Annotated in this window: 108 protein-coding genes, 1 tRNA gene and 1 riboswitch (2 of these 110 cut by a window edge); of the genes, 33 read left to right on the plus strand and 76 right to left on the minus strand. The window is 47.4% G+C overall.

Annotated features, from left to right (window positions below):
* The 3 genes from LQ567_RS08630 to LQ567_RS08640 form a co-directional block, all read right to left on the minus strand.
* Nucleotides 1–274, minus strand: partial view of a SusC/RagA family TonB-linked outer membrane protein gene (locus LQ567_RS08630; RefSeq protein ID WP_231004100.1) — the 5' portion only. 2,831 nt of this gene lie to the left of the window's left edge; 274 of the gene's 3,105 nt are visible here — the first part of the coding sequence; the start codon lies at nt 272–274; its stop codon lies off the left edge, out of view.
* Between the two features lie 144 nt (nt 275–418).
* The gene (locus tag LQ567_RS08635) at nt 419–1,483 is read right to left on the minus strand and encodes a FecR family protein (protein ID WP_231004101.1); all 1,065 of its coding nucleotides are present in this window, start codon (nt 1,481–1,483) and stop codon (nt 419–421) included.
* A 53-nt stretch (nt 1,484–1,536) separates the two neighbouring features.
* Nucleotides 1,537–2,055: an RNA polymerase sigma factor gene (locus LQ567_RS08640; protein ID WP_231004102.1), complete on the minus strand. Its 519-nt coding sequence runs from the start codon at nt 2,053–2,055 to the stop codon at nt 1,537–1,539.
* A 411-nt stretch (nt 2,056–2,466) separates the two neighbouring features.
* On the opposite strand from LQ567_RS08640, the gene LQ567_RS08645 reads away from it, so the two are divergent.
* Complete coding sequence (locus tag LQ567_RS08645; protein WP_231004103.1) at nt 2,467–3,963, plus strand: arylsulfatase; 1,497 nt, start codon at nt 2,467–2,469, stop codon at nt 3,961–3,963.
* 545 nt (nt 3,964–4,508) lie between these two features.
* Here LQ567_RS08645 and pckA read toward each other — a convergent pair.
* On the minus strand, nt 4,509–6,113 hold the full coding sequence (gene pckA, locus LQ567_RS08650; RefSeq protein WP_231004104.1) for a phosphoenolpyruvate carboxykinase (ATP): 1,605 nt from the start codon (nt 6,111–6,113) through the stop codon (nt 4,509–4,511).
* Between the two features lie 290 nt (nt 6,114–6,403).
* A riboswitch (SAM riboswitch) is annotated at nt 6,404–6,510 on the plus strand.
* 306 nt (nt 6,511–6,816) lie between these two features.
* Here pckA and LQ567_RS08655 point away from each other — a divergent pair.
* The 3 genes from LQ567_RS08655 to LQ567_RS08665 all read left to right on the plus strand — a co-directional run bounded on the left by LQ567_RS08655 (nt 6,817) and on the right by LQ567_RS08665 (nt 10,499).
* Complete coding sequence (locus LQ567_RS08655; RefSeq protein WP_231004105.1) at nt 6,817–8,130, plus strand: O-acetylhomoserine aminocarboxypropyltransferase/cysteine synthase family protein; 1,314 nt, start codon at nt 6,817–6,819, stop codon at nt 8,128–8,130.
* Between the two features lie 66 nt (nt 8,131–8,196).
* On the plus strand, nt 8,197–9,237 hold the full coding sequence (locus LQ567_RS08660; protein ID WP_231004106.1) for a homoserine O-acetyltransferase family protein: 1,041 nt from the start codon (nt 8,197–8,199) through the stop codon (nt 9,235–9,237).
* Nucleotides 9,238–9,242: 5 nt separating this feature from the next.
* On the plus strand, nt 9,243–10,499 hold the full coding sequence (locus LQ567_RS08665) for a homoserine dehydrogenase (RefSeq protein ID WP_231004107.1): 1,257 nt from the start codon (nt 9,243–9,245) through the stop codon (nt 10,497–10,499).
* 67 nt (nt 10,500–10,566) lie between these two features.
* On the opposite strand, the gene tsaD is transcribed toward LQ567_RS08665, so the two are convergent.
* A complete protein-coding gene (gene tsaD, locus LQ567_RS08670) occupies nt 10,567–11,610 on the minus strand; it encodes a tRNA (adenosine(37)-N6)-threonylcarbamoyltransferase complex transferase subunit TsaD (protein WP_231004108.1) in 1,044 nt (347 codons plus the stop codon).
* Between the two features lie 61 nt (nt 11,611–11,671).
* Nucleotides 11,672–12,919 carry an ABC transporter permease gene (locus LQ567_RS08675; protein ID WP_231004109.1) on the minus strand — a complete coding sequence of 416 codons (1,248 nt, stop codon included), beginning with the start codon at nt 12,917–12,919 and terminating at the stop codon, nt 11,672–11,674.
* A gap of 198 nt (nt 12,920–13,117) precedes the next feature.
* Here LQ567_RS08675 and LQ567_RS08680 point away from each other — a divergent pair, with 198 nt between their 5' ends.
* Complete coding sequence (locus LQ567_RS08680; protein WP_231004110.1) at nt 13,118–13,609, plus strand: GNAT family N-acetyltransferase; 492 nt, start codon at nt 13,118–13,120, stop codon at nt 13,607–13,609.
* Between the two features lie 4 nt (nt 13,610–13,613).
* Nucleotides 13,614–14,102, plus strand: coding sequence for a MarR family winged helix-turn-helix transcriptional regulator (locus LQ567_RS08685; RefSeq protein ID WP_231004111.1), 489 nt, complete (start codon nt 13,614–13,616; stop codon nt 14,100–14,102).
* A 121-nt stretch (nt 14,103–14,223) separates the two neighbouring features.
* Here LQ567_RS08685 and LQ567_RS08690 read toward each other — a convergent pair whose 3' ends face one another.
* Nucleotides 14,224–14,874 carry a TetR/AcrR family transcriptional regulator gene (locus LQ567_RS08690; protein WP_231004112.1) on the minus strand — a complete coding sequence of 217 codons (651 nt, stop codon included), beginning with the start codon at nt 14,872–14,874 and terminating at the stop codon, nt 14,224–14,226.
* A gap of 656 nt (nt 14,875–15,530) precedes the next feature.
* Nucleotides 15,531–15,618: transfer RNA gene (locus tag LQ567_RS08695), tRNA-Ser, on the minus strand.
* A gap of 508 nt (nt 15,619–16,126) precedes the next feature.
* Here LQ567_RS08695 and LQ567_RS08700 point away from each other — a divergent pair.
* Nucleotides 16,127–19,180: a ligand-binding sensor domain-containing protein gene (locus LQ567_RS08700; RefSeq protein ID WP_231004113.1), complete on the plus strand. Its 3,054-nt coding sequence runs from the start codon at nt 16,127–16,129 to the stop codon at nt 19,178–19,180.
* A gap of 161 nt (nt 19,181–19,341) precedes the next feature.
* On the opposite strand, the gene LQ567_RS08705 is transcribed toward LQ567_RS08700, so the two are convergent.
* The 9 genes from LQ567_RS08705 to LQ567_RS08745 all read right to left on the minus strand — a co-directional run bounded on the left by LQ567_RS08705 (nt 19,342) and on the right by LQ567_RS08745 (nt 32,608).
* Nucleotides 19,342–21,075, minus strand: coding sequence for an alpha-L-rhamnosidase-related protein (locus tag LQ567_RS08705; RefSeq protein WP_231004114.1), 1,734 nt, complete (start codon nt 21,073–21,075; stop codon nt 19,342–19,344).
* A gap of 51 nt (nt 21,076–21,126) precedes the next feature.
* Entirely contained in the window at nt 21,127–24,357 is a 3,231-nt protein-coding gene (locus tag LQ567_RS08710) for a glycosyl hydrolase (RefSeq protein ID WP_231004115.1), read from the minus strand.
* A 115-nt stretch (nt 24,358–24,472) separates the two neighbouring features.
* Nucleotides 24,473–26,215, minus strand: coding sequence for a hypothetical protein (locus LQ567_RS08715; protein WP_231004116.1), 1,743 nt, complete (start codon nt 26,213–26,215; stop codon nt 24,473–24,475).
* Nucleotides 26,216–26,525: 310 nt separating this feature from the next.
* Nucleotides 26,526–27,719: a hypothetical protein gene (locus LQ567_RS08720; RefSeq protein ID WP_231004117.1), complete on the minus strand. Its 1,194-nt coding sequence runs from the start codon at nt 27,717–27,719 to the stop codon at nt 26,526–26,528.
* A 327-nt stretch (nt 27,720–28,046) separates the two neighbouring features.
* A complete protein-coding gene (locus tag LQ567_RS08725) occupies nt 28,047–28,958 on the minus strand; it encodes a molybdate ABC transporter substrate-binding protein (RefSeq protein ID WP_231004118.1) in 912 nt (303 codons plus the stop codon).
* A gap of 124 nt (nt 28,959–29,082) precedes the next feature.
* On the minus strand, nt 29,083–29,547 hold the full coding sequence (locus LQ567_RS08730) for a DsrE family protein (RefSeq protein WP_231004119.1): 465 nt from the start codon (nt 29,545–29,547) through the stop codon (nt 29,083–29,085).
* Nucleotides 29,548–29,570: 23 nt separating this feature from the next.
* Nucleotides 29,571–30,581, minus strand: coding sequence for a c-type cytochrome (locus LQ567_RS08735; RefSeq protein ID WP_231004120.1), 1,011 nt, complete (start codon nt 30,579–30,581; stop codon nt 29,571–29,573).
* A 128-nt stretch (nt 30,582–30,709) separates the two neighbouring features.
* Nucleotides 30,710–31,603, minus strand: coding sequence for a PPK2 family polyphosphate kinase (locus LQ567_RS08740; RefSeq protein ID WP_231004121.1), 894 nt, complete (start codon nt 31,601–31,603; stop codon nt 30,710–30,712).
* 114 nt (nt 31,604–31,717) lie between these two features.
* Complete coding sequence (locus LQ567_RS08745; RefSeq protein ID WP_231004122.1) at nt 31,718–32,608, minus strand: DMT family transporter; 891 nt, start codon at nt 32,606–32,608, stop codon at nt 31,718–31,720.
* Nucleotides 32,609–32,704: 96 nt separating this feature from the next.
* Here LQ567_RS08745 and LQ567_RS08750 point away from each other — a divergent pair, with 96 nt between their 5' ends.
* The 3 genes from LQ567_RS08750 to LQ567_RS08760 all read left to right on the plus strand — a co-directional run bounded on the left by LQ567_RS08750 (nt 32,705) and on the right by LQ567_RS08760 (nt 35,788).
* Nucleotides 32,705–34,135, plus strand: a complete 1,431-nt coding sequence (locus LQ567_RS08750) for an arginine deiminase family protein (RefSeq protein ID WP_231004123.1) — start codon at nt 32,705–32,707, stop codon at nt 34,133–34,135.
* A gap of 119 nt (nt 34,136–34,254) precedes the next feature.
* Nucleotides 34,255–35,184, plus strand: a complete 930-nt coding sequence (ctlX, locus tag LQ567_RS08755) for a citrulline utilization hydrolase CtlX (RefSeq protein ID WP_231004124.1) — start codon at nt 34,255–34,257, stop codon at nt 35,182–35,184.
* 10 nt (nt 35,185–35,194) lie between these two features.
* On the plus strand, nt 35,195–35,788 hold the full coding sequence (locus LQ567_RS08760; RefSeq protein ID WP_231004125.1) for a DUF1684 domain-containing protein: 594 nt from the start codon (nt 35,195–35,197) through the stop codon (nt 35,786–35,788).
* On the opposite strand, the gene LQ567_RS08765 is transcribed toward LQ567_RS08760, so the two are convergent.
* From LQ567_RS08765 to LQ567_RS08780, 4 genes are all read right to left on the minus strand, one after another.
* Nucleotides 35,785–36,687, minus strand: coding sequence for an SDR family oxidoreductase (locus tag LQ567_RS08765; RefSeq protein WP_231004126.1), 903 nt, complete (start codon nt 36,685–36,687; stop codon nt 35,785–35,787). The two genes, LQ567_RS08760 and LQ567_RS08765, sit on opposite strands and share 4 nt — an antisense overlap.
* A gap of 460 nt (nt 36,688–37,147) precedes the next feature.
* Nucleotides 37,148–38,005: a sigma-70 family RNA polymerase sigma factor gene (locus LQ567_RS08770; RefSeq protein WP_008585204.1), complete on the minus strand. Its 858-nt coding sequence runs from the start codon at nt 38,003–38,005 to the stop codon at nt 37,148–37,150.
* Nucleotides 38,006–38,179: 174 nt separating this feature from the next.
* Nucleotides 38,180–39,466 carry a prolipoprotein diacylglyceryl transferase gene (locus tag LQ567_RS08775; protein ID WP_231004127.1) on the minus strand — a complete coding sequence of 429 codons (1,287 nt, stop codon included), beginning with the start codon at nt 39,464–39,466 and terminating at the stop codon, nt 38,180–38,182.
* Nucleotides 39,467–39,624: 158 nt separating this feature from the next.
* Nucleotides 39,625–40,041 carry a BrxA/BrxB family bacilliredoxin gene (locus LQ567_RS08780; RefSeq protein ID WP_231004128.1) on the minus strand — a complete coding sequence of 139 codons (417 nt, stop codon included), beginning with the start codon at nt 40,039–40,041 and terminating at the stop codon, nt 39,625–39,627.
* A 309-nt stretch (nt 40,042–40,350) separates the two neighbouring features.
* Between LQ567_RS08780 and LQ567_RS08785 the strand changes: the two genes are divergently transcribed.
* The 3 genes from LQ567_RS08785 to LQ567_RS08795 all read left to right on the plus strand — a co-directional run bounded on the left by LQ567_RS08785 (nt 40,351) and on the right by LQ567_RS08795 (nt 42,807).
* Nucleotides 40,351–40,797: an Hsp20/alpha crystallin family protein gene (locus LQ567_RS08785; protein ID WP_231004129.1), complete on the plus strand. Its 447-nt coding sequence runs from the start codon at nt 40,351–40,353 to the stop codon at nt 40,795–40,797.
* A 167-nt stretch (nt 40,798–40,964) separates the two neighbouring features.
* Entirely contained in the window at nt 40,965–42,254 is a 1,290-nt protein-coding gene (locus LQ567_RS08790; protein ID WP_231004130.1) for a hypothetical protein, read from the plus strand.
* A 205-nt stretch (nt 42,255–42,459) separates the two neighbouring features.
* A complete protein-coding gene (locus LQ567_RS08795; protein WP_231004131.1) occupies nt 42,460–42,807 on the plus strand; it encodes a hypothetical protein in 348 nt (115 codons plus the stop codon).
* Between the two features lie 425 nt (nt 42,808–43,232).
* On the opposite strand, the gene LQ567_RS08800 is transcribed toward LQ567_RS08795, so the two are convergent.
* From LQ567_RS08800 to LQ567_RS08810, 3 genes are read right to left on the minus strand one after another with little or no spacing between them, the layout of a single operon-like run.
* A complete protein-coding gene (locus LQ567_RS08800) occupies nt 43,233–43,403 on the minus strand; it encodes a hypothetical protein (RefSeq protein WP_231004132.1) in 171 nt (56 codons plus the stop codon).
* A 54-nt stretch (nt 43,404–43,457) separates the two neighbouring features.
* Entirely contained in the window at nt 43,458–44,117 is a 660-nt protein-coding gene (gene pdeM / locus LQ567_RS08805) for a ligase-associated DNA damage response endonuclease PdeM (RefSeq protein ID WP_231004133.1), read from the minus strand.
* On the minus strand, nt 44,083–46,575 hold the full coding sequence (locus LQ567_RS08810; RefSeq protein ID WP_231004134.1) for a ligase-associated DNA damage response DEXH box helicase: 2,493 nt from the start codon (nt 46,573–46,575) through the stop codon (nt 44,083–44,085). Before LQ567_RS08810 ends, pdeM begins: the two co-directional genes overlap by 35 nt.
* An 81-nt stretch (nt 46,576–46,656) precedes the next feature.
* Between LQ567_RS08810 and LQ567_RS08815 the strand changes: the two genes are divergently transcribed.
* Entirely contained in the window at nt 46,657–47,862 is a 1,206-nt protein-coding gene (locus LQ567_RS08815; RefSeq protein ID WP_231004135.1) for an NAD(P)/FAD-dependent oxidoreductase, read from the plus strand.
* A 351-nt stretch (nt 47,863–48,213) separates the two neighbouring features.
* Here the strand turns inward: LQ567_RS08815 and LQ567_RS08820 are convergent, their stop codons facing one another.
* The 30 genes from LQ567_RS08820 to LQ567_RS08965 all read right to left on the minus strand — a co-directional run bounded on the left by LQ567_RS08820 (nt 48,214) and on the right by LQ567_RS08965 (nt 67,493).
* Complete coding sequence (locus tag LQ567_RS08820) at nt 48,214–49,527, minus strand: UDP-glucose dehydrogenase family protein (RefSeq protein ID WP_231004136.1); 1,314 nt, start codon at nt 49,525–49,527, stop codon at nt 48,214–48,216.
* Between the two features lie 55 nt (nt 49,528–49,582).
* On the minus strand, nt 49,583–50,392 hold the full coding sequence (gene map, locus LQ567_RS08825; protein WP_231004137.1) for a type I methionyl aminopeptidase: 810 nt from the start codon (nt 50,390–50,392) through the stop codon (nt 49,583–49,585).
* Between the two features lie 69 nt (nt 50,393–50,461).
* Nucleotides 50,462–51,802, minus strand: a complete 1,341-nt coding sequence (gene secY, locus LQ567_RS08830) for a preprotein translocase subunit SecY (protein WP_231004138.1) — start codon at nt 51,800–51,802, stop codon at nt 50,462–50,464.
* A gap of 75 nt (nt 51,803–51,877) precedes the next feature.
* Nucleotides 51,878–52,327, minus strand: coding sequence for a 50S ribosomal protein L15 (gene rplO / locus LQ567_RS08835; RefSeq protein WP_231004139.1), 450 nt, complete (start codon nt 52,325–52,327; stop codon nt 51,878–51,880).
* 118 nt (nt 52,328–52,445) lie between these two features.
* On the minus strand, nt 52,446–52,625 hold the full coding sequence (gene rpmD / locus LQ567_RS08840) for a 50S ribosomal protein L30 (RefSeq protein ID WP_067752876.1): 180 nt from the start codon (nt 52,623–52,625) through the stop codon (nt 52,446–52,448).
* A gap of 83 nt (nt 52,626–52,708) precedes the next feature.
* Nucleotides 52,709–53,227 carry a 30S ribosomal protein S5 gene (gene rpsE, locus LQ567_RS08845; RefSeq protein WP_018630064.1) on the minus strand — a complete coding sequence of 173 codons (519 nt, stop codon included), beginning with the start codon at nt 53,225–53,227 and terminating at the stop codon, nt 52,709–52,711.
* Between the two features lie 26 nt (nt 53,228–53,253).
* Nucleotides 53,254–53,610 carry a 50S ribosomal protein L18 gene (rplR, locus tag LQ567_RS08850; RefSeq protein ID WP_231004140.1) on the minus strand — a complete coding sequence of 119 codons (357 nt, stop codon included), beginning with the start codon at nt 53,608–53,610 and terminating at the stop codon, nt 53,254–53,256.
* A gap of 121 nt (nt 53,611–53,731) precedes the next feature.
* A complete protein-coding gene (gene rplF, locus LQ567_RS08855) occupies nt 53,732–54,286 on the minus strand; it encodes a 50S ribosomal protein L6 (protein ID WP_231004141.1) in 555 nt (184 codons plus the stop codon).
* A gap of 100 nt (nt 54,287–54,386) precedes the next feature.
* Entirely contained in the window at nt 54,387–54,785 is a 399-nt protein-coding gene (gene rpsH, locus LQ567_RS08860) for a 30S ribosomal protein S8 (protein WP_231004142.1), read from the minus strand.
* A gap of 88 nt (nt 54,786–54,873) precedes the next feature.
* Nucleotides 54,874–55,143: a 30S ribosomal protein S14 gene (gene rpsN / locus LQ567_RS08865; protein ID WP_090388156.1), complete on the minus strand. Its 270-nt coding sequence runs from the start codon at nt 55,141–55,143 to the stop codon at nt 54,874–54,876.
* An 88-nt stretch (nt 55,144–55,231) separates the two neighbouring features.
* Complete coding sequence (gene rplE, locus LQ567_RS08870; protein ID WP_231004143.1) at nt 55,232–55,798, minus strand: 50S ribosomal protein L5; 567 nt, start codon at nt 55,796–55,798, stop codon at nt 55,232–55,234.
* Nucleotides 55,799–55,830: 32 nt separating this feature from the next.
* Nucleotides 55,831–56,190 carry a 50S ribosomal protein L24 gene (gene rplX, locus LQ567_RS08875; protein WP_231004144.1) on the minus strand — a complete coding sequence of 120 codons (360 nt, stop codon included), beginning with the start codon at nt 56,188–56,190 and terminating at the stop codon, nt 55,831–55,833.
* Between the two features lie 100 nt (nt 56,191–56,290).
* A complete protein-coding gene (gene rplN / locus LQ567_RS08880; RefSeq protein ID WP_231004145.1) occupies nt 56,291–56,659 on the minus strand; it encodes a 50S ribosomal protein L14 in 369 nt (122 codons plus the stop codon).
* A gap of 132 nt (nt 56,660–56,791) precedes the next feature.
* Complete coding sequence (gene rpsQ, locus LQ567_RS08885; RefSeq protein WP_231004146.1) at nt 56,792–57,049, minus strand: 30S ribosomal protein S17; 258 nt, start codon at nt 57,047–57,049, stop codon at nt 56,792–56,794.
* 33 nt (nt 57,050–57,082) lie between these two features.
* Entirely contained in the window at nt 57,083–57,304 is a 222-nt protein-coding gene (gene rpmC, locus LQ567_RS08890; protein ID WP_231004147.1) for a 50S ribosomal protein L29, read from the minus strand.
* A gap of 14 nt (nt 57,305–57,318) precedes the next feature.
* A complete protein-coding gene (gene rplP, locus LQ567_RS08895; RefSeq protein ID WP_231004148.1) occupies nt 57,319–57,741 on the minus strand; it encodes a 50S ribosomal protein L16 in 423 nt (140 codons plus the stop codon).
* Between the two features lie 69 nt (nt 57,742–57,810).
* On the minus strand, nt 57,811–58,569 hold the full coding sequence (rpsC, locus tag LQ567_RS08900; RefSeq protein ID WP_231004149.1) for a 30S ribosomal protein S3: 759 nt from the start codon (nt 58,567–58,569) through the stop codon (nt 57,811–57,813).
* Nucleotides 58,570–58,578: 9 nt separating this feature from the next.
* Nucleotides 58,579–59,055 (minus strand): 50S ribosomal protein L22, encoded by a 477-nt coding sequence (rplV, locus tag LQ567_RS08905; protein WP_231004150.1) that lies wholly within the window; start codon nt 59,053–59,055, stop codon nt 58,579–58,581.
* Between the two features lie 36 nt (nt 59,056–59,091).
* Nucleotides 59,092–59,361: a 30S ribosomal protein S19 gene (rpsS, locus tag LQ567_RS08910; protein WP_008584596.1), complete on the minus strand. Its 270-nt coding sequence runs from the start codon at nt 59,359–59,361 to the stop codon at nt 59,092–59,094.
* A 42-nt stretch (nt 59,362–59,403) separates the two neighbouring features.
* Nucleotides 59,404–60,243, minus strand: a complete 840-nt coding sequence (rplB, locus tag LQ567_RS08915) for a 50S ribosomal protein L2 (protein ID WP_231004151.1) — start codon at nt 60,241–60,243, stop codon at nt 59,404–59,406.
* Between the two features lie 108 nt (nt 60,244–60,351).
* Nucleotides 60,352–60,651, minus strand: a complete 300-nt coding sequence (gene rplW, locus LQ567_RS08920) for a 50S ribosomal protein L23 (protein WP_231004152.1) — start codon at nt 60,649–60,651, stop codon at nt 60,352–60,354.
* A 29-nt stretch (nt 60,652–60,680) separates the two neighbouring features.
* Nucleotides 60,681–61,322 carry a 50S ribosomal protein L4 gene (gene rplD, locus LQ567_RS08925; protein WP_231004153.1) on the minus strand — a complete coding sequence of 214 codons (642 nt, stop codon included), beginning with the start codon at nt 61,320–61,322 and terminating at the stop codon, nt 60,681–60,683.
* 36 nt (nt 61,323–61,358) lie between these two features.
* Nucleotides 61,359–61,976: a 50S ribosomal protein L3 gene (gene rplC / locus LQ567_RS08930; RefSeq protein ID WP_231004154.1), complete on the minus strand. Its 618-nt coding sequence runs from the start codon at nt 61,974–61,976 to the stop codon at nt 61,359–61,361.
* Nucleotides 61,977–62,269: 293 nt separating this feature from the next.
* On the minus strand, nt 62,270–62,575 hold the full coding sequence (gene rpsJ, locus LQ567_RS08935) for a 30S ribosomal protein S10 (protein ID WP_008584585.1): 306 nt from the start codon (nt 62,573–62,575) through the stop codon (nt 62,270–62,272).
* A 232-nt stretch (nt 62,576–62,807) separates the two neighbouring features.
* The gene (locus tag LQ567_RS08940) at nt 62,808–63,569 is read right to left on the minus strand and encodes a phosphatidylinositol-specific phospholipase C/glycerophosphodiester phosphodiesterase family protein (protein WP_231004155.1); all 762 of its coding nucleotides are present in this window, start codon (nt 63,567–63,569) and stop codon (nt 62,808–62,810) included.
* A gap of 41 nt (nt 63,570–63,610) precedes the next feature.
* Nucleotides 63,611–64,186, minus strand: coding sequence for a peptide deformylase (gene def, locus LQ567_RS08945; protein ID WP_231004156.1), 576 nt, complete (start codon nt 64,184–64,186; stop codon nt 63,611–63,613).
* A 347-nt stretch (nt 64,187–64,533) separates the two neighbouring features.
* Entirely contained in the window at nt 64,534–64,947 is a 414-nt protein-coding gene (gene ruvX, locus LQ567_RS08950; protein WP_231004157.1) for a Holliday junction resolvase RuvX, read from the minus strand.
* A gap of 81 nt (nt 64,948–65,028) precedes the next feature.
* Nucleotides 65,029–65,955, minus strand: coding sequence for a UbiA-like polyprenyltransferase (locus LQ567_RS08955; protein WP_231004158.1), 927 nt, complete (start codon nt 65,953–65,955; stop codon nt 65,029–65,031).
* Nucleotides 65,956–66,228: 273 nt separating this feature from the next.
* Complete coding sequence (locus LQ567_RS08960) at nt 66,229–66,786, minus strand: RNA methyltransferase (protein ID WP_231004159.1); 558 nt, start codon at nt 66,784–66,786, stop codon at nt 66,229–66,231.
* Between the two features lie 137 nt (nt 66,787–66,923).
* A complete protein-coding gene (locus tag LQ567_RS08965; RefSeq protein ID WP_231004160.1) occupies nt 66,924–67,493 on the minus strand; it encodes a porin family protein in 570 nt (189 codons plus the stop codon).
* Between the two features lie 159 nt (nt 67,494–67,652).
* Between LQ567_RS08965 and mutS the strand changes: the two genes are divergently transcribed.
* The 5 genes from mutS (at nt 67,653) to LQ567_RS08990 (ending at nt 73,885) form a co-directional block, all read left to right on the plus strand.
* Entirely contained in the window at nt 67,653–70,277 is a 2,625-nt protein-coding gene (gene mutS, locus LQ567_RS08970; protein WP_231004161.1) for a DNA mismatch repair protein MutS, read from the plus strand.
* A gap of 116 nt (nt 70,278–70,393) precedes the next feature.
* Nucleotides 70,394–71,098 (plus strand): hypothetical protein, encoded by a 705-nt coding sequence (locus tag LQ567_RS08975; protein ID WP_231004162.1) that lies wholly within the window; start codon nt 70,394–70,396, stop codon nt 71,096–71,098.
* A gap of 193 nt (nt 71,099–71,291) precedes the next feature.
* Nucleotides 71,292–72,035 (plus strand): bacillithiol biosynthesis deacetylase BshB1, encoded by a 744-nt coding sequence (bshB1, locus tag LQ567_RS08980; protein WP_231004163.1) that lies wholly within the window; start codon nt 71,292–71,294, stop codon nt 72,033–72,035.
* 102 nt (nt 72,036–72,137) lie between these two features.
* Nucleotides 72,138–73,226: a fatty acid desaturase family protein gene (locus LQ567_RS08985; protein ID WP_231004164.1), complete on the plus strand. Its 1,089-nt coding sequence runs from the start codon at nt 72,138–72,140 to the stop codon at nt 73,224–73,226.
* Between the two features lie 188 nt (nt 73,227–73,414).
* A complete protein-coding gene (locus tag LQ567_RS08990) occupies nt 73,415–73,885 on the plus strand; it encodes a VOC family protein (RefSeq protein ID WP_231004165.1) in 471 nt (156 codons plus the stop codon).
* Between the two features lie 203 nt (nt 73,886–74,088).
* Here the strand turns inward: LQ567_RS08990 and ruvA are convergent, their stop codons facing one another.
* Nucleotides 74,089–74,676, minus strand: coding sequence for a Holliday junction branch migration protein RuvA (ruvA, locus tag LQ567_RS08995; RefSeq protein ID WP_231004166.1), 588 nt, complete (start codon nt 74,674–74,676; stop codon nt 74,089–74,091).
* Nucleotides 74,677–74,778: 102 nt separating this feature from the next.
* Here ruvA and LQ567_RS09000 point away from each other — a divergent pair, with 102 nt between their 5' ends.
* Nucleotides 74,779–75,786 carry a beta-ketoacyl-ACP synthase III gene (locus LQ567_RS09000; RefSeq protein WP_231004167.1) on the plus strand — a complete coding sequence of 336 codons (1,008 nt, stop codon included), beginning with the start codon at nt 74,779–74,781 and terminating at the stop codon, nt 75,784–75,786.
* A gap of 174 nt (nt 75,787–75,960) precedes the next feature.
* Here LQ567_RS09000 and LQ567_RS09005 read toward each other — a convergent pair whose 3' ends face one another.
* The 4 genes from LQ567_RS09005 to LQ567_RS09020 form a co-directional block, all read right to left on the minus strand.
* On the minus strand, nt 75,961–77,112 hold the full coding sequence (locus LQ567_RS09005) for a lipoprotein N-acyltransferase Lnb domain-containing protein (RefSeq protein WP_231004168.1): 1,152 nt from the start codon (nt 77,110–77,112) through the stop codon (nt 75,961–75,963).
* Between the two features lie 15 nt (nt 77,113–77,127).
* Nucleotides 77,128–77,667: a YceI family protein gene (locus LQ567_RS09010; protein ID WP_231004169.1), complete on the minus strand. Its 540-nt coding sequence runs from the start codon at nt 77,665–77,667 to the stop codon at nt 77,128–77,130.
* Nucleotides 77,668–77,684: 17 nt separating this feature from the next.
* The gene (locus tag LQ567_RS09015; protein ID WP_231004170.1) at nt 77,685–78,047 is read right to left on the minus strand and encodes a CoA-binding protein; all 363 of its coding nucleotides are present in this window, start codon (nt 78,045–78,047) and stop codon (nt 77,685–77,687) included.
* Nucleotides 78,048–78,128: 81 nt separating this feature from the next.
* Complete coding sequence (locus LQ567_RS09020; RefSeq protein WP_231004171.1) at nt 78,129–79,769, minus strand: pyruvate dehydrogenase complex dihydrolipoamide acetyltransferase; 1,641 nt, start codon at nt 79,767–79,769, stop codon at nt 78,129–78,131.
* A gap of 203 nt (nt 79,770–79,972) precedes the next feature.
* Between LQ567_RS09020 and LQ567_RS09025 the strand changes: the two genes are divergently transcribed.
* Nucleotides 79,973–80,623, plus strand: coding sequence for a hypothetical protein (locus LQ567_RS09025; RefSeq protein WP_231004172.1), 651 nt, complete (start codon nt 79,973–79,975; stop codon nt 80,621–80,623).
* 58 nt (nt 80,624–80,681) lie between these two features.
* On the opposite strand, the gene LQ567_RS09030 is transcribed toward LQ567_RS09025, so the two are convergent.
* From LQ567_RS09030 to LQ567_RS09045, 4 genes are all read right to left on the minus strand, one after another.
* On the minus strand, nt 80,682–80,990 hold the full coding sequence (locus LQ567_RS09030; RefSeq protein ID WP_231004173.1) for a rhodanese-like domain-containing protein: 309 nt from the start codon (nt 80,988–80,990) through the stop codon (nt 80,682–80,684).
* 29 nt (nt 80,991–81,019) lie between these two features.
* A complete protein-coding gene (locus LQ567_RS09035) occupies nt 81,020–81,859 on the minus strand; it encodes a PASTA domain-containing protein (protein ID WP_231004174.1) in 840 nt (279 codons plus the stop codon).
* Between the two features lie 137 nt (nt 81,860–81,996).
* Complete coding sequence (locus tag LQ567_RS09040; RefSeq protein WP_231004175.1) at nt 81,997–82,986, minus strand: D-alanine--D-alanine ligase; 990 nt, start codon at nt 82,984–82,986, stop codon at nt 81,997–81,999.
* A gap of 61 nt (nt 82,987–83,047) precedes the next feature.
* Complete coding sequence (locus tag LQ567_RS09045) at nt 83,048–83,395, minus strand: 4Fe-4S dicluster domain-containing protein (RefSeq protein WP_231004176.1); 348 nt, start codon at nt 83,393–83,395, stop codon at nt 83,048–83,050.
* A 71-nt stretch (nt 83,396–83,466) separates the two neighbouring features.
* Here LQ567_RS09045 and LQ567_RS09050 point away from each other — a divergent pair, with 71 nt between their 5' ends.
* From LQ567_RS09050 to LQ567_RS09060, 3 genes are all read left to right on the plus strand, one after another.
* Nucleotides 83,467–84,474 carry an acyl-CoA reductase gene (locus LQ567_RS09050; protein ID WP_231004177.1) on the plus strand — a complete coding sequence of 336 codons (1,008 nt, stop codon included), beginning with the start codon at nt 83,467–83,469 and terminating at the stop codon, nt 84,472–84,474.
* A gap of 187 nt (nt 84,475–84,661) precedes the next feature.
* On the plus strand, nt 84,662–86,224 hold the full coding sequence (locus LQ567_RS09055; RefSeq protein ID WP_231004178.1) for a trypsin-like peptidase domain-containing protein: 1,563 nt from the start codon (nt 84,662–84,664) through the stop codon (nt 86,222–86,224).
* Nucleotides 86,225–86,512: 288 nt separating this feature from the next.
* Entirely contained in the window at nt 86,513–87,379 is an 867-nt protein-coding gene (locus LQ567_RS09060; RefSeq protein WP_231004179.1) for a universal stress protein, read from the plus strand.
* Nucleotides 87,380–87,399: 20 nt separating this feature from the next.
* Here LQ567_RS09060 and LQ567_RS09065 read toward each other — a convergent pair whose 3' ends face one another.
* The 5 genes from LQ567_RS09065 to LQ567_RS09085 form a co-directional block, all read right to left on the minus strand.
* Complete coding sequence (locus tag LQ567_RS09065; protein ID WP_231004180.1) at nt 87,400–88,050, minus strand: alpha/beta hydrolase; 651 nt, start codon at nt 88,048–88,050, stop codon at nt 87,400–87,402.
* A gap of 177 nt (nt 88,051–88,227) precedes the next feature.
* Nucleotides 88,228–89,550 (minus strand): aspartate kinase, encoded by a 1,323-nt coding sequence (locus tag LQ567_RS09070; protein ID WP_231004181.1) that lies wholly within the window; start codon nt 89,548–89,550, stop codon nt 88,228–88,230.
* A gap of 200 nt (nt 89,551–89,750) precedes the next feature.
* Nucleotides 89,751–90,830: an Ldh family oxidoreductase gene (locus LQ567_RS09075; RefSeq protein ID WP_231004182.1), complete on the minus strand. Its 1,080-nt coding sequence runs from the start codon at nt 90,828–90,830 to the stop codon at nt 89,751–89,753.
* 303 nt (nt 90,831–91,133) lie between these two features.
* On the minus strand, nt 91,134–91,985 hold the full coding sequence (locus LQ567_RS09080) for a hypothetical protein (RefSeq protein WP_231004183.1): 852 nt from the start codon (nt 91,983–91,985) through the stop codon (nt 91,134–91,136).
* Between the two features lie 68 nt (nt 91,986–92,053).
* Nucleotides 92,054–92,476, minus strand: a complete 423-nt coding sequence (locus tag LQ567_RS09085; protein ID WP_231004184.1) for a single-stranded DNA-binding protein — start codon at nt 92,474–92,476, stop codon at nt 92,054–92,056.
* A 212-nt stretch (nt 92,477–92,688) separates the two neighbouring features.
* On the opposite strand from LQ567_RS09085, the gene mnmA reads away from it, so the two are divergent.
* The 7 genes from mnmA (at nt 92,689) to LQ567_RS09120 (ending at nt 100,122) form a co-directional block, all read left to right on the plus strand.
* Nucleotides 92,689–93,804 (plus strand): tRNA 2-thiouridine(34) synthase MnmA, encoded by a 1,116-nt coding sequence (mnmA, locus tag LQ567_RS09090; RefSeq protein WP_231004185.1) that lies wholly within the window; start codon nt 92,689–92,691, stop codon nt 93,802–93,804.
* Between the two features lie 22 nt (nt 93,805–93,826).
* Nucleotides 93,827–94,594, plus strand: a complete 768-nt coding sequence (locus tag LQ567_RS09095) for a hypothetical protein (RefSeq protein ID WP_231004186.1) — start codon at nt 93,827–93,829, stop codon at nt 94,592–94,594.
* A 109-nt stretch (nt 94,595–94,703) separates the two neighbouring features.
* A complete protein-coding gene (locus LQ567_RS09100) occupies nt 94,704–95,033 on the plus strand; it encodes a DMT family transporter (protein WP_231004187.1) in 330 nt (109 codons plus the stop codon).
* Between the two features lie 110 nt (nt 95,034–95,143).
* Nucleotides 95,144–96,241 (plus strand): MBL fold metallo-hydrolase, encoded by a 1,098-nt coding sequence (locus LQ567_RS09105; RefSeq protein WP_231004188.1) that lies wholly within the window; start codon nt 95,144–95,146, stop codon nt 96,239–96,241.
* A 105-nt stretch (nt 96,242–96,346) separates the two neighbouring features.
* Nucleotides 96,347–96,775 (plus strand): NUDIX hydrolase, encoded by a 429-nt coding sequence (locus tag LQ567_RS09110; protein WP_231004189.1) that lies wholly within the window; start codon nt 96,347–96,349, stop codon nt 96,773–96,775.
* Nucleotides 96,776–96,801: 26 nt separating this feature from the next.
* On the plus strand, nt 96,802–97,875 hold the full coding sequence (locus LQ567_RS09115) for a glycoside hydrolase family 18 protein (RefSeq protein WP_231004190.1): 1,074 nt from the start codon (nt 96,802–96,804) through the stop codon (nt 97,873–97,875).
* 252 nt (nt 97,876–98,127) lie between these two features.
* The gene (locus tag LQ567_RS09120; RefSeq protein ID WP_231004191.1) at nt 98,128–100,122 is read left to right on the plus strand and encodes a M43 family zinc metalloprotease; all 1,995 of its coding nucleotides are present in this window, start codon (nt 98,128–98,130) and stop codon (nt 100,120–100,122) included.
* 530 nt (nt 100,123–100,652) lie between these two features.
* On the opposite strand, the gene LQ567_RS09125 is transcribed toward LQ567_RS09120, so the two are convergent.
* The 7 genes from LQ567_RS09125 to odhB all read right to left on the minus strand — a co-directional run bounded on the left by LQ567_RS09125 (nt 100,653) and on the right by odhB (nt 110,571).
* The gene (locus LQ567_RS09125; protein ID WP_231004192.1) at nt 100,653–101,609 is read right to left on the minus strand and encodes a helix-turn-helix domain-containing protein; all 957 of its coding nucleotides are present in this window, start codon (nt 101,607–101,609) and stop codon (nt 100,653–100,655) included.
* A 92-nt stretch (nt 101,610–101,701) separates the two neighbouring features.
* Complete coding sequence (locus LQ567_RS09130; RefSeq protein ID WP_231004193.1) at nt 101,702–104,308, minus strand: choice-of-anchor Q domain-containing protein; 2,607 nt, start codon at nt 104,306–104,308, stop codon at nt 101,702–101,704.
* Nucleotides 104,309–104,886: 578 nt separating this feature from the next.
* Complete coding sequence (locus LQ567_RS09135; RefSeq protein ID WP_231004194.1) at nt 104,887–105,963, minus strand: Rpo12/RPC10 RNA polymerase subunit family protein; 1,077 nt, start codon at nt 105,961–105,963, stop codon at nt 104,887–104,889.
* Between the two features lie 12 nt (nt 105,964–105,975).
* Nucleotides 105,976–106,962, minus strand: coding sequence for an SPFH domain-containing protein (locus tag LQ567_RS09140; RefSeq protein ID WP_231004195.1), 987 nt, complete (start codon nt 106,960–106,962; stop codon nt 105,976–105,978).
* A 171-nt stretch (nt 106,963–107,133) separates the two neighbouring features.
* The gene (locus LQ567_RS09145) at nt 107,134–107,973 is read right to left on the minus strand and encodes a carboxylesterase family protein (protein ID WP_231004196.1); all 840 of its coding nucleotides are present in this window, start codon (nt 107,971–107,973) and stop codon (nt 107,134–107,136) included.
* A 30-nt stretch (nt 107,974–108,003) separates the two neighbouring features.
* Complete coding sequence (locus LQ567_RS09150; protein WP_231004197.1) at nt 108,004–109,254, minus strand: methyltransferase domain-containing protein; 1,251 nt, start codon at nt 109,252–109,254, stop codon at nt 108,004–108,006.
* A 69-nt stretch (nt 109,255–109,323) separates the two neighbouring features.
* Nucleotides 109,324–110,571: a 2-oxoglutarate dehydrogenase complex dihydrolipoyllysine-residue succinyltransferase gene (odhB, locus tag LQ567_RS09155; RefSeq protein ID WP_231004198.1), complete on the minus strand. Its 1,248-nt coding sequence runs from the start codon at nt 110,569–110,571 to the stop codon at nt 109,324–109,326.
* A gap of 819 nt (nt 110,572–111,390) precedes the next feature.
* Here odhB and LQ567_RS09160 point away from each other — a divergent pair.
* Nucleotides 111,391–112,038 (plus strand): response regulator, encoded by a 648-nt coding sequence (locus LQ567_RS09160; protein ID WP_231004199.1) that lies wholly within the window; start codon nt 111,391–111,393, stop codon nt 112,036–112,038.
* 66 nt (nt 112,039–112,104) lie between these two features.
* Here the strand turns inward: LQ567_RS09160 and LQ567_RS09165 are convergent, their stop codons facing one another.
* Entirely contained in the window at nt 112,105–114,852 is a 2,748-nt protein-coding gene (locus tag LQ567_RS09165; RefSeq protein WP_231004200.1) for a 2-oxoglutarate dehydrogenase E1 component, read from the minus strand.
* A 234-nt stretch (nt 114,853–115,086) separates the two neighbouring features.
* Between LQ567_RS09165 and rpsT the strand changes: the two genes are divergently transcribed.
* Nucleotides 115,087–115,343: the 5' portion of a 30S ribosomal protein S20 gene (gene rpsT / locus LQ567_RS09170; RefSeq protein ID WP_231004201.1), read on the plus strand. It continues 4 nt past the right edge of the window; the window shows 257 of its 261 coding nt (coding positions 1–257); it begins with the start codon at nt 115,087–115,089; the stop codon falls past the right edge of the window.

Here is a 115,343-nt window from a genome sequence, read left to right on the forward strand (position 1 = left end):
TTAATGAGTCGTCCCGGTATCCCACGTAAGAAAAGTAAAGATCATAGGAATGCCCATACACCATCCGGACGATAAACCCACCCTTCGCATCTGTAACCTGGTGAGCCACTGATGCGGGATTTTGCAGGTCCACGATCCTTACAGAAGCACCCGAAAGCGGCTCGCCTCCCTGGCTCAATACCAATCCCCGCACTTCAGCATTGCCTTGTGCCATGCCCTGCAGGGAGCAAAGGAACATCAGTGCGATTAAAACGAGATAAAATTTTGACTGCATAGTTACCTGTCTTTTATATTCAATAAAATAGTTGTTCAAAACGCATGCGCTTTTTGTTCGTCCCTGTTCAGCACAGCGACGCTGCCGGAAAATATAAACGGAATGCTCCTGTAAGGGGATGGCAGTTATCCGTATGACCCAGGGTCAATCGTTTTTCTCTATTGTAATTTGGTTTTCTTTTTGTTGATACCGCAATCCGTTCAACTGGCAAAGTTGTTCCAGTAAAACATCCAGCGAATCATTATACATAATCGTTCCTGTAAACAAGTAGTCTCCGATCTCTTTTGTTTTTAATACAATCGTTCTATGATACCGTTGTTCGATCCGGTCAAATACCCGGCGCAACGATTCCCGGTTAAACGAATATGCTGCATTTCCCCACACCACTGCTCCCTGGGCGTCTGTTAACTGCCTGCGGGCCGTTGGAGTTGTTTTATGAGCCATCATCCTGGCGGCATCGCTCCGGGCAGGCCGTATCACCTGTGCCACTCCGTTCCTGCGGTTTACCAGCACGCCTTCCCCCGGTATCAGGATCACGGGTTGCAGTATTGCGGAATGGTCCAGATCGCGCACGGCTATTTTTCCCTCTACCAGGTTCACCTGTATCGTTGCCTGTTGCCGGTTTTCCTGCACCCAAAACTCGGTACCCAGTGCCCGCACTCGTATGCCGTTTGCTTCTACAAGAAAGGGATGCAGGGAATCTTTTGCTACTTTAAAATAAGCGGTTCCCGTTAAGCACAATTGCCGCTGCTCCTTAAATGTACCCGCGTACTCCACCCGGCTGCCGGGTTGCAACCGCAGCACCGATCCATCGGGTAACCGCAGTTCCTTTTCCTTTCCGGAAGGATTTTCAATAACCGTAATTTCAAGTTCTGTGTAGCGGCTTCCCCGCTGGCCACCCAGAACATTCAACAACGCATATCCTGCCAAAACCAGTGCCAGTACGGCTGCTGCTGCCAGCACCCTTTGTAAATAGCGCGTTTTTTTCTCCCTGTTTATACCCTTTTGTACAGCCATCCACATTGCCGTCCTCCATCGTTCCTCCAGTTGCTGTGTTTCCGGCATATTCCTGAATGCGGCATCCGGAACATAGTGCTGTAATACTTCGGGATGCGCTTTAAGAAATGCCGTTACTTTTTCAGCCTCTGCCTCGTCCGATTGGTTTTCGAAGAACCGCTCCACCATCTCCTTTGTGACAGCATTATCCATTTTCATTTAGTATAACGTTTGTAAATAAAAAATCCCCTAGCGGTGCAAAAAAATTATAAAAAAAAGATTACGGTGGTCAGCATCCTGCGCAATTGCTTCAGTGCCTGCCGTACGTGGTTATCTACCGTTTTAACCGACAGGTTCATTAAAACAGCAATTTCTTTATAGGAATAGCCCTCCAGATGTTTTAAGCGGATCACTTTACGGCGCATAGCCGGCAATCGCTGGATAGCAAGGTGCAGGTTTTCATGATCCGGCAATACCGGCGGGGATTGTGTATAAAATGCTTCGGCTACGGCCTGGCGTTTCCGTTGCGTGGCTGCTTTACGCAACCAATCGATAAATACCAGCCGGGCGTTCTGAAACAGCATGGTTTCTAATGCGTGTGCATCAGAGAGTCCGGAACGGTACTGCCACATTTTAATAAATGTCTGTTGGGTAAGGTCTGCCGCGTCGGCCTCGTTTCCGTTTTTTTTTAGAAACAGAAAAAAAACACGCTCCGACCAAAGCTCATAGAACGCTTCGAACGCTTTTTGGTTCCCTTCCCTGATATCCTGTACCTGGTTCAACATATATAATTACAACAAACAAAAATCCCAGCTGCGAACGGGGCAGCCAATAGCCGCCTTCCTGTTTCCATTACGCCGTCCTCCATATAATAGCCATCACCCGCCCGGCATTCCCCGGTATTTGAAGGCATTCTTACGTACGGATCTTTTTAAACAAGTAGCGCTGGCAAACACTGGTACAAAGTAAATTTAAAATATTGAGAGTACCGAAGGCTGTACAAAAAAAACAGTACTGCTGCGCATTCGTTTGCACAAACGGCACTAACAACCATCTTGCTTTTTACAAATGCGTTACCTTCGCACCTGCTTGTTCCATTTTGTAAACAGCTGATCCCCGCGGGCTGATTCCAGGAGCGCGATATCAAATACAATTACAAAACCATCCTGGCAGCCGCCAGTAAAATACAGATCATTGTGAAAAAAATACTGCTCATTATTACCGGGCTCTTTATACACGTTGCCGCCATTATTGCCCAACAAAAACCCAATGTCATTTACATTTATGCCGATGATATGGGCTATGGCGAGTTGGGCTGCTACGGGCAACAAAAAATAAAAACGCCGCACCTGGATCAGCTGGCCGCCGAGGGCATGCGGTTTACCCAACACTACTCCGGTACGCCGGTATGCGCGCCAGCACGTTGTATGCTGATGACCGGGAAAAACGGCGGGCACTCCTATATAAGAGGCAACTATGAACTGGGAGGCTTCCCAGACAGTTTGGAAGGCGGTCAGATGCCGTTGCCCGAAGGCAGTTTTACCCTGGGGCATCTTTTTAAAAATGCCGGTTATGCAACGGCGGTCATCGGAAAATGGGGATTGGGATCGGGCAACACTACAGGGCATCCACTGTCACAGGGCTTTGATTATTTTTACGGATACCTCGATCAGAAACAGTCGCATAATTACTATCCCACCCATCTTTGGGAAAATCATTCCTGGGATACGCTGAATAACCCCAATATCTGGGTACACCGGCAACTCGACCCGCAAACTGCTACCGACAGCGATTTCGATTATTTCAAGGGCAATGTATACTCAATTGATAAAATGACGGAGAAGGCGCTGGCTTTTATCCGCACACACCGGCAACAACCTTTTTTCCTTTACCTGCCCTATACCATTCCGCATGTGTCGCTACAGGTACCGGAAAAATATATTAACATGTACAAGGGCCAGTTTGATGAAAAACCCTATTACGGACAAAATGGCTATGCCGCATCCAAATACCCGTTATCCACGTATGCCGGCATGATCACCTGCCTCGACGATCAGGTAGGTCTTATTATGAATGAGATCAAAAAGCTGGGACTGGATCAAAATACCATGATCCTGTTTTCGAGTGATAACGGAGCTACTTTTAACGGTGGGGTTGACGCTGCTTTCTTCAACAGTGTACAGGGATTACGCGGTCTGAAAATGGACATTTACGAGGGCGGCTTCAGGGAACCTTTTATCGCCCGCTGGCCAAAAAAAATTCCTGCAGGCAAAACCAGTTCCCTGCTTTCCGTACAATACGATATGATGCCCACTTTTGCAGCGCTTACCCAACAACGGCTGACACATCCCGTTGACGGCATCTCTCTTTTACCCGAGTTGTTGGGTAAGGGAACGCAGCAACCGCATCCGTATCTTTATTTTGAATATCCTGAAAAAGGAGGCCAGGTAGCCGTTCGCATCGGAAAATGGAAAGGTGTACGCACGGGTGTGCAGAAAGATAAAAAAGCACCCTGGCAACTTTACAACCTGGAAACGGATCTTCATGAAAGAGAAAATATCGCCGCTCAGCATCCCGGTATTGTTCAGCAAATGCAGGCCATTGCATTAAAGGAACACCAGCATCCGCATATAAAGGAATGGGAATTTATAGATCCCAAATTCGAGAAAGCTACAGAGGCACTGAAGCACTGAAGTTTTATATCCCTTGCAGTTTAGATTCTTTAACGCAACGTACGCGAAGTCTCCGCAATGGTCGCAATGAAAACAGGATACATTATCGTTATAAACCGCTTTGCGAACTTCGCGAAAATCGTGCGAGCCTGGCGGTTAAATTGCTATTGAAACGGTGAAGTTTTATCTCCCTGCGGTTTAGTTTTTTAACGCAAGGGACGCGAAGTATCCGCAATGGCGCAATGAAAACAGGATACATTATCGTTATAAACCGCTTTGCGAACTTCGCGAAAAACCTTGCGAGCCTGGCGGTTAAATTGCCATTGAAACGCTGAAGTTTTATATCCCCTGCGGTTTAGTTTTTTAACGCAAGGGACACAAAGTATCCGCAATGGCGCAATGAAAACAGGATACATTATCGTTATAAACCGCTTTGCGAACTTCGCGAAAAACCTTGCGAGCCTGGCGGTTAAATGTAGTTGTTCAGTGTTTCTGCGCTTCAGTGGCATCCATAAAAAAAGCCACCGTTACCGGCGGCCCTTCATAAAACAAACACAAAAGTCACCTTATAGTTTAGGTCCGGCGGCTGTTACTTCCGCAGCCACCACCGAAGCCATGTTTTCAAAGTTCCTGATAAACTGACTGGCCAGGTCCCTCGCCTGGGCATCATACACCTCCGGTTGCGCCCAGGTCTGGCGCGGGTTTAATATGTTTGAATCCACACCGGGGCAGGTACCCGGTATCATCAGTCCGAAAACGGGTTCCTTATGATAGATCACATTGTCCAGGCTCCCGTTCAAAGCCGCGCGTATCAAGGCCCGGGAATCGGCCAGTTTCATCCGGCTTCCGGTACCGTAGGCACCACCCGTCCAACCCGTATTCACCATCCAAACCTTTACCCCATGCTGCGCAATGCGGTCGCCCAGCATTGTTGCATAACGTGCCGGATGCAGCGGCAGGAAGGGCGCTCCAAAACAGGCGCTGAAAGTGGCCTTGGGCTCGGTAACACCGGCCTCCGTACCCGCCACCTTGGCCGTGTAACCACTGATAAAATAATACAAGGCTTGCTCGCGCGTGAGCCGGGAAATGGGAGGTAATATGCCATAGGCATCACAGGTTAAAAAGAAGATATTCCGGGGTGCGCCGCCGGTTTCTTCCGGCACACTGTTCTTTACAAAATCAATGGGATAGGCAACCCTGGTATTTTCGGTAACAGACGCATCATCAAAATTGATCTGGTCGGTTCCGGGAAAAAACGCAACGTTTTCAACAAGTGCCCCTTTTCTTACGGCGTGATAGATCTCCGGTTCCTTTTCGCCTGAAAGGCCGATACATTTTGCGTAGCAGCCGCCTTCAAAATTAAACACCCGGTTATCATCCCAGCCATGCTCATCATCACCAATCAGTTTCCGGTCAGGATCTGTACTCAGGGTGGTTTTTCCGGTACCACTCAGTCCAAAAAACAGGGCGGTATCCCCCTGTGCTCCCAGGTTGGCGGCGCAGTGCATGCTGAGTACATTGCGGGTCTGGGGTAACAGGTAATTCAGTATCGAAAAGATCCCTTTCTTGATCTCCCCGGTATAAGCGCTGCCGGCGATCAGGATCATTTTATGTTTAAAACTTACCACTGTGGCATTGCCCTGGCGGGTGCCGCAACGTACCGGGTCCAGCTCCAGTGAAGGTGCAGAAAGAATATGCCAGTCCGGTTCAAAATGTTCCAGTTCTTCTTCAGACGGACGTAAAAAAAGATTGTGCGCAAAAAGATTCATCCAGGGCAGCTCGTTTACCACCCGGATATTCAACCGGTATTCCGGTACTGCACAGGCATAGGCGTCTCTTACCCACAGCTCGTTCCGGCCATTCAAATAGTTGCGTACATCCTCCAGTATCCGGTCGAAATACCGCTCGTCAATCGGATTATTAAAGTTCCCCCAATCGATGGTTGTTGCGGTTACTTCATCTTTTACCACAAATTTGTCGCGGGGCGAGCGGCCGGTGAACTTGCCGGTGGAGATCACCAGGGCTCCTGTATCATTTAGCCGGCCCTGGTTGTTCATAAGCGTATCTTCTACCAACTCGTCGGCGGTCAGCTGGTAATGGATCTCGTTGTTCAGGTTCAGCCCCGCAGCCTTTAGCTGGTTAACGGGGATTTCGAATGGCTTTGTAAGCATATTGCGTTTAAACTTTGTTGAAACAGCAAAAATATAATTTGACAAAATCTAAAAAAAATATATTTTACCCATACATAATTAGAAATTATCAAACCATCAGTGAATACAAAAAGGATAATTTCCAACATTCAAGCACAAAGCTAACACATGTTTGCATTTTAGATTGAAACACAAATGCTTAGATGGTTGATTGGCCAGGGGCTTTTTTCTTTCCTTTTTGTTCCCTACCTTTGCGCCGGCCTGTTAAGGGTTATTTTTAGTTCTTTTTCAATTTCCTGCGGTATGCGGGAACCTTATCAAGAAAGGCAGAGGGTTTGGCCCAATGAAGCCTTGGCAACCTGTTATAAGCGTAACAAGGTGCCAATTCCAGCCGCGCTGATGCGTGGGAAGATAAGTCGGATAGTAGCATATTAACATTCTTAATAGAACAGCTCATCTGGTTTATCCGGATGGGCTTTTTTTATGCGCCGGCAATCCGCTGCCTGTAATTTTTTTGAATATGAAACAAAACTCTACTAAATTCGTAGTCTGCATGAAACAAAGCGCAACATATCCCATTTTAAACATTACGCCCGTAATGTGTTGCTGTATTTGTTGTATGCCTTAACAGGCATATACTTCTTCCATACCCCCAACAGGTGTTTTTTAACGACCTTTTCATAGTTCAACATCATTTTTCACTTCATTAAATTCATTATTTTTTATGAGTAACCAACTACATTTCGACACATTGCAGGTGCATGCCGGTCAGCAACCAGATCCTGCTACCGGAAGCCGTGCCGTGCCTATTTACCAGACTACTTCTTATGTTTTCAAAAATGCAGATCATGCGGCCAACCTTTTTGGTTTAAAAGAATTTGGCAATATCTATACACGGATCATGAATCCGACTACCGATGTATTTGAACAGCGCGTTGCCGCCCTGGAGGGAGGGGTTGCTGCACTGGCTACATCTTCCGGACAGGCGGCCCAGTTCCTGGCTATTACCAACCTGCTGCAGGCCGGTGAAAATTTTGTTACCTCTCCGTTCCTTTATGGCGGAACATTCAACCAGTTTAAAGTTTCTTTCAAACGGCTGGGCATTGATGTACGCTTTGCAGCCGATGATAATGTGGACAGTTTCCGCCCGCTTATCGATGATAAAACAAAAGCCATTTATATTGAAACGCTGGGCAACCCGCGGTTAAATGTTCCCGACTTTGAGAAGTTTGCGGCGCTGGCCAAGGAATACGATCTTCCATTGATCGTTGATAATACCTTTGGTGCCGGCGGTTACCTGTTTCAGCCCATTAAACATGGCGCCAACATTGTAGTAGAGGCTGCCACCAAGTGGATCGGCGGACATGGAAACAGCATTGGCGGTATCATTGTAGATGGAGGAAATTACAACTGGGGCAACGGAAAATTCCCGCAATTCTCCGAACCCTCAGAAGGATATCATGGCCTTAACTTCTGGCAGATATTTGGAGAAGGCAACCCGCTGGGACTGCCCAATATCGCTTTCGCCATCCGTGCCCGTGTAGAAGGCCTGCGCGATTTTGGTCCGGCACTGAGTCCCTTTAACTCCTTCCTGTTGCTGCAGGGCCTGGAAACGCTTTCACTGCGCGTACAACGCACGGTAGACAACGCGCTCGCGCTTGCACAATGGCTGGAGCAACACGACAAGATTGAGTTTGTATGGTACCCGGGGTTGGAAAGCAGCCCCTATCATACGCTGGCCAAAAAATACCTTACCAATGGCTTCGGCGGCGTGCTGCAATTTGGCATCAAAGGCGGACTCGAAAACGGCAGAGCGTTTATCAACAACCTGAAGCTCGTAAGTCACCTGGCAAATGTGGGCGATGCCAAAACCCTGGCCATCCACCCCGCTTCCACCACACACGAACAGCTCAGCGAAACCGAAAGAGCCAATGCTGGTGTATTGGACAACCTGATCCGCATCAGCCTGGGTATTGAGCATATCGAAGATATTAAAGCAGATTTCGAGCAGGCTTTTGCCGCTGTTTTTAACAAGTAAAAAACAAGGCCTGTAAGGTTTACCGTCGTTACAGATTGGTTAAGCCTTACAGGTCTTTCAAAAAGAATGCAACAAAACGTATTTACATATTCGGCACCCTTTGTATTGGAAAGCGGTGTTCTTTTTCAGAACCTGCGGCTGGCTTATACAACCTATGGCCGCATCAATGAAGATCAATCCAATGTGATATGGATTTTTCATGCACTTACAGCAAACAGCAATCCGCATGAATGGTGGCCCGAGATGCTTGGTGAAGGCAAAGCGTTTGATCCCGGCAAGGATTTTATCATTTGCGTAAACATGCCGGGCAGTTGCTACGGCAGCAGCAGCCCCCTGGATACAAACCCGGCAACCGGCGAACCGTATTACCATGATTTCCCATTCTTCACCATCCGCGATATGGCACGCGCGTACCAGTTACTGCAAAAAGAACTGGGCATTCAAAAAATAAAGATCGGTATCGGCGGCAGCACCGGCGGACAGCAGCTGCTCGAATGGGCGGTCCAGGATCCGGGGCTTTTTGAATACATCGTTCCGCTGGCTACCAACGCAGTGCACTCCCCGTGGGGAAAGGCCTTTAATGCCTCCCAGCGGTTTGCGATAGAAGCCGATCAAACCTGGCAAACAAAAAATCCGGAAGCCGGACGGAAAGGCATGGAGGTGGCGCGGGGCATTGCCCTGCTCTCGTATCGTAATGCCACGGCCTATAACAAAACACAATCCGAACACTCGGATGAACAACTGGAAGCATTCCGGAGCGAAAGTTATCAACGCTACCAGGGCACCAAGTTAGCAGCCCGCTTCAATGCCTTCAGCTATTATGCACTTAGCAAAAGCATGGACAGTCATAACCTCGGCCGCGGTCGCGGCGGGGTCATTAAAGCACTGGGAACCATTCAGGCCAAAACCCTGGCGCTGGCACTGGAGGGGGATCTGTTATTTCCGCCGGAAGAACAGGAATTTTTAGCAGAGCATATTCCCGGGGCCATCGAAAAAGAGATCCGCTCCGACTACGGGCACGATGGATTCCTGCTGGAATTTGACCAGATATCAGAAGCAATAAAAAAATTCACAACCCGTCATGCCGAGGGCGTGGCGATAAAATAAAAACAATGGGCGAACATAGAGAATTAGTGATCGGGCTATTTGGCTTTGGTGTGGTAGGAGAAGGTCTTTACAAAGTGTTGCAGCAAACACCTTCCTTAAAAGCAAGCATCAAAAAAGTCTGCATCAAACATCCGGGTAAAAAAAGAAATGCACCGGAAGACCTGTTTACAACAGACCGCGATGAGCTGTTAAACGACACTTCGATCAACCTGATCGTAGAGGTGATCGACGATGCTGTTGCCGGTTTTGAAATAGTAAGCACGGCATTAAAAAATGGCAAGGACGTAGTAAGCTCTTCCAAGAAAATGATCGCGGAAAACCTGCCTGCGTTGCTGGAACTGCAGCAAAAAACCGGCCGGTCCCTGCTATACGAATCTTCCGCCTGCGCCTCTATCCCCGTGATCCGGAACCTGGAAGAGTATTACGATAATGATCTTTTACACAGCATCCGTGCCATCGTAAACGGAAGCACCAACTTTATCCTCACCAAGATCTTTGAAGAGAACCTGACATTTAAAGATGCGTTGTTGCTGGCCCAGCAGCTGGGTTTTGCGGAAAGCGACCCAACGCTTGACGTGGAAGGATTTGATGCGCTGAACAAATGGACCATCCTGTTGCTCCATGCTTATGGTATTGTGGCACACCCGGATCATATCCTGTTTAACGGCATTCAGAATATTGCCAAATCAGATGCCCTGGTGGCCAAAGCCCGCGGGCAGCAGATCAAACTGGTAGCGCAGGCTAAAAAGCTGATCAATGGCGGTGTAGGGGCCTATGTGCTGCCTCAGTTTGTAAATACCGATAGTCCGTTGTCGTTTGTGAAGAATGAATACAACGGGGTGGTTATTGAAAGCGGATTTGCCGATCAGCAATTCTTTTATGGCAAGGGCGCGGGAAGCTTTCCTACAGCATCAGCGGTGCTGAGCGATATCTCCGCACTGCGGTATGAATACCGTTATGAGTATAAAAAATTATACCACCATAAACCGCATCAGCTCAATGATGCCATTTACCTGAAAGTATTTGTAAGCTTTACCGATCTGGCAAATATCCCGAAAGAGGATTTTGAATGGATTGAGGAGTGGCATGCCCAGGAAAGCCGCAAATACCTGTCTGGCGTAATCGCTTTACAAAAGCTAAAGCAAAACGCCTGGTGGAAAGAGAACGGCACTTCCCTGATTGTGGAAGCCGATGGCATTATCGAAGATATCGAAGAACGGAAGTTAAAGAAGAAAAGCCTGGAGTTGGCAGGCCTGTTATAGGTTTGAGGTACCATGTTTCAGGTTGCACGTTATGTGCTGAAACCTGAAACATGGTACTTTTAAACCATTAAAATCCCCTGGCCAAAGAGGGCACCGACAGGTCGGCAAAATCATTTTCAAGATATTTATAATAGCCGGTGATGGCGATCATACCGGCATTATCCGTACAGTACTGAAAATCCGGGATAAAGGTATTCCAGCCTTTCTGTTCTCCCATTTCCTTAAACGCCTTACGCAGTCCGCTATTGGCAGACACACCCCCTGCAATACAAAGATCTTTTATTTCCAGGTCTTTTGCTGCCTTGCTTAACTTATTCAATAAGATCGAAATGATCCGGCTTTGAATGGAGGCACAGATATCCTTCAGATTTTCATCAATAAAACGTTGCCGCTCCCCCTCTGTGGCCGCAAAGGCTTCTTTATACACCTGTGCGGTACCTGCATTTCTCAGGAAATAAAGAATGGCGGTTTTTAGTCCGCTGAAGCTGAAATTATACCCGGGTATTTTGGGTTCCGGAAATTGAAACCGGTCCGGGTTCCCCTCCTTTGCGTGTTTATCCACCAACGGTCCGCCCGGGTAGGGCAATCCCAGCATTTTTGCGGCCTTATCAAAGGCTTCTCCGGCAGCATCATCAATGGTTTCACCGATAATTTCCAGCTGGGTGGGTGACACACATTTTACGATCTGGGTATGCCCGCCACTCACCGTTAAACACAAAAAGGGAAACGAAGGTTTATCATCGGGTATTAGGTTTGCCAGTACATGCGCCTGCATGTGGTTGACTGCAATCAGGGGTTTATCCAATGCCAGCGACAGCGATTTTGCAAACTGCCCACCCACCAGTAAACTTCCGATAAGCCCCGGTGCCTGTGTAAAAGCAATCGCATCCATATCTTCCAGCAGCAGTCCGCTTTGCTTTAATGCCACATCCACCACGGGTACGATGTGTTGCATATGCGCCCGCGAGGCCAGCTCGGGAACCACGCCCCCATGTTCTGCATGGACCGCCTGCGTGGCAATCCGATTTGATAATATTTTTCCACCGCTGCAAACCGCTGCAGAGGTTTCATCACAACTCGATTCGATTGCCAGTATATTTATCTTGCTCATATTTTAATTGCTTCAGTCCTTATTCACTATTGCCCATTCACTATTGACAATTCACTATTCTCTAACTCCGGATCGCCACCACCGGGTTCATTTTCGCCGCCTGTACGGCCGGAACAATACCTGCAACCACTCCTACAACCACACAAATCAAAAAGGTCCACACCATATTTCCAATGGATATAAATACCGGAAAATCGAGCGCCTTACTCAGGATCTGTGCCAGCAGGTATACCAGGAATAAACCGATCAATCCGCCCAGCATGCAAAGAAAGGCCGATTCCAGCAGGAACTCCGTAAGAATGATCTGCCGCTTGGCCCCGAGGGCCTTCTTCAGTCCTATTTGCGAAGTACGTTCCTTTACGGTTACAAACATGATATTGGCCACGCCAAATAATCCAACGATCAAACTGATCCCCCCGATCACAGCGCCTCCGATATTTAAACCAGCAAATGCCTCTTCCACCTGGTCCCCGATATCGTTGATATCATTCAACGCAAAATTGTCCTCCTGCTTCGGACTAAGTTTGTGCAAACTCCGCATTGTTACCATCAGTTCATCTTTCAACCCCTTACTGGTGATCTGCTCCCGGCCCTGTACCATAATTACCGGATCTGTCTTTTCTTCATTGTAAATCGTTCGCCCGAACAGAAAAGGCAGGATCACGCTCTGATCAAACCCCCAGCCGCCGATCATCTGCTTGCCCTGTTTTTCAATTACGCCGGCCACCAGGATCTTCCGCCCCGCAATCGAAATCAATTTATTTACCGCCAGCTCCGGTTCATTAAATAACTTTTCAGCAATCTCATTACCGATCACGGCGACATTGGTACCATAGCTAAATTCAGCATCCGAAATAAACCGGCCAAATCCCATGGTCAGCGGCTGAATCTTGATGTATTCATCGCTCACACTATACACATTCACGCCGTTTAACAGGTAGCCTGAAAACTCCACGTTTCCTCTTCCCTGCAGCGCAAAGGCCACATACCGGGCATTGGGCGTTCGCTCTTTGATGGGCTTTACCTCATCGTAACGCGGAACCGGCCGGTTCACATATTTCCACCAGGGGTAATCCGGTCCGCCGCCATAATCCCATTTATCTACATAGATCGTATTGGAGCCCAGGGTCTTGATTTCATTCTGTATATTTTGCTGCAGGCTGTTCACGGTTGCCAACACGCCGATGATGCAGAAGATGCCGATGGTAATACCAAAAAGCGACAGGAAGGTGCGCAATTTATTTTTCCATAGCTCCTGCATGGCCATGCGAAAACTACTGCCTATAATTTCCAGTGATCGCCTTAACATAGGTACAAATATAACTAGGTTTTTATTGCTTTTTACAAAGGGGTATTCCGCCGGCCGGCGCCGGGGATGTTTGACGGTTAAAATTCCGCGCATTGCAATCGAAAACAGCCGCTTCCCGGCGGTCAAATAAAAAAATGGTGATTATGTAGTTATATACGTAGTTAACTACGTATATTTGTTATTCAAAAATATACAGCCATGTTTAGCATCCGCGAACTGAATCATACCCATAGCCCGCAGGTTATTGACCTGATCCTGCATATCCAGCAGGTGGAGTTTAATGTGCCGGTAACGCTGGAAAGCCAGCCGGACCTGCAACAGATTGAACGCTTTTATATAGAGCCCGGCGGAAATTTCTGGGGTGCTTTTTCAGGCGATATCCTGATCGGGACCATTGCCCTGATCCGCACCCCGGAACAAACCGGCGTGATCCGGAAAATGTTTGTAAAAAAGGAATACCGGGGTACGCAACCAGGAGTAGCCCAGGAGCTGCTGCAGACCCTTATCCGGTATTGCCGGCAACAAGGGATCGAAACCATTTACCTGGGTACGGTTGACCTGCTGAAAGCAGCCATGCGGTTTTATGAAAAGCATGGTTTTGCCGAAATCCCTGAAACAGCGCTTCCCTCCTTTTTCCCAAAAATGCCCGTTGATAACCGGTTCTATTCACTTTCACTTAAAAACCAATAATGTAATGGATATTATTGATGAAGCCGGCATACTGGCACTGGCCACCCGCTTACAGCGACTAAGTGAGCGCTTCCGCAAACAAGGGCATGAAGTATACCGGGCATACGGTATTGACTTTGATCCCAAATGGTTTCCTGTGATCTATGCATTGCATAAAAAAAACGTACTGGGCGTTATGGAGCTGGCCGCGGAAATCGGCTATACCCATCCTTCTACCATCAGCCTTTTAAAAGAATTGGAGAAAAAAAAACTGATCCGGTCAAAAAAACATCCTGCCGACGAGCGGAAACGCCAGCTCAGCCTTTCCTCCCAGGGACAGGCCCTGGTTACAGCCATGCAGCCGGTATGGGAATTACTGGCACAGGCCATTACGCAAATAACAGATACCCGGAACAACCTGTTTAAATCCATTACAGAAGTGGAACAACGTCTGGGACAAACAGCCCTCACGGATGCCGCATTACAGATGCAACAAAAAAGAACCGGGCAATAGGGCATTGGTATTCCATCGTTCTGCTTAGAGGTTTGGGTTCTTAGGTGGCTGATGCCCCCATCTGTAGCGCGCCTGTTTACACAGCGGCACGGTTTCCGGTATGCGTGCGTGTCTAATGCCGCTATTGATTCCGGGTTCGCTCCGCCTCCTGGTAGCACCAGTAAATGATCTGTTCGATCGATTTAAAAAGCTGTTCTCTTCCCTTTTTGCTGGTAGCATCAATGCCGCAGATCGTATTGGTATTATACCGGGAGTGCAGGATAATATAATAAATAGCTGATACCAGCAGCGCATTCACAGCCCGGAAGTTTACGGCGGAACCCCTGAAATATTTGTCCGACAATTTGAACAGTTGTTCACCAAAGCGCTCCCGCTCATCCAGGATCTCCTGCAACAGGGGATTCTTCTCGCTCAGCTCCCACAGGATGATATGCTGCATTTCCGGCGAATGTTCCAGGAACGTGAATTGTCCTTTTAAGATCTCCACCACCTTGTTTGCCGGCAGATCAGCAAGGGGCGCCTGCTCGGTCAGCAACTCGGTACGCTTCCAGAAATCATTTTTTTTGAGATAGGCGTCGATTAATCCTCCCAGGCTACCAAAATAGTTATAGATCAGTTTTTTGTCGAGTTTTGCATGGGCCGCGATATGTTGCGCTTTCAGTGCCTTGTAACCATCTTTTTGAAGAATTGCGCCTACGGAATGCAGCAGTTTTTCCATGGACTTTAGCTTATCCCGCTTCGGCACCCGTGTATTTCTTTGTTCCGTTTTCATAGTAAACAAACTTCAGAAGCTGTTTTTGTAGCGAAGCCTGGTTCAAAAATGCTTCTGTTAGATGTATTAGAAATATTTTCAAAAAAAGCTGAATATTTATGAAAAATCAACAAAAATCTTGCATATTACACACATTTTCAGTCAATAAGGTATATTTTTTCAATTATCCGGAATTGCTTAATCGTTACAAGTCACCGTCCGTTGACTTATAACGATTAAAGATATACCTTTGCTTCATTCAAAACTGCAGATCCTGTAAAAAAATTTATTTTACAGCACCTGTTTTTTTTGATTTATATCATGTGCCGTTGCTAGTTAAAACAGGCCATCTAAGTGCTTTTGAGGCGGATTGGTAGCTACAGGTTGATTATAATGGATATGCTCTTATGCTTAGTATGTCCATTTTTTTTTGCTCTCTTGTGAACCATCTTTTAGAAGCCGTCCTTCCCCATAAATTCCCCCGGGCGCAGCCAACCAAAATAAAAACAGGACGATATTGTTATTGGATTACAAAGCTTTCTTCAAAAGGTACAACAGGTTTATGGTTGATTTTCTTTCTGTTTCGACCGTAGGGATGCCCGGCGTCTGGCGTTAGGGATTATCAGAAAGCATGCTATCTAAAAAAGAAGAAGCGCTGAATCAGCGCTTCTTCTTTTTGGCGGAGAGAGAGGGATTCGAACCCCCGGACCTGTTACAGTCAACGGTTTTCAAGACCGCCGCATTCGACCACTCTGCCATCTCTCCGCGGCAAAAGTAAGGGTTGGCAATTTGATGACAAAAAAATGTTATTGATTTTTTTCGGCTTCAGAATGGTGCCGGCTGTATAGCCCGTCCTGACTGCGTTTTACGGAACAAATCCTTCGGAAGCAAAAGGAAATGAAAAAACACATCGATGGGCAACAGGACTGATTTTCCATAGCACGCCCTTCCGCCGGCAAAAACAAACATCAACCTGCCAAAATGCAGCAAGATTAGAAGATGCGTTTTTTCTTCGTGTCAAAACAGGAAGCAGTCGTGCTGGGTGAACTGCCTCAAAGTGATCAAACATGCCGGCTTCTCCTATGATGTCTGAAGAACAATTATGCGCCGTTATCTCAAACAGGGTTTTGGGATCAATTCCTCCACCTTGCTCCTTCCACCCTCCGCGCTGTCATGCCTCTTTACCATTCATATTCCCTGAACGCAACGGCGTTTTCGGCACATACCATTATCATAATAACTCTATATTTGTATCCGACTTTTACTGCATGTTATGCATACTGACTATTTCCGTTTTTACTCAAAAAGGCAGCTAAAATACGGGGTGTTGATTTGCTGCTTTCTTTTTTTTCAAAGCGTGGTATATCCGCAAACCGGCTATGTAATCAAACAATACAATTCGGAGAACGGCTTGCCTCAAAATAGCGTTAAAGCCATTAAGTTTGATAAGAGCGGGTTTTGCTGGCTGGCTACAGAAGCCGGCATTGTCCGGTTTGATAACAACAACTTCAAGCAATATGGAAGTGAGGTTATAAAGGGGCTTAAAAGCGAGCGAATCGTGGCGATGATGACCGATACGGCCGGGAATATACTTGCGCAGGGCCTCGACTTCCAAAATATCAAAATAGCCGGATCCACCTCCCTGTATGCGTATGTACCAGCTTTAACGGATACGAATAATCCTAGCTTCGTTACTACAGGATACATTACTCCAAACGCGGTATTGGATAGTCTGTGGCAAACGATCTATAATACGACAACGATTCCTCTTGTAAAAATGCCGGCAGGACTGAAAAACGGAGATATCTATCTTTTCCAGGGGGGTAACGCCTATTTTATCCAAAAAAACAGGGTTGTAAAATTGAAGCGCAATGAAACGGAGCCCATCGGCAGTTTAATTCTCAATGATCATTATTTTTTACAGGTATGGCCCGGCAACCGGATAAGATGCTGGGATAATGGAGTTGAACAAACAGGACATATCAACGGAGCAATTGCCGGCAATAATGATTTCCTTAGTGGCAATTTTAAGACACTATGGTGCGAACAGGGCGCCTTTATATACGCCGGGGGAAACCTTTACGAGCTTTTCTACCGGAACGGAGTAGTAAACAGCAAGTGTGTTCTGAGCAACTTAAACCTGGAAATGCCGCTTTGTATCGCCTACCGGCCGGATCTCCGAACTTATTTCATCGGAACCGGTACACAGGGTTTGTACGCTATAAAAGTGTCGGATTTTATCTATCCCGAAATACCCCAACAATCGGGCCCGGAAAACTATTATACCATCGCAAAGACCTCTAAAGATGATATCGCGGTAAACAACGCACTGGTGCACCGGGATAACACATCCTTGTATGTGCCGTTGTATAACAGCGACAGCAGGGCAACCTATACCGATAGTACAGACAGGATCTATTATGAAACGAGTTTCCTGTTATCCCGGTACAACTCCAGAACCGGGATTGTAGACAGAAACCTGCTTCAGCTTGATAACCGGTTGATGGCAATTGTACCGCTTAACGAAGACGGTACATTATTGTTATGCACCCATTCCACTTTATATAAAGTAACAAGAGATGGAAACGTTATTTACCAGAAAAAACTTCCTACCGACATAGCAGCAACAGCGCTGGTACCCCTAAAAAACGGAACATACCTGCTGGCTACTTCCGGAGGACTAAAATGGTACAATCTGAAAAATCATACGATCTCCCGTTCGATACTTGATTCCTTTTCTATACGGACCGTTTATGAGGATAAACAAAACAGGTTATGGATCGGTACCGACGGAAAAGGCAGCTTCTTATATACAAACAATCAATTGTATCCATTAGCCCCGGGTCCCAGAGGTGCGTTCAAATCCATCCATGCTTTTATAGAAGACAATCGCGGAAACTTCTGGCTGCCTACCAATAACGGGTTATACAAAGTGCCGGTTAATGCACTGGCCGATTTTGCAACCGGCAAAACAAGTTCGGTTTTCTGGTTTACGTTTAATAAAGGAAACGGATTAAGAACCAATGAATTTAACGGAGGTGCAAATCCTAATTTTCAATGGCTGCAGGACAGCGCATTGATATTGCCATCCATTGATGGGTTGGTAAAATTTTACCCAAACAAACTTGCAACGGATTTCCCCCGGGAAAAAATTTTTATAGATGAAATAAGCATCGACGGTCAGCCGGTAATTTCAGACAGCATCCATGGAACCATCCGGTTGAAACCAACCTTTCAGACCTTGCATATTAAAATTGCCTGCCCCTTCTTTGGTAATAAGGACGATCTGAAACTGGAATACAAAATTGGCACGGCTATGGGGCAATGGATCCCGGTTTCCTCCTCAGGAGTTATTTCCATAAATACATTGCCCGCCGGCGACTACACATTACAGTTCCGGAAGGCGGGCAGTGATCAGCGAACACCCGGTGGCGGCATTGCCATCAATGTGGTGGTTACACCCTTCTTCTACAAAACAGGCTGGTTCTTTGCAGGCATCGTATTGTGCATCGTTTTCCTTGGATATTTATTCGCCAGGAGGCGCCTGGTGCAACTGGAAAAAGAGAAATTAAAAATCGAAAAAATCGTCGATCTCAGAACCGAAAAGTTAAGTACGGCCATACAACAGCTGGAACATTCAGAAATTGCCTTAAAAAAGAGCAATGAAGTTAAAGAACAAATCATTTCAACGGTGTTACATGATATCCGGTCACCGTTGTTTTCAATGAGAGTTACAGGAAAAGCCCTGGTTAAAAACTGGAAGGACAGCAACCAGGAAAATTTAAATCAGGTGATGGGGTTGAACCAGCTAATTGGTGAGCTAAGCCGCTTCACCGACCAGTTTTTTTCCTGGGCGGTAAGTCAGCAGGAACATTTTAAGGTAAAAAAAACACAGTTCCCGCTGCAGCAGGTTTTCGGAGACATTGAGGCATTGTTCAGGGAAATCTTACAAACAAATAATAATAAATTCTCCATACAGGAAACCGCGGTTCAGTTATATACCGATAGAGATATATTGATATTGATTCTGCGGAACCTGGTAGATAATGCCAACAAGAATACGGAAAATGGAACCATCAGCATAAAGGCGGTACCGATACCCGAAGGTTTGCAAATACAGATATCCGATACGGGAAAGGGCCTGAATGCATTCCAGATTGAAAACTTCCTGAGCAGGGATAAGGCTGTAAAAAACGGCAGAATGGGAAGTGCCATTATCCTGGAAATGCTGGATAAGATCGACGGAGTATTGTTTGTTACCTCCGGGCAAGAAAAAGGCGCGGTTTTCACCATTGCTTTAAAACAGGATCCGATAAAGAAGGGATAGGTGTTATACGGATTGCCTTCATCCAACGAATGGATGGCATTCAAAACGATGCATACAGGCAGGCATCCGGCAATAAAATTTCTCCTGCATGAGGCAAAAGACTCCGCCTCCAACAAAGAGCGGATGTATTCCAGGGCTATGCGGAAGACGCTTGTTGGCTTTTATCTCAAAATACGGATCCCCTTTGGCGCCCGCACCGTAGTAATCACTTTGCCCGTTTTATCTTTCGTATGCTTTACCCATATTACTCCCGACGCCGTGGGAAAGGTCCCCTCGGCAAAAGAAAGATCGCCCAGGTGGGGTTGTAACCGGAACACTTTTCCTCCGGGTTCTATGGCTTTTAGTCCTAATACATGTTCAGACAGCCATACCGTAGGACCCGATGCCCATCCATGACAAAAACTGTGACGGTGGCCTACATAACAGTAATCGCCATAAGCTGCATGCACATCTACTTTTCCGGCCGGTACCAACGCATCTATACGGGCGGCATTCTTCAGCCAGCCGATATCAAAATCTTCCCAGAACGTAGTGGCCCCTAAATCCAGCATACCGCCCCAATACTCCGAAATAATATCCATCGCCTCCTTGTATTTTCCGGCACTGGCCATTGCCTCCAGCATATAATATCCATAGAATGTAGAAAAATTCTTTGCTCCGCCTACAGACAGTACTGTGGAATAGGCCTGGCCGGCGTCCATCATTCCTACCAGCGAAAGCAGGGCGGCAGCCTGTTTGCTATTATTATGCGGCGGAACTATTTTCCGCATTTCAGCTACGGTTTCCCGGCATCGTTTCGCGGTTTCCACATCTCCCAGGATGGCACATAACGCGCCTCCCCGTTCAAGGCTCCATATCGTCATTGCCTGTAAACCGGCATGAATGGCAACGGAATCTTTGCTGGAAGGCCAGTCCAGGAAGCGGTTTCCATCCATTTGTTCGCTGCCATTCACAACTTTACCCATGATCTGTTTCAATAACCCCTGTAAATAGGGTTGTTGCTCCTTCAGGTAGCTGCGGTCGCCATGATGCATATACCAGTCATGCTGAATAATGATCCACCACATAGAATACGTACTGATCCCGCTCATCCAGCCGGGCAGTGGTGTGGTATTGCGGGCCAGGTCCAGGCTCCGGGGCACCACTTCATTATAGCCGAAAACGGAATTTACCGTAGATACTTCCGGATGCAGATCGCCCACCCATACCAGCCGGTCGCGTTTAATGCCATCCCACAGATAGTCCTGCATATTTAAATGAACCGTATACGCGCCTACCTCCCAGATCTTATTCAATCGCTCGTTACTGCTTTTAAACGAACCCAGGTACGGGATATCCCTGTACGTGGAAGCCATGCGCACTTCCTTCAAATGTATTTCAGCATTTGCATCCAGCAGATCAATTCTTGCAAAACGGAAACCCGATTCCCCGCTTTTTACTTTTCCCAGCCAGGGGATCATCAATTCAAAATCACGAATAGCATGATCGTTGGTGGACCCGTGTTCACCCAACGCCGCCATTGCTTCGCTAACGGATTCTCCAAAGCGGATGCGCACCTTTCTCGGATGATTGGGCGCCGGCCACATACCTGTTATCATTTCAAGCGCACCATTCATTTCCCGCCCGAAATCCAGCAGGATGCTGGCGGTATCTTTCCCTGATGTTTTCAATACAATTACATCGGCATTATTCAAACTCGCCTGCCCGATCCCTTTTTTTAACAAGCGCTCCGCTCCTGTAACCCGCCCCTGCTGCCAAACAATCCGTGTTGGGTATACATACTCCGTCACCAGCGGGCTTTTGAGCTTTTCCCCTGCCTGCTGTGCCACCATAACACCCGGGAACAGATACCATCCACAGATCCACAAAACAAGAAACCCTATGCTTTTTTTCATTCGTTTACTTTTAACTGATATTAGCAACCTTGCCGGTCTTCTTCCTTTTTATTAATATACTTCCAGTGTTACAGGTCCCGTTAACCCGGCTTTATGTAACGGACTCTTACTGTTGTACGGATTTACAATGGTCCACGTACTTCTTTTTTCCTGCGGCAGCTGCAAATCGCCGATCAGCCGGTTCACCCAGGTATTGACTACTTTAACCTGCAGGATATTTTTGCCGCTGGTTAAATAATCAGAAATATCCAGTTTATAGGGAGCCGTCCATACATTCCCCACTTCCCTGCCATTTACAGAAACCGTTCCTACCGCCACCAGCGCGCCCAGGTTCAGCATTACCTTTTGATTTTTAGCGGACGACAGGTCTGGCAATGCAATGGTATAGATCGCTGTACCTGAAAAATAATTGATCGCCGTATCCTTGTGTTTAGACCAATCGATCAATGTATTCATTTTAACTCCGAAGCTGTCCGTCACCGGGCTTTTGAATGCCACATCCCAGGTGCCGGTTACCGGTATAACGCTTTTGGGTACCGGAAAATTAAGTGCTCCTTTGTTCACGGCTGATTTCGATTTACGGAACAATATAAACGCACTTTCGAATTGATCCAGCTCCAGCGGCACGGTGATCTGGGTACCATTATCCGTAAACTCCGGCAATACCCGCATCGATCCTTTGACCGCATCCCATAGTTCCGGAATGCTACCTGAGGTGCGGAATGCGGGTTGGGCAGTTATTTTTTTATCAGACTGGTTGGCGATAAAATACAACTCGCCGTCTTTTAAAGTACGGTGCAGGTACACAATGGGGTCGTTCTTCTCCAGCTTTACATCCGGGAGCACAGAAAGGCGCTCCATAACTGCACCAAGCGTTAACCCATTTAAAACAATACCTTTTCCATATTTATTTTCCGTTTTGGCTTTTCCGTCAGCACCATTCCACATAGCCGCACCAATACGCTGTATTTCTTTATCAGCTTCTGCATAATTTTCCAAGCTGGGCGAACGCGTTGGTTGCGGTCCTAATACCACACCACCTTCTTTAACGAAGGCTTCCAATTTACGTAGTAATTCGGGCCGGATCGTTTCCAGCTTTGGAAGTACCAATACTTTATAGGAAAGTCCATCCGGCAGCGTGAAGCGACCGTTCTTCATCGTTATACGGTTTAGCAACACCTCCGCGTTTATATAATCGAAGGCATATCCCCTGGGCATGGCCGGATCCTGCACGCCCGTCATCTTGGGCGTATCCTCACCTATGAAGTAAGCAACATCCGCTACATAACGCCCCTGCTGTAACAGGTAGTTGCTCCTTTTTAAGTATTGCATAAAGCCCCCCATTTCATAAAACCAGGTATTGAAACGATTGAACTCGTTCCCGAACCAGGCATTTACACCCGGCAGTTTTCCTTCATATGGCTGATGGATATATACATGCAGCAATGTGTTATTAATGCCCTCTGCAAAAAAACGATCACCCCGCTCTTTAAACATGGCCGGGTAGCGGCCAAACGTATTGCCTCCGGCCGTAAATGATTCTGCTGATACTTTTGTTTTTCCGTAAATATGCGCGGCCGAAGCGGCAGCCCGGTTTTCAATATTCCCCAATTCGCCCTCGCTCCAAAACTCTCCTCCAATTTCATCGGATTGTCCGCCATACTGCAGGAACTCCCCGGGGAATCCCCAATGGCCATAATTTTCCAGCCAGATCCTCAACCCATGTTTATGACTGATATCGCGCAGGCCTCCTACATATTCATACGCCACCATATCAGCGATCAGTCTGCGCACATCCCATAAAAAGCGGTCCGACTGCTCCTGACTGCCAACGACAAACCCATGAAATACGGGCGAAAAAGGCACCGGGTCGTAGCCATATACTTTTTTAAACCTGGCTGCAAACGCGTCGGTCCAGTTTTGCCCGCCGGTTTCATAACTATCCTGCACGGCCACTTTAAATGACTTCCGGTCCTGCTCCGGTATCCTCCGTAAAACTTCCCCAACAAACGCATCAAAATGTGCCAGCACGTGCTCCTGGTTCATTTTATCAACTTCAAGCCCCACACCTTCCGGACTTGCCGGCCCGTTCGTTACACCAGTAGGTACCATTCCCGAATTTAAAATGATCCATGCACCTTCCGGAACATCCCATGTAAGCAACCCGCTCTTATCTACGTTGCCGGTAAGATCCAGCACCTCCTGCGGTTTTACCACGTAGGCGGCATCCTTTACAACCGCCTGCGATGCCCATTGATAATCGTGCCAGTAAGGAAGCGGTGTAGGATGCATCCGCACCAGCGTTTTTTCTTTAAAGCGTTCTACACGGGGGGCGGCGGCAATTTCCACTTCTGCGATCCCGGCATCGCCGTGTACGTTTTTGATCAGGATCCTGTAGGTACTTGCTTCAACGGCATCGAAAGAAACCGTTACCGGGGCAAATTGTTCAAATCCTACATTCAGGTTATTATTGCTCCGGTCTAACCGGAATGATTTAACGGGCACAAAGCCATTGCCCGTTGCTGCCTCCAGCACCACATCAAAACTCATATTGCGTTTAGCGGGATACACCGTAAGGCTTCTTGCTGTAAACGCCTTCGTTGCTGTAATGGTAATTTCATTGATATTATCTTTTGTTAACGCAACTTCGGTGTTTACATCCTTATCAAAGACGTGTTGCAGCTCCTGGTTTTTCAGATTCGACTGAAGCCGGGGATGCAGTGCTGCAATGGTTAATCCATAATCCCTGGGGGCCCGAAAGGCCAGCACATGTACCGGTTGAAAATCGTTGTGCGGAACCGGTAACTTCGCCTGAAACCGGCCGCCACCCTTCACCAGAGTATCTGTGGTTGCCAGGTAGCGCATGGCCTGGCCCGGCTTTACCCAGGGCCCGCCAGATTGACTCCAGCCAGGACTATTAAACAGACCGATATCGATATGAAGTTCGGTGGCCGTTTTTAAAGCCGTATGCAAAATATCCCACCATTCGTCTGTAAAAATCTTCACCTTCCCATATGCATTTCCCGGCAGGTCATTTAACCCTATATTACCGATAAATGCCCGGTTGATGCCCACCGCTTTCATCGCCTGCAGGTCCTTCACCACGCCTTCTTTTGAAATATTGTCGGATATCCAGTACCAGTACACACTGGTTTGAATGGAATCCGGGGCAGTTGCAAATACCCGCTCCATACGATTCCAATCGCTGCTCTTTTTGGCAGTGCTGCATGCTCCCAACAATAAAAAACAAAACCCCGTCAGGTATAAATGGCAAACTCTCATAACGAATATTTCTCCGGTGCTTACAAATAAATTAAATTTCGGTCACACAACCGTCCTGTTCTTCCCTGTATGAAAAAGCATTACGCCACTGCTTTCCGGCACGGGCATGCGGCGACTATTCCAGATACAACAGCAGATTCATCCGGCCTCCGGGCGCGGTATCGCCATTGGTATACCAATCCAGGGGATCCGCCTTCTGCATATTGTCGGACCACTTTAACTCTAAGTATACATCCTTATGGGGAAGGCCCATCACCGAATACGGAATGTCCACCATCAGCTGGTTGCCCTGCTTCATGGAACTTACCGTAGCAACGGTTTTCCATGTTTGATTAATAAACCGCTGCAAATGATTTCCGGCAACCACCCGGTAATCATATCCCAGCCAGCCGGAAGTATAGGATTGATCTGTATTTAACCAAAGCGTCATCCAGTTATCGCCCGTAACAGCTGTTAACGTATCCACGGTGTTGATATAAAAGTACAGCCGGTCTTTTCCTGCAGCAACCTTTACCGTTTTTAAATCATTTCGTCCGGTGGTATTGGTATAAACAATGGCTGGTTCCGTTTGAGCCCCCGGATGTGAGCGATGCAGGGTATCCCCTACATAATCTTCATATACCGCAGGCACCTGGCTCCAGTCGCCCCAGTTGCGGATCCCTTCTTTTTTAAATACCGCCGGTGTTTTAGCTATGCCTTTATAGCGCCGGATATTTGCAGCAAGCTGCATATAATAATTGTCGCGCAATCCGGCCGTTAACGAGGGTTCAATATCCCTGCTGTATTCCGGACTGGCCTGATCTACAAACAATGCGTGGTTTTTATTTCCGGATTGCCGTTTCCATTTACCCGCGATCCATTCGTTCCATCCCGTAACAAATATAAACGGCACATCCTGGCTGATTGCAAAATCCCACTGCTCCTGGATATTGTATCCATAACACATATCCTTCTCCGGGTTACCGGGCGTACCTTGCCGAAAGCTGCGGCCCCAGTTTCCCGCCGCGCCATAAAAAGCAGATCCACCCATGGATGCATCCAGGTTAGGATGTTGTGCAGTAGAAACATTAATGATTTCTTTTTGCCCTTTTTTATTATAGTAAACCTGTTGCGGACGCTGAAATTCGATCCAGGGCCAGCCATTTGTTTTTTTCCCTTCGGTAGGCCACTGCGACTCGCGGAAGGTAAAAAAATGTTCATAGTCTTTTCCCTTTGCCGCCGCAGACAAACCGATGACCAAGGGCTTTCCATCAAGATAAAACCAGCATTGCGGATAACGGTACCGGGCACCTTCTTTATAATAGGTATTAAAAATTTCCTGCATTGCAGTACCGGAAGCTGTATTTGTATAATACACCACTTTAGGTGGCTTTCTCCCCTGCGCACTGATGGCCGCTATGGCCTTAAAAAGTACCGCCGATTGTTCCGGGTACACCAACCCGTTTGTGGCATCAATCACTAAAAAATCAACGCCGGCATCCGTCAGCAATTGCATATTTTTCAAATGCACCCAATAATCATCGCCCCTGTAATACCCGTACACCGGCGCTCCCCAGAAATAGTACCTTCCGGCAATACCCGCACCGCCACCCCAACCGGGATGATTGAAATCGTGAAACACTTCCGGTGTTTTCAAATAGATTTCACTAAGGTCCCAAACCCGTTCAGCCGTTGGTGAATGTACATCACCCTGCCATAGAAAATAAAAGATCCCTACCTGCTTTTGCGGGTTACTGTTACCTACCGCATCATGCAGCGGCAACACCCGTCCCAGATCATCAACACCACTAAACACCTGGCACCGGGATGCAAGCCCGGAACAACATAAAAAAGCAAAGCAAATAAACAATCGTATCACCGGTTATTATTTTTTATTGATGCGCCACCGTTCAAAGCATGTTATACCTTATAAGCAACCGGCCGATGACGTTTGGCGCACGCGCAACAGTGAACGCGATCAAAGCAATGCTTGCTGATTACAAAGGCTCCCGCAGGCAACAGGATGGCAAACACTTAATTGAAGCTGCAGGATCCACGAATAAATAAAACTTGCCTGATATAACTGTCCTGTACTTACCTGAAGAGGCACCCTTTTATTAAAAAGGATGCCTCTTAATTCCTTCCCGGGAAGTTCTCCATCGTTCTATCTTATAAGAAAGATCGTTTTATCAGGGCATTTCGCAAACCTTCCAGTTCATAGTTTCTGCATAGCTCGTTGCACCCGCAAACGCGATTCCGGAGGCCGAACTCAGGTTGGCGGCACCATACCCAAAAACCAATACTTTTCCTGCCTGCTTTGTACTAAGCGGAGAAGTAAAGGTGGCGTCCTCATTCAACATCGAAAACATAACAAAGGTTACCGGGGAGCAAATTGTTCTTGAACTGCGCCAGTGTTCCAATTGATCTTCAAAAACGGGTGTTTCATAGTAGCTGGCCAATGAAGTGCCCAGAACGGAAGTTGCATAGGCAGTACCGCCCCAGTCATACACCAGGGTACTTTGTAAGCGCCTGGAGTCAAGAGGGAACCTTCCCGGAATATGAAAAGAATCGAGTGTGATCCCTATTTCAGAACGCGAGCCCCAGGGGCCCTGTGTGTCTGTTTTGGTATCAAGTCCGCAATAAGGACTACCGGTATTTGTAAAATTACGGTCGCTGCGGTGCGACCCCGTTCCGATCCCGGATTTGTAATTATCAAAGAGGAAGAAAGAGGTAGGAATAGCGCTAACGCATAAAAAGGGATTGGGATCATCGGGTTTGGATATCGGTGGCGTTGAAACCGGGGGCTCACTGCTGCCTCCCGGCGAATAAGGCTGAACCGGGTTTTGCACAATCAGCTGGAACCGGAGAAATTCGTCAAACCGGATCATATCCCTTACGGATGCAGGAAACACTTCCCTTATTTTTGACTGGTAGTACGGTTCGTCAACTTTAGCCTCCTCCCAGATCTTCTTTATAAACGGGTAATATGCTTTTGAAACATAATCCGCTTTTGACTTTTTTTCATCGAATGTTTTTGCATCTGCAATCGCCTTTATAGCCACCTGATACCCTTTATAAATATCCGGTTCTGCCTCCATCTGCTTACGAAGATCTGCAACCACCGGTGCCACGATGTCCGATATCTTTTTTACAACGGCCTCCTGATCACTTGCTGCTGCGATCCGCATGGCGTCCAGGGATTGATTACTGAAAATGGTTTTGCTTCCGGTTGAATCGATTTTGTACAGCTCCTTACGGCTGAAGGCCATGCTTCTTTCATTGCCTGCAGACCCGGCCGCTTCATTTTTGAAAGCCGTTTTTTGGCAGGCCGTCTGTCCTAAAACAATAGCGGCAAATAAAAGGGGGTAAACTATTTTTTTCATTTTCTGGATTTTGTGATGTAAAAATAGCCGGATGAGAAAGCCATGTCAATCCATAAAAAACATGATTTTTTAAACCTCCCGGCTTACAGCACAAAGCCAATACCGGCTCAATGCCTGATGATTGATGCCGTTGATAGCTGTTATTTTCAAAGCGACGATTATTTTCATATCGTAGCATATATAAAAAAGGAAGCTCGTCTGGCTTCCTTTTTTACGGGACTTTAAAGCAGCCCATGCGGATAGGAAAACCGGCACGGTTTATTTTCTTTTCCGGCAATACCAGCATTTCACAGCAAGGCAGATCCCGGGATCGCTGGAGCAGGTTATCTAGGGTGTGGTAAATCCATATTTCTTATAGATCGTTTTTGCGGTTTTGCCTTGCAGGAACTGCATGAAATCCTTTGCTGCCTGTGGATGCGGTGCCGTTTTCAGCCGGCCGGCCATATACGTTGCCTGGATATTTTCCTGGTCCGGGATGGTGACCAATGCTATGGGATGCTGCAACAAGGTTTGATAATAGGCTTCGGAGTACCAAACGGGGCCGGCATCACTTTTCCCATAAAGGAGCTGCATGGGCGTTTGCCGGTGATGGATCTGGGTGAGCCAGGTGCTGCCATCTTTTACTTTTTCGTTCATGATCACCTGCTTTAGCGCTTCGCCACCGGCCTTTACATAGGCTGCCTCGATCCGTTTCCCGATCCCTTCAAATTCCGGGTTGGGCATAGCGATCCGTACATCTTTCCGCCCCAGGTCTTTCAGCCCTTTTATATTTTTAGGATTTCCTTTCTGAACCATAATCGCCAGTTTATTGTAGGCATAGACTACCGTATCGCTAAACAGCTGTGCCATGGCGTCGATCCGGGTTTTACCGGCGGTATATACATCCGGCTTCAGGGTTATGCGCAGGTTCCCCATTGTTAAAGATCCGCTTTCGATCTGCTTTGCCAGGATCCCCGGAGGTAATGTTTCTGCAAACACCCGTGTATAACGGGGATATGCTTTCTTAAAAGCCGCAATCAACTCATCAATACACATAAACTGGTTACCTGCAAAAAACACGACCAGCTGCGGGTCGTTAATGTCTCCATACAGGTCCGGTACATTATCCACACCCGGCACCGTAAACATAACCCCGCTCTGAGGAGGTGTGTTCCAGGGCGGATCAAAACGATGTTCCTGTGCCACCGCGGCCGTATACAGCTGGCAACACACCAGCAGTAGCATCCATTTTCTTTTCATCGGTAAATTTTAAATTATAGGTTTTTTGAAGTGGTAGCCCCATCGCCGGCGCATGCGGCATGGTATTCCCTGCACCGGCACCATAATGCCGGTTGGTACGGATTTTACAGCGCAACCGTTCCGGTCAGGGTTTAATTACGGACCAGCCTTCTGCCTGCCGCAGGATCAGCTCACCGTTGCCACTGGGCACGATCCCGATAAAATCATAGATCTTTTCCCGTTCTATATTCCGTTCGTGCAGCGTATTGGCACATTGCGCCACGATTACACCTTTTTGCACCAGGCTTCTGAGGGTTTCTTCATACTTGCTGCCCTTAAGATACGCATCCGTTCCCCCGCTGAACGCCACCAGCTCGGCCTGCAGCTTTCCTTTCAGCCGCGGATCGTTTAATGCGTTGTTGAGGTTGCGGAGCACTTTTTCAATGATCTTAGGATCCCCGCTATCCATCTGATAAATCACCCGGTATTGCTTTTTTGTTGCCACGGCACCGGTAAAATTCCGGTTCTGCGCTTCTGTTTTTGTCAATTGCTGTGCGTGTACCATTATCGTCAGCACCAGGCCTCCCATGATCATCAAAATCTGCTTCATTATTTAAGTTTTTAATCCAGTGTTTATTTTATTGTTTCTACCCGGCTTTTTGCAGCGGCCTGTGCAATGGCTATCGGGCCATAAGGTCCGTATTTATGCTGCTCCTGGGAAAAGCTGTCGATATACGGGCCGTAAGGCGCATCCAGCGGCTTCTTGCTCAGGATCTTCCAGTCTTCATGCTGATCGAACAGCGGGCGGGCATGGCTGTTGATATACGCCGCGATGTCCCAGGCCTCTTCATCCGTAAGTTGCGGATCGCGATAAGTGGTTCCCAGCGGCATGTTATTTTTTATAAACCCGGCCATGCTACCCAGGCGAAACAGCCCTGCGCCGTCATTAAAGCTATGATTCCCCCATAAGGGCGGATACAGGTAACCGGTGCCTTCCGGGTTTGGAGCGCCATTTCCGTCTGCACCATGACAACTAACGCATTTTACCTGGTATACAGACTGGCCCCGCCGTGGATCGGCCGCCCGGTTCATAAACGGAAGTTTCATTATAGAGGTGCCTGCAAACACTTTGCCCTTGGGAACGCCGTCGCCGACCCATTTGATATAAGCATAGATCGCCTGCATTTCCCTGGAAGCGGTATCCAGTTTTTCTCCGTTCAGGCTGCGTTGAAAGCAGTCATTCACCCGCTCATAAATATCCTGGATGCCATTGTTTCGTGCCCGGTACAAGGGATAGGTGGCAAACACCTTTCCAAAATTATTTCCAAAGGGTACGGTACCGCCTTTGAGATGACAGTTCTGACAATTCATGCCATTGGTTAATGCAGCAACGGTTCCTTTCGGTCCGAGGTAATAGGAAGTATTTGCGATCAGCTCATACCCGTACCGGATCTCCTGTCCTTCTTCGGTATAGTCCGGGATCTGGTATTGATTCCAGCCCGTCCATACTTCCCCTTCGGAAGCAATGGTCCCCGCCTTTGCTTTTGAAGCGGTGCCCCCCGTTTTGCTCCTGCATCCGCCACCTGCGAGCACGGCTATGATCATTGCCAAAAATATTATTGCCGGTATCCAAAACGCTTTCATATAAGCCTGTTTAAGCAACAAAACTAAGCTGCATTTCAGAAGAAAGGAAATGAATAAACCCAATTGGCCATAATTTCAAGTTATACTAAACAAGTCTACTATTCAAATAGGATATCGCAGACTCCGGATCATTTCCCTCCCGGTGCTGCCTGCTCCAGCTGTAACCGGTACTGCTGCACATGTTCCGTTATTTCCGGTCCGGGCTCGGGATACCTAACATCCTTATAGGTTTTTAAGCGCTCCAGGAGAATGGAAGCAACCAGGTAACGGCAGATGTCCTTATCATCCGCGGGGATCGCATACCAGGGCGCCGTTGCCGGGCTTGTATGACGGATCGCGTCTTCATAACAGTCCATATAGCGGTCCCATAATGCCCGTTCGGCCAGGTCGCCGGGTGAAAATTTCCACTGGTGTTTTTGTTTATCCAGTCTGCGGAGCAGTCTTGCTTTTTGCTCGTCTTTACCGAGATGCAGGAAGAACTTAAACAGGATGGTTCCGTTGTTCACCAGCTGTTGCTCAAAATGATTGATCTGTTCAAAGCGTTTTTTCCAGAAGTCTTTCGGAAGGTCGCTCACAGCTTCAATCCCCGGCATATTTTCTTTGAGCAGGTATTCCGGATGCACTCTTGTAACCAGTACATTTTCGTAATGGGTTCGGTTGAACACACCAAACTTGCCTTTCTCGGGCAATGCAATAGCATGCCGCCACAAATAATCGTGCTGCAGCTCCAGCGCCGAAGGCGTTTTAAAACTATTCACCTGCACACCCCGCACATTGAACGCCTTAAATACCTGCCGGATCAAACTGTCTTTGCCGGCCGTATCCATTCCCTGCAGGCACACCAGCACACTGTACCGGTTATGCGCATATAGCTTTTCCTGGAAAGCACTCAGTTCTTTGCGGATATCCTTCAGTGCATCCCTGGCGTCGTCCGCTTTTATCCGGTCTGAAATATCCGTTGGATGATCAGCGCATTTAAAGTTGTCCGATACCTTGAATTGTTTTCCGAACCCTGTTTTCATATGTCTTTTTTTTGCTACGGGAAGATACACTATTCAAAATTCTAAATACAAAATTTTAAATTCCAACGGGGACCTGAAACAAGCTTTCAGCAATCGGCATTCGGCATTCAGCGTTCAGCTAATATTGTCGCTTTTCCGCCGGTTATTCCGTTTGAGGATCACGGCGTGCAGGATCAATGTAAGACTGATAATTGTAAAGCCCAGGTAGAAGCCGTTATTCAGTGATTTGTTTTCTTTCAAAATAACAAATGCCATCAGGATCCCATACAACGGTTCCAGGTTGTACGACAGGCTTACTGTAAAGGCAGAAAGCTTTTTCAGTGCGCTCATGGAGAATTGGAAGGCCACTACCGAACAAAGCCAGGCCAGTACCAGCAGCCATAAAAAATCGGGCAGTGAGGGCAACAGGGTTGTTACCGGAAACAGGTGCAGATACAGCGGCATTACCATGGAAAGGGTGATAAATCCGCCGGTCATCTGCCAGGTAAGTACCGTTTGCATATTGGTGCGTTTCATCGAAAATTTCAACAGGATCGGGAATAAGGCGGCAAAGAAAGAGGAAATAAATCCCAGTATAATCCCCAGCTTGTATTGTGCATCAAAATGAAAGATGAGATAAATTCCGAATACCGAACAAAGTCCCAATATCAATTCGGTTTTCTTAATCGGCACCCGGTTAAGGAGCGGCTCAAGAATGGCGGAGAAGAAACCAACGGCTGAAAGGCAAACCAGGCCGATGGAAACATTTCCATACTTGATGGAAGCATAAAAAAATACCCAATGCAGGGCCGACAAAAAACCGATACCGCAGATCTTCAGCGCCTCTTTTGCCGGCAGCCGCTGTAGCTTTCCGGTGGCCCACATCAGCACCCAAAGCGTCACCGCCGCAATCATCAGCCGGTACCATACCAGCAAACCTTCATTGAGCGTAATCAACTCACCCAAAAGGCCCGTAAAACCAGCCAGCAACACCGCAATATGCAATTGTAAAAACGCTTTTTTCATCCGGTGTGCAAGCTAATTAAATTACAGAACTTTGATCACAAACATTCATTGCCTTATTTTTGTTAATAACAGACGTTAGCGTTTTAATCATCTTATATGCAGATAAATGTTACTTCGGAGATTGGTTTATTGAAGAAATTGCTGGTTCACAGTCCGGATAGCGGCATCGGGAAAGTGATTCCCTCAAAAGCGCAGGACTGGTTGTTTGAAGACATTGTACACCTCAACACCATTCGTCGCAAAGAGTACGATTATTATACCAAACTGTTATTGTACTTCCTGGACCCGGCACTGATAAAAGGACGTTTAAAAGCGATAGACGATCCCAAAAATGATTACCGTTTTTTTAAACCCGGCAGTGCGGGCTTCCATCATTCAAAAAATGTGATTGAGATCGAAGTACTGCTGGCGGAAATACTCCGGAACGCTGCCATCCGGCAAAAGCTGGTGGCCTCGGTTTGTGCCATCGAAAACTGTTCGTACAATACCCAGGAAATGCTGCTGACACAAAAACCGGAGGAACTGGCCCGGATCTTTATCAGTGGCACCGGCACCAACCTGGAAATGCTGTTTCCGCCCGTACCGAATTTTATTTTCACCCGGGACATCGGCATTGTGATCAAGGATCATATCCTTTTAAATAAGCCCGCTAAAAAGGCGCGCCTGCGCGAAGCGCTGCTGATGAAATATATTTTCTTCAATCACCCGCTGTTTAAAGATTACCGGAACAATATTATTGAGCTTTCCGACAGTCCTTATCATTTCCTCCTGCCGGTAGATGCCGATCAATACAATGTAACGCTGGAAGGCGGTGATGTAATGGTGGTAAGCAGCCAGCATGTAGTCATCGGCATCAGCGAGCGTACCAGTATGGCAGCGGCCCACCAGGTGGCCACCACGCTTTTTAAAAAGAACATCGTTAGTAAGGTAACCCTGGTGCAGATCCCCCAGAAACGGGAATATATGCATATCGACACCATCTTTACACAGGTAAAAAAAGATACCTGGGTGATGTTGGGCGCCTTTTCAAAAAAGCAGGCAAAAAAAGAAATGAGCGACCTGATCTTAAGAGCTATCGAGGATCAGAAACCGGAAACGGCTGTTTCCATAACCCAGTTCCGAAAGGATAATATTTCAAAGCCGGTTCGTTTTGCCAGCCTGGAAGACCTGTTGGTGGATATCAGCAAAAAAGACCTGAAGGTAAAAGGTCCGGTAAGGATCATTCATTCCGGTAACGATGAATTTCCTTTTGACCTGCGCGAGCAGTGGACGGACAGCTGTAACCTGCTGGCCCTGAAAGATGGCGTGGTAGTGGGTTACGACCGGAACGACAAAACACTGGAGGCCTTCCGGAAAGCAGGTTTTGCCATTATCGACATTAAAACATTGCTTCCGCAACTGGAAAGCGGGGCCGTGCATCCGCAAAAGCTGAAGGACACATTCATTACCATTCCTTCCGCAGAGCTTTCCCGGGCCCGCGGTGGCTTTCATTGTATGAGCATGCCCCTGTTACGGGAAACACTATAGGAATGATTTTTGAATATGTTTCCTCATGACAAAAATTAAGGAGCCTTTTATTCATCACCGGCCGGAACTATAACGGTTAAACCTTTTTTCTTTAAACAGTTGTTCATTTATTAACAGATATGCAAACAACCGCTCACTTACTGATGATCCGGCCCATCGCCTTTGGTTTTAATGCCGAAACGGCCGTAAATAATGCGTTTCAAAAAGAGAACACCGACTGGAATGTCAACGAAAAGGCTCAGGAAGAGTTCGACCAGCTGGTGGCGCTACTCCGCCGCCATCAGATCGATGTACAGGTGATACAGGATCAGCCCCAACCCTATACCCCCGATTCGGTTTTTCCCAATAACTGGATCTCTATGCATAACGACGGACAGATCGTACTCTATCCTATGTTTGCGGCCAACCGGAGAACAGAACGGGACAAAGGTGTGGTGCATCAATTGATGGAACAATTCATTATTTATTCCAAGGTAGATCTTACCGGTTATGAAAAAGAACAACGTTTCCTGGAAGGAACCGGCAGCATGGTACTGGACCGCATACACCAGAAAGCCTATGCCTGCCTCTCACCCCGCACGGATGAACAGGTACTACTGGATTTTTGCGGGGTACTCGATTTTACCCCGGTAACCTTTCATGCAACGGATGCCAGCGGTACGCCGATTTACCACACCAACGTAATGATGAGCGTGGCTGAGGATTATGCAATTATTGCCATCGACAGTATTCCGGATAAAGCAGAGCGGGCGCAGGTATTGCAGTCGCTTACGGATACCGGTAAAGAAATCATCCCTATCAGTCTTGAGCAAATGGAACATTTTGCAGGCAACGCGCTGCAGGTAAGGAATACCGAAGGCCAGCGGTTCCTGGTGATGTCTTCTGCCGCATACCATTCCTTATCCGACACACAAAAACAACGGCTGGAAAACTATAACCCTATTTTACACGCGCCGCTGACCACCATCGAACAAAACGGCGGCGGCAGCGCCCGTTGTATGATCGCAGAAGTATTTCTTCCGCTGCAACCGGCACCGCATCCCCATTAAAAACACATATATGAAACAGGCCTTTCTTTATCTGGCAGCATGGTGTATATCCCTTGCAGCGCATGCACAGGATGCTTACAAAGACAGCATCGACCGTTTTATAACAGACTATGTAAAAAACCACCAGGTTGTTACCGGTGCGGAAAAACAATACTTCCGTTTTTTTCCTGCAGATGAACGCTACCGGGTGACGGCTCATTTTCAAAAAGAAGCGAAAAGCTACTGGTTTCCGGTGCCCACCTCCAGTGGCAAGCCCAAACAATACCGCGTTTATGGATGGCTGCTGTTTACATTGAACGGGAGCCCGCAAAAACTGGCCGTTTACCAGTCTCAATTGCTCCTGCAGAAGGAGGAATATTTCGATTATCTGTTCCTTCCCTTTAAAGACGCCACCAACGGCAAAGAGAGCTATGAAACCGGCCGCTACATTGATCTCAAAACCACAGACATTAAAAACGATGCCGTGATTCTGGACTTTAATAAAGCCTATAACCCTTATTGCGCCTACGTTAGCACCGGTTATAGTTGTCCCTTTCCGCCGAAGGAAAATCACTTAAAAGTTGCGGTGAACGCCGGCGAAAAACAATTTGCCCGGGAACATTAAGCACCGGCGGCTCCGGAAAGCGTCTGCTCCATTCCTTTGCCGAACGAGAGCGGTGTATAGTTCAGCAACTGCTGCGCCTTGGAAATATCCAGTCCGCTTTTTAACGGACGTTGTGCCAGCGCCGGCAGATCGGCCGTGCGTACCGGTTTTAGCTGATGTGCATGAATACCTAAAAAGGCGGCCACATCCATTGCCATCTGGTAAGGCGAACGGACGTCTTTCCCGCAAAGATGAAATACACCGGTTGCTTTTTTTTCTATAATGGCGGCAATTCCCTTTGCCAGATCCGGGGCATAGGTAGGAGTACGCTCCTGGTCGTCGGTAAGCGAATAGGCTTCATTGTTCCGGAGTTTTTTTGCGATCATTGTTACAAAGCAATCCCGGCCATACAGCGGCTTCCCGTACACAAATACCGTACGTACAATTGCCCATTCGTATGCATATGCTTTTACAGCATCCTCGGCTTCCAGCTTGGTACGGCCATAATAACTGATCGGATCTGCGGGATCATCCTCCCGGTGCATACCCGTCTTTCCGTTGAAAATAAAATCGGTAGACAGGAAAATAAAAAAGCTTTTATAATCAGCTGCGTTCAGGAGCAATTGCAGGGTTCCTGCGGTGTTTATCTTATAGGCCTCCGCCTGGTTCAGCTCACAATCATCGGGCTTGCTCATGGCACCGCTATGCACTACCACATCCGGCTGCACCGCTTCAAAAACCGCATCCAGCATATACGGATCGGTAAAATCCAGCTGGATAAACCGGTACCCCGGATGCCCATCAAATGCCGACAGATCCGGCGTTCTGGAAGACGCAAAGACCTGGTGGCCGGCATCCAGTAACTGCTGCACTACATAACTCCCTACTAAACCGTTTGAACCTGTTACTAAAATTTTCATGGTACAATAATACCAACATAAAATGGAAATGCGATTGGGATTTGAGATTTCAGATTCGAGATTTGAGATTCCAGATGTCAGATTCCAGATTTGAGATGTCAGATTTGAGATTCCAGCGTTTAGCTATTCGCCAGGGGTCAAATACCGGTCTTTCCCGAGACGTCTCCCGGAGGGGAGAGGTGCGGAAAGCGAAATGTTTTGACCGTTAAAATGCAACGGATTTTACAGCTCCGATAGGTGAGCAGGTCCATCCCATTCATGTGCTGATCGCATTTTGGAATATTTACACAGAAGACTGTAACACCAACTACAATCATTCATCTGTTAAAATCCGTGTAGTCCGCAGGCCGCATATGGAACAACGGTATTGCTCCTGAAACTACCTGTCGTTCTTCCCTTAAACAACAAAGCCCCGGAAATTCCGGAGCTTTGTTACTTTATTCTTTTCAGCAGGTTGCGTTTATCCCAGGTAGGATTTCAGCGCACTGCTATACCGTGCTTTCTGCAGCCTTTTGATGGCGCGCTCCTTGATCTGGCGGATACGCTCCTTGGTGAGGTCATATTTCTGACCGATCTGCTCGATGGTGACACCGTTTTCTCCATCCAGTCCGAAATACGCATTTACAATTTCTGCCTCCCGGGGAGAAAGTGATTTCAATACTCTGCGGATCTCGTTGCGGAGGGAATCCTTCATCACGTCGTCATCCGTATCGGAGCCCCCTTCCAGCAGGTCGCCCATGGCCACATCTTCTGCTTCGTGCACAGGGGCATCCAGTGAAGTGTGCCGGGTATTACTCTGGAAGATATTATTGATCTCGGTTTCACTCATTTCCAGCAATTCAGAAAGCTCTTCTGTAGAAGGCTCCCGCTCATGCTCCTGCTCAAATGCCATATAGGCTTTATTGGCTTTGTTATAGGTACCGATTTTATTCTGAGGTAAACGTACCAGCCTGCCCTGCTCGGCCAACGCCTGCAGGATGGACTGACGGATCCACCAAACCGCGTAAGAAATAAATTTAAACCCCTTGGTTTCATCAAAACGCTGCGCTGCTTTGATCAGGCCAAGGTTCCCTTCGTTGATCAGATCACTAAGAGAAAGCCCCTGGTGTTGGTATTGCTTCGCCACAGACACCACAAAACGCAGGTTCGCCTGAACCAGCTTATCCAGCGCACGCTGATCGCCCATTTTTATCTTCTGGGCCAGTGTTGTTTCCTCTTCCGGCGTGATCATGGAAATCTTCGAAATTTCCTGAAGATATTTTTCGACCGCCTGAGAGTCACGGTTAGTAATTTGTGTAGCAATTTTTAGCTGGCGCATAATAGAATTAAATTATAAGAACCGTCCCCCGTGAGAGGGCCGGATTTCCGATAGAACAATATTAACAGTTTTTTTAAAAACATTCAAAGATACAACAGAAATTGCGAAAAACCATCCGGCTCTTCGAAACTTCTCTGTAATATAACAGTTTTTTAGAAAGTTAGTTACAATTGATTATGACGTTTTTTCAACAGTTTTTCCTTCCTGATACCGGCGTTTTAATAAAACAATCATTACAATTCCTCCAATGATCATTAAAAAAGAGATCAGCTCTGCCTGGGTAATCTGCATTCCCAGGAAATTCATTTTTACGTTCACACGGATTTTCTCAATGAAGAACCGTTCTAAACCATTCAATATCAAGTAAATGCCAAAAAGCACGCCCGGCACCTTAAACCGTTTCCGTACAGCCCAGATCAGTCCGAAGAGCATCAGCCCCATAATGATCTCATAAAGCGACGTAGGAAACACCGGTACAGGCAGGTGGTTGCAATACTTACCGGTACAACCGGCCAGCGGAACCCCGGCCTCGTTTACGTTATGTGGAAAATCATAGGCGAAAAACCAATCCGGCAGAAAACTGAGGAAACCCGGTTTGGGAAAAAATGCATGATGCGTGGAGTTATGTGCAAAAAAGTCTGCCTGCTGTGCAACGGTTGCCTGAAATTCGCTCAGGTTTGCGGGAAGAATACCGCCGTTAGCGGTGGTTTTAAATGCCGCATTATAAATGCCCCAGTCACCGTCACCGGAAACCTGGCACCCGATACGTCCCAGTCCATAAGCCAGCATCATTACCGGTGCCATTACATCAATAAAATGCAGGAACGGGATCTGGTGTTTGCGGGTATACCACCAAAGGGCAATGCCGGCGCAGATAAGCCCGCCATAAAAGGTAAGCCCCGACATGGAGAAAATGGACGAAGGATCCTTGAGAAAGGAATCCCAGTTTTCAAAGGTATCAAACAACTTGGCCCCCAGCAATCCGAAGATAATGGCGATCATGGTGATCTCCCCCACCCGGTCGTGCGGCCAAACCCGGATGGTACGGGTTTCAGGTGTAGCCAGTTTTTGCCGGTTTTTTTCGCGCCACTTTATAAAGGCAAACACGGCTCCTAACCCGATACCGGCCAACAGGTTTCCCTGTGAAGAAAAAATATATTCCTGAGGGTTTACCATGCTGCCCTTGGTCATAAACAATCCGAGGATCTTGTACCCAAGTAAAAATCCAAGACCAAAGTTGGTTGCCAGTTCGGTGGTCGATGCCGGCTTTCCAACCATTACCTTTTCCTCAACCGGGCCCAGCAGTCCCTCTTTTCCCTTGCGGCGCAGCTCTTTAGCCAGCACAACGGAGCAAATGATAAATGCCAGTGCAACAAAAAAACCAAAGGAGTTTACAAAATGCAGAAAGTTCCACTCAATTCCGAAAAAATCTTTAAAAACGTAATACAGGTTTGGATACATGTGTTAAAGTTGAGCGCAATATTACAAATATAAGGCAGGTTTCAGGTTTAAACGCTTAAAGTTTTCCATTGAGGCGCTTCAGCGGCTTTCAATAGGTACAAAAGAAAAGGTCCTGCATGCGTCATGTAGGACCTTTATAGGTTACCCTTTTTAGGGAATTAATTGCAGTATTCGTCAAAAGCAGCGATCAGGTTCTGGGCGATCATTTGTGCAGAACGGCCTTCAATCTGATGACGCTCAATAAAGTGTACCAGTTCTCCGTCTTTAAACAATGCAACCGCTGGTGAAGATGGCGGATAAGGCAGCAGGTGTTCCCGTACCTTGTTTACCGCTTCAATATCAAACCCTGCAAAACTGGTGGTAAGATGGTCCGGCTTCTTCTCGGCATTGGCTACTGCCATCAAAACTCCGGGACGCGCCGTACCAGCGGAACATCCGCATACTGAGTTAATTACCAACAAATTGGTACCTTTTTGCGCCAGGGAGGCTTCTACGGCTTCCGAGGTGGAGAGATTTTCAAAACCGTTATCGGTTAATTCTTCCATCATCGGGATCACTATTTCCTGTGGATACATATTTATATAGATTTTAAAACGATAACACAAAAATAGATAAAAAGTTGGTGCAATGCGACAAACGGGTTGCCACCAGCGGCGATACCCGGCAAAACAATATCCGTACCATCAAATCGGGCATATAAACAGCACATGGGAAAGGCTGCCGCGGTCCATCTGACAATGAGATGCGTTCAGTTCACGAAAATAAGACATTTTGTCAACAATAAATTATCAAAACATGACATTATTTCCTAAAAATTCGGTTGGTGTTGATTTTGATCCTTGCTCTTCAAATCAAAATTTTAAAAATTATTAAAACGAATAGCAATGACAAACGTAAAATTTAACGGAACACCTTTCGAAAGAACCTTGACCAGCCTGGTAGACGATTTTATAACCGAGATCCCCACCATTTTCAAGGCTGAAGTAAAAAACCCTAATACCCGGGGATTTGTACCGGTAAACATTAAGGAAAAGGAAAACGAGTACCAGATTGAAGTAGTAGCCCCCGGGTTTGAAAAAACCGATTTCAAAATCAATGTCGATCAGCAAGTCCTTTCGATTTCCGTTGATAAAGGTGAGGAAGCCACTGCCACCACCGGGAAGAATATCCGTAAAGAGTTCTGGACCCGCTCTTTCAAAAGAACCTTTACGGTTGACGACAAAGTGGATACAGATAAAATAGAGGCCAAATATGTTAACGGTATCTTAATAGTTACTATTCAGAAAAAGGAAAATATAAAAACAGCGTCAAAGGATATAGAAGTTCTTTAGTGATATAAAAGCATAAAAATTTTTCTCATAAGCAGTTAGTTTTGGTTTAGAGCCCGTTGTTTCTACAATGGGCTTTTTTTTATTTCTGCCTGGAAATGAACCTTATTTCCGTTCAGTTCGTCATAATCCAGTAAATTCGCAAATCATTTTAACCGCCCGTTATGATTATGCTCAAAAAAATAATATTTTTTACAGCATTTGTGCTTTCTGTATTCGGAGCGCTCAATGCCCAGGTTACAAATGACTCGGTAAATCTTCCGTCGATCAATACCAATATTTACCGTCATGCAGACACCGCTTTAAGAATCATTAACCTGAACCCTTTTTTTTCCCTGCATGTAGACTCCAGTCTTTCTTATAAGCTTCAAATTAATAAACCGGTTAAAAGTTATTATTGGTTCCTTAAGGACGCCCCTACCGGCCTGAGGATCGATAAAGACAACGGCACCCTTTTCTTCAAAGCCAATAAATCATTATTTATGGCGGGACGGCTGAAATATGATACCAAATACCCGGTACAGATCGGCGTGCAGAACCTTTCGGATCCCAATGACCGCGTAGATACTTCATTTACCATTTCTTTTTACAGTACGGATATTATTTTTCCCCGTGTAAAACCATCTGTGGTAAGCCCGGTATATGTAGAAGAAGGAAATAAGCTGGCCTTCAATATTCTTTGCGACAACGGGAACTTCTCAATTGAGCGGCTCCTCGTATCCAGCAATATTTCCATCGGAAACTTTAAGCTGCCCAAAACCTGCGACGATACATTTGAGTGGATGCCGGGCTATGATTTTGTAAATGAGAAAGACTCCGGCCAGGTGAAGATCGTGAACCTGATGTTTATCGGTACTACCCAGTTCAACTTCACCGACACTGCCCGCGTACGGGTAGTGGTGCGGAATGCGCTTAACTTTGATATCGCCACCAGGGAATACAATGATGCTGCCGAAAACATGAACCGCTGGTTGCTGCGGTATAAATATACCTTCCTGCAACTGGATAAAAAGCTGAAGAATACCAAGAGCTGGAGATCGGGGTTTGACATTACCACGGCCACTACCACCTTAACCGGAACCGTACTGGCTACTACCGCAGATCCCAAAAATGATAAGGACAAGGGAAAGGCCAATACGGGTAAAATTCTCCCCAGTATCGGTGTGGTCGCCCTGCCGGTAAAAGAAGCCGCAGCCCCCGTAAAAAATGTGGAGCAGAACCAGGCCACGCTACTCCGGGCCAATATCAAACGCCTGGAATATGTGCTCTTTGATAATAAACTATCCAGCGACCGCGATCCGAATATTACCACCAAAACCGAAACCCTGAAAAAAGAGTTGCGGCAAAGTCAGACCCAGCTGGCAGAAGTACCTACTGAAATAGCGGAGACCATGTCGGAGGAGCAGATCAATAAATACTTTGACAGTCCGCGGGTACAACGTAAATACCGTTTAAAATAATCGTTTCCCAAATCCCTTGCGCGGTATGCCTTCCAAACGCTGCATGCTGCAGGTATACCAACAATTCCGGATAAGCGTTGTTTGTTCAACCAGCTATGTTTTCTAATTGGATTTTTTGTTAAAACAATACGTCCCGTCATTTTTGGCGCAGTTTCTGTTTTTATTGAATTGATATTTCAATTTCCTGTATCCAAATTATTGTCTTATGGAACAAAAAACAGAAATGACCACCCTTACAAGGGTATTGGAAAAATTAAAGGAACGTGGCGTTGACCAGGAGATTACGATGAACGACCAAAAACAAATGGTTTCGGAAAAACACCAGCGGGTTTACCAGCCGGAAGATCTGCTGATCATCCGTACTTTCCGTTTTGAGGACGAATCGGATCCGGATAATAATACCGTGTTGTATGTAACCCAGGATCAGCAGGGCGTTCGGGCTTTTATCCTGGATATCTACGGTCCGTACAGCAATCATGAAGGACCCGAATTTGATGATTTTATTAAAAAGATCCCGATGGCAGAACGGGAAGACCAGGAATTGTTTGAATAAAAAACAAGCTCCTTTTACATGCGCTAACGGCTGTCTTTAAAGCCCCCTTACAAACATTTTACATTCGTTACCCAACAGGAAGGAAAGGTGCAGTGCACCGGTTACAGTACCCGATCGGAGACGGGCCCGGTGTATGAACTTCCGGCGTGCTGCACCTTTACCCTTGTCTGAACCTGTTTACGTTTTCCGGTTGAATTATATTGCCTCAGATGACCGCTGATGCAATCACAGCCGCATACAAACGAAGTTGCACACCCTGTTTAAAATGCAGACCAATCAACGGTAACGAAGCCCAATTAAATTATCCAAACACGTGAGCTGATCAGGTGTAGTTATGCCTTCAGCGCTTTTCTGCGGGAACGCACCGTCTGACTCCCTACCAGCCTTCAAGCGACACGAGGGGAAGAAGCCTTAGAATAGCTTTTTTATTGATGTTTCTTTTTCACATCCTTCTCATTTTTCTTTTTGAGATCTTCTTCTGAAGAAGGATGATGGGGAAAGCCAGGTACATCCTGATCAATCCGGGGATCATTGCTTGTTTCCACTTCCGCTTTCTTATCGATCGGGTTCGTGGTTTTATGTTTTTTTACAGCCATAACCAGTACTTTTTAGAATACCGCAAAATATTATGCCAAAGGCCTGGCGGCACACTATTTAAATGCAAAAATCTTGTCATTGGTAATTACAAAATGATGTGCCCCCTGCTCCTTTTCAAATGAAGTGCATAAGCCCGTAAATGCACTAAATGCCGGCAGTAATAAATGATGGGCGCTATACACAAAACAGGGTAAACAGAGCGATTGCCGGGCTTTTCCGGAAAGCCAGTAGCCCGGGTGTACGTGTCCGGATATGGTAAGGTTTTCACTATCTGCACCCTCCATTGCATGCACAAAATGAAAAGGTGCTATCACATATCGCGCATCGGTAACGCTTATGGCGAGATCTGCATAATCAACCGGCATGTGCCGGTCATGATTGCCCGGAACCAGTACAAACTGCAATGATTGATAGGACCGTCGCCAGTTTTTAAATATCAGCATATCTTTATTAAACCGGTGGTGAAACAGATCGCCCGCCACCAATACCTGTTCCGGTTTAAAATACTCGATGAGCCCGCTCAGCCGCTTCAGGTCATCTTCCATTACACCCGTGGAAACGGGGATGCCATGTGCTCGGAAATAGCCGGTTTTACCAAGGTGCAGGTCTGCCAGTATCAACATTTTCTGCGCCGGCCAGTAGGCCGCCCTGGCCGCTGACAGGATCAGGGTTTCGTCTTTATAATATATTTCGGTTGTATTCGTTCCTGGCATCTTTTTTCTTTGTTTTATGCGCCTCTTCCTGCATCCGCCGGATTTTTGCATCCAGCTCCTCGCTGCTCAGGTTCTGACGCAGGCTGTCTACTTTTATAGGAAAACTCAGGGGTGTAAATGCCTCCGCCTTCACCATCACGATCCTGCTGCGCAATATCCGCTGCAGGGCGGCCATCAGCCGTGGCTCCTCCAGTTGCTGATAAAATACTTCATCAAATGCCTGTCTTAATAAAAGGTTTTTCGGATCATATTGTTCAAAGATCCGGAAGATCAGCCCCGAGGATGATTGCAGGTTTTTATTGTTCTTTAATTGACCGGCATAGTTGCGCATGACCAGGCCTGCGATAACTGAAATGTCCCGGAACTTACGTCCGGCCATTTCCGCGGCATTGATGCTTTTACTGATATCAGCGGTAAGGGACTCTGGAGAAAAGATTGTTTTTAACAGCTCCCCGGTAAGCTCGAGGGGTTGATCGCTGAGCAGCTCAAAACCATAATCATTCATGGCCATGGAAAACGTAATGGGTTGTATCCGGCTGAAGCGGTAGGCTACCAATGCGGCCATTACTTCATGCACCAGCCGCCCTTCAAACGGGTACATATAAATATGATGGCCGTCTTTTGTTTCGATCTGCTCCACCAGGAATTCATCCTCCCGGGGTACATGGGAAACGGCCTGCTGCTGTACAAACAGCGGGTACAACGCCTTGAGTTCCTTATCGCCCGCCCCGGGGTTTAATGCGCTGCTGTATTTATGACGCAGCAGTGCACTGAGATTGGAAGAAAGCGGCAACCGCCCTCCCATCCAGCTGGGCGTAATGGCCCGTTTGGCCTTACTGTGGCGCACCAGAACGGTGAGGTCTTTGATCATAACAAACTCCACTACTTTTCCGGCCAGTCCAAACGTGTCGCCCGGTAACAGGCGGGCAACAAAATACTCTTCTACCATGCCAATATACCCTCCCGACAAGTATTTAACTTTCAGCATCGGGTCGCTAACGATCACACCCAGGTTCATACGGTGCATCATGGCGATCCTCCGGCTTTTAACCACATATAATCCGTCTTCCACCACCACTTTCTGAAACTCGTCATACGCATGCAGTACCTCGCCGCCACGGGTTACAAATTGCAGCAACCAGCGCCATTCCTCTTCCTCCAATCCGGCAAAACAATAGGTCTGCCGTACCTCCTCCAATAATTCCCCTTCCCGGAAGCCCTCGCCCACAGCCAATGTTACCAGGTATTGCACCAATACATCAAAAGTGAGCAGCAGCGGTACACGGCTTTCAATAATCTTCTCTTTTGCGGCTTCTTTCAGTGCGGCCGCCTCTACCAGCTCCAGCGAATGGGTAGGTAAAAAATAGATCTTTGATGTTTCAAAGGGCGAATGACCGCTGCGGCCGGCTCTTTGTAAAAACCGGGCTACGCCTTTTGGCGAGCCGATCTGTATCACCGTATCCACCGGTTTAAAATCCACACCCAGGTCCAGCGACGACGTGCAGATCACTACTTTCAGCTGACCGGTATGCAGCCGGTCTTCGATCCAGGAGCGCAGCTCCGCATCCACCGAACCGTGGTGCAGTGCCAGCTGCCCGGCCAGGTCCGGCGCCGCGCTTAGCAATACCTGGTACCATAGCTCCGATTGTCCCCGGGTATTGGTAAAGACCAGGGTGGTATTGCTCGCTTCAATCACCGGCAGTAACCGGTCTGCCAGCCGGGTCCCCAGGTGCCCTGCCCAAGGCAGCTCTTCGATCTGATCCGGAATGATGGAGATGATGGCCGTTTTCTTTTCTTCTTTTGCCCGGATCTTTACCCGGCGTTCGGCTTTGTCTGGAAGCAGCACATCCAGTGCCTCGTCTGTATTACCAATGGTTGCCGATATGCCCCATACCTTCACATCCGGTGCGATCCGCTTCAGCCGGGCAATTGCCAGCTCCGTCAGTACGCCCCGTTTACTTCCCAGCAACTCATGCCACTCATCTACGGCAATGCATTGCAGCGACCGGAACAGCGCGCTGTTGTTTTTCTGTGCAAATAACAGGTGCATACTTTCTGGTGTGATAATGAGCACCTCCGGCATTTTCTTTTTCTGACGCTGGCGTTCGGCTACCGGGGTGTCTCCGTTCCTTACACCTACCTCCCAATCCAGTCCTATTTCCTCCAGCGCCATTTTCATCGCTCTGCCCAGATCCTTTGCCAGGGAACGCAGCGGCGTTACCCAGAGCAATTTCAGCCCGTTCCCATAGCGCTCCGGATGATTCAGATAGTGGATCACCAGGGCCAGGAATACGGAAAAGGTTTTACCAAACCCGGTGGGTGCAATCACCAGACCCGAATACCCTTCTTCAAATTTTTTCCAGGTCTGTTTCTGAAAATGAAAGGGTTTCCGGGATGCTTTTTGCATCCATTCGTTAATAATCTGATATCCGTCGGAGCTTTCAAAGCGCGCCACCATACAATCTTTTTACAGGATCTTTTCCAAGTGCTTTCAAATCATCTTAAATTGAGGACGAAACAGGTAAAATTACATCTAAAAATGCGTTTAAGAACACTTGAATCTTTTTGGCTGATCAAAAACGGCCTGCTTTACAGCTACCCCTCGCTGCAGGAAAACCTGCGCTCCGAAATCATTGTTATTGGTGGCGGAATCACCGGCGCACTTATCAGTCATGCGCTGCTGCATGCCGGATACGAGGTAACCGTGCTCGATAAAAGAGATATTGCACAGGGCAGCACCGCAGCTACCACAGCCATGTTGCAATACGAAATTGATGTACCCCTGTACCAGCTGGCCAGCGATATCGGAACGGAAAATGCCGTGCGTTGCTACCAGGCAGGAATCCGGGCCATTCAGGAACTGGCGGCATTGGTTTCCCGTGAAAAGATCGATTGCGGGTTTGCCGAAAAACAATCCCTTTACTTCGCGCACGACGAAAAATCAGCGGCAATACTGCGGGAGGAATACGCGATGCGGGATCAGTACCAGCTGGGAGTAAGCTGGTTGCCGGCCGCCGCCATTGCACAACGGTACCAGTTGCAAACCGCTGGAGGCATCCTTTCTGCTACGGCGGCCAGTATGGATGCGTACCGGTTTACCCATGAGCTGTTCCATAAAAACCGGCAACGGGGATTACGCGTTTACGATCAAACCGAAATCGCCGCCATCGACTACCAGGCTTCCGGGGTACAGGTTGAGCTGGCCAACGGCTGCAGAGTTCGTGGCAAAAAGATCGTGTTTTGCTCCGGTTATGAAACCGTAGCCATGATCCCCGAAAAAACAGCCCGGCTGTTCAGCACCTTTGCCTGCGTTAGTGAAGCCGGTGTGCAGCTTTCGCCGGAACTGAAGGAATTGCTGATCTGGAATACCGAAAAGCCCTATATATATATGCGCACCACCGACGATAACCGCCTGCTTGTTGGCGGCGGCGACAGCCCGTTTAACTCCGGCGCGTTCCGCGAACGTATCAAAGAGCGGAAAACAAAACTGCTGATGGAAAAGCTGGACCGGTTTATGCCGGATATAACCTTTGTCGATGATTTCTCCTGGGCCGGGTGCTTTGGCTCAACCCGGGACGGGCTGCCGTATATTGGTCAGCATGAAAAATATCCCAATGCATATTTTGTACTGGGTTTCGGCGGAAACGGCATCACCTTTTCTATTCAGGGCATGGAACTGATCTTAAAACTGCTTCGCAATGAAGCCGATCCGCTGTTACCGCTCTACCGTTTTGGAAGATCCTGACCGGTATCGCTCCCTGAAATGCGCAGCGTAGGTGCTCTTTAAAGGAAGCCGGTTGTTAAAGCTGGAAGACATTGAAGGTCGATCATACCTTCGTCATCTTTATTTTGTCATTGCATTGCTAAATCAATAAGGTAATGACCATCACTCCCAGTAGTCATCCCGAAGATGTCATCCAGGACTTGTTCCGGGATCTGTTCCTGTTTCAGGACCTACGCGAATCATTTACAGTTTTAATAAAGGTTGAAACAATCCCGATTGATCAGGAGCGCCTGACAAAGTATCACTGATCTTCACTTATTCCATCTTGCAATCCAAGCAGCAACGCGATAGATTCCTGTAGCCGGACCAGCATTAATTTATGGAACTCCGCCCGATGCTTTCATAGTGAAAGCCCTGCTCTTTCATCTTTTCCAGTGCATACACATTCCGGCCGTCAAAAATAACGGGTGCTTTCAGGTTTCGTTTTATTTTTTCAAAATCCGGGTTCCGGAACTCACTCCATTCGGTTAAGATCAGCAGGGCATCGGCATCCTGCAGTGCCTCATACTGGCTTTCGGAATACAGAAGCTGGTCGCCGAACAGCTGACGCACGTTTTCTGTGGCCACCGGATCATACACTTTTACAGTAGCGCCTGCAGCCAGCAACTCCCCGATAATGTCTACAGACGGGGCATCGCGGATATCATCCGTTTCCGGCTTAAAAGCCAGTCCCCATAGTGCAAACTGCCTGCCCTGAAGGTTATGATCAAAATACTGGCTCAGCTTTTGCACCAACCGTTTTTTCTGCAGTGTGTTTACGGCAAGTACCGATTGCAGTAATTTAAAATCGTACTCGTGTTCCTGTGCCGTAAGATTTAATGCCAGCACATCTTTTGGAAAGCAACTGCCGCCATACCCGATGCCGGGGAACAGGAACCGCTTGCCGATCCGCTGATCGCTACCGATACCGATGCGCACCCAATCTACATTAGCACCGGTACGTTCGCAGAGATTGGCAATCTCATTCATAAAGGAGATCTTCATAGCCAGGAATGAATTGGCTGCATACTTGGTCATCTCAGCGCTACGTGCATCCATAAAATAAATGGGATTTCCCTGCCGTACAAAGGGACTGTACAGATCGGCCATAATTTTTGTTGCCCGCTCAGATGTTGTACCGATCACCACGCGCTCCGGTTTCAGGAAATCGTCTACCGCAACGCCCTCTCTCAAAAATTCGGGATTGGATACTACGTCAAACAAGGATGAAGAAAGCCGCTTGGATAAAATGGCGGACACTTTTTCGGCGGTACCAACGGGCACCGTACTCTTATTGACAATAATTTTGTAAGTGGTGATCAGGCTTCCGAGTTGTTCGGCTACCTGCAGTACATACTTCAGGTCGGCCGCGCCGTCGGCACCGGCGGGCGTTGGAAGCGCCAGGAAAATCACCAGTGCATCTTCAACGGCCTTTGTAAGATCATCGGTAAAGCTGATCCGTTCTTCCTTAATATTCCGGGCCAGTAATACATCCAGCCCTGGTTCATAAATAGGAGTTTTACCACTTCGCAATGCGGCGATCTTCTTCTGATCCACATCCACACAAACCACCTGGTTACCCGTTTCTGCAAAACAGGTACCCGTTACGAGCCCCACATATCCTGTTCCAATAACCGCTATTTTCATATGTTTTCCTTGAAGATTAAAAATAAAAACCGTCCGGTATCATTGCTGCAGCAACTCAGGACTTAAGTGTGCACACAAACAACTCCGGGTTTAGCTTTTCGGCTTCTTCAATAGTAGCGTAGTTCGAAAGCACGTCTGCCTTTCCCGGGCGCACGCATACGTCGTGCTCAAAGTGTACGGAAGGACTTCCATCCTTTGTACGAACCGTCCAGCCATCGCTTTCTGTAAAGACGTCCTTTTTACCGAGATTGATCATCGGCTCAATAGCCAGCACCATCCCGCTCTGCAGCTTCATGCCGGTGCCTCGTTTACCATAGTTGGGTACCTGCGGATCTTCGTGCATCTTCTGCCCCAGGCCATGCCCCACCAGCTCTCTTACAACGCCGTAACCATGTCCTTTTTCGGTATAATCCTGAATCGCAAAACCGATATCCCCGATGCGGTGCCCGGTGGTGGCCTTTTCGATCCCTTTATATAACGATTCTTTTGTAACAGCGATCAGTTGCTGCGTTTCCGGATCCGGCTCGCCAATGGCAAACGTATACGCATGATCGCCATGCCATTTATCGAGGATCACCCCTACATCAATCGAAACAATATCGCCCTGTTTTAACTCCTTCTTATTGGGAAATCCATGCACCACCACATCGTTTACGGATATGCAGGAATTGAACGGGTAACCGTTATAATTCAGAAAAGATGGAACCGCGTTATGGTCCGCAATAAATTCAGCGATCTTCTTATCAAGGCTCAATGTTGTAATTCCGGGCTTCAGGATCTTTGCAATTTCGGTTAGCGTTTTACTTACCAGCAGTGCGCTTTTGCGCATCAATGCCACCTGGTCGTCTGATTTGATTTTTACCATATAATTCATTAAAAAAGTCCCGCAACTTACGCTGCGGGACTGCAAAGTTATTGAATTTCTTATAACGAATTAAATCTGAATGGCGGAGGAACTCTGACGTCCCTGGATCCGGCCGCTCTTCATTAATCCATCGTACTGACGCATCATCAGCTGGGTTTCGATCTGTTGTAATGTATCCAGTACCACACCCACCATAATCAGCAGCGAAGTACCTCCAAAGAACATGGAGAAACCGTTCGTCATGCCAAAAAGCTTCTGGATCAAACCGGGCAAAATTCCTACAAAGGCCAGTAAAACGGCACCCGGAAAGGTGATCCGGTCCATGATGGTACCGATATAGTCCGTTGTTGGCTGACCGGGTTTTACACCGGGAATAAAGCCGTTATTCTGCTTAAGGTTGTCAGAAATCTGCTTGGGGTTAAAGATCAACGCTGTATACAGGAATGTAAAGCCGATTACCACAGTTGCGTAAATCAGCATATACCAGCCGTTGGTATGATCGGTGAACATTCTTCCCAGGTCTGCATTTTTGCTACCCATTGTAAACAGGGTGGGTACAAACATAATCGCCTGCGCAAAGATGATCGGCATTACACCGGCACTGTTCACTTTCAGCGGCAGGAACTGGCGTGCACCACCAAACTGGCGGTTGCCAACGATCTGCTTTGCATAGTTCACCGGCACTTTCCGTACACCCTGTACCAACAGGATAGATCCCATAATGATACCGATAAACAGCGCAATCTCTATAATAAAGATCAGGATATCACCGGTACGGGTAGAACGGAACGTAAGCTCCTGTGCTACCGACTGCGGTAACCGTCCCAGGATCCCTACCATGATGATAAGGGAAGTACCGTTACCCAATCCTTTATCCGTGATCTTTTCACCCAGCCACATTACGAATAATGTTCCGGTAGTAAGCAGGATAATGGTTGTTAATGAGAAATAGAAGCTGCCGTACCCGGCCATAATCGCCGGTCCGGAAGTTTGCTGCAGGTAAGCCAGGTAAGCAAATGCCTGTACGAAAGTTACCACTACGGTAAGATATCGTGTGATCTGGTTGATCTTCTTACGGCCGCTCTCTCCTTCCTTCTGCATTTTTTGGAATGAAGGAACCAGAACGGTCATCAGCTGCATAAAGATGGACGCGGTAATGTAAGGCATCACACCCAATGCAAAAATAGAAGCCTGTTCAAACGCACCACCGGCAAAGGTATTGATCAGATCCAGGATGCCATTTTGTGCATTGTTTTTCTGCAGGGCCTCTAAAGTAACCGGGTTGATACCGGGCAATGGTATGTATTTACCGATCCGGTAAATAAAAATAAGCAACAAAGTGAAAAGAATTTTACTCCTTAGCTCTTCAATGCTCCATATGTTCTTAAGTGTAGTAATTAGTTTTTTCACCTGATTCTTCTTAAATTAGTCAATTCTCCAAAATTAAAAGACGCACTACGTGCGTCAAAATTTATTTTTGAGAAATTATTTTAAAACCTCAACAGACCCACCGGCGGCTTCGATTGCAGCCTTTGCTTTTTCGCTGATGGCGTGAACTTTAAAAGTGAATTTGCCCTTAATTTCTCCATTACCCAAAACCTTTACTCTATCTGTTTTACCGATAAAGCCCATTGCGTAAAGATTTTCAGCAGAAAAATCAGAAATGTTATGTGTTTCGGCCCACTGATCAACCTGACCGATATTAATGATCTTGTAAACGATCTTATCCGGGTTTTTAAAGCCTCTTTTCGGAGTACGACGCTGAATTGGCATCTGACCACCTTCATGACCTAATTTCCGCTTGTAACCAGCACGGCTTTGTCCACCTTTGTTACCTTTTGTGGAGGTGCCACCATAACCGCTACCTTCACCACGACCAATTCTTTTTTCTTTGTGTACAGCACCTTTTGCAGGTCTTAATTCATGTAATTTCATTGCTTTATTTTTTACTTACGCTCCAAAAGCGGGAGCTCGCTTGTTTCAATAATATGCCTGTTCAAAACAGGACTGTAATAGCTGAGACGGTGCAAATATAAACCCCGGAACCGGAAATTTATAATTCTTCTACTTTAACCATATGCTCCACCTTACGGATCATACCCAGGATCTGCGGAGTAGCTTCTACTTCTTTGCTGCTGTTGGTCTTATTCAATCCTAAAGCCTTTAATGTGAGCTTCTGCCTTTCCGGGCGGTCGATGGGGCTTTTTACTAAAGTAACTTTTATCTTTTTCATATCAATATGTTTGAGGTTTGCGGTTTAGAGTTTGAAGCTGCGGATCTTAACCATAAACTTCAAACCATAAACAACAAACGTTCTTATCCGTTAAATACTTTCTTTAAACCTAAAGAGCGGGTCTTCGCTACATGTACAGGCTCCCGCATCATTGCCAGGGCTTTAAAGGTAGCTTTAACCACGTTGTGTGGGTTTGCTGATCCCAGGTTCTTCGCCAACACGTCTGTAAGACCTGCAGCTTCCAATACCGCGCGCATAGAGCCTCCGGCGATTACACCAGTACCCGCAGAAGCCGGTTTTACCATTACCTTAGCAGCACCCTCTTTCGCCCACTGGTCATGAGGAATAGTGCCCTTCATGATCGGAACTTTAATGAGGTTTTTCTTTGCATCTTCGATTCCCTTTGTAATAGCTTCCTGAACTTCCTTCGCCTTTCCTAAACCATGTCCTACAACACCGTTGCCATCTCCTACAACAACCAACGCGGAAAAGCTGAATGCACGGCCTCCTTTAGTTGTTTTTACTACACGATTAATAGCTACAACCTTGTCTTTTAATTCAAGATCGCCGGCCTTAACATTGTTGAAATTAACTGTTGACATTATTTCGTTTTAGATTGAATAACTTTTTAAAATTGCAAACCACCTTCTCTTGCACCTTCTGCAACTGCTTTCACCCGTCCGTGGTACAAATAACCACCTCTGTCAAAAACCACAGTTGTTACTTTCAGATCAGCCGCTTTGCGGGCAATAGCAGCACCTACCAGCTTGCTCAACTCGGATTTGGTGCCGGATTGGGCCTTGATATCTTTGTCCTTTGTAGACGCAGCTGCAATCGTAAGCCCCTGCACATCATCGATCAATTGTGCATAAATATCCGTATTGCTCCGGAACACCGCCAGTCTTGGCTTTTGTGATGTACCGCTCACTTTCTGACGGATGATGCGGCGGATGCTGGTTCTTCTTTTAACTTTTGCGTTTGACATTGTTTCTTTATTTATTTCCCTGATACTGCCAGGGATCATTTGAAAATTTGATGATTTGAAAATTTGAAAATGGCTAACGAATAAATTTTCAAATTAACTCATTTTCAAATCTTCAAATTATTTATTTACCTGCAGATTTACCTGCTTTCTTGCGTACGATTTCACCTACAAAGCGTACCCCTTTTCCTTTGTAAGGCTCAGGCTTACGCAGGCTGCGGATCTTGGCGCATACCGCACCTACCAGCTGCTTGTCGCTTCCGCTGATTGTAATAGTAGGGTTCTGTCCTTTTACGGTTTCAGTAACCACAGTCAGTTCCTTAGGAATATCAAAAATGATATTGTGCGAATATCCCAAAGAAAGATCCAGCTGATTACCCTGGTTGGTAGCTTTATAACCTACACCCACCAGTTCCATCTTTTTTTCAAATCCGTTTGTAACACCTTGTACCAGGTTGGCCACCAGCGCACGGGTCAAGCCATGCAGGGCGCGGTGCTGGATCTGGTCAGAAGGACGGGTGATAGTAACCTGACCGTCTTTTACTTCTACTTTGATATCCGTGTTTACGGCTTGTTTCAACTCTCCTTTTTTACCTTTAACAGTAACAACGTTGTCGCTTCCTACTGCTACGGTAACGCCTTCCGGAATGGAGATTAATTGTTTACCTATACGAGACATAAAAATTAGTTTATTGTTTCTTATTTATTGTTGATACGTCCGGCAACCGGTCAGCCTGTTAGGTATCGGCTTAATGTATTGCCGGTTTAATGACATTTGATTAATAGATGTGGCAAAGCACCTCACCACCTACGTTCTGAGAACGGGCGTCTTTATCTGTCATTACTCCTTTGGAAGTAGACAGGATCGCGATTCCCAAACCGTTCTTTACACGGCGGATATCCGCGGGCTTAGCGTATTGACGCAGTCCCGGGCGGCTTACTCTTTCCAGGCTCTGAATAGCGGGCTGTTTGGAAGTAGCGTCGTATTTCAAAGCGATTTTGATTACCCCTTGCTTATTATCTTCCTCAAACTTATATTTCAGGATATATCCTTGATTATATAAGATCTCCGTCATACGTTTTTTAAGGTTCGATGCAGGAATGTCTACAATACGGTGACCTGCCATCTGAGCGTTACGTATTCTTGTTAAAAAATCTGCAATTGGATCTGTTACCATTTTATATATGAATTATATCAGTTCAAAATTTTAGTGGGTGGTTTATTTTAAAAGCCCATACCCTGTCTTACGGCTTTGTGCTGCTAAATTACCAGCTCGCTTTCTTTAAGCCCGGAATTTTACCATTCAACGCCATATCCCTTAAGGCTACCCGGGAAATCCCGAAATAACGTACATAACCTTTGGGGCGACCTGTTAATTGGCAACGGTTTTTCAAACGCACTTTAGAAGAGTTTTTAGGCAGCTTGTCCAAAGCGGCATAATCACCGGCTTTTTTCAGCTCCTCTCTTTTAGCGGCGTATTGCTCCACCATTTTTTCTCTTTTTACCTGACGGGCTTTAATTGAAGTTTTTGCCATGTTTGATTACATTCTAAATTCCAAATTCTAAGTTTCCAGGCGGTTACCGTTGCAAGCTTAAGAACTTGTGATTTGTGATTTTATAATATTACTTTTTAGCGTTTTTAAAGGGCATTCCCAGTTCCTTCAACAGTTCGTATGCCTCTTCATCTGTTTGGGCAGTGGTCACAAAAGTGATATCCATACCCGTGATCTTGTTCACTTTATCGATATCGATCTCAGGGAAGATGATCTGCTCTGTAACCCCCATGGTATAGTTTCCGCGGCCGTCGAAAGACTTTTCGTTGATTCCTTTAAAATCACGTACGCGGGGTAATGCCACCGCAATCAGGCGATCCAGGAATTCATACATTTTTTCACCACGCAGGGTAACACGCGCACCGATGGGCATGCTCTTACGCAGCTTAAAGTTAGAAATGTCTTTTTTAGAGTTGGTTACCACCGCTTTCTGACCGGTGATGGTGCTCAGCTCATCTACGGCTACGTCAACCAGCTTCTTGTCGGTTACGGCACCGTTTACACCACGGTTGATGCAGATCTTTTCCAGTTTAGGAGCCTGCATTACAGAACTGTAAGCAAACTTCTTCACTAACGCCGGAACCACTTCATTCTTATATTTTGTGGCCAGCCTGGGGATATATGTTTTAGTACTCATGGTCTATTACTTTATTTGCGATACACAAAAGATTAGATTTTTTCTCCTGATTTTTTAAAGATGCGCAGTGTTTTGCCCTCTTCGCGCTGACGCGTTACTTTAGAAGGCGCCTTTGCTTTTGCATCCCACAGCATTACATTGCTGATATGAATCGGAGCTTCTACTTTTACAATACCACCCTTTGTATTCTGGGCGGAGGGTTTGGTATGTTTGGTTTTGATGTTTACACCTTCAACCAGCACTTTTCCATCTTCAACCAACACCTCTTTCACCAAACGTGGTTTATATTCAAACTTACCGTTATCATCTTTGCGGGGTTTTGCAGCACCGCTGATAACAATAACCAAATCGCCTTTTTTAATATTGTACTTGGGTTTAAATCTTTTGCTCATTTTTTTATGCTTTCTTTATGCTTAATGCGCGGGCTCAAGGCTAACGCTATTTTTTATGGATGGAATGCCTTCAGCACTTTGCATTAGGCATTTAGCTCATTTATAACACCTCCGGAGCTAACGAAACGATCCTCATATATCCTTTATCACGAAGCTCCCGGGCTACCGGCCCGAAAATACGGGTACCTCTTGGTTCATCAGATGCGTTCAGGATCACAACAGCGTTGTCATCAAAACGAATGTACGAACCATCTTTACGGCGCAATTTGTTAGTAGTACGTACGATCACCGCTTTAGCAACGGTACCTTTTTTAATTCCCCCTGCCGGAGCTGCGTCTTTTACTGTTACAACGATTTTATCGCCAATTTTTGCATAGCGTTGTCCGCTGTTACCCAGTACGCGGATACAAAGAACTTCTTTTGCGCCACTATTATCCGCCACGTTCAACCGGCTTTCTTGCTGAATCATTTTCTTAAAGATTTGAGATTTGGGTTCCGATGCTTACCGGATTAAGCGTTGAGATGCTTGTACCCCGAAATCTATTTTAAAAATATTATCTGTTTCCAAATTTTGAATATTGATTGCCCAATACCCAAATGCTTATTTTACTTTTTCGATAACCTCAACCAGTCTCCAGCGCTTCAATTTGCTCAAGGGGCGGGTTTCCATAATTTTAACGGTGTCCCCAATGCTGCACTCATTTTTTTCATCATGAGCGTGGAACTTGGTCGTTTTTTTAAGGAACTTACCGTAAATAGGGTGTTTTACTTTTCTTTCCACGGCAACAGTGATGGTTTTTGTCATCTTGTTGCTGGTAACCACACCTATTCTTGTTTTTCTTAAATTTCTTTCAGACATTTTATTTTACCTTTTGGCTTGTACAAATTGCTGTTACGCTTTCGCAGCTTCGCTGCCTTGGTTTTGTTTTAAAAACGTTTCAATCCGGGCGATATCTTTGCGCAGTGCACGGATAGACATCGGATTCTCCAGCGGAGAGATCGCGTGTGCGAACTCAAGTTTCTTCAGGCGCTGCTTGGATTGCTCCAGCTGAACCTTTAAATCTTCCGCGTTTAATCCTTTTATGCCGCCTATAAATTCTTTTTTCTTTGACATCTTAATTTGATTTATTAATTAGTAACTAAATCCCTACGCATGGTGAACTTAGTCTTGATCGGCAATTTACCAGATGCTAAAGACAGTGCTCTGCGTGCAACTTCCTCGCTTACTCCGTCCACTTCAAAAATGATACGGCCGGGTTGTACAACAGCAGCCCAATATTCAAGGTTACCTTTACCTTTACCCATACGAACCTCTGCAGGTTTCTTAGTGATGGGCTTATCAGGGAAAATGCGGATCCATACGTTCCCTTCCCTTTTCATGCTACGGGTAAGTGCCTGACGGGCAGCCTCGATCTGGCGGTCCGTAATCCAGTGAGAATCCTGGGCTTTTAAAGCATAAGAACCAAACGAAATGGTAGTCCCTCTTTTGGCGTCGCCTTTCATGCGACCCTTTTGCATTTTCCTGTGCTTTGTTCTCTTCGGTTGTAACATTCTATTGAGATTTGAGATTTGAGATTTGAGATTGATTGAATCTCAGACTTCAAACTGTTTTATATATTATTAATTCCTTTTGTCTCTTCCACCACCACGGCGATCGCCTCTGCGGTCATCTCTGCGATGATCTCTTCTTTCACCACCGCCTACATTTTTGTCGTTTCCGGAGATAAAGTTAGGATTCAGATCACGCTTAGCCAGTACCTCACCTTTACAGATCCAAACCTTGATCCCGATCTTTCCATAAACGGTTTGAGCAAATACATTGGCATAGTCGATATCCATCCGGAATGTATGCAGCGGCACACGTCCCTGTTTGAACTCTTCGCTACGGGCAATTTCAGCACCACCTAAACGACCGCTCAGTTTTACCTTAATACCTTCAGCACCCATGCGCAGCGCAGAAGCTATGGCCATTTTAGTGGCACGTTTAAAGTTGATCCGGTTCTCGATCTGGCGGGCAATGGTATCACCAACGATCATCGCATCGGTTTCAGGACGACGGATCTCCAGGATGTTGATCTGTACATCATCGTTCTGAGTCAGCTTCTTCAGTTCTTCCTTGATACGATCTACCTCGCCACCACCTTTACCGATGATGATGCCTGGCTTGGAAGTATGAATGGTGATAATTAATTTACCTAAGGTTCTTTCGATAACAATTTTAGAAATACCTCCCTTGTTGATACGGGCGTTCAGGTATGTTCTGATTTTGTTGTCTTCGATTAACTTAGAAGCAAAATCTTTTTTGCTTCCATACCAGTTAGATTCCCATCCACGGATGATGCCTAACCTGTTACCAATTGGATTTGCTTTTTGACCCATATTTATTGGTTATGCTTTTTTAGATTCTTTAGTTGACTTTTTTGCAGCAGCCTTTTTCTTAGCCGGGGCTTTTGCACTTGCTTCCTTTACTTCTTCTACAGGCGCAGCTTTAGCGGCAGCCTTTACCTTCTTAGCAGCCTTTTTATCTTCACCAGCCACATCCACCACCAGGGTTACATGGTTGCTGCGTTTGCGAACACGGTAGCCACGGCCTTGCGGAGCGGGGCGCATGCGCTTCAGTGTACGGCCACCGTCTACAAAAATGGTTTTTACCACTAAGCCGGATTCATCTTCCCCTTCATTGGCCTGTTTCCAGTTTACAATGGCGCTTAATACCAGCTTACGCAAAGGTACTGCGGGGTGTTTGGGGTTGTGCTCCAATTCGGCCAACACCAAATCCACTCTTTGGCCACGAATCAAATCAGCCAACAGCCTCATTTTACGAGGTGAAGTCGGATAATTTCTAAGTTTTGCTACTGCTTCCATTATATTAATTTCTTAACGTATGCGTTCTGTTATGATTTATTTTTTATCGCCCGCGTGTCCTTTAAAGTTGCGGGTAGGTGCAAATTCACCCAGTTTATGGCCTACCATAAACTCCGTAACATATACGGGGATGAATTTATTTCCATTATGCACGGCAAATGTGTGGCCTACAAAATCGGGTGTAATTGTAGAGCGGCGGCTCCAGGTTTTAATTACAGCCTTTTTTCCTTTTCCTTCGTTAATAGCCAACACTTTGTTTTCCAAGTGAGTTGCTACATAAGGACCTTTTTTTATCGAACGAGCCATATTTATTTTTTAAATTCTAAAGTTCAAATACTAAATGTCAAATTACTTAGCCAGTTTGCTACCGTTTTTACGCTGGATGATCAGTTTATCGCTTGACTTACCCACAGTTCTTGTCTTCTCTCCTTTTGCGTACTTACCGGTACGGCTGCGCGGATGACCTCCGGAAGCGCGTCCTTCACCACCACCCATCGGGTGATCTACAGGGTTCATAGCCACACCACGGTTTCTTGGGCGGATACCTCTCCAACGGTTTCTACCGGCTTTACCCATACTCTGCAGGCTATGATCGCTGTTGCTTACCACACCAACAGTTGCAAAACAGTTGATCAGTACTTTTCTCAGCTCACCGGAAGGCATTTTTAAAACGGCGTATTTTTGTTCCTTGTTGGTCAGCTGTGCAGAAGCTCCGGCACTGCGGGAGATCTTTCCACCCTGACCCGGGTTCAGCTCAATGTTGTGCACATTGGTACCCAGCGGCATATTTTTTAATTGCAGCGCATTTCCAATCTCAGGAGCAACGGCATTACCGCTGATCACCTCTGCACCTACAACCAGCCCCTGCGGAGCAATGATATAACGCTTTTCTCCATCAGCATATTCCAAAAGTGCGATGAACGCTGTACGGTTCGGATCGTATTCGATGCTTACCACTTTAGCAGCAACATCATGTTTATCTCTCTTGAAATCAACAATACGATACTTTTTCTTATGACCACCCCCTCTGTAACGCATGGTTAAATGACCGGAAGAGTTCCGTCCACCGGTGCTCTTTTTGGTTTCTAACAGGCTCTTTTCGGGTTTGTTCGTAGTCACCTCGGAAAAAGAATTCCCGATTCTCCAACGCGTACCGGCGGTTACCGGCTTAAACTTTCTTACTGACATTTTCTTTGTTTCAGGTTTCAAATTTCAGGTTTCGGGTTGTTCCCGTTGCCGAAACATTTTATTTGGATTCAACACTTCGCGGCGGTTGATTGCCTTACTATTCAGAAATTAAATATTCGCATACAGATCGATCTCCTCGCCGTCCGCAACGGTTACATATGCTTTCTTGTAACCGGCCTTACGTCCCTGGATAAATCCTGCTTTTGTATAGCGGGTTTTATTTTTTGCAGGAGCCACAACTGTATTTACGCTGGTAACGGTAACACCGTAAAAAGTTTCAATAGCTTTTTTAATTTCCAGCTTGTTTGATTTTTTTGCCACCTTAAAAGCATACCGGCGCAGTTTTTCCTGCTGAGCATTTGCTTTTTCGGTTAAAATCGGTTTGATTAATATTTCAGATGGTTTCATGACCAAATCTTTTTTTCGGGGTTAAACTCTTAAGCTTCTACAGCCTCTTCTAAATCTTCAGAAAATATTTTTGCAGCACCTTCAGAAAGTACCAGCACTTCTGAGTTTACAATATCATATGTGTTGATATCGCTCAGAGGTAACGCCAGCACCGAAGGTACATTGCGCAATGACAATTCAATATTTTCATTGGGCTCAGCCAAAATGAACATTGATTTCTTTTCGCCTACATTCCATTTGCTTAAAGCAGTGGCCAATGTTTTTGTTTTAGGCGCTTCCAGGCTGATATCTTCTACCACCAGAATGGCGTTTGCTTTTGCTTTATAAGAAAGTGCAGAGATCTTTGCCAGGTCTTTTACTTTCTTATTCAGCTTAAAGCTATAGTCGCGGGGCTTAGGTCCAAAAATGGTACCACCACCTTTGTATAAGGGGTTACGGATATTACCCTTACGGCTACCACCGGTTCCCTTTTGTTTGTGCAGCTTGCGGCTGGCACCCTGTACTTCCGCACGGGTTTTTACTTTGTTCGTTCCCTGACGCTGTGCTGCTAAAAATTGTTTTACAGCCAGATAAATTACATGGTCATTAGGCTCCGCTCCAAAAATATCATCAGGCAGTTCAACAGAACGACCGGTGCTTTTACCTTCTATATTTAAAACTTCAATTTGCATTTTCAAAAAATTTTATATGTTACAGGATACCGGATCTTATTTTTGAATGAAAACAATGGAACCGATATGGCCCGGTACAGAACCGCTTACCAGGATGTAATTTTTTTCAGCGAAGATTTTTACCACTTTCAAACCTTTCAGTTTTACGCGGTCGCCACCCATACGGCCGGCCATGCGCATACCTTTCATTACACGGCTGGCATCGGAAGAGTTACCCAGAGAACCGGGAGCGCGCTGACGATCGTGCTGACCGTGTGACTGCTCACCTACCCCGTGGAAACCATGACGTTTTACAACACCCTGGAAACCTTTACCCTTTGTTGTACCTACAACATCAACTTTTTCACCTTCTTCGAAGATGTCTACAGTAATGGTATCACCAAGATTTTTTTCTAAGGAATAATCTCTGAACTCTTTGGAGAATTTTTTTGCGGAAGTGTTAGCTTTAGCGAAGTGGTTTTTCTCTGGTTGCGTAGTGCGGCTTTCTTTTTTGTCGCCGAAAGAGATTTGCAAGGCGTTGTAACCGTCTGATTCTGTTTTCTTTACCTGCGTTACAACACAAGGACCTGCTTCAATGATCGTGCAGGCAGTTTGTTTACCTGAGGGATCATAGATGCTGGTCATTCCCAATTTTTTCCCAATAATACCTTTCATTGTTATGTAGTTTTACGCCTTGCAGGATTATTGGGACTTCCGGCAATACGCCGGAATCGATCCCCGTTTGCTACCGACCTTTTCCGTTGTTTCATCCCCGGGGGGATGATTGGGAAGTACCGATAGTAAACAAACCCTGAATGGCTTGTTTTTATGTTTTACTTCGTTTGATACTTAAGAAGTTGAATTTCAGAGCTCTTTTCTGGCATTAGCCATGCCATTGAGAGATAAAAAAAATGCTTTAAAAAAGAACTAACGCCACAGGCTGATACATCCCGACCTTGTCGGGAGATTTAGGCCTTGATCTCAACTTCCACGCCACTTGGCAGATCCAGCTTAGACAGCGCATCTACGGTACGGGAAGAAGAAGTATAGATATCCAATAATCTTTTATGAGTAGCTAACTGGAACTGCTCACGGCTCTTTTTATTTACGTGTGGAGAACGCAACACAGTAAAAATTTTACGGTGAGTGGGCAACGGAATAGGCCCGGTAACAACTGCACCAGTGCTGCGCACTGTTTTTACGATTTTCTCTGCTGATTTATCAACCAGGTTGTGATCGTAAGACTGTAATTTAATTCTGATTCTCTGTGACATTGGATAAACCCAATTTTATTTGGGAGTGCAAATGTAGACTGAATTTTTTAAATAAACTAATTTTTGATACTTTATTTACGGGCAAACCACAAAATTTATCAACAATCCCGGCGCTTTTGTTTCTTTTTTTAAAAACCGGTGGGTTCAAAGCCGGCGTAATGCTCCTTCGACCGGGATTTAAATCCCCCATAAAAATCAATAAATCAGCAGGTTATCCTGATAGCCGGTGCGGTCATCTCAGAAACGCGGCCAATTCGGCGATCTTGTCGGTATTGATATAACCAACTCCCATTTTACGGAACATTTCCCAGGCATCTTTGTTGTCCGGCGCCCCCCAGAAACGGATCGGCTTGCCGGCCTTCTCCGCCACCCTGATGGCGTTTTCAAGCGCGGTTTTTGAAGTATGATCCAGCTCGCCCGAACCGTTCCACCCAGAATAATTTTTAAAATTGGCACTAAAAAGGGCCACACGCGCCAGGTTTTTCCGGGTATATGTGTGGGTAAGATCCCCGTCGAACCAAATAAAAGCCGGGTAATTATATAAGGAGTCCTTATTGGGCTGGTTCCCGGTGATCACGATCCGGACCGTTTTATTTCCCGTAATTTCCGGGTATGCGCGCAATACGCGAATGATGCCGTTGAGCGTGGGTACCCCGGCGGTTTTGCAATCGATCAGGAGGATCAGTTTGCGGGTCCGGTCTGGATACACAGAACCATTATTTGCCCGGATGCAGGCCTTTAACGGGTCTAAATACAGGGTTTTCAGATCCCGGCCAGGTGCAATGTCCCCGGCATTATGTGCCACCGGAAGCGCATCCCCGCGCAGGAACACATCGGCTTCTATAGAACCAAATCCGTGTTCATAAGCCAGCCTAAAAGGCCGTTGCTGCTCGTAGTCATTATGAGAATGCGCCTGCTGAACGGTATAAACTCCCCGCTGGGCGCCGGCGCCGGACACGATCAGGCAACAAAGAAAGAACATCCAAATCTTCATAACAAATAGTATAACAGGGAATTCCGGTCCGGCGAGCGACGCTAATTAAAAGACATTTTATAATCTACCCGGATCTTTCCGTTGGAAATATCATTCAGTTTGCCCTTAATCAGCTTTTTGCGCAACGGAGGCAGGTAGTCAATAAACAGTTTTCCTTCAATATGATCATATTCGTGCAGGATTACGCGGGCGGTAATGCCGCTGAAGGTGCGGGTATGCTGCTGAAACTGCTCATCCTGGTAGGTAAGGGTCACCGTTTGATTGCGCGATACATCTTCCCGGATCTTCGGAATGCTCAGGCATCCCTCGTTGTAGCTCCATAATTCGCCTTCCAGCGTTTGGATATGTGCATTAATAAATGTTTGTTCGATGCCTTCATCGCCCGGGTACAGATCCTTTTCATCATCCTCCAGGTTATCAATGATTTGCTTGCTATCTACTACAAAAAGCCGGATCGGGCGGTTGACCTGGGGAGCCGCCAGTCCTACCCCATTGCTGGCATACATGGTTTCCCACATAGACGCGATCAGGGATTCCAGCCCGGGGTACTGCGGATCAATATCTTCTGCTACTTTTCTTAAAACAGGGTTGCCATATGCAACAATTGGTAATATCATAGCTGCAAAGGTACCAAAATGTTTGAGGTTTCAGGTTGCCGGGGAAATACTAAATTCTAAACGCTAAATTCGAAATATCAAATTCTAAAGGTTAGTTCCGGTGGCTCGGGGTCGGGTGGCTAAAGCAGATCATTGGTCATCTGACCAGTGGAAAATAACTAAACGCTAAATTTTAAATACTAAATTCTAAAGGATTATGTTCTGGCAGCTCCGGGTTGCTGCGGCTAAGGCAGATCGCCACTTTCTCTCCTGCCACGCCTACGCTGACCGCTGGTATCTGGTGTCTGAAATCTGATAGCTGATGTCTGATAGCTGAAACCTGATAGCGCACAACCGGCCGCCAATGACTAAACACTTCTCCCCAAATACTCCTGCAGCATAATGGTAGCGGCAATTTCATCAACCAGGGCCTTATTCCGGCGCTGCATTTTCTTCAGCCCCATTTCAAGCATGGCATCTTTTGCCATTTTTGATGTATACCGTTCATCTACCGTTTCCAGTGGCAGGTTGGGGAAATGCTTTTTTATTTCCTTAATGGCCTTTTTTACCAGCGGGGTAGCATGAGTATCCGAATCGTCCCAGTTCTTTGGCTCGCCGATAATGATCTTTTCCACCGCCTCCTGTGTGCAATACGTTTTCAAAAACGGGATCAGCTCACGGGAATCGATGGTGGTTAGGCCCGTGGCGATGATCTGCAGCGGATCGGTTACGGCAATTCCCGTACGTTTTAAACCATAGTCGATGGCAATGATTCTGGACATGGAGGTTTGAGAATTGAGATTCGAGATTCGGGATTTGAAACTTGAAATTTGGATTTTGGATTTTGGATTTTTTAACTCCTTTTACCGCAAAAACAGATCGGCGATTACAAACACCGCAAATACCACCGAAGCAATACCATTGGCCGTCATAAAAGCGAGGTTCACCCGGCGCAGATCGGTGGCTTTTACAATACTGTGCTGGTAGATCAGCATGCCCACGAAAACAACCACTCCGGCCCAATACCAGCCGCCAAAGCCACCTTTAAAGGCCGCTGCAATCACCGCTGTAGCACTCAATATATGCAACAGCTCAGATACCCGCAGCGCCCGTTTACCGCCCAATACAGAAGGTATGGAATACAACTGGTTTGTCCGGTCGAAACCCTCATCCTGCAATGCATAAATTATATCGAACCCGCTTACCCAGAAAAGAACGGCAAAAGAAAAAAGAATAGGCAGGGTGTCAAACGCCCCCGTTACCGCAAGGTAAGCGCCTATGGGAGCCAGTGAAAGGCCCAGGCCCAACACCAGGTGACAAAGCGCCGTAAACCGTTTGGTATAACTGTAACCCAGTACCACTAATAAGGCCACCGGGGACAAATAAAAACAAACAGGATTGATAAAATAAGTGGCAACAATAAACAATACGCTGTTCAAAACGGTAAACCACAATACACTCCTGGCGGATAAGATGCCGGCAGGTATTTCCCGAACCGCCGTACGCGGATTCAGTGCATCATATTTCCGGTCGAGGTACCGGTTAAATGACATGGCGGCATTGCGGGCAAAAATCATGCATAACAGCACCAACAGGAATACCCAACCTTTTTCGCGGAAAAGGTAGACGGTTTTGTTCCACATAGTTGGAAGAATACCCGTAGCATTGGGCGACTGATCGCTGATATCCGTATTACGGATCCCCAGGAAGAAGCCGATAAGCGCAAAGGGCATGGCGAAAATGGTGTGGGAAAACTTAACGAGGCTCAGGTAATTCTTTGTAACAGACATTCAGCAAATGTAGGGTTCTTTCCATTTATTGAAAACATCCTTTTCTTTTCAGACATCAGCTATCAGATTTCAGACATCCGATACCAGATTTCAGACGTCAGCAGGCAGCGTTAGGTTTGGCGATTGTGCCTTTAAGCGTTGGTTCTTCAGAATTTCGGACGCAGGTATTTAATGATCAGCTATCAGCGGATGCTTCATATGCCGCAATCCTGGCTCCTGGTTCCTGTTTTTGGGTCTTTGGTTCTTTAAAATGTAGCGTTCAGCATTGGGCTATCAGCTACCAGTTTCGTTTTCAATCTGCTCAGGGATCTTTGCCCTTACCAGCTCCCATAACACCACTCCTGCTGCTGTAGCAATGTTGAGGGAATGCTTCATGCCCAGTTGGGGAATTTCCAGGCAGCCGTCACATAAAGCGATAGTAGACTGCTCTACACCGGTTACCTCATTTCCAAACACCACGGCAATTTTTTCCTGTCCGTTCCAGTTCAGCCGGTGGAGCATGGTGCTTTGCGCTACCTGCTCTACGGCCAGTATCGTGTAATCCGATTCCCGCAATGTGGCAATTGCTTCCCCTGCATTTGCAAAATGTGCCCAATGCACCGATTCCTCTGCCCCCAGGGCGGTTTTTTTTATTTCCTTATGAGGGGGCTTTGCCGAATAGCCGGTAATATAGATCGCTTCCACCCGGAACGCGTCACAGGTCCGGAACACGCTGCCCACGTTATAGGCACTGCGGATATTTTCCAGAACCACCACGATCGGCATTTTTTCCGACTCTTTGAACGCCTCCACCGACATCCGTCCCAACTCTTCCATGCTTAGTTTACGCATGGCGCAAAAATAAACGGATACAGGGGAAAATACAATAAAAAAGGCCGTATCAAAGTTGACCGCTTTACTCCGGCGGCTGCCCGCAGGAGAATAATGGTACACTTTGATACAGCCCTAACTTTTTGCTATATCAGGAGTTATTTCATATTGTTACGCATTTGTTTGAGCTTGGATCCGGGTAGATAAATCTGGAATCCCAATCCCAGTTCCGGGCGAAACGATACTCCGTTGCTGCCGGCACCGGTAATGATATTCGCTTTGGCGAGTGCCTCCAAAGCAATGTTCTCGTTCACAAAAAACGCCAGTCCTGGTCCTATACCTGCTCCAAAACCGTTGGTAGACTTACCGCCGGCATTGTTACCACTCACTCCGGCATCTGCTTCAGCAAAAACGCGGGTTTGCTTGGGTGTGTTTACCTGTTGCTCACCAAAATAATACCGGGCCATTGGGCCTACAAAATAATTGATGGACGGTTTTTGCGCCCGGCCGGCTTTAAAACCCAGATCAACCTTACCTCCAATGGCTAAGTCCTCCTGTACAAACCAAGCAACTTTTGGTGTAATATTCATCTGGAAGCTTTTTTCATTGGTACTTCCAGACAACAACGCAAGATTACCACCAATCAGATAATATCCCTTCTGTGTTTGCGCACTGGCCCCATAAGCTGTAGCCGCTAAAATCAGGGCGGAAAGCATGATTTTCTTCATAAATTACAATTTTAATAGTACAAAAATCAACAATTATGCCACAACGGGCAATCTTCCTGTAAATCAAGCTGTTTCTTGATGAACGGCACCTTTCAACAGGCATTTTTTGGTGCCTGCCATCCTCCTAATAAACGCCGTTTTCCCCTATTTTTGCGCTCCATGGCAAAGGCAAAAAATAACAACCCGCAGGATACTCCGCTAATGCAGCAGCACAAGGCTATCAAACAAAAATACCCGGATGCCGTATTACTGTTTCGCGTGGGTGATTTTTATGAAACCTTTGGCCAGGATGCGGTGATTGCGTCCCAGGTGCTGGGCATTACCCTTACAAAAAGAAACAACGGGGCGGCTGCTTCGCTGGATCTTGCGGGGTTTCCGCACCATTCGCTGGATACCTACCTGCATAAACTGGTAAAGGCGGGCTACCGGGTAGCCATCTGCGACCAGCTGGAAGATCCCAAACAGGCAAAGGGAATCGTTAAGCGGGGTGTAACAGAAATGCTCACACCCGGAACCGCCATCAACGACAAACTGCTGGAACATAACAGCAATAATTTCCTGGCGGGTATCCATTTTGCAGACGACGAACAATTCGGCCTCGCCTTTCTCGATCTCTCCACCGGCGAATTTTTTGTAGCAGAAGGCGACCGCGAATACGCCGATAAACTGCTGCAAAGTTTCCGGCCCGCAGAAGTCGTGTTCCAGCGCCACCAGCAAAAAAAATACAAGGAATATTTTGGCAGCAAGACCTATATCTATACCCTGGACGAATGGATCTTTGATAAAAACTATGCCCAGGATGTACTGTTAAAACATTTCCAGACCCACTCGCTGAAAGGTTTTGGCATTGCTGAAATGGAAAAGGGCATCACCGCGGCAGGCGCCGTGATCCATTATCTGAAAGATACCGAGCATCCCAATCTGCAACATATTACCTCCATCGGCAGCATTCATAAGGATGAGTTCCTGTGGATGGACAAATTCACCATCCGCAACCTGGAACTGGCGGGCGGACCCGCCGAAGGCCACACGCTGTTAAAGGTGCTGGATAATACAGTATCGCCCATGGGCGCACGCCTGTTAAAACGGTGGATCATTTTTCCGCTGATCGATCTCCACAAGATCAATGAACGGCTGGACGTTGTGGAAACCATGATCAAGGACCCCGAGCTCCGGCAGCTATTGACCCAGTCGATCAAGCTTTGCGGCGACATCGAGCGGCTGGTAGCCAAGATCCCCACCAAAAAGATCAACCCCAGGGAAGTATTACAACTGGCCCGGGGCCTGCAGCAGGTAGCCATCATTAAACAAACCTGCCTGGCCCAGTCCAATGCCTACCTGCAGCGCGTGGGCGATGCGCTTAACCCCTGCCCTGTAATCGCGGAAAAGATCAGCCGTGAAATCGTAGAACTGCCACCGGCCACCATTGCCAAAGGCGGAGTGATCCAAACAGGAATACTGGAAGAACTGGATGAATTGCGCACTATTTCCAGCGATGGAAAAGCTTACCTTACCAAGTTACAGGTAAAAGAAGCGGAAGCAACCGGCATCAGTTCGCTTAAAGTGGGATTTAATAATGTGTTTGGATATTATCTTGAAGTTACCAACGTACATAAGAACAAGGTACCCGAGTACTGGATCCGGAAACAAACGCTGGCCAATGCCGAACGCTATATCACCCCGGAATTAAAAGAGTATGAGGAAAAGATCACAGGAGCTGAAGAAAAGATATTGACGCTGGAACAACGGTTATACGACCAGTTGCTCAACGAATTGTTCGAGTACCTGGCGCCGGTACAGGCCAACGGCAATTTAGTTGCCATTCTCGATTGTCTGGTCTGCTTTGCACATAATGCCATTCATTACCAGTATAAAAAACCAACGGTTTATGAAGACACTGTGTGGAACGTTAAAGAGGGCCGGCATCCTGTAATTGAGCGGAACCTGGCCGTTGGTGAAAGTTATATTCACAACGACCTGGAGCTGAATAAGGCCGATCAGCAGATCATCATTCTTACGGGTCCGAATATGAGTGGTAAATCGGCGCTGCTGCGTCAAACCGCGCTGATTACCCTGATGGCGCATATGGGCAGTTTTGTTCCGGCCACCGAAGCCCATATTTCACTGACGGATAAAATTTTTACCCGGGTGGGCGCCTCCGATAATTTAAGCGGTGGGGAGAGTACATTCATGGTTGAAATGAATGAAACCGCTTCCATCATTAATAATATTACAGACAGAAGCCTGGTATTGCTGGATGAGATCGGGAGGGGTACTTCTACCTACGACGGGATCTCCATTGCCTGGAGTATTGCAGAATACCTGCATCAATCATCCTACCAGCCCAAGACCCTGTTTGCAACGCATTACCACGAGCTCAACGAACTGGAAGAAAAGCTGGAACGGGTAAAGAATTATCATGTTACCAATAAAGAAATCGGCAACAAGATCATTTTCCTGCGCAAACTGGCCCGCGGCGGCAGCACCCACAGTTTCGGGATCCATGTGGCTAAAATGGCCGGTATGCCACCCGCCCTGATCCAACGGGCGAACGAAATCCTTGCCCAGCTTGAAAACAAGCATATGGATGAAGCAAGCGGTGAAAAAAACATCCAGGAAAAGATGAGGGATGTCAACGCACCCCAATTCCAGCTATCGATTTTTGACGCGCACAGCGAAACCTTCGATTCGATCCGCAAAGCACTTACCGATATTGACATCAACCGCCTTACACCAGTTGAAGCATTGCTGAAATTGCAGGAAATTAAAGCAAAACTCAAGTAACCGTACCAGGCTTTTCTCTGCTCAGGTACCACAAAGCAAATACCCCTTGTTGCGAATGGGGATATCCATGCGTCTTACAGATATATCCACTACTATCCATGACCGCAATCAACCATATGAGGCTACTGTATAAGCCCATCCGCACCGGCGCCCTGCTCCTGGTGTGCAGCCTGCTGCTTTTCGCCTGCCAGAAAGAAGACCTGCAACCGCAATTGATCATTGACCCGGTGGAAGGACGCATCCTTGCAGCAGATACCCTCCGCTCAGGCAGTTTTTTGGGCATGCAGATCGGGGATTCGCATGAGACGGTATATGAAAAAATCAAAAGCATCGGGCTGGAAAAGAATATCGACATGCTTTGGGTAACCAATCCACAATTTTCGGGCATCGAAGTATTGAAGGGCAAGCTGGGCTATTATTCCGATCTGCGGCTGAGCAATCAATCCCATCCCTCGGAATATGTGCTCTTTCAGATTGAAAACGACCGCATCAAAACCATTTATAACCCGGAAGGCCGGCAGCTTCCCCAATGGCCCGGGGGCCGGCAATACCGATATACCATCAACGCCGGAGATTCTGTTAATGTGCTTTACCCCAAACTGCTGCAGTTGCAGTCCAACGCCCGGTATAAAGACTATTTTTCCGCCATATCTGCCTTTGCAAAGTTTATCAGCAAACCATATGATGCCCGGATGTCTGGTTCCGCCGAATGGTATTTAAATTACCGGCAGCCCGATAAAAAAAGCGTAACCCGGAACACCCTTCTCTTTAAAGACGGAACTTTACAGGAAATACGGACCCTCGTACAGGCAACGCCTTAGTATAGCGAACCATTACTTTCATTGCAAGCACGGTTCCGTTCAGCGATAAGAGCGCCCGGATCGCTAACGCTTATACCCGCATTCCCGTACCCTTCTCAGCCACCTACCTGAACATTCTGCTTTTTCTTTTGTTTCTTTGCCAATATGTAGGGAAACAGGCTTTTTTGCCTGCAACAAAAACAAACACTCGTTCATGAAATTAGACATACTCGCTATTGGCGTTCATCCGGATGATGTAGAACTCTGCTGTGCCGGAGCACTGTTAAAGGAGATCCAGGCCGGTAAAAAAGCCGGTATCGTTGATCTTACCCAGGGAGAACTGGGAACAAGGGGTACCAAAGAAACCCGTTATGCAGAAGCTGCGGAGGCCGCAAGGATTATGGGCGTTTCCGTTCGGGAAAACCTGAAAATGCGGGATGGCTTTTTCCGCAACGATGAAGAGCACCAGCTCCGGCTGATAAAAGTGATCCGGAAATACCGGCCCGATATCGTTTTGGGCAACGTGTTGGAAGACCGTCACCCGGATCATGGGCGTGCCGGACACCTGATCAATGACGCCTGCTTTTTATCGGGCCTTTCGAAAATAGAAACAACGGACGATGATGGCACCCCGCAGCAAAAATGGCGTCCCTCCTATTTTTTCCAGTATATGCAGGACTGGTACCATGAGCCCAGTGTGCTGATTGATATTTCCTCGGTGATCGATCTGAAAATGAAGGCCATTGAGGCCTACCGCACACAGTTTTATACAGGAACCCCTGATAAGGGCGACACCGGCCCCCAAACCTATATTTCCACCCCGGATTTCCGGGAAAGCATCCTGGCAAGGAGCCGGATGCTAGGTAAACGCATCGGGGTAAAACACGCTGAAGGGCTGATAACCACGAAGATTATCGGCATGGAAAACCTGTCGTCGGTGATCCTTAACGAAACTTAAGGACAAATGTTAAAATAACGACAAATATTTTACCAGAATAAGACACGCAGGGCTGACGTATTTTAGCTACCTTTGCACCCCAATAAAATATAAATTCTAACAATGGCTTTTCCCAAGTTTGCAACGCCCCCTCCTCCTTCGTTCCATACGGTTCTGAAAAATCGTATACACGATTATTTCGAGTCGAAAGGCGTTCGCAGCACCGGCAATTTCCGCCTGTACTCAAAAGCCTTGTTCCTTGTAGTAGGGTTTCTGGCAATTTATGTACACCTGGTCTTTTTTACCCCTCCCACCACCTGGGCCATTATTGAATGCCTGTTGCTGGGGTTATTTACCTCGGCCATTGGCTTTAATATCATGCACGATGGCGCACATGGAAGTTTCAGCAGCAAGCCCTGGGTAAATACGCTGGCGGCGTCTTCATTAAACTTCCTGGGAGCCAATACCTTTATGTGGAAGATGAAGCATAATGTCATTCACCACGCTTACACCAATATTGATGGTATTGATGATGACCTGGATGCCAAACCCTTTTTAAGGTTATGCGAAACCCAGAAATACCACAAAATGCACCGGTACCAGCATTTCTATTTCTGGCTGGCTTATTCCCTCCTGTATCTTTTCTGGATCTTTTTCTCTGATTATAAGAAGTATTTTACGGGTAAAGTGGGTGAAATTCCGCTGAAAAAAATGAAGCCAAAGGACCACATCACTTTCTGGGGATTTAAGCTATTGCATATTTTCCTATTTGTGGTATTACCTATTTACATGCTGGGTTTTGAAACCTGGGGCATCGGATTTCTGACCTATACGCTTTTTGCCGGCTTTGTGCTCAGCGTTGTATTCCAGCTGGCCCATACGGTAGAACATACCCACTTCCCGGTGGTAAATGCCCAAAACAACAAGGTAGACGACGAATGGGCCATCCATCAGCTGAAGACCACCGCCAATTTTGCTACCAGGAACCGGCTGGCCTGCTGGTTTATGGGCGGCCTGAACTTCCAGGTAGAACATCACCTGTTTCCCAAGATTTCGCATATTCATTATCCCCGGATCAACAAGATCATTAAAAGCACCTGCGCCGAGTTTAATGTGCAATACATCGAATACCGGCGGGTACACAATGCGTTTGTTTCTCACGTTTCTTACTTAAAGGAGCTGAGCCGGCCCGGCGTTGCACATCATCATTAAAACGCCGTTTTTTCACTGATATATCTTTCCGCTTTTAGCGTGTGGTGTATGCCCAGGCCATGCCGTGATGCATGCTGCGCTGTGCGGACCGGCCCCATGCCGGCATGAAATTTAAAATCCGGTAAGGGCCGCAGGTTCTCATGTATAAAATCGATACATTTGGTTTTATAAACCGCATATTCCCTGCCATGAAAAGAGTACAGTTGATCCTTACTTTTATTGTTGTTACTGTTATGAATCTACATGCCCAGCAATCAAATAACCGGCCGGTTGTGCTGTCCAATCACCAGGCCATCTATGTAACCGATCTTAAAAAAGCAGCCGCCTTTTATGCAGATATTATCGGTTTGGAACAGGTAGATGAACCCTTTAAGATCGGCAAACATGCCTGGTTCAAAACCGGCCCGAAAACCACCCTTCACATCATCCTGGGTGCAGATAAGCCCAGGGAATATTTCAAGAACAACCATATGTGTTTTACGGTAGCCTCCCTGGATGATTTCATCCGGAAACTGAACCAGCATAAAGTACCTTATGAAGATGTAAGTGGCAAACAGGGCTCCATTACTACCCGCGTAGACGGTGTAAAACAGATCTGGCTCCGCGATCCCGACAATTACTGGATTGAGATCAACAATGATCCGTCGATGTTTGAGTAGGCAGTTTTTAGAATTGGGAATCGAGAATCGAGACCTGAGATTTGAGCGGTCAGCATTTAGCATTCAGCGTTCAGCCTTCAGTTATCAGCTATCAGATTTGAGATTTGAGATCTGAGATCTGAGATTTCATCTATCAACCTCAGTCATGAAGCGCGAACTCTTGTTTCCTGAATTTAAGATCCGGATCTTTAGAACTTAGTGGGCTAAATGCCCTTCAGCGCTTTCTTCACCAGTTGTTCCAAACCGGTTTCCGGTTCCTGTGCAAGTACTTTTTGAACCGCCTGTTCGGCCTGCGCCCGTTGAATACCCAGGGCCAGCAACGCCTCCACCGCATCCTGTCTTACAGAAGGCACCGCTGTTAGCGCCTGTTCTACCGGCAGATCAATGTGCAGCTTGCCCAGCTTATCTTTTAACTCCAGCACCGCCCGCTCAGCTGTTTTCTTGCCGATGCCCTTTATGCGCTCCAGGCTTTTTGCATCTCCATAGGTTATAGCCTTAACCACCTCATCCGGCTTCATATAAGACAGGATTAACCGGGCCGTTCCGGCACCAATACCCGACACGCCGATCAATCCCAGGAAGATATCTTTTTCCCTGCTATCCGCGAAGCCATACAGCAACTGGGCATCCTCCCTTATCAGAAGATGCGTAAACAGCAATCCCTCACCGAGGGCTTCAATTTTGGAATAAGTGTTCAAACTGATGTTTACCTCATAGCCCACGCCATTCACGTCTACGATTACAGAAGACGGCGTTTTAAACGCAAATTTTCCTTTCAGATATGCATACATGACGCGAATTTAAATTTCTAATTTTGATTTTTCCATTTCTAATTTATGATTTTCAATTCCCGTACATTCACCCTAACTTTGGCGCTAAATTTTTTTTACCAGATGAGCAACAAAGTTACAGCGGCCATCACGGCAGTGGGCGGATATGTTCCTGAAGACAAGTTAACAAATTTTGACTTGGAGAAGATTGTAGATACGACCGATGAATGGATCCGCACACGAACAGGGATCACGGAACGCAGGATCCTGAAAGGCGAGGGAAAAGGAACTTCAGAAATGATCGTGCCTGCTGTAAGGCAACTTTGTGAAAAGAGAGGGATCGACCCGATGGAGATCGATTGCCTGATTGTGGCAACCGTTACCCCGGATATGGTATTCCCGGCTACTGCAAACCTGGTTTGTGATAAGATCGGCGCAAAGAATGCCTGGGGCTTTGATGTATCGGCTGCCTGCTCCGGTTTCTTATATACCTTAACCCTGGGGGCCTCGCTTATTGAAAGTGGGCGTTATAAAAAAGTAGTAGTGGTGGGTGCCGATAAAATGAGCTCGATTATCGACTATACGGACCGGGCCACCTGTATCATTTTTGGCGATGGTGCAGCTGCTGTTTTGCTGGAGCCCAGCCAGAATGGCCATGGCATTAAGGATAGCATCCTCAAAAGCGATGGAAGCGGCGCGCAGTACCTGAGAATGAAAGCTGGCGGATCGATGTACCCGGCAAGTGCGGAAACCGTTGCCGCGCGCGAGCACTATGCTTACCAGGAAGGCAAAACCGTTTTCAAATTTGCCGTTACCGGCATGGCAGACGTAAGCGCCCAGCTCCTAGAGCGCAACCAGCTGACCGGTGAAGATATTGCATGGCTGGCTCCGCACCAGGCCAACCTCCGCATCATTGATGCCACGGCTCAACGCATCGGGCTTCCACAAGAAAAGGTGATGATCAATATTCAGAAGTTTGGTAATACAACTGCAGCCACCATTCCGCTTTGTCTTTGGGAGTGGGAAAACCGGCTAAAAACCGGCGATAAGATTGTTCTGGCGGCCTTTGGCGGAGGTTTTACCTGGGGTGCAACGCTGGTAGAATGGGCCTATGATCCCGCTGAAAAGTGAGTCAGCGGCTGGCCTTCTGTTATCCGCTGATTTCGGCGCGGGATTGGGGATTTGACATACAGCGTGAAGCGCTAAACGGATCTAACCTGCAACCTTAAACCTCAACCATTAAACCGCTGCCTGCAGGATTTAACATATCCGATAACGGATCTTAAATATAAGATGGAAGCGCCTTCAATGCGATACACTGTTTTTAAAATTGTACGCATAAATGATCCCCAAAGCCGCCAGCAACGGCGCAGTTTCTTTTAACGGCAATTGCTGGATACCGGAAACATGCACCGCAAACGCTGCAATAAGTCCCATAATGGCAAAAGGATAATAGTACTTCCCCACCCGCTTATTCCTGATAAAAACAATGATGGCATTGAGCGGCATCGCCCACAGGATATTCCAGTTATAAGCACAGGACTGGTGGTTGGTAAAAAACCACATAAACAGCAGCTGCAAACCAATTAACCCGGTAATAAAAAGAATTGCGGCAGTCACCAGCTTACGACACCGATGCAGCAGGGGTATAAAATGAACAGCAAGCACCAGCAATAACACCAGTAAAAAAACAAGGAATGGCACATTAACGGTATGCGCAGGTGCTGCTATCTTTTCCTTCAGCAATACCTGGCTGCTAACAAAAGTATGACCGCGATACCGGGCATGCTGCAACCCGTTATAAAGATAGTCCGGCAAGAACATGGAATGAAAATCACTCATCGGCGCATCTACCGGGCGGCCCAAAATGATATCGATCCCCAAACCTTGCCATGGTTTCCCTTCCAGGTACTGATCGATCACTTCCCGGAAGCGCAAGCGCTTTCCGTCCAACGCCGGTCCAAAGTGAAAAGAAGTATCCAGGGTGGCCGGAAAAATATCCCGTACCCTTGTGGCACAGTTGTCAAAAAGAAAATCATACCGGTATGCCCGGTTTTCCGGCAACCGGTTCGTTTCTAAAAATGCCCGGATCTTTTTTGCATCCACCGGATCCAGCTGCAACACCTGTTCCGTCACCCTCCTGCCCTCCCGGCTATAGCTGTATAAGAACTGGTCAAAATCTTCTGCATCCAGGAGATACAACAGTTTTCCCAGAGTAAATTTTGTATAGAAATCGGGGTCGTTAAAATCAAAGGTACCGTAGTTGTAAACGATATCGGTTCCATGAAGGCTGTCTACAACCCGTACCGCAGTATGCCCAAAAGACGTGTACAATTCATCGCCCGTTCCGCAGGTAAGAACGCTGATCCTGTATGTGCCCGCCGCCGTGTCTGGCTGTGCCCATATACCCGAAACCGTTAAAAGAAATAACAGCCCGGTCAGCAATATCTTTATCATAGCAAAAGAGGCCGGTTACTTTTTTGCAAGTACGGAAAGCATTACCGTTACCTTATCGGCCATGGTAATACTGCTTCGGCCTATTTTATAATCGAGCCGGTTCAGGGAAAAATTTGAGGTCATCAGATAGCCTCCGTCAACAGGCTTGGCAATAAAATCAAATTTGATATTTTTGGAAATGCCATGCATGGTGAGTATGGCTTCGGCATAGTAAATATTCCCCTGTTTGGGAAGGATGCGGGTAGACTGGATGCGGATCTCCGGGTATTGCGCTGCATCAAAAAAGTCAGCCTGTTTCAGGTGATTGTCACGCCGCTGAATATTAGTGTTGATCGTATTCACATCCACCGTTACATCAAAAGAGCTCTTGCTCCAGTCGGCAGCATTGACATGGATCACGCCTTTCAACCCCTGAAAGCTGCCGTCTACATCCACCCCCATATTCTTGATCACAAATCCAACCTTGCTTTCCGCTTCTACGGGTTTTAAAGACTGTGCCGGCAGCATGCTGCTGAATACAACCGCCGTAATAAGCAATAGCATTACTTTTCTCATAGCTTCCAAGTTTTAAGTTAAAATTGATTGGTAGTTAATAACACCAGGGTACAGGCTTCAACCGGTTCAATTCCCTGCTCTTTCGCTTTTTGTGCCAATACTTCATTTTCCGCGCCCGGGTTAAAAATGATCCGGCGGGGATGCAGCTTCAGAATATACGCTTCATACTGTTGCTGGTGTGCAGGATTCAGGTAAAGTGTTACAGTATCTACCCCCTGCTCATCGGTTTGTTCTTTCTGTATCGGCACATCACCTATCTGCCCCTCCCGTTTACCAATGGCCACCACCTCATGTCCATGCGTCCGTAACCGTTTAACAGCCATATTGCTATAGCGTGCGGGATTTTCGGAAGCGCCGAGTACAACTGTTTTCTTGCTCATACGTTTTCGTCTCCATATAATAGAACAGGCTGCTCCGTTAAAGGTTGCAGCCTGTTCTATTTATTTGATGATCATTTTTGCTTAAACCAGCATCCGGAGCGGCTCTTCCAGCAATTGTTTCAGCGTTTGCAGGAATGCAGCACCCGTAGCTCCATCTACTACCCGGTGATCGCAGGTGAGGGTTACCTTCATAATATTTCCGATCCCGATCTGCCCGTTCTTTACCACCGGTACTTCATTGATGGCCCCTACGGCCAGGATACAGGAAGCAGGCGGATTAATGATGGCCGTAAACGCTTCGATGCCAAACATGCCAAGGTTAGAGATCGTAAATGTATTTCCTTCCCAGTCTGAGGGCTGTAATTTTTTGTTCTTCGCCTTCTGTGCAAAGTCTTTTACTTCTCCTGCAATCTGAGATAACGACTTGGTATCGGCAAACCGTACCACCGGAACCAGCAGACCGTCTTCTACTGCTACTGCTACCCCGATGCTTACATGATGATTTACCCGGATGGATTCTCCCATCCAGCTGCTGTTGATGGCGGGGTGCTTTTTCAGCGCCACGGCACAGGCTTTCAGCACCATGTCGTTAAATGAGATCTTATTGGCCGAAATTTCATTGAGCTGGGCACGACTGGCCACTGCCTTATCCATATTGATCTCCATCGTAAGATAAAACTCCGGTGCGGAGAATTTCACCTCAGAAAGACGGCGGCTGATGGTTTTACGCATTTGTGAAACCGGAACATCGTCAAAGCTTTCCTGTCCTGCCGGAGCCGCTGCCGGAGCAGTTGCGGGCGACGAAGCAGGGCTTTGAGCCGCTGCAGGCTGATAGTTATCGATATCGGATTTGATGATTCTTCCATTATCGCCGCTTCCTTTTATGCGGCTGAGATCCACACCTTTTTCGGCGGCCAGTTTTTTTGCCAGCGGTGAAGCTTTTATACGGCCATCACCAGCAGCAACCGGGGCCGCTTCTGCAGCCGGGGCAGTCACTGCTGCCTGTTGTGGTTCCGGAGCGGCCGTTTCGTTTGCTGCTGCTGCAGGGGCTGCACCGCCACCTTTTACCGCCGCAACGATGGCATTCACATCTACCTTACCGGCATCGCCGATGATGCAAAGCAGGTCGTTCACCTGGATCTTTTCACCTTTAGCCGCACCCTGGTAAAGCAATGTTCCGTTCTTGTAGCTTTCCAGTTCCATGGTGGCCTTATCGGTTTCGATTTCTGCCAGCAAATCTCCTTTTTTAATAGGATCTCCTACATTTTTTGCCCAGCTGGCAATCACGCCTTCTGTCATGGTATCGCTCAAACGGGGCATCAGCACCACTTCTTCCATTTTTGACACATCCACTGCGGGAGCTGCCGCAGCCTGTGGTTCTTTCGGTGCCTCTTTAGGCGCCTCAGCAGCCGGTGCTGCAGTTTTTGCGGCCGGAGCAGCGGCACTACCACCGTTACCTCCAACCAAACCGGAAATATCTTCACCAGCCTCGCCTACTATTGCCAACAGGTCGTCTACCTGTAATTTGCTTCCTTTGGGGCCACCCAAGTGGAGGATCACTCCATCTTTATAGCTTTCCAGCTCCATAGTGGCTTTATCCGTTTCAATCTCCGCCAGCAAATCACCTTTTTTAACGGGATCTCCTACTTTTTTATGCCAATCTGCGATAACTCCTTCAGTCATGGTATCACTCAAACGGGGCATTAATATCTTCTCGGCCATTACCTATTTTATTTTCGCCGAAATTAAGATAAAATGATGAATTTGCGGGAAAAGAGTGTATATAGTATATACACATTTTAATTCACTATTATTCCAGGAGTTTACGTTCTTTTTATCCGTTCAAAAGATCAAACAGATATTGTATTTTTTCATACGCAACCATTTCCTTAATTTGGCTCGTCTGTACAATGTATTGAATAGAAATGAAAAAAACAGTTTTAACAGTATTAACGGGATTCTTGTTCAGTACCGCAATTTGGGGGCAGAAAAAACTGACTGAAGCTACCATTTATTACGATATCGTGATCAATACCAACAGCAGTAAACCCGGCAAGGCGGATATGATGGATGGCGCTACCAGCGTTACCTACCTGAAAGGGAATGCCGGCCGGTCTGATATGATCAGCTCACTGGGTACCCAGTCCGTCATTTTTGAGGGCAAAACCGGCAGTGCCACCATTTTAACCAGCTACGGTGAACAAAAATTCATGAAGCAGCTAACCCCTGCCGACTGGAAGGATCATAATAAAAAATACGAGAACATCACCTACAGTATTGAAAACGAATTTAAGACCATTGCCAACTACAGTTGCCAGAAGGCGGTAGGCAAACTGAGCGACGGCACCACGTTTACCGTTTACTTTACAAAGGACCTGGTTCCTGTAAATACAGAATTCCTGTTCATGAACAAGAATCTTCCCGGCCTGGTGATGGAGTATGAAGCCACCGATGGCAAAACAAAAGTGACCAACACGGTATCGAATATCGACTTTGGAGCCGTGCCCATGTCAAAATTCGACCTCCCGGAATCCGGGTACCGGTTGATCCCCTATGCCGATAAAAGCAAAAAGTGATCCTATAAAAAAAGTGCCTTCCGGCACTTTTTTAGTTTTATCCGCAAAGCCATGCTTCTTATTGTTCAAAGGCTTCCTGCCAGGCCAGCACGCCCCCTTCTACATTCACGGTATTTTTAAACCCCATAGAGTCCAGCAACAAACAGGCAGCAGCGCTTCGTTTTCCGCTACGGCAGTGAATGATCACTTCTTCCTCTTTTAAAGGTTCCAGTTCATCCACCTCCATATTCTGAATGTTTCCCAGGGGAATCAGCTTCCCGCCAATATTGTATTCTTCATATTCTGCCGGCTCTCTTACATCGATCAGGTTGATTTTTTCACCATTGTCGATTCTCTTTTTAAGTTCCTGAACAGTAATGGTATTCATATTTCTTATTTTAAATGTGATCAAAACGATTACTCCGGTGTGCCGGGTGTGTCTTGCTGCACCGAATCGCGGTTGTTTCCGCCGCCGGTAGAATCCACCACCGGACGTTCCACGCTCAGCCATACATCCACGATCTGTCCCCGGCGGATGGACCGTGCGTTGCCTTCCACATCAAAGCGTTCGGGGTTCTGGCGGTATACAAATGCTGCTGCGCTGTCCGTTACACCACCGGAAGTGATCACCGACCCCATGCCGATACCTTTTTCGTCCAGCAGGGCCTTTGCTTCCGCATAGGTAAGCCCCACCAGGTTGGGAACCAGGAAGGCGTTGCCCAGCCCGCTGCCGATCACAAGATCTACCCGGGAACCCTGCCTTATTTTGGCACCCGGCTGAATAGCCACTCCATTATAGAGTTGCTGCAATACCGTATTTTTTGCAAAATCGGGTTTGAAGGTCGTATCACCCAGTTTCAGCCCCATATTTTTCAGGGCAAATTCGGCGCTGCCCAAGCTGTATCCAACAATATTGGGCATCTCCACCAACGGTGGCTCGGCCCGGTTAATGGTCAGATATACGGTTCTGTTCGACTTCACTACTTCATACTCATCAGGTACCTGGCGCACGATCTGCAACGGCTTTAAGGTATCATTGAAGATACTATCCTGTACTACCAGGTCAAAACCGGCATCTGCCAGTATTTTTTCTGCCTGCGCAAGGGTTTTACCCAACAGCGGAGGAACGGTTTTCGCATCATTGTGATGGGTAAGCCATCCCAGTGAGAGAATTACGATTGAAAAAACCGCCAGCGCCAGAATAATCCCCGCCAGTATGTTTACCCAAAGTGGTCTTCTTGTTATAAAACGAAACATGTGTTGATTATACTTGGTAAATATAGGATAATTCGGCTATCGGCTGTCCGCATTCCGTGTTAAGAATCCGGAACGTGGAATGGAGCCATTCACCAAAGGCATCAGGTCCTTCACAACAGGAAACCGGTCCTTCCGTTTCAGGCCTCAAAACAGGCTTCCACCAGAAGGGTGTAAAAATCCGTCAGGCTTCCCCCTGCAGCCGCTACCTGCTGCGGTACGATACTGGCGGCACTTTGACCCGGAATGGTATTTACTTCCAGCATATATGGCCGGCCTTCTGCTTCTTTATAAATAAAATCGATCCGGATCACACCGCTGCAATTGAATACCTCGTATACCTTCCGCGCTGCCGCCCGCACTTTTTCTGCAATGGCCTCTTCTACTACCGCCGGTGTTACCTCGGTAGATTTTCCTTCATATTTGGCTTCAAAATCAAAAAACGACTGGCCGTCGTGCGCCTTCACTTCCGTGAGTGGCAGCACATGGATGGCGCCATTTGCCTTATATACACCAACGGTAAATTCCCGTCCGGAGATCATTTCTTCCACCAGCACCTGGCTATCTTCCTTAAATGCTTTTGCGATGGCATCCTCCAGGTGGGCAGCATCCTCCACTTTGCTCATCCCGATGCTGGACCCGCCGTTATTGGGTTTTACAAACACCGGCAGCTTTAATTGTTCCAGTATGGCTGCAGCGGGCACCGGCGTATGGGCAAACAGGTGCAGCGAGTTTGCCACACCAATCCCTGCCATCTTGGCCACCGCCACGGCGTACCGTTTATTAAAAGTAATCGCAGAGCTGGCGGCATCGCATCCGGTATACGGGATGCCCAGCATATCAAAATATCCCTGGAGCTTTCCGTCTTCCCCCGGTGTGCCATGCATCCCGATCAGCACTGCGTCGAACCGGATCTTTTGCCCGTTTTCCACAATGGAAAAATCATCCTTTGCAACCGGTGTTTTCTGACCGGAACGGTCTGTATAAAACCATCCTTCCGGATTGATGTCTACCACATATACCTCATACTTTTCACGGTCGAGGTGTTTTTCAATCGTAGCGGCGCTTTTATAGGAAATCACCGACTCCCCGGAAAGCCCTCCTGTTACCAACGCGATCGTTTTCTTCATATTGTCCGTTAAAGAACAGGATACGCAGCACCACGCTCCTGCTGTTCCATTCTGTTGATGATTATAAATGCAGTTTTTCTTTCTTGGCCAGTAATTCTTCTACCGTTTCCTGGTACATTTCATCCGGCACACAGCAGTCTACCGGACAAACCGACGCACATTGTGGTTCTTCATGAAATCCCTGACACTCGGTACATTTATCCGGAACAATATAGTAGGTATCGTCGCTGATCGGCGCATTTTTAAAGTGGGCGTCCACCACATTTCCGTTAAACAGTTTAAACTCACCTGTTACTGTATTGCCATCGGAAATGGTCCACTCCACTCCACCCTCATAAATGGCATTGTTCGGACACTCCGGTTCGCAGGCTCCACAATTAATGCACTCTTCTGTTATTTTTATAGCCATATTCGAATAATTATAATTTGAATGAACGTATGCTGTAAACGCTTTATTTTGTACAAAATTAATCATTGAAGATGACATTATCGCAACGCATCCGTTTATTGACCAATTTGGGTACTTATATGCAGGGAGCGAGTGATGAATGGCTCGCTGCAAAAGAGCGGGCATTCCGGAACAACGGCTGGTTCTTACCGGCGTTTATCGACCGGTCTGTACAAAACATCGCGCAGGCTTTTTTACAGGAGCCGGTATTAAAAAAATGGACGGGCTGCTATCCACAGCTGGAAGCAACACTGCACATGCCGCGGCTTGTGGGACTTGTGATGGCCGGCAACATCCCGCTGGTAGGCTTTCATGATCTTTTGTGCGTGTTCATTGCCGGTCACCGTTGCCTGATCAAGGTTTCCTCAAAAGATGAAATCCTTATTCAGCACCTGGTAGCAAAAATGATCGAATGGGAACCGGAGCTGGCTTCATGGATCCGGTTCGAAACCTTGCTAAAGGGATGCGATGCGTATATTGCCACGGGCAGTGATAATACAGCCGGGTATTTTGATTACTACTTCGCAAAATACCCCCATCTTATCCGCCGCAACCGTACTTCCGCGGCGGTGCTTACGGGCCGGGAAACACCGGAAGAACTGGACGCGCTTGCAGACGATGTATTTCTTTACTTCGGCATGGGATGCCGGAATGTAACCAAGATCTATGTACCGGAACAATACAACTTTGAACCGTTGCTGCAGGTTTTTAAAAAGTATGATTACCTGGCAGACGTGCATAAGTACAAGAATAATTACGACTATAACCTTGCCCTGTACCTACTCAACAAACGATTTTATATGAGCACACCGGCGTTGCTGCTGGTGGAAGATGCCGGGCTGTTTTCCCCGGTAAGCCAGCTGAATTATGCGTTTTACGGCAATAAGTCGAACCTGGTTGGAGAGCTGGTAAACAACCCCTCGGTACAATGCATTGTAGGGCACGATTGCATTCCCTTCGGACAGGCCCAATCGCCCGCCATTGACCAGTATGCAGACGGTGAGGATACCCTGGCATTCCTGCTTTCCTTGAACGAATGATGCGCTGCAGTAAAGCGTTTAACGATATGGTATAATTACAGGAACAGACAGGAACCGCCGAAGTACGAAGACTTTAGTAAAAGTTTGTTAAACTGACTGACAGAACTTCCGAATGTGCAGCACAGTTTGTTACTTTGTATAAGCAAGGCATAATTTTTGAAAACGAAATTTTTAAATGAATCGTAAAATGAAATTGAAACAAATTCTTTTGGTGATTGTGATAAGCATGCTGTCTGCCTTTGCAGGCGTTTTTCTTTATGGAAAATTTGCGCGCAGCGGTGGCGGCACAGCCGGTATGCCGGTAGATGGAAAATTGCCGGCCAACTATGCCAGTTTTTTTGACAGTAAAGGCAATGCTGCCGAACCCACGGATTTTACAAAAGCGGCCGAATCGGCCATCCCTGCGGTAGTACATATTAAAACAAAGATCCCCGCTAAAAAACTGGACAATAACCTGCCCAACAGAGGCCGGACCGGTGATCCTTTTGAAGATTTTTTTGGTGATATGTTTGGCCTGGGACCACAGATCCGGCCGGAGCAACGCGCCTCCGGCAGCGGGGTGATCATCAGCCAGGACGGCTATATCGTTACCAATAACCACGTAGTTTCTGATGGCGCCGATGGCGTAGCTTCTGAAATAAAAGTAACCCTGAATGAAGGACGCAAAACCTATACGGCAAAGGTTGTAGGGCGCGACCCCAGCAGCGATATCGCCGTTCTTAAAGTGGAAGCCAACAACCTTCCTTATATGATTTACGGCAATGTGGACGATGTAAAACTGGGTCAGTGGGTACTGGCCGTAGGCTATCCGTTTAACCTGGAGGCTACGGTTACCGCCGGTATTATCAGCGCCAAGGGACGCAGCATCGGTATCAATGGACAACAAAGCATGTCGCCCGTAGAATCTTTTATCCAAACGGATGCTGCGGTAAACCAGGGTAACAGCGGTGGCGCGTTGATCAATACTAACGGGCAGCTGGTGGGTATTAACTCTGCCATCCTGGCACCAAGCGGTACCTATGCCGGTTATTCCTTTGCGATCCCCGTAAATATTGTAAAGAAAGTAGTCAATGATATCATCAAGTATGGTGATGTAAAACGCGGCTACCTGGGTATCAGCTATTTTGATGAGCAAAAAACGCCGGGCGAAAATGAGCGTCGCCTGAAACAGGCCGGACTGCAGGGCGGAGACGGCGTGTATGTACTGGAAGCACCGGATGGCGGTGGTGCAGCAAAAGCCGGTATCAAAAAGGGCGATATTATTACCAAAGTGAGTGGAACACCGGTTGCATCAGGCTTACAGATGTCGGGCATTATTGCCAGTGCACAGCCAGGAGACAAGATAAAACTCACCTACCTGAGAGGAGGAAAAGAGGCTACCGCAGATATAACCCTTTCTGATAAACCGAGCGCCAGCAAACTGACCAGTTCGGATCAGATTGCCGACCAGCTGGGTGTTGAACTGGCAAATGTAGAGCCAAAGCGGGCGGAACAACTGCGCATCAATGGCGGAGGTGTGGAAATCAAAAACATCCGGCCCAATGGACTGTTAAGCAAAAGCAGGATGGATAAAGGGTTTATCATTACTGCAGCAAACGGACAACGTGTAAAATCCATCGATGAGCTGGCCAAGGTACTGGGCAGCAGCCGGAGCAGTAAAGTGGAACTGGAAGGAATCTATCCCGGTTATAGCGGGTTGTATTCTTACCAGATCAATCTTGACGGAGATGATGATTCCGGTGCCTTCTAACAGATACACTATTTATACGACCTTAAAAGCGGCGGGCTCCGGAGCCCGCCGCTTTTTTGCAAATAGAGCCCGGCAGGAAGTACCGGTGTTTTGACACGTGGTTTACCAACCCGTTACCTTTAACACAGCGGATGATTGTTGTTGCAAGTGTACCCTTTCCCGTAAACCGGAATCATCTTTTTAAAGCGGCCTGTTTTTTGTACTTTTATAGGATACAATCTGCCATCATAAACCGGCCGCATTTATACTTCACTCCTGCCGGTTATTATAGCAATTAAACACACACACATGAAAAAGATTCTGGCGCTTACCGATTTCTCAAGAAATGCAGCACATGCTATTGAATATGCATTAAGCCTGGCACCGCTTTGGCAAACGGAAGCGTTGACACTCTTGCATGTATATGAGGCACCCGTGCTTTTCCAGGCAGATCCATCCGGCGGCATGAATCCCGAAGCGGCACCGGGTTTGATTAACTATGCCCTGATCACGGAACAATCTGAAGCCATTGCCGAAAGCAGCCGGCAACGCATTCACGCGCTCAGGGAAGAACTTGCCGCTATACACCCTTCCCTATCCATTACAACCGAGGTAACGGAGGGGTTGCTGGGCGATGTGGTAAACGAGCGGCTGAAAACAGCGGGTTACGACCTGGTGGTAATGGGGATCCGGGGTAAATCAGGCCTGGAAAAAATACTTATCGGCAGCAATGCCATCAAAGCTATTGAGGGCATCCATGGTCCGTTGCTGATTGTACCCGATCAGCCAACGGATCGCATCCCCAAAAAGATCGCGCTGGCATCCGACCTCGAAATACTGAGTGATACCACTATCCGGCAGCTCGAACAGTTTGTAATGCAATTGCCGGTAAATGAGCTGCAGGTTATCAATGTAAACATGAACCCGGCGGACCCCGTTAACCAGGAACGGATCAGTGCCATTAAAGCACAGCTGCGCCGGCTGAATGTGGTAACGCATTTTCAGCAGGCGTCAAATGTAGAAGCGGGCCTGGAAGCATTTGTAAGTCAACACCAGATCTCCCTGCTAACATTTATCCACCACGAACGCAGCTTTTTCGGCCAGCTGTTTCATAAAAGTGTGGGAAAACAAATCGCCTGGAACACCACGATACCGGTGCTTCGATTAAAGGGATAAGCGGGTAACCGCAGCACTGTTTACAACTGCAGAACCTTGTTGATAATGGCACTGATCTCTGTGGCGCGGTTCCAAACCATCATATGTGTACCCTCTTTGATGGTATAGTCGGGCGTGATATGTTTTATGGGAAAGATGCGATCCCGGTCGCCGTGAATATGGATCACATTTTTAAACGCATGGGTGTTTCTCCAGTTAAGGATCTTATCAAATGACCAGTTTACATACCCAAGATTTGCCGTCTTCCGGTAGGTGTTTGCAAATTCCTGTTCTTCGGGGGTATAGGCACCCAGTCGCCGGTTGGCGATCCGGTATGCGGCTTCGCTTTGCTGGATCTTTTTCACCGGAAAGATCCGGTTTAGCCGGAGCGCACCTGCAAGCCGCATTTCCAACGGCATTTCAGACCGTTGCTTGATGCTGGAGATCAGGATTACCTGTTTGATATTCCGGAACCCGGCAATTTCCAGGGCTACCATTCCTCCAAAGGAAATACCCACCAGTATGGCCTCTTCGTCCTCAATGCCTGCTGCCATGCGCCGCGCATAGGCATTAAACGACTCCTTCGGATCCGGATCCAGCCAGTTCAAAAAACATAGCCGGGCCTTATCAATTATCAGGTTACCATAGATGCGCTCATCCACCCCAAATCCTGGTATGCAATAAAGGTTCACTTATAAGTGCTAAATTCTAAATATCAAGATACAAGCAAAGGGCATTCCGGTTCTTTGCTAAATCTCAAAATCCAAATACTACGTACTAAATTCTAAACACTAAAACCGAAGTCCCAAAACCACAGGCTCCAGAAAGTATCCCTCATTTACTATTGACTATTCACTTCTCTTCCGCTTCTAATCCAATCCAAACATCCCCTTATTCAGCTGTTTTAATAAATGCACTTTTTCGTCGGCACTTACAAGCAGCGATATATTATGCTGGCTTCCGCCATAAGATACCATACGGATGGGTACATTGCGGATCGATCCGAACAATTTCTTAATGATCTCTTCGGTTTCATTGATCCGGTATCCGACTACAGAAACAATTGTTTGATCCGTATCTACCGTCACTGTTCCCAGCACTTCCAGCTCTTTTATGATCTGCTCCAGATGATCGGCATTATCGATGGTTAAGGATACGGCCACTTCCGATGTGGTGATCATATCAATGGAGGTTTTGTATTTTTCAAATACCTCGAATACTTTCCGGAGGAATCCGTAGGCCAGCAACATCCGGCTGCTTTTAATACGGATGGCATAAATATGATCCTTGGCAGCCACGGCCTTTACACCGGTACCGGATGCATCCTGGGTGATCAATGTACCTTTGGCTTCCGGCTCCATGGTATTGAGCAACTTTACCGGTATTTTATATTGCTGTGCCGGCCATATCGATGCCGGGTGCAGGATCTTTGCTCCAAAATAGGCCAGCTCGGCAGCTTCTTCAAAGCTGAGCTGTTCAACGGGGCGGGTAGTACCTACTACCCTGGGGTCGTTGTTATGCATGCCGTCAATATCCGTCCATATTTCACAAACAGAAGCGCTGATCGCTGCTGCAATCAGGGAGGCGGAATAATCACTGCCCCCGCGTTTCAGGTTATCCACTTCTCCTCTCGCGTTGCGGCAGATGTATCCCTGTGTAACCAGAATCTTTTTATCGGAATGCTGTGCCAGCAGTTGTGTTAATTTGATCCGGATGCTGCCGATCTGCGGCTCCTCATTTTCATCGATGCTCATAAATTCCAGCGCCGGCAACAGGGCATACGATTCCCCCTGCTCCTCGAGATAAGCAGCAAATATTTTAGTGGAAAGCAGTTCGCCCTGAGCCAGTATATCCTTGCTCAATGCCTCGCTGAAGGAGATCTTCAGGATAATATTTAAGAATTCGAAATGCTCATCCACAATGGCCTGTGCTTTTGCCAGCGATGTTTCTTTTGTAAAAAGTTCCTTAAGGAATGTATTGTAATGTTCCTGCAGGTTATTGATGGACTGCTGCGCCGTATGGCGGTCGCCCCGCGCAATGGCATTTCCTATTTCTACCAATGCATTTGTAGTACCGGAAAGAGCGGAAAGCACCACTATAGCGGTTTCTTCTTCTTTCTGCAAAAGCGAAGCAATATGTTTCATCCGTTCTGGTTTACCAACACTGGTACCTCCAAATTTCATTACCTTCATGGCTCTTCTTATTTATTTCTTTTTACTATTTAGTTTATTGTTTGCAATCGTTGGGAGGCTTCGCCTTCCTAAAGGTCCGGAGACCTTTTTCACCGCCCTTACCTCCACTCCGGCCGGCCCTGTTTGCGGTTAAGATCCCCGCAGCAGGATTTGGCCCGGCCGCGAATTTCGCGAAAATTTACCAGTAAACAGCATCCTTTTTAAAATACCACATCCAGCTTGGCCGCCAGCGCTTTCAGATCCGCTACAACTGCCGGCAGCAGGGGAATGCCATGGCTCCTTCTTTCGGTTTCCATTTCCCGTTCGGGATCTCCGGGTATCAGTACCCGCTCCTGTCCTGGTATGGGGGCAGCCTTGCGGAACCCACCGATCCAGTCGTCCATATCCCGTTTATAGTCTGCCACCGTACGGAACGCATCTACGCGCATGGCTCCGAAGAAATGTCCGATCCCTTTTCCCGGCTGCCGCTCGGGCATGGGCACATATGCCGGAAAGGGCGGAACCCAGGGCGCATAATTGGCGCCGCTTAACAAGGCCGAAAAAAGATCTACCACGGCACCCAGTGCATAGCCTTTATGACTGCCATGCTCCCGGTCTCCCCCAAGCGGCAACAGGGCTCCGCCTTTTTTAAGGATATTGGCATCGGTGGTGCTATTGCCTTCGGCATCCTGTACCCATCCCTGCGGTGCTGCTTCATTTTTGCGCTGCAGGATTTCGAGCTTTCCGTTGGCGGCGGTGGTCGTAGCGAGGTCTGCTACAAAGGCCGGCTCATTGCCGGCAGGCGCTGCCACACAAATGGGATTGGTGCCCAGCATTTTTGAGGTGGAAAAAGTAGGCGCTACCAGCGGACTGGCATTGGTCATGGAAATACCGATCATATCATGCTCCAGTGCCTTCATGGCATGTGCAGCGGCAATACCATAATGATTGCTGTGTTGTACGCTTACCCAGCCGGTGCCTACCTGCCGGGCTTTTTCAATGGCCAGGTTCATGGCAAAGGGCGCCACTACAAGGCCCAGCCCACTGTCTCCGTCTACCACCGCTGTGGACGGCGTTTCATGAATGACCCTGATCTGCGGTGTTGCATTTACGCGCTTCGCTTCCCAAAGCCGCACATAACCGGCCAGGCGGGCCACCCCATGTGAATCTACCCCCCGCAGGTCAGCCGAAAGCAATACCTCCGCTGCGGTTACGGCATCTGCCTGCGGACAACCTATCTTTTTAAAAATCTGAATGGTAAAATCAAGTAATTGCTGATAAGCATAATTTGTATCGTGCATACGCACAAAATAACAATAAAGCCGTAAATTATTTTATAAATGTTTTAATAGGAAGTATCCTTCACTGCTTGACAAGAGCTGTATCAAAAGTGGCCCTATACCGCATTGTTATTCTGTTCGCCGCGATCTGCAGCTATGCATTTGTCCGTCTGCGTTCAACTAACCTGACGCACATGCAATCTATCGGAATGGCAAGATAAAAGAACGACTTTTGATAGGTCTGCCTTGAATAAACCGGGAATTCCAGCGCACATCCCGTTTCGCTCCTACTATGTTGCTTTTGCAGTGCCTGTATGGTTAACATCAGCTCCGCACATTCAGCTCAATGACCTCGGCCAGGTTTTTCATAAATCCTGCGTAGCCCAGCATATAATTTTTTTCACGGGGATAAGGGCGCGTATCCAGGTATTCCTTTAGCAGACTATATGCGGTTTTTGCATCTTCGGTACTGTAAAATAATGCGGCGAACGATGATGCCGGATCGAAGGGTTTTAAACTGATGCCTCCGTTGTAATACGAAAAAGGCAGATGGAATTTGCGGGTGTCAAAATAGTCACTGTTGGAATTATTGAGCGCCTGAAGATATACCGCATCATAGCGCAGCAGGCTTACCACCCGCGCCGCTATTTGTGCCGTTGTTTCGGGATGTTGAGGCAACGGACGCCACCGGTTCATTGTTGCATGCCCGAGATCCATGCCGCCATACCGGTTCGCATCTACCCGGTAACAGGCCAGCAGCACATCGGCACGCTTTTTTTTATGATCAACCCGCAGCGAAAGGGTAAGTATGCTGTCCGATAAACTTACGATTTCCCATACCGGCTCTTCTTCCTGCATCCCGATCATATCGGGTGGCAACAGTTGCCAGGTTCGTTTTTGCTGCCGGCCCAAACTATCTTCCAGCAGGAGTGTATGCGGCCCAATGATAAGTGCGGTTAATTCGAAACGGTTTCGCAGCCGGGTAAGCGTATCCTGCAAGGGCTCCAGTTGTTTTTCTGAGGCCTCCCGGGTGCCTACCTTATAGACCAGCCAGCTCCCCTGCAATTTTTTTTCGATCTGTTTGGGCGCAAGCGTTTTAATGCCCCCCGGTGTATTTACTGCCGGGCCACAACCGCTCATCAACCATAAAAAAAGCAAACAGAAAATCAGGCGCATCGGTTTTGGTTTTTAACAGGTTCAAAAAAAGCCCCATGCGCTGGGGCCTTTTTCAACTAACATTGCATTTAAAACGGAAGATCATCCGCTGTATCGTCAGTGCCGGATCCGGAGGGAGCCGCACCGGTTGTTCCGGTATTATATCCACCGCCGGCCACGGGCACACCACCTTCTCCGCGGCCTCCCAGCAATTGCACTTCTCTCACCCTTAATGATAAAACAGCGCCATTGGTTCCATCGGTACGGGTAAAACTTCTTACCTCCGGGTTTCCCTCCGCGTATACCTGTTTTCCTTTTGTAAGGTATTGTGATATTGCAGTACGGTCTGTCCACCAGGCACAATCCACCCAGGTTGTTTTTTCCTGGTTATTGCCCTGCGCATCGCGGAATCGCTCTGTATGCGCTATCGTAAAATTGATAACGCTTTTTCCGTTCACATTATTTACCACACAATCCCTGCCCAGGTTCCCAATGATCTGCATCTTTAACATAGTGCTCAAATTTTGATTTATAAAAATAATTTAGCAAGATAATGTTTTCGGGCAGAATCACCTAAAATTTTACCAAACCGTGATAATCACACGACCAACTGATTTACAGCGTTTTAAACCTGTTTACACCGGAAAAATGAACGGCCGGTATACCACCCTTTTGCCAGGTTCCCCAATTCTGGAATCTTAGTTTATCTTTGCAAATTATTATTATGAGCAAGAAAGGAAAAGTTTTAGTGGCAATGAGCGGTGGTATCGACAGTACAGTGGCTGCACTGATGCTGAACGACCAGGGCTATGAAGTGATTGGCATTACCATGAAAACATGGGATTATACCGGAAGCGGCGGCGGTAAAAAGGAAACCGGATGCTGCAATGTAGACAGTTTTAACGATGCCCGCATGGCAGCCGTTCAGCATGGTTTTCCGCATTTCATCCTGGACATCCGGGAGGAATTTGGTGATTTTGTGGTAAATGATTTCGTGGAGGAATACCTGGCCGGGCGTACCCCCAACCCCTGCGTACTTTGTAATACGCATATCAAATGGAAGGCGCTGCTGAAAAGAGCCGATGCTTTGGGTTGCGATTTTATTGCAACCGGGCACTATGCCAAAGTACGCCGCCATGATAATGACCGGTTTGTGATCAGCAAGGCGGTAGATCATACCAAGGATCAGAGCTACGTGCTTTGGGGGGTAGACCAGGCGCTGCTGGCGCGTACCATTTTGCCGTTGGGCGGCTTTCATAAAACCGAGATCCGGCAGATGGCCATGGATTACGGGTATCCGGAGCTGGCCAAAAAAAGCGAAAGCTATGAGATCTGCTTTGTTCCGGACAATGATTACCGCGGTTTTTTAAAAAGAAGGGTTGAAGGTTTGGAAGAGCGCGTAAACGGTGGTAATTTCATCGACAAAAACGGAAAGGTGCTGGGCCAGCATAAAGGCTACCCGTTCTATACGATCGGGCAGCGGAAAGGGCTTGACATTGCATTGGGACGGCCGGTTTTTGTAACGGAAATCAACCCGAACGATAACACGGTTGTTTTAGGCGATGAAGAAGACCTGGAAAAAAATGAAATGCTGGTAACCCGGATCAATTATATAAAATACGATACGCTGACACCCGGTATGGAAGCGACTACAAAAATACGCTACAAGGACAGTGGCACACTGTCTAACCTGTATATGGAAGGAGCAGATGTAAAAGTATCCTTCTACCAGGATGCCAAGGGCATTGCCCCCGGACAAAGCGCGGTATTTTATGAAGGAGATGATGTGATCGCAGGTGGCATCATCCGCTCCGGCAGCAAGCATCCTTCCTTTATCTAATGCTTACAATACAACCAATTCAATGAACAAACTGTTTAACCCGCTTCCCCTGCTCCTGGCTGTGCTGCTGTTTTCCTGTGGTGAAAAAGGAGCAAATTTTTCTCCTGCAGCCCAGGTAAAAGATTATTTTCCGGTACAGATCGGCAAATTTATTACGTACCGTATGGATTCCACTGTATTTGTCCGGAGCGGAAGCGCGGTAGAAACACACCAGTACCAGGTAAAGCACAGCATTGCGGATACCACCAGGGATAACCAGAAACGATTAACCTATATCGTACAACGCCAGATCCGCAATGCGGATGGCAGCGGTAACTGGACAGACAACGGCCGTTATTATATTACGCCTCTTGACAATAGTGTGGAAGTTATTGAAGATAATCTGCGTGTTATAAAAATTGCAGGTCCGATGCTGACGGGCAACACCTGGAAAGGGAATACTTACCTGCCGCTGTCGCCCTATGAAGCGGCCTTTGGCACACAGGCGGGCAGTGAAATGAATACATGGGTGTTTACGCATAAGGGACTACAGGGTAATGAAACGATCGGGGGGCAACAGTATAGTAATGTATGGACCATTGAGCAGGCCAATACAGTACGTAACCTCCCTCCCCCGGCAACCAACCCTGGCTACGGATCCATGGAAGTATCTTCCGAAAAATATTCAAAGGGCATTGGCCTGGTTTACCGTAATTATCAGATCTACGATTTTCAACCGCCCAACCAGGGTGTGCCGCAGGGAACATATGCCGGCTTTGGCATTACCATGTGGATGATCGATCATAATTAAAACCGCCGGTCCGTAAAAACCCGGAGCCTGATAAGGTGTTGCCGGTGTTCTTATTATTAGATGTATGCCGGCCCGAGAGCCCGGAGTTTAGTTAAGCAAACAGTTCGCAATGAAAAATTATATTTTCCTGTTCCTGGCCATTATCTTCGAAACCATTGCTACATCCATGCTTAAGACCTCCGAACAATTTACCCGGCCGGTTCCCAGCATTATTACTGTTGCCTGTTATGCCGGGGCTTTTTATTTTCTCAGTCTCACTTTAAAAACCATCCCCGTAGGCATCGCGTATGCGCTGTGGTCTGCCGTGGGCATTGTATTAATCACACTGGTGGGCATCCTGGTATTTAAACAGGTACCCGATCTGCCGGCCATCATCGGCATCCTGCTGATCATTGCCGGAGTGGTGATCATTAATGTTTTTTCAAAAACAGCCGCATGAGGTATATCCATGCTCCGGTATTCCAATATACTTACACTACCCGGCAATCCGGATGTTAAACCACCGGTTCAATGCTTATGCGGTCTTTTTTAAAAATACTTAAACGGGTTATGATCTTCTTCATGAGCTTTTTGTTGCTGCTAAGTGTCAGCACCTTCTTTTATATACGGTTACCTAAATTTGGGAAAGCCCCCTCAGGTGCCCGGCTGGAACGCATGCAAAAATCGCCGCATTATAAAGACGGCAAATTTCAAAACCGGCATTTTACGCCCACCCTTACCGAAGGGTACAGCATGCTGGGCATCCTGAAAGATCAGTTCTTTAAAAAATTACCGCGCAGAAGACCTGTTGATCCGATCCCTTCAATAAAAACCAACCTGCTGCAGTTGCCGGCAGACAGCAATGTGCTGGTTTGGTTCGGACACTCCTCTTACTGGATCCAGATCGACGGAAAACGGCTGCTGATTGATCCTGTTTTTAGCGGAAACGCATCGCCCATTCCTGGTACCAATACCGCATTTAAAGGCAGCGATATCTATACCGCCGATGATTTTCCTCCGGTTGACTACCTGCTCATTACGCATGATCACTATGATCACCTCGATTATGAAACCATCACGGCTCTGCGTGGGAAGGTAAAGTCGGTGATTTGCGGACTGGGTGTGGGTGCACACTTTGAGCATTGGGGGTATGAGGCTTCCAGGATCACGGAAATGGACTGGGATGAAACCCTGACGCTGGACAGCGGCTTTCTGCTGCACACAGCTTCCACCCGGCATTTTTCGGGAAGAGGATTTATCCGGAACAATACCCTGTGGCTATCTTATATTCTTCAAACCCCGTCTCAAACCATTTACCTGGGCGGAGACAGCGGCTATGATACGCATTTTGCCGAGATCGGGAGCAGGTTTGATTCCATCGACCTGGCCATTCTTGAAAACGGGCAGTACAACAAAGCCTGGCAGGCCATCCATATGCTGCCTCCGGAGGTCTTGCAAGCCGGGAAAGATCTGAAAGCCCGGCGGATATTGCCGGTGCATTCTTCCAAATTCATGCTGGCACAGCATCCCTGGGATGAACCACTGAAAGAGCTTACCCGCCTGAATAAAGAAAACCCCGTTCCGCTTATTACCCCCGTGATCGGCGCACTGGTTTACCTGGATCACCCCACTACTGCCTCTTCCCCCTGGTGGGAACAGGTGCAGTAGCCATTAGTAACCATTACAAGGACCGGCAGCACCTGCCGTATTGTAAAAACCAACCATGCCAGTCCGTACGGATCGCTTATTTTTGACAGCAGGGAAAAAACATGTATGCATTCAAAGCAATTAGCTACCGCCGGTTTAGTGGTCATCAGCGAAGGGAAACTGCTGCTGGCGTATAGCAAGAACAAAAATGCCTGGTATTTGCCTGGTGGTAAAACCGAGGCCGGCGAAACCGCCGTTCACTCGCTGATACGGGAAATAAAGGAGGAGCTGAACCTGGATATCCACCCCTCCGAGCTCACGTATTATGGCCATATTACCGCACCTGCCTATGGCGAAGTTCCGCATCTGCTGATGGAGCAGGAATGTTTCCTGTACCAGGTATTCGCCCCCATACAACCAGGCAATGAAATCGATGCGGTAGCCTATTTTGACGAAGCCACCTACAAACAGCAGCCGGCCCAGGTACCGGGTGTACTGCAGCTTTTTGAGCGGTTAAAACAAGACCAGTTCATCGGTTCCGCCGGTATTCGTTAACTTAGAGATCAAACAATCTATCTATTTTGAAAAATTGGTTGGTCCTCCTGTTTATGCTCCTGGTGTTTGCCCGCATCAATGCGCAGCATCACACCTATAAAGTGGTTGCATATTATTCCGGAGACAGCGCCAGCCTGATGCAATACGATTTTAAAAACATTACACACCTGATTTATGGCTTTGCTCATGTAGACAGCCTGGGCAAACTGGCTGTGTACCGGGCCAAGGACACGGCCGTACTGAAAGCCTTTGTTCATATCCGGAAACAATATCCGCACCTTCGTACGCTTATTGCGCTTGGAGGCTGGGGTGGTTGCAAGCCCTGCTCCGGTACCTTTAATAACCCCGACAGCACCGATGCATTTGCGGCCTCCGTAAAAACATTCCTTCAACGGTTTCAGCTTGACGGCATTGACCTCGACTGGGAATACCCGGCGCTTCCGGGCGTGCCCGGCCACCCTTTTGCAGCAACAGACCGGCCCAATTTTACCCGGCTGCTCCTCCGGCTCCGTAAAAAACTGGGATCGCAAAAACTGATCACCTTTGCCGCCGGCGGTTTTCAGCAATACCTGGATCAATCCGTTGAATGGATGAAAATTGAAAAAACCGTTGACTTTGTAAACCTGATGACCTATGACCTGGTACATGGCTACTCCGAAAAAACAGGACATCAATCCTCCCTTTACGCTGCACGGGCAACCGAAGAATCCGTTGACCGGTGTGTGCAGTTCTTCAAAAAGATACAATTCCCCTTGCAAAAGATCATTGTGGGCGTTCCGTTTTACATCCGGGCCTTCCAGGTAAACAACGGTAACAACAACGGACTTTTTCAGCCGGGCAGGTTCCTGTATATGAGCGGTTACCGGCGCAACCTGGATTCCCTGACGGCGGCCAATGGCTTTACCCGTTACTGGGACGATCGCGCAAAAGCCCCTTACTGGTTCAATGCGGCACGGAATCTTTTTGTTACCGGCGACGATCGTCAATCGCTTCAATACAAGCTGGATTATATCCTGCAGCAGCAGCTCGGAGGCATTATGTTCTGGGAGTTGTATTATGATACCTTCGCGAACGGACTTCTGGACCTGTTGCATTTCTGATCCGGCATCACTGCGGGGTTTCGTTGAATAAAACGATCAGCGTAACAGGCTTATTCGCCTCCCACACATGGGCTTTCTTTTTGAACGTTTGTGCCAGCCGGCTCTGATGCCGGTTGGGACACGGCTCGTTTCATGCATATAAAGCCTTCCTTCACATAAAATAAATCCTTCTAAAAAACGCTTTTATAAATAGTAAATATCTTTATCTTTATAGAGCCTCGTACTAAAAGCCTTAGACCAAATTGTTGTATTATGAGCCCCAGACTGATGTACCTGTTTGCCTTCCTGATCCTGTCCGGCATCCGCGCCAGTGCGCAAAATGCTATATGCGGTTTTGACGGTATCCATCAACGTTTAAAACAAAATACAGCATACCAGCAGGGCGTTACCCTGGCAGAAGGCAGGATCCGGCAAAAGGTAACGGAGCTCGCAACAAACCGCAAAGCCATGCGGAACATGAATGTACTGGCCGGTGCGCTTTATGAGATACCCGTAGTGGTACATATTATTTACAAGACCGGGGATAACAACCCGGGATCAACCTCAAACCCTACGGATGAACAAATACAGGCGGCCATCGACCGTTTAAATGCCAACTTTGCGGCGGCCTCGGGTTCGGGGAATATCGGGGCTAGTATACCCATACGGTTTGCCCTGGCCAAAAGAAGGCCGGATTGTGGCGCCACCACCGGTATTGAACGGATCAATGGCGGGGTCATCAGCGGATATGATGCCAGCGGCGTTTCCGCTCCGGGATCCGGTGTACCGGGCGCCAATGAAACGGCCATAAAAAACCTCAGCACCTGGCCCGAAAAATCGTATTACAATATCTGGGTGGTATGGAAGATCAATTCTACGGTAACCGGCTCCGGGTTTGTGGCCGGCTACGCAAGTTTGCCATACATTGGTGACGATTATCATATTTTCCCTGCAGAAGGGATGGTGATCCTGGGCCAGCAAATGAGCCCGGGCGCTCCTACGCTTACGCATGAAATGGGACATGCCTTTGGTCTTTACCATACTTTTGAGGGAGGCAGTGAAGCTGTCTGCCCTGCCAACACAAGCTGCAACGAAGATGGCGATAAGGTATGCGATACCGACCCGGTAAAAAGCCTGTTAAGCGTACCCTGTCCGGCGGCAACGGATATCAACCCCTGCACCAACAACCCATACGGAACGGCTCAAAACAATCTTATGGGTTACGGCTCCTGCCTGAACCGGTTTACACAAGGCCAGAGCGACCGCATGATGGCCACCCTTTTAACCGTAAGGGGCGGACTGATTAATTCACAGGCAACGGTGCCGCCGCCCCCCAACCCGGTAAAAGCCACTACACAAATACCACCCAGCATCCGCAATATTAATAATACCAACAATGTAGGCCCCTGTGATATTACCCTGGGCAATATGTCCTATATATCCTATGGATACAGCCAGGATGGTTACAACTATTATTCAGATAACAGCTGCAATATCGGAACCAATCTTTTTGTAGCGTCCAATCAATACCTCAGTGTTACCACACAATCCAATACCCAGGTTTGTAAAGCATGGATCGACGCCAATAACGACGGGCAGTTCAGCAACAATGAGCTGGTCCTGAACAGCACTGCCACCAGTCCTTTTTACACCCACACAGCGGTTATACCCGTTGCCATGCTTTACGGGGCAGTTAAAAATACATTGCTGCGTATGCGCGTAATGGCCGACATGTCCTTTAATGATGATTTTACGGCCAGTAGTCAATTGCTATACGGGCAAACGGAGGATTTTTGGGTAAGCATCGATCAGGCGCTGCCGGTTGCTTTTGAGCAACTCGGGGCACAGATCCGGAACCATACACTGGAGGTGCAATGGAAAACCAGCAACGAAACCAATAACGATCATTTTATTGTTGAAGCCTCAGCAGACGGAACGAACTTCCTGCCCATTGCCCAGGTAGCCAGCAAGGCCCAAAACGGCATTTCCGATCATTCGCTGCAATACCATATTTCAATCGATGGCAACGGCAAGCTGGCGCTGGGACTGGGTTTACTGGCCTTTTTGCTTTCAATACAGCCGCACCGCAACCGTAGGAAATGGCTGTTTGCTGCCAGTGCAGTGATCCTCTGTTTATTTATCACCTGTAACAAACATACGGTGGCCGATACCGAAACCGGGGATCAACCGCGGTTTATCCGCATCGCCCAGGTAGATAAGAACGGCACCCGGCAGTACAGCAAAACAATAACTATTATCAACGAATAATTTTTCAGCCGCCATCGGTAGTGAAACGGCTCGCAGCTGCATGGTATTCCGGTTTGTATGTGCCCATGGTCACATAAATTTTCAGCGGATTGGCCGGCGTAAAATCGTTTGCTGCCGGGCCCATTTCAACGCATCGGCAATTCGGGGGATAGTGTTTGTTCAGGAATTGCCGCTGCCAGTGCCACCCGGCACACTGCTGTTTACGTAAAGGATATTGGTGTGCCTATAACAAAGAAGCTGCGCCCATGAGCAGCGCAGCAACAGTTAGTATTAATTGCTTCCATTCGACTAGGTTCTGTCAACTATTTTCCGGCCTTCAACCCCGCTGCAGTTGCTTAAAAAACAATGCATTGATTTTTCGTAAACAGCTGCAAAGTTACCCTCCCGTTTCAATGCTCCATATTATTTAGGCTCCAATTTGTCCTGATTTATAAATCAGGACAAACTTGTTTAGCACAAAGGCTGATTGCCGGTATCGAGTGCCCGCCGTTTTTTGTAACAGGACTTTCCCCGCTAATAGAAAAGCCTGTTTATAACGAATTCCGGTATTGGGCCGGGCTGGTGCCCGTTATTTTTTTAAATGCGTTGTAGAAAGCACTGCGCGATGCAAAGCCGCAGCTCTTCGCCAATGCTTCAATGGTATAGTGGTCCATGGTTTCTGTCGTCACCATTTGCTGCTGTATATGAAGGATCCGCTGCCGGTTTACAAAATCTACAAAACCGAGTCCGTAAACCGTATTAAAAAGCGCGGATAGTTTATGCGGACTTACCGACAGCTTTCCCGCTACCTGCATCAGGTTCAAACCGGCATTTTTAAATGCCTCCTGTCCTACAATATAGTCTTCAATTTCCGCGCACCACCGTTCCGTTTCACGGTCCTTTTGAAGCGATAACCGGTGCTGCTTCTGCACTTTTAAAAGGGTGGCGGGCTTCATATCCAGCATCGACGCTACCAAATGCAGCGGCAGCCGTTCCATATAACCTGGTTTGGTTTTAATAAAATAACGGTAGCGTTCTTTTACATTGCCTACCCTAACGATATGTGCCCGTTCCTGCGCATCCCGGTAATATTGTTCTACCATTACCCGGAACAAAAAATTCATATCGAAATGTACCCGGAAAAGTGCCTGCAGATCATCATTGTGCATCGCCAGCAGTTCCGCGTCTTCCACGGCGATAATGGATTCCCGGGAGGGTATCACCCCGTGCAAACCGGATATAGAACTTACAAATTCGTTATCGATGGAAATATAGGTTACGATGTTTTTCTTTTGATACGTGGTTTGCCCCATCAGGGCGCCCCGTTTAATAAAATAGATGTACTGGCAGCATGCGCCTTCCTGCAGCAATACCGTTCCCTTCTTTATCTTAAGGCTCTTTGTTTTCTTATAAAAGGCCTGACCGAGTTCGTTGCTGATGGGATAAATATTACCCAACATTCCCAGGAGGGAGTTGACGTCTGTTTTAGCAGCTCTTTTGTAATGCATCGTGTGGTATAGAAAACGAACTACAAAGATAATTCAACCTTGGTACCCGGATGGGAATTTATTGACGGCCTGCTAACACCCGTTCAGTATCATTAATCTTCCCTGACCACCCGCACCACTTTTGACATCCGCTCCCTGCCATCCTTATCTACCTGTACGATGCGTACCAGCAGGTTTTTTTCTTCCATATCATCATGCATACCCCGTTTATTACAGGACAATGAAAGCACAAAAACGACCACGGCGGCCATTGCAAAAGCATACTGCCGGCGACCGGCCATTATACCCAGCAATAAAAAGCCCGCACCCAAACCTGCGCCCGTTAACGGAATGGCAGTATGGTAATCAACCCCGGTGACACTGCTACCGGACGGAGCCGTGCTTTGCACGGTTTGTACCGTTTTCCAGTTCCGGCCATCCGCAGAAACCTGTATCAGGAAATGATCGTTATCCGTTTCGGTTTCCGTACGCCAGTCGATGATCAGCCGGCCATTTCTTATAACCGCGCTCAATCGCCCGAACAACACCGGAAGCACCGGATCATATTCGTAAGCCCCCATGTCGATAACGCCGCCGGTAAGCCTTGCACGACCCAGCAGGTCTTTACTACCGGCATTCAAACCGGTGAAAAGGGCGTTACTACCGGCATTCATTGCTGCAGATCCTGGTCTTAAAGTATAATCACCCGCAGACGGGTTTGCAAATACAAGAGCGGGGGTTAAACCGGAAGGATTCATTAATGAATAATTGGGCGTAACAGCCACGCCGCTCGTATTCGTGGTTCCAAAAACAATCGAATTGTTGAAGGTCATCGCCGTATTCACCTGTACATCCGGTATCGCAATCAGTGCCGATGTATTACCGGCGATGGTAACATTGTTAAGCACCATATGACCGCCCTGGTGAAATACCCCCGCGGCTGTATTTTGAACAATGGCTACATTGGTTAGCACCGGTGCGCTCCTGGAGTTATAAATTCCAGAGGTGTTATTATTGCGGATGAGCAGGTTACTTAGCGTAGGCGATGCATTTATATTATAAATACCGGCCTGGTTGTTACCCGCGGCATTGGTAATAGTAAAGCCATCCAGTATAGCGGAAGCGGTAACGCCATTATTCACATTCCAGATGGCGGGCCTTGTGTTATTCCCATCAAGCACCGATCCCTTTCCGCCGGTACCTGGCATCAGGCGCGCATCGGTAAGATCATCGATGCCATTGTCCGGGTCGAAGCCACCGTATATTTCCACATTGTTTTTCATAATATAGCTATTAGCACCTACTGTATAAGTGCCGCTGGCAACAAACACTTTTTGGGCACCCGTAGCATTGATGGCACCCTGCAAATCGGAAGTAGCATTCCCCCAGGTGGTACCTGTTCCGTTGCCCACGGAAGCCGTTCTTACATATACCACCCCATTGCCACCAGGAGTAATGATGGGCACAAATGAACTTTCATAAGCACCCAGATCAATCCGGCCGCCCGTATTTCTTGCATTGCCTGCAAGATCTGTGTCATTGGCATCCAGGTTTATATAGATGGCATTGTCGCCCCTGTTGATAGCCGGGGAACCCGGTTTCAGGGTATAATCGCCGGAGGCCGGTGCATTGAACACACTGGCAATACTAATATTGGTGGCATCTACATTACCATCGCTTGTGCTGGACCGGCCTTCAACCAATGAAACCCTGTAGATGTAATTGGAGCCGCTTACACTTCCATACACGATCGCATTGCGCAACTCAACCGCCCCACCGGCATTGTTAATGGCTCCGGACTCATTGTTTACGATGGTTGTATTGATGAGGAACAGAAAACCCAGGTTATTCCAGATGCCCCCTTCGTTAAATGCCGCATCATTTCCTGTAACGAGCATATTGGTGCACCGGATGCTGGCACCGTCATTATAAATGCCGCCCCCGCGCGTAGCGGCCTGGTTACCGGTAACGGATACATTGGTCAGCTCGGGAACGCTTGCATCCAGGGCACAATGCATTCCGCCTCCGTTATAGCCGTTATTGTTCCTGATAACCACATTGTTTAAAACCGGGGAACTGGCTTCCATATAAATACCGCCACCGTTGCGGGCCCTGTTTTCCTGGATAATCACATGGGTGATACCCGGCGCAGCACCTCCGGAAATGTGCATGCCTCCTCCCAGGCCAAGAGCAAAATTGGTACTATTATTTCCCTTTACCACCAGGTTGAGGTAACTGGGTGCAACACCTGCATTATGAACGCCCGCACCTGTATTGCCATAGCCACCTGTTATCGTAAACCCATCCAGTACGGCAGAGGAAGTCAGCCCGTTGTAATCGTTCCAAATCACAGGTCGCTGGTTGTTGCCATTTAATACGGAGCCATCGCCCATGCCCTTGTTTGGAAGCACCCGGTTATGCGTTAAATTGGTAATACCGCTTCCCGGATCAAAGCCCCCGTAAATTGCCACATCGCTTTTCATTACAAAGCTATTGGGAGCCGGCGTGTTATAGTTTCCTACCGCCACAAATACTTTCTGCACACCCGCAGCATTGATGGCACCCTGCAAATCTGCGGTTGCATTGGCCCAACTATTGCCGCTGCCGGTGCCGGTGGCAACCGGTTTTACATACACGATACCACTTCCGTCAGGAGTTTGAGCCTGTAAGAAAGTAATTATCCATAGCAGGGACAACGAAAGCAAGATCTTTTTATACATATCAGGATTGTTCTTTTATAGTTTACCGCGCAAAGGCCACACCGGTTAGTGAACGACAGCACCGTTTATTAAAGCAAGCATTGCTGACATAAAAAATCCCTCGTTCCGGAACATTGTTACCCCTGTAAAGCGCTGTTTCCGCTGCCGGGCAACGGTGTTATAGCTAAAAGGCATAGCTGTGGTCAATGGGGATTCTCGTGCAATAGCAGACCTGTTCATTTGAAGGGCAGTTTTGCTTTCCTTCAAAGTAAAACAGCGCGGCGTATTCACCTTACCAAATGCGCGTCACAAAAACGTCACAACAAAAAAGCAGTTGAAAATAAACGGGTTATAAGTACTCAAACTATCGTATCCACCTCAAAAAAACAGCGGCCGCCTGTTAAATGATCGGGGCAACCCCGATTTTAAGGGCCCTACGCCAGTTGGTCCGGGTTCTCTGAGCAGGGTGTAAATGGCCGCATCCCCAAATGATCATCATAAACCGGCGCTCAAAATTATTTTGAGTTGGGGGCAGATGCGTACACAGGTCTATGCTTATGCGCCGTACAATGGGCTTATGTACCGGAGTTGATCACCGGTTACCCGGATTTTGAAAAGAAGTATAAGGCAATCAATACCAGGATACCGATGATAATGGCAGTAGCTATTTTGGATACCGATAAAGGCTTGTTGCCACCGATTGCACCCGTTTGTCCGTTGATGATGAAATGATAGGTTTTGCCTTTGAACAGGTACTGGCATAGCCATACCGGCAGGATGATCTGTTTAAATGTTTCCCCCGAATATCGGGTCTCCACCCGCAGATCCCGGTAAGTGTCTTCAGCCAGCCGCGAAACAGCATCTTCTTCGATCTTCCGGTCCATGATGGACCGTGCCAGCTGGTAGGTTTCGGACAGGTCTTTATCATAGGCGCGGGCGTTCCATCCCAACAGGTACTCATCATCAAACACTACCACATCTTTGAGCAGGTAGGGGTACACATCATTGATCCGGTCCTGGGGAATGGCATTGTTTCCACATACCAGCACATCATCAAAAAAACGTTCGAAAGATCCGGAGCGCCAGGTCCAGTCTGTATGCCGCACCTGTTCGGTCACCTCCTCTCCGTTGGCGTTCCGCCGGCGCACGGTTTCATAATAATACCGGCCGGCATACCCGCTCCAGTCGTTTTCCGTATGGCAGTCAAACGTCCAGAAAGGCACATAGTGCCCTTCCAGTTTATCTGCCAGTGAAAGTTTCTTGAGGTCGTTGTCGTTCCAGAATCCCCTGCCGATCCAGTTGGCGAACCGGTCCAGCGCTTCCTGTTTGGATATTTTAAAGGGAATGATGCCTGCAGGACTGATCCTGCGGGTAGCATATGCCGCAGGGTTCAGTACATTATTGCCGCAATTCCGGCATTCAAAAAAAGCAACGTCGCCTTCCTTCTGCGTTTCCTGCCCGCATTTACTGCAACGGTAAACCACTACCTGAACCGGCGCTATCGGAATGGTTTCCGCATCTTTAAAAATACTGATGTTCCGTTCTTCGATCACCTCGGTGCTTTGCTGAATGGCAAAGGCGGTTCCGCAATGAAGACATTTCAGACTGCTTTTGGATGCCTCATAGTTCAGCTCCGATCCGCAATTCGGACAGGGATATTCTTCAAATGCCTGCATAATATACGTTCATTACAACCGGGCCAGGATTTCTTTTTTCTTTTCTGCAAACTCTTCTTCGGTGATGATGCCCTGGTTCTTCAGCTCGCCCAGTTGTTTTAACACATCCATCAGGTTCGTTTTGCTTTCCGCAGCAGCGGGCTGCTGGGGCTGATTGGCCTGCGCCATCAGGTTGGTGAGCACCACCCCGGCTCCCACACCACCCATATTGCCCGCTGCATCGTTGTTGGAAAGATTCTCCAATGCAATACCTCCCTGCATCTGGTTAAACTCATTCAGGTTGCCCTTCAAAATGTTCAGTTCGGTTTTCTTATCCAGGATCTTTTCTACTTCCTCCGGCAATGAAATATTTTCGATGAAGAATTTTTCCAGGGAAAGTCCATAGCTGTCCAGCTCTTTTTGAAATTCGGGCTTTAACTGGATACCGAGGGCCTGGTAGTTGGCAGCCAGCTCCAGTACAGAAATTTTTGCCTTGGCCAGCACTTCGGCGAAGTGACTGGAAAGGATGCCCTGCAATACTTCTTCTACACCTTCCACGCGTACAAAGGGGTTGGTTCCTGCAAATTCGGTAATAAACTTTTTGGCATCGCTGATCCGGATGGCAAAGTTGCCAAATGCTTTCAGTCGTACCTGCCCCAGCTCCGCATCCCGGATCAGCACCGGGCCGGAAGTGCCCCATTTCAGATCGGTAAACTGACGCGTATTGATAAAATAGATATCTACTTTAAAGGGAGATTCGAATCCGTATTTCCAGGATTTTAAGGTGGTGGTAATGGGCATATTGCTGGTGGAAAGCGTATGCAGGCCCAGCTGATAAACATCACCGAACTCACCTTCATTCATTAACACTACCAGCTGGCTTTCACGAACAGTGAGTTTTGCACCATTCTTTATATTGTTTCCTTTATCCTGGAACTTCCATATAAGCGTGTTACTGGAGGTATCGACCCATTCAATAACTTCAACGAATTCATTCTTAATAAAATCAAATAATCCCATGCGATTGCTGTTTTATAGATTGAAATTAAGGGAAAAAGATGACAGGAAGGCCGGACTTTTTTTTGCAGGTTCCGGTCCAGTTTCTGCAACTACAGAAAGATCCGCGTTTGCCGAATGAAGCTGTTGGCAACAGCCCTCATCGTTGCGACCATTGCAATCGTCCGGTACCATTCACCGTTTTTGTTTGAACAACCAGGCCGGCAGCGCCTCACCGGAAAGAAAAGGAACCGGAATGGTATTGTGATTGAATTGGCGGAAGGTGGTAAACAATAGCCGCCGGTTTTTCTTCAGCAGGTTAAACAATACCATACTTCCGGGATAAGGATTTTCGTCATCGGCATCACCGTGGATCAGCCAGATCGGTTTACGGATGATTCCACTGATATTGGAAAAATCCGGTACACCGGCGATGGATACCATAGCGGCAAACAGGTCCGGATCGCTGCTTAAGAGGTGTTGCGCCGTTGAAGCCCCCATGGAATACCCCACGATATACAACCGCCGGCGGTCAATTCCGCGATACTCTTTTAGCAAGGTTTTCACCAGATTCAGTACCAGGCCTACATCTGCGGAAGCAAACGCCGTAAATACTCCTTTGGCTGTATCCATTAAATAATTGGAAGAGCGCAGTGCAAATTGTGGTGCTACCACAAATGCCGGGTAACGTTCCCGGATCGTCTTTTGTAACCATATACGCGCCAGGGGCTCCAGCTGTTTTTCATTATCATTTCCGATCCTGCTGGAATTATGCAGCGTGATCACCAACGGATACTTTTTATGCGGCACCTGGTTCGGCGGAGCCAGCAACCGGTAAGGCAATGAAGTTTGTCCCTGATGGTATATTTTTTTTTGATAGGCTGTATCCGGCAAATTATTCAGGATCGCTCTTGCCTGTATTGCTGCATTGCTGTCGAACGGGGTGTCAGCAAAAATCATCTGCTGGCCCGGCACAGCTGTGGTTATCAGCAGGCATAAAAGACAGGGAATGGTCCATTTCAAAGGCCGGCGCATCCGGATGTTTTTATTTTATTAATTGCTCCTTCAGGGATGTTTCTTTTTTTGGAGTAAAGCACCAAACATGGTGTCTGCTTTTAAGGCATACCCTTTTAACACCTGCTGTTCCTTTACTTCCCAGCCCTGCTCTTGCAGCCGGGCTACCTGGTCTTCATTTTCAGCTTTGAATACCGAGCAGGTAATGTATAACAAAAAGCCGCCGGGTTTTACAGAGCGGGTCACATTGCTTAAAATGTTGCGCTGTAAGGCCGCATAGGTCTTGATTTCTTCCGTATTAAAAAAGTGCAACCGCTCCGGGGTGCGACTCCAGGTTCCGCTTCCTGAACAGGGTACATCTGCAATGACCAGATCAAAGCGTTCCCGCGAAAGCGGTGCCTCCGGTTTTGCGGCATCCGCAACCAGGGCCCGGAAATTTTTTATGCCTGCCTCATGAAAACGCTTTTTTAAATTAGCAATGATCGATGGCCGTATATCGGAAACGGTGAGCTCCACGGTTCCCAATACATCCGCCGCCAGGATCGATTTACCACCGCTGGCCGCACAGCAATCCCATATAGATACTTGAGTTCCCATAGTGGCCGGGATGCGATCTGATACATGGGGCTTAAGACCCGGGTTCCCATGGCTATCGGGATGCACTCCTCCTGCCACCCGGATTTTATAGCTGCGCAGCAGGCCAGCTATTTTTTGAGAGCTCAGATCCTGGATCACTACTTCCGAGTTTACAGAAAGCAGTTCGCCGGCTTTTGCGGTATTGGGCAGCCGTAAGGCATCCCCATCCTTTTCAAAGGGAAGCGCGGCCTGTTCCAGCTTTTTGATCACCGCGGCTTCATTTCCGGGGCGGATGCGTAAGAACAGATCCGGCTGTACAAAAAAAGAACGTTCAAACGCTGCCGGATCAACCTCCGGACTAAGTTGGTCTTTCCAGGGGAAAACGGTTCCTGAAAAGGTTTCCGGTACTTTGTAAATGGTCAGCAACTCCACCCAGGGAGCAGCGATCTCCGTAGCGGAAAGGCGCAACCCCAGTAAGACCCGTTGTTCAAAAGAAAGATCGGTAAAGGATTTCCCCAGCCGGTAATAGGCATAGCATAACTGGGCCACCTGTTTGCGGTCTTTACCCCCAAATTTCTTTTCCCGTGAGAAATAGTTTTTAAGAAACTGTGCCAGTGGCTCCTGGCCTTTGTAGTCGCCAATGATCTTTACAGCGCTGTTCAGATACGAATAAAAGCGCCCAGGTACTTTTTCAGCGCTGCCGGGTATGGATGATGCTGCGGTCAATCGAATGATTTAAAACCGGAGCGGCCTGTTTACATATCCGTAAACAGGCCGCTCCCGTATTGTGATGGATTATAATTCCAGTAATGTTTTAATCGGGTCTTGCTGTATCAGCAGCAGGGTGGGGTTTTCCAGCAATTCTTTCACACGCACCAGGAAGCTTACTGACTCCCTTCCGTCAACGATCCGGTGGTCATAACTTAACGCAATATACATCATCGGGCGGATCACCACCTGGCCGTTCTCGGCAATGGGGCGCTCTACAATATTGTGCATGCCCAGGATGGCACTTTGCGGCAGGTTGATGATGGGCGTGCTGATCAGTGAGCCAAACACCCCTCCATTGGTAATGGTAAAGGTTCCGCCGGTAAGATCTTCTGCTGTTAATTTGCTGTCGCGCGCCTTTTTAGCCAGATCCAGCACCGCTTTCTCCACTCCTGCCATGCTCAGGCTTTCCACGTTACGGATCACCGGAACGGTAAGACCGCGGGGGGTACTTACCGCAATGCTGATGTCTGCATAATCATGAAACAGGATCTGGTCGCCATCTATGTAAGCGTTTACCGAAGGCCATTCGGCAAGCGCAATGGCACAGGCCTTGGCAAAAAAGCTCATAAAACCCAGCCCTACCCCATGTATTTCTTTAAACTTGTCTTTGTATTTAGCCCGGATGTCCATGATCGGCTTCATGTTCACCTCGTTAAAGGTGGTCAGCATGGCCGTGGTATTTTTTGCTTCTACCAACCGGCGGCTGATAGTTTTACGCAGGCTCGTCATTTTCTGTGGCCGTTCGTTACGACTGTATAACTCGGCTCCGGCAAATGCCTTCCGGCCCGGGTTGGCCAGGGCTGCCAGTACATCTTCCTTTACAATTTTACCGGAGAAGCCCGAAGGTGTTACATCTTTAGGATTTACCCCTTTATCCGCAATAATGGCGGAGGCCACCGGCGTGGCTTTTACGGCTGTTGCGCTTACAGGAGCCGCCGGCTTTTCCTTTTCAGGATCGGGAGCTGGCTTTTTAGCTTCCTGGGGTGCTTTATCGGCCGGCGCCTGTTCCGGCCCCGGGGCTGTTTCCGGCTTTACCGCCGAATCATCAATAGAGGCAATGATATCACCGATATTCAGCGTATCGCCCTCGGCGGCATTGGTGGTAAGCATACCCGCTTTTTCCGCATTTACCTCAAATGTTGCCTTCTCGCTTTCCAATTCCGCGATCACCTCGTCCCGCTCTACATATTCCCCTGTATTTTTTACCCATTTCAATAAGGTTACTTCACTAATCGACTCCCCAACAGTGGGAACTTTTATATCAATTGCCATAAAAAAAAATGCTTTTAAAAAGGTATGGCAAAGTACGGCAAAAAATTGTAAACTCTACATTCTGATTTGATATTTCAGCGGTCGGTAGTCAGATTGCAGATTCCGGATTTGAGATTCCAGATTTGAGACGGGCGATACGGGATTTGCTGAGCAGGAATGGTGCGGGCATCGTAAAACAGCGCCTTCAGCGGTCAGAATTGAGCACTCAGAGGCCAGATTTCAGATCCGGAGCCCAGCATCCGGATTTCAGCTCCAATGTTCGTGTTCACACTGGAGATCCTGTTTCCACGGTTTACCGGTCTATTCGATATATGAACACCATATTACATACACCAGGGCCTCGCGTCTCAAACCGGGATACAATGCCCTTCACTTAAGCGTTTTTACCATTGCCGCTGATACGCTGATTGCGCTGCGGCGCTTTCGCTGCGATATTTTTGAGTACGATTAAAATCTGTACCAATCTGCGCATCTGCGGGATCAACGAAATGACATTGAATCCAGCAGCCGGAGCTCAGCATCCGGAGTTCAGCTCCAATGTTCTTGTTCGCGCTGGAGATTCCATATCCGAAAGCCGTATGCCATACACCAGGGGCCTCCCGTCTCAAATCGGGATGCAATGTCCTTGACCTAAGCTTTTTTTATCATTGCCGCTGATACGCTGATTGCACCTGCGGCTTTTTCACTGCAATATTTTTGAGTGCGATTAAAACCTGTACCAATCTGCACATCTGCGGCATCAAATCAAAAATCTGAAATCTCAAAAATATCACACAAATTGGCGATACGCTGCTATTTTTATTGCCGTAATTTTATAATATGAATGTAACAACCATACGTGTGGCTGTTTTTGATGATAATGCGTACCGGAGGGACAGTTTATCCATGCTGATCAATGCATCGCCCCATATGACCTGTACGGGTACTTTTTTTGATTGCAGCAATGTGATCACAGACATACGGAAGGCTGACCCGGATGTGGTTTTGATGGATATTGACATGCCCAATGTAAATGGCATTGAAGGCGTGAAGATCATTAAAGTGAATTTTCCCAAGATACAGGTGCTGATGCAAACCGTTTATGAAGACGATAATAAAATCTTCGCATCCATCTGTGCCGGCGCATCCGGTTACATTCTAAAAAAATCGCCTCCGGCGCAATTGCTTCAGGCAATTGAAGATGTATACAATGGGGACGCGGCCATGACTGCTTCGATTGCCAAAAAAGTGTTGACTGCTTTTCAGAAAAATGTCTTCTTTGAAAACAATGAGGAAGTAGAACTTACCGGGCGGGAAAAGGAAATCCTAAACCTGCTGGTAAAAGGGTACACACGGAAGATGGTGGCTTCGGCCTGTAACCTGAGCATCCATACGGTGAACACCCACATCAAAAATGTATACGAAAAATTACAAGTAAATTCCGTTTCAGAGGCTGTTGTAAAAGCCCTGAACCAGAAGCTACTATAAACGCTCATGTTTAGTTTTGAATAGATAAAAAAAGGGCGGAATTTCTATTCCGCCCGCTATTTCCTGTTACATTGAAAACGCTGTGTTGATAATTTCCTCCTGTTCGGCCTTGTGTACCTTCATAAACCCGGAGGCTGGTGCGGCGCTGGGCTTACGGCCAATGATACCATAGTTCATATCTTTAAGGTTCATCTGGAGGAAAGACGCGGCACCCATATTGAGCGGTTCTTCCTGCACCCAGTACCATACGGCATTTTTATACTTGGCATATAACGCGTCCAGTTGCTTTTTGGGAAGCGGGTACAACTGCTCCATCCGTACAATGGCCACGTTTTTCCGGTTGTCTTTCAACTGCTTTTCCGCCAGGTCAAAATAGATCTTACCGGAACAGAACAATACCGTTTTTACGGCTACCGGATCATCTGCATACGTATCGTCGATCAGTTCGCGGAACTTTCCGTTGGTAAACGCTTCTTTTAAAGAATAGCTGCCGGGATGCCGCAGGTTGGCCTTCGGTGCAAAATTTACCATCGGCTTACGGAACGGCCACCGCAGTTGCCGGCGTAAGGCATGAAAATAGTTGGCAGATGTGGTGATATTGGTTACCACGATATTCATTTCTGCACAGGATTGTAAAAAGCGTTCGATGCGCGCGCTGCTGTGCTCCGGCCCCTGTCCTTCAAAACCGTGTGGCAGCAACATTACCAGCCCGTTCATCCGGTTCCATTTCTGTTCGGCGCTGGTGATGAACTGGTCAATCATGGTTTGCGCGCCGTTTACAAAATCACCAAACTGAGCTTCCCAAAGCACCAGCACATTGGGAGAAGCCAGCGCAAAGCCGTATTCAAATCCCAATACCGCATATTCGCTCAGTAACGAGTTATAGATCCGGAATTTTTTACTTGTAGGCAACGCACTCAAACGGTTGTATGCCGCATCGGTTATTTCATCTCTTAAGATGGCATGGCGGGAGCTAAAGGTACCACGGCCTACATCCTGGCCGGTCATGCGCACATCAAAGCCATCCATCAGCAGGCTTCCAAAGGCCATCAATTCACCGGTAGCCCAGTCTACTTTCTGTTCTGTTTCCAGCAATTTTACTTTATCCTGCAACAGTTTGGCTACTTTCTTCAATGGTGTAAACCCTTCGGGTATGGTCATCAGGCCGTCAAATACGGTTTTAAACAGCTCGTTGCTGATCGCCGTATCCGGACTTTCATCAAAATCGGTTACCGTGGCTTTACGGAGGCTTTTCCATTGCAGCTCCGGCTCCTGGTAAGTATAGGGCAGCGGTTTTTGTTTCACTTCATCCAGGCGGTCCTGAAGATCGGCCCAGAATTTCTTCTCCATCTCCTTGGCCAGCTCCTTTGCATCCTCTTCTCCGTTATCCAGCAGGTATTTCACATATACTTCGCGGGGATTGGCATGTTTGTCAATCAACGCGTACATAGCCGGCTGGGTAAATTTGGGATCATCGCCCTCATTGTGCCCATGCCTGCGATAGCAAACCATATCGATAAATACATCGGCATGAAACTCGTTGCGGTAGCGGGTAGCGATCTCCGCGCATTTTACTACCGCTTCTGGATCATCTCCGTTCACATGCAGCACCGGCGATTGCACCATGGCGGCCAGCGAAGTACAGTAATCGGCACTCCGCGCATCGGAAAAATCGGTGGTAAAACCGATCTGGTTATTGATCACAAAATGGATGGTACCGCCGGTATAAAACCCATTCAGCTTCGACATCTGCAACAGCTCATATACCACACCCTGCCCGGCCAGTGCCGCATCTCCGTGTATCAAGATGGGCAATACGCTTTCATAGCGCTCGTCATGCAAAATATTTGCACTGCTTCTGGCAAAGCCCAGTACTACGGGGTCTACCGCCTCCAGGTGGGAGGGATTGGGCATTAATTTTAAATGTACGGTTTCTCCATTGGTGGCTTCAATAACACTTCCAAAACCCAGGTGGTATTTTACATCTCCGCTTCCCATGGTCTGGTTAATCTCCCCTGTTCCCTCAAATTCGCTGAAGATCTGCTCATAGGTTTTTCCCAGGATATTGGCCAAAATATTCAGCCTCCCCCGGTGGGCCATACCGATCACCACTTCCTTTACTTCCAGGGTTGCCGCCTTATTAATAATGGCATCAAGTGCTGCGATGGTTGTTTCTCCGCCTTCCAGTGAAAAACGTTTCTGCCCTACATATTTTGTATGCAGAAACTTCTCAAACATTACCCCCTCATTCAGTTTTTGCAGAATACGCTTTTTTTGTTCCAGCGGCAGCGGGCTGGTAAACTTCTTCTCCATTTCATTGGTCAGCCAGTCTACCTTCTTCTGGTCGCTGATATACTTGAACTCGATTCCCACATGCCCTGCATAGCATTTTTTCAGGTGCGCCAGGATATTCCTGAGCGAGGTGGTTCCCAGCCCAATCAGGTTTCCTGCTTCATATTCGTGGTCCAGGTCGGCTTCAGACAATCCAAAAAAAGGAAGGTCCAGGTTGGCTCCACGGTCTTTTCGTTGTTTTATCGGATTGGTATCTGCCAGCAAATGGCCTTTATTCCGGTAGCCCAAAATAAGCCGGTATACGGCGATCTCTTTCCTCCAGTCGGATCCTCCCCCTACGCCGGAAACAGCTGCAGCCGGCGCCCCGTTCTTCTGCGCCAGACCGTTTCCTACGGCAAAATCAAAGCCTTCAAAAAATTTTTTCAGTTCTACGTCTACAGTCTCGGGGTTATTTACAAACTCCTTGTACATGTTTTCAATAAATTCGGGAGAAGAGCTTGTAATGTACGAAAAATCCTTCATTGTAAATCAGCTATTTATATATTGTTTATCGTATAATATCAGATCAGAAAAAACATTCGAAAATTGCCCCACAAGATACGCAATATTCGATCAATCACCGCGCCCTATTTTTCGATTTTAAGGTATGTTTAGAAAATAAAAACCCGGCGTACAGCGCAGGCGGAAAGAAAAAAGGAAGATTTTGCCGATATTTGATTTATTTCCGTTACCTTTGCCGTCCAAAAAAAGAGATCAATGGCGAATCATAAAGCTACAAAGAAACATGCACGTCAGGCCTTAAAGCGTCGCGACAGAAATAAGTATTATGGTAAAACAACCCGTAATGCCATTAAAAGTCTGAGGGCTACGGAAGGTGCTGAAGCCAAAGAGCAATTACCCTTGGTTGAGAGCATGATCGACAAATTAGCTAAAAGAGGGGTTATTCACCGTAATAAAGCGGCGAACCTGAAGAGCAAACTGGCTAAAAAGATCAACGCAGCAGCTACTGCTGC

This window comes from Niabella pedocola, assembly GCF_021044425.1.
Lineage (GTDB): Bacteria > Bacteroidota > Bacteroidia > Chitinophagales > Chitinophagaceae > Niabella > Niabella pedocola.

Coding starts and splice junctions, on each gene's coding strand:
- LQ567_RS08990 (WP_231004165.1), top strand. CDS start 73,415: ATGAAAAGAGTACAGTTGATCCTTACTTTTATTGTTGTTACTGTTATG.
- LQ567_RS09075 (WP_231004182.1), bottom strand. CDS start 90,830: ATGCACGATACAAATTATGCTTATCAGCAATTACTTGATTTTACCATT.
- LQ567_RS08955 (WP_231004158.1), bottom strand. CDS start 65,955: ATGTCTGTTACAAAGAATTACCTGAGCCTCGTTAAGTTTTCCCACACC.
- LQ567_RS08750 (WP_231004123.1), top strand. CDS start 32,705: ATGCAGATAAATGTTACTTCGGAGATTGGTTTATTGAAGAAATTGCTG.
- LQ567_RS09000 (WP_231004167.1), top strand. CDS start 74,779: ATGAGCAACAAAGTTACAGCGGCCATCACGGCAGTGGGCGGATATGTT.
- LQ567_RS08790 (WP_231004130.1), top strand. CDS start 40,965: ATGCTCAAAAAAATAATATTTTTTACAGCATTTGTGCTTTCTGTATTC.
- LQ567_RS08740 (WP_231004121.1), bottom strand. CDS start 31,603: ATGAAAACAGGGTTCGGAAAACAATTCAAGGTATCGGACAACTTTAAA.
- bshB1 (WP_231004163.1), top strand. CDS start 71,292: ATGAAATTAGACATACTCGCTATTGGCGTTCATCCGGATGATGTAGAA.
- mnmA (WP_231004185.1), top strand. CDS start 92,689: ATGAGCAAGAAAGGAAAAGTTTTAGTGGCAATGAGCGGTGGTATCGAC.
- mutS (WP_231004161.1), top strand. CDS start 67,653: ATGGCAAAGGCAAAAAATAACAACCCGCAGGATACTCCGCTAATGCAG.
- LQ567_RS08685 (WP_231004111.1), top strand. CDS start 13,614: ATGGATATTATTGATGAAGCCGGCATACTGGCACTGGCCACCCGCTTA.
- LQ567_RS08985 (WP_231004164.1), top strand. CDS start 72,138: ATGGCTTTTCCCAAGTTTGCAACGCCCCCTCCTCCTTCGTTCCATACG.
- LQ567_RS08760 (WP_231004125.1), top strand. CDS start 35,195: ATGAAACAGGCCTTTCTTTATCTGGCAGCATGGTGTATATCCCTTGCA.
- LQ567_RS08720 (WP_231004117.1), bottom strand. CDS start 27,719: ATGAAAAAAATAGTTTACCCCCTTTTATTTGCCGCTATTGTTTTAGGA.
- rpsH (WP_231004142.1), bottom strand. CDS start 54,785: ATGGTAACAGATCCAATTGCAGATTTTTTAACAAGAATACGTAACGCT.
- rpsE (WP_018630064.1), bottom strand. CDS start 53,227: ATGTCAACAGTTAATTTCAACAATGTTAAGGCCGGCGATCTTGAATTA.
- map (WP_231004137.1), bottom strand. CDS start 50,392: ATGGTAAAAATCAAATCAGACGACCAGGTGGCATTGATGCGCAAAAGC.
- LQ567_RS08960 (WP_231004159.1), bottom strand. CDS start 66,786: ATGCGTAAACTAAGCATGGAAGAGTTGGGACGGATGTCGGTGGAGGCG.
- LQ567_RS09010 (WP_231004169.1), bottom strand. CDS start 77,667: ATGAGAAAAGTAATGCTATTGCTTATTACGGCGGTTGTATTCAGCAGC.
- LQ567_RS08795 (WP_231004131.1), top strand. CDS start 42,460: ATGGAACAAAAAACAGAAATGACCACCCTTACAAGGGTATTGGAAAAA.
- LQ567_RS09060 (WP_231004179.1), top strand. CDS start 86,513: ATGAAAAAGATTCTGGCGCTTACCGATTTCTCAAGAAATGCAGCACAT.
- LQ567_RS08745 (WP_231004122.1), bottom strand. CDS start 32,608: ATGAAAAAAGCGTTTTTACAATTGCATATTGCGGTGTTGCTGGCTGGT.
- LQ567_RS08640 (WP_231004102.1), bottom strand. CDS start 2,055: ATGTTGAACCAGGTACAGGATATCAGGGAAGGGAACCAAAAAGCGTTC.
- LQ567_RS09070 (WP_231004181.1), bottom strand. CDS start 89,550: ATGAAGGTAATGAAATTTGGAGGTACCAGTGTTGGTAAACCAGAACGG.
- LQ567_RS08780 (WP_231004128.1), bottom strand. CDS start 40,041: ATGTATCCACAGGAAATAGTGATCCCGATGATGGAAGAATTAACCGAT.
- LQ567_RS08820 (WP_231004136.1), bottom strand. CDS start 49,527: ATGAAAATAGCGGTTATTGGAACAGGATATGTGGGGCTCGTAACGGGT.
- rplW (WP_231004152.1), bottom strand. CDS start 60,651: ATGAAACCATCTGAAATATTAATCAAACCGATTTTAACCGAAAAAGCA.
- LQ567_RS09105 (WP_231004188.1), top strand. CDS start 95,144: ATGATCTTCTTCATGAGCTTTTTGTTGCTGCTAAGTGTCAGCACCTTC.
- pckA (WP_231004104.1), bottom strand. CDS start 6,113: ATGCTTACAAAGCCATTCGAAATCCCCGTTAACCAGCTAAAGGCTGCG.
- LQ567_RS08815 (WP_231004135.1), top strand. CDS start 46,657: ATGCGTTTAAGAACACTTGAATCTTTTTGGCTGATCAAAAACGGCCTG.
- LQ567_RS09035 (WP_231004174.1), bottom strand. CDS start 81,859: ATGTTTCGTTTTATAACAAGAAGACCACTTTGGGTAAACATACTGGCG.
- rplD (WP_231004153.1), bottom strand. CDS start 61,322: ATGCAAATTGAAGTTTTAAATATAGAAGGTAAAAGCACCGGTCGTTCT.
- LQ567_RS09145 (WP_231004196.1), bottom strand. CDS start 107,973: ATGCGCCGGCCTTTGAAATGGACCATTCCCTGTCTTTTATGCCTGCTG.
- LQ567_RS09140 (WP_231004195.1), bottom strand. CDS start 106,962: ATGGGATTATTTGATTTTATTAAGAATGAATTCGTTGAAGTTATTGAA.
- LQ567_RS08785 (WP_231004129.1), top strand. CDS start 40,351: ATGACAAACGTAAAATTTAACGGAACACCTTTCGAAAGAACCTTGACC.
- LQ567_RS08765 (WP_231004126.1), bottom strand. CDS start 36,687: ATGAAAATTTTAGTAACAGGTTCAAACGGTTTAGTAGGGAGTTATGTA.
- LQ567_RS09110 (WP_231004189.1), top strand. CDS start 96,347: ATGCATTCAAAGCAATTAGCTACCGCCGGTTTAGTGGTCATCAGCGAA.
- LQ567_RS09160 (WP_231004199.1), top strand. CDS start 111,391: ATGAATGTAACAACCATACGTGTGGCTGTTTTTGATGATAATGCGTAC.
- LQ567_RS08635 (WP_231004101.1), bottom strand. CDS start 1,483: ATGGATAATGCTGTCACAAAGGAGATGGTGGAGCGGTTCTTCGAAAAC.
- rpsQ (WP_231004146.1), bottom strand. CDS start 57,049: ATGTCTGAAAGAAATTTAAGAAAAACAAGAATAGGTGTGGTTACCAGC.
- LQ567_RS09120 (WP_231004191.1), top strand. CDS start 98,128: ATGAGCCCCAGACTGATGTACCTGTTTGCCTTCCTGATCCTGTCCGGC.
- LQ567_RS09020 (WP_231004171.1), bottom strand. CDS start 79,769: ATGGCCGAGAAGATATTAATGCCCCGTTTGAGTGATACCATGACTGAA.
- LQ567_RS08735 (WP_231004120.1), bottom strand. CDS start 30,581: ATGAAAGCGTTTTGGATACCGGCAATAATATTTTTGGCAATGATCATA.
- rplC (WP_231004154.1), bottom strand. CDS start 61,976: ATGAAAGGTATTATTGGGAAAAAATTGGGAATGACCAGCATCTATGAT.
- LQ567_RS09085 (WP_231004184.1), bottom strand. CDS start 92,476: ATGTTAAAGATGCAGATCATTGGGAACCTGGGCAGGGATTGTGTGGTA.
- LQ567_RS09165 (WP_231004200.1), bottom strand. CDS start 114,852: ATGAAGGATTTTTCGTACATTACAAGCTCTTCTCCCGAATTTATTGAA.
- LQ567_RS08680 (WP_231004110.1), top strand. CDS start 13,118: ATGTTTAGCATCCGCGAACTGAATCATACCCATAGCCCGCAGGTTATT.
- odhB (WP_231004198.1), bottom strand. CDS start 110,571: ATGGCAATTGATATAAAAGTTCCCACTGTTGGGGAGTCGATTAGTGAA.
- LQ567_RS08940 (WP_231004155.1), bottom strand. CDS start 63,569: ATGAAGATTTGGATGTTCTTTCTTTGTTGCCTGATCGTGTCCGGCGCC.
- rplR (WP_231004140.1), bottom strand. CDS start 53,610: ATGTCAAACGCAAAAGTTAAAAGAAGAACCAGCATCCGCCGCATCATC.
- rplX (WP_231004144.1), bottom strand. CDS start 56,190: ATGAGCAAAAGATTTAAACCCAAGTACAATATTAAAAAAGGCGATTTG.
- LQ567_RS09055 (WP_231004178.1), top strand. CDS start 84,662: ATGAAATTGAAACAAATTCTTTTGGTGATTGTGATAAGCATGCTGTCT.
- LQ567_RS08975 (WP_231004162.1), top strand. CDS start 70,394: ATGAGGCTACTGTATAAGCCCATCCGCACCGGCGCCCTGCTCCTGGTG.
- LQ567_RS09130 (WP_231004193.1), bottom strand. CDS start 104,308: ATGTATAAAAAGATCTTGCTTTCGTTGTCCCTGCTATGGATAATTACT.
- LQ567_RS09025 (WP_231004172.1), top strand. CDS start 79,973: ATGAAAAAAACAGTTTTAACAGTATTAACGGGATTCTTGTTCAGTACC.
- LQ567_RS09095 (WP_231004186.1), top strand. CDS start 93,827: ATGAACAAACTGTTTAACCCGCTTCCCCTGCTCCTGGCTGTGCTGCTG.
- LQ567_RS08675 (WP_231004109.1), bottom strand. CDS start 12,919: ATGTTAAGGCGATCACTGGAAATTATAGGCAGTAGTTTTCGCATGGCC.
- LQ567_RS09030 (WP_231004173.1), bottom strand. CDS start 80,990: ATGAATACCATTACTGTTCAGGAACTTAAAAAGAGAATCGACAATGGT.
- LQ567_RS08655 (WP_231004105.1), top strand. CDS start 6,817: ATGAGTAACCAACTACATTTCGACACATTGCAGGTGCATGCCGGTCAG.
- LQ567_RS09135 (WP_231004194.1), bottom strand. CDS start 105,963: ATGCAGGCATTTGAAGAATATCCCTGTCCGAATTGCGGATCGGAGCTG.
- rplO (WP_231004139.1), bottom strand. CDS start 52,327: ATGAAATTACATGAATTAAGACCTGCAAAAGGTGCTGTACACAAAGAA.
- LQ567_RS08700 (WP_231004113.1), top strand. CDS start 16,127: ATGCATACTGACTATTTCCGTTTTTACTCAAAAAGGCAGCTAAAATAC.
- rplB (WP_231004151.1), bottom strand. CDS start 60,243: ATGTCAGTAAGAAAGTTTAAGCCGGTAACCGCCGGTACGCGTTGGAGA.
- LQ567_RS08710 (WP_231004115.1), bottom strand. CDS start 24,357: ATGAGAGTTTGCCATTTATACCTGACGGGGTTTTGTTTTTTATTGTTG.
- LQ567_RS08705 (WP_231004114.1), bottom strand. CDS start 21,075: ATGAAAAAAAGCATAGGGTTTCTTGTTTTGTGGATCTGTGGATGGTAT.
- def (WP_231004156.1), bottom strand. CDS start 64,186: ATGATATTACCAATTGTTGCATATGGCAACCCTGTTTTAAGAAAAGTA.
- LQ567_RS08800 (WP_231004132.1), bottom strand. CDS start 43,403: ATGGCTGTAAAAAAACATAAAACCACGAACCCGATCGATAAGAAAGCG.
- rplV (WP_231004150.1), bottom strand. CDS start 59,055: ATGGAAGCAGTAGCAAAACTTAGAAATTATCCGACTTCACCTCGTAAA.
- LQ567_RS08730 (WP_231004119.1), bottom strand. CDS start 29,547: ATGAAGCAGATTTTGATGATCATGGGAGGCCTGGTGCTGACGATAATG.
- pdeM (WP_231004133.1), bottom strand. CDS start 44,117: ATGCCAGGAACGAATACAACCGAAATATATTATAAAGACGAAACCCTG.
- LQ567_RS08690 (WP_231004112.1), bottom strand. CDS start 14,874: ATGAAAACGGAACAAAGAAATACACGGGTGCCGAAGCGGGATAAGCTA.
- rplE (WP_231004143.1), bottom strand. CDS start 55,798: ATGAGTACTAAAACATATATCCCCAGGCTGGCCACAAAATATAAGAAT.
- LQ567_RS09040 (WP_231004175.1), bottom strand. CDS start 82,986: ATGAAGAAAACGATCGCGTTGGTAACAGGAGGGCTTTCCGGGGAGTCG.
- rpsN (WP_090388156.1), bottom strand. CDS start 55,143: ATGGCAAAAACTTCAATTAAAGCCCGTCAGGTAAAAAGAGAAAAAATG.
- tsaD (WP_231004108.1), bottom strand. CDS start 11,610: ATGAGCAAGATAAATATACTGGCAATCGAATCGAGTTGTGATGAAACC.
- LQ567_RS09100 (WP_231004187.1), top strand. CDS start 94,704: ATGAAAAATTATATTTTCCTGTTCCTGGCCATTATCTTCGAAACCATT.
- ctlX (WP_231004124.1), top strand. CDS start 34,255: ATGCAAACAACCGCTCACTTACTGATGATCCGGCCCATCGCCTTTGGT.
- rpmD (WP_067752876.1), bottom strand. CDS start 52,625: ATGAAAAAGATAAAAGTTACTTTAGTAAAAAGCCCCATCGACCGCCCG.
- LQ567_RS09005 (WP_231004168.1), bottom strand. CDS start 77,112: ATGATAAAGATATTGCTGACCGGGCTGTTATTTCTTTTAACGGTTTCG.
- LQ567_RS08665 (WP_231004107.1), top strand. CDS start 9,243: ATGGGCGAACATAGAGAATTAGTGATCGGGCTATTTGGCTTTGGTGTG.
- LQ567_RS08725 (WP_231004118.1), bottom strand. CDS start 28,958: ATGAAAAGAAAATGGATGCTACTGCTGGTGTGTTGCCAGCTGTATACG.
- LQ567_RS08965 (WP_231004160.1), bottom strand. CDS start 67,493: ATGAAGAAAATCATGCTTTCCGCCCTGATTTTAGCGGCTACAGCTTAT.
- LQ567_RS08810 (WP_231004134.1), bottom strand. CDS start 46,575: ATGGTGGCGCGCTTTGAAAGCTCCGACGGATATCAGATTATTAACGAA.
- ruvX (WP_231004157.1), bottom strand. CDS start 64,947: ATGTCCAGAATCATTGCCATCGACTATGGTTTAAAACGTACGGGAATT.
- LQ567_RS09080 (WP_231004183.1), bottom strand. CDS start 91,985: ATGCGCCTGATTTTCTGTTTGCTTTTTTTATGGTTGATGAGCGGTTGT.
- rpsS (WP_008584596.1), bottom strand. CDS start 59,361: ATGGCTCGTTCGATAAAAAAAGGTCCTTATGTAGCAACTCACTTGGAA.
- LQ567_RS09125 (WP_231004192.1), bottom strand. CDS start 101,609: ATGCATTACAAAAGAGCTGCTAAAACAGACGTCAACTCCCTCCTGGGA.
- LQ567_RS09015 (WP_231004170.1), bottom strand. CDS start 78,047: ATGAGCAAGAAAACAGTTGTACTCGGCGCTTCCGAAAATCCCGCACGC.
- rpsC (WP_231004149.1), bottom strand. CDS start 58,569: ATGGGTCAAAAAGCAAATCCAATTGGTAACAGGTTAGGCATCATCCGT.
- ruvA (WP_231004166.1), bottom strand. CDS start 74,676: ATGTATGCATATCTGAAAGGAAAATTTGCGTTTAAAACGCCGTCTTCT.
- rplF (WP_231004141.1), bottom strand. CDS start 54,286: ATGTCTCGTATAGGTAAACAATTAATCTCCATTCCGGAAGGCGTTACC.
- rplN (WP_231004145.1), bottom strand. CDS start 56,659: ATGATTCAGCAAGAAAGCCGGTTGAACGTGGCGGATAATAGTGGCGCA.
- LQ567_RS08770 (WP_008585204.1), bottom strand. CDS start 38,005: ATGCGCCAGCTAAAAATTGCTACACAAATTACTAACCGTGACTCTCAG.
- LQ567_RS08775 (WP_231004127.1), bottom strand. CDS start 39,466: ATGTATCCAAACCTGTATTACGTTTTTAAAGATTTTTTCGGAATTGAG.
- rplP (WP_231004148.1), bottom strand. CDS start 57,741: ATGTTACAACCGAAGAGAACAAAGCACAGGAAAATGCAAAAGGGTCGC.
- LQ567_RS08660 (WP_231004106.1), top strand. CDS start 8,197: ATGCAACAAAACGTATTTACATATTCGGCACCCTTTGTATTGGAAAGC.
- rpsJ (WP_008584585.1), bottom strand. CDS start 62,575: ATGTCACAGAGAATCAGAATTAAATTACAGTCTTACGATCACAACCTG.
- LQ567_RS09045 (WP_231004176.1), bottom strand. CDS start 83,395: ATGGCTATAAAAATAACAGAAGAGTGCATTAATTGTGGAGCCTGCGAA.
- rpmC (WP_231004147.1), bottom strand. CDS start 57,304: ATGTCAAAGAAAAAAGAATTTATAGGCGGCATAAAAGGATTAAACGCG.
- LQ567_RS09050 (WP_231004177.1), top strand. CDS start 83,467: ATGACATTATCGCAACGCATCCGTTTATTGACCAATTTGGGTACTTAT.